The following is a 115,343-nucleotide window of genomic DNA, read 5'->3' on the forward strand; positions in this document are numbered from 1 at the left end:
ATTTGTATTTAGACACTACAAAATAACAAATCAAAAACCCCGAAAAAAGCTGCAAACAGCCTATTTCGGGGTTTTATTTCTTCACCCCCTTAATATTAGCCATTGATAATCAATAGATTATCATTTTCAAGGGTGCCCTACCTCACCCCTAGAAATCCGAAGGATTTCTTCCCCCTCTCCTGCCAGGAGAGGCGGAAAGTCACTCAGTGACTTGGGGTGAGGTCAATAAACCTCCACCTCAGCCAGCACCGGGCAAGCCTTGCTCTCCGCAATATTCACCCGAATAGCCTCAGTTTCTACAGGCGCATCCAGCTTTAATATCCTCTTGTAACCGATAGTGGTACCCATGGCAACTTGTTTCCAGGCACCATCCACTTTGGCTTCCACAGTAAATGCCTTTACTCTTTGCCCCAGCTTGATGAATTCCTTGAGGGTCACATAACTAACGGTCGTCGATGCAGGCAAGGTAATCTCCACGTTGCCCGTGATTACCTCATCATCCGTTGCCCAGTAGGTATCAGTTTTTCCATCGGTCAGGTTAGCCGCACCATACGCCTCAGCTTCTCCTCTCACCGTCGACGCTGTTGCTTTGGCATCTAATGCCAGATTGGTGCTAAAGGCAGCATCAACCAGCTTTTTCCAGCCTTGCAGGGCGGCCACATCATTTTCATGAATCAAACCCCGGCGATCCGGTGGGATATTGAGCAGCAGGTTGGAGCCACGCCCCACCGACGTCATATAAATCTCGAACAATCTTTCCTGAGTCTTCACGAGGCTGTCTTCTTTCGCATGGTAAAACCAACCCGGCCTGATGCTCACGTCTACTTCGGCCGGAATCCATTGCTGCCCTTCAACGTGGCCCGTGTTCAACAAGTCGGTGATGCCAGCCTGCCCGGCATACAAAGTATCGTTGCTAATGTTGTTCCAGTTGGTTTCCCCTGCGAGTCCTCTTTCGTTGCCCACCCACCGGATACTCGGACCCGCATCGCTAAAGAACAGCACCTTTGGCTCCATCTCCCGCACCATTTCAATCGTAGTTGGCCAGTCGTAATAAGTTTTTCCATCAATGCGGCGCTTTTCGTTGGCTCCACCGTAGTATCCATCGCCGCCGTTGGCTCCGTCAAACCACATCTCAAAGATGGGCCCGTAGTTGGTGAAGATTTCTTCCAGCTGATTCCTGTAGTAAGTCACATAGTCTGGTCGTCCATATTCCGGATGATTTCTGTCCCACGGAGAGAGGTAGATGCCAAATAGCAGCCCTTCTTTTCTGCATGCTTCTGAAAGTTCTTTCACTAAATCCCCATTACCATTTTTATAAGGACTATTTTTGATGGAATGTTCAGTATAGATACTGGGCCAAAGACAAAAGCCGTCGTGATGCTTGGCAGTTAAAATAACCGCCTTTAGCCCCGCATCTTTGATCACTTTTACCCATTGGCTAACATCCAGTCCGTTTGGGTTGAATATGCTTTCCGGCTCATCGCCGAATCCCCATTCCTTATCAGTAAAAGTATTCGTTGTAAAGTGAATAAAGGCATATTGCTCTAGTTCATGCCACTTAAGCTGCTCTTCGCTAGGCACAGGAAAAACAGGCATCGGCGGCACAACTGGTTTGGTTTCGCAGGCAGCCGAAATGATGACAAAGAAGACTGAGATTTTAAGAAAGGAGGATCGGGTCATAAGTCAAATTGTTGAATGTCGAAATATAAGGACTTATGCATTAACAGCAGGCGGGTTTTCGGCAATTCTGTGCAGCTAACCTTTGAACCAACGGGACGATAGTATTGGAATCAATACCCTTTTGGCGCAACAATTTGCCGCCAGACCCGTTAATAATTGTATTAATACGCTAAAAATTATAACTTTTTATAGTTAACACAGTTAACCACGATTGTATGACTTAAAAAGTTCAATCATCAATTAAACCAGCAAATCATGAATTCTACCAAATTAGTTTTTGGATTAATTATTGTCTTGTTCGCCAGCTGCAAAAGCAACAGCTACTATGGTGCCATTACTTACAACGAGGACAAGTTTACAGGTACCAAGGAAGAAATGGCCAACTACCTGGTTGAAGTGCAAAACAAAACCCAGTTTATCAAGAATGCCTCAGTATTCGCCGGAAAAGACTCCAAACTGAGAACAACCTATCTGGCAGCCAATGACGTGGCCTCCCTCATGGGCGATGTGCTGTTCGACTTAAGTGTTGTTTCAACCAAGTCGGGAATGAAACTACCCAGAGCGCTGGACAGTGATGCCGATCGTGACTATCAGTTTATCGAAAAGCAGGCGGGAACGGACAAATTTGATCTCTACTATATCAACGAATCACTCAGATACCTGACCGACCTCGAGAAAATGATGAAAGACTATGCTTCTGATGGCAAAGAGGAGCAGGGTAGGTCGTTCAGTAGTAAGCATTTGACTGAGGTAAATACCTCTATCACGAAGCTTGAAAAGGCCCGGGACGAAGTTAACGCCAGCACGCCAGCCACAAGCAAATAACCTTTAAGGTTTCCACGAAAAATATTATTTTCCCCGAAGGCCGGTATATCAAATCATGGCAAACATTTTGTGTGTGATGATTTCATTAAACCCCTTTAAGGGAAAATGAAAATCAATTGGTATGACTTATTGTTATACCGTAACTTTTGAGCAAAATTAAACAACTGACAAATTATGTTACAACACGTAAACAGGTGGATGAAAACAGGTACCCTAAATGGCCTACTTGTGTTATTGATTGTTTTAGGAGCTTCTTCCTGCAAAAGCAAGAAGAAAATGAGGGAAGTGTCCAACAAAGAGCCTATGGAAAAGGTGGAAAAGGATATTTCTTATGACAATGCGAACAAGGAGATGGAAAACGATGCCAACAAGGCAAAGACTGCCCCTCCGGCTACGCTATCAACTAAATTATCGGGATACTTCGCCGCTATTTCTTCTGCGCCAACTGTCGCTTCGGCCAATAGCAGTATCAATGAAGCGCTGATGTTATTTGCCTCACCGGGCGTTCCTGTTTTTATTATCATTTATGAGTCCTCTTCAGGAGAAGTAGATTACGATGAGCCAACCACAGCTGAGAAATACCTCAACTATTTGAAAGACCAAAAGAAAAACCTGAACAATATCAAGGACATGAAGACCAATGCCTCAGGAAAAATCACAGAACTTGAGCTCATTAAAAGGTAGAGGTACTTTAACCATTTGAAAAAGAAATAACCATGCATAAGATATTCAAATATACGTTCTCAATAATGCTTGTTGCGATGATGGGCACAGCGATAGCCCAAACCGCCGACATCAGCCCCCGCAGAAAGCAGGCGATCGACTCACTGGCACTTGAAAAAGTGAAAGACCTGAGCAAGTACATCAGCATTATTGGTGATAAAAAAACAGCCTATTCAGAGGCCGTAAGGGTAATGGACAGGGCGGAAGAACTATTTGCTCCTGACAGTGAGATGGGGGTGTCTTCCCTTAGCTCCACCGACATCAACTATTATAAAGTAAGAAAGTACTTCGAACGCTTGATGGCACTCAACTACGACAAGGTGTCCATTAAATGGTACGACATTCACTATATCAGTGACCTGGAGCGGCAGCCTGACGGTCGATATGTGGGTGTAATCACGATCTACCAGCGCTTTGAGGGTACTTCGGACGATGGGATGACCTACAAGGATACCACCAAAAAGGACATTACCATCTACGTAGAAAGAAAGAAAACCCAAATTTCTGGTCGCACCATTGAGTTTTGGGACGTGATGCTGGGTGATATCAGGGTAACCGAAACTTCTGCATGATAAGGATGAAGCGGCTGTTCTATGCGCTTCTTCTTTTGTCCTCCATTTTGTCTCCCTGGCAGGTCATCGCTCAGGTGGTAGACGAAATGGGGGACGAAAGCAAACTGTACGCCTCTACGAAACTGGTGAATCAGTTTTTCCGCCGCTTTAATGGCGAGGAAGATGAAAAAGGCGAGCGGTACTACGAAGGCAACAAAAACTTTCACGACCCTGCTATCCGAAGGAGGTACATTGGGATTCTTTTCGACAATCAAAATACGATGATTCCAGCCTCCTTGAAAAAGGAGTTTGCCCAGGAGATGACTGATAAGTCCGGGCAGAAGTTCCTTGACTTTCACTCCGGCAATTGGATGGCTGAAGTGAATGCGCTTTTCACCTATCAGGGGAAAGAGCAGCCTGTGACGTTGTTTATGAAGCTTCAACCACAACGCCTGGGCTACGAATGGGTGATTGAGGAAGTGTATTTTGAGCCTTTCAAAAAGTACTTTCACAAAGACACCACGGCCTCCAAGAAGTTTCTACACCCAATGAGCCATGAGCTGGATTTCATGAACCTGCGCAAGGCTTTCCAGGAAAGTGAAAATCCCGAGTCGTATACACCAGATGAATTTGCACCGAGCTATCTCACGCTTTTTCTTTACGAGATGAAAAGAGGAAATTTAAAGTTCAAAACCGTCAGGGAGGTGAAGTTTCATTTTTTTCAGCTTAACAATTGGTATTTTGAAGTGTCTCAATTCAATCGGTCAGGCTATAACTCAGGCTGGTTGATTTCTAATATTGTAAAAACGTCTGAGGAGAATAAAAAAGCGATCAAGAACTATTTATATGGGAAGAATTAGTCTTCGGTATGCCGTTGTCTTTTTATTAGTTGGGGCGTTCTCTACTACCGGAGTGTTTTCTCAAGCTGTCAATCTTAACCAGGACGACCTGAAAATCTATGAGCAAAAAAGCAAAGACCTTGTGTCTTTTCTTCAGTTTATGCTCAACACGGTCGGCGATCAGAAGACTTCCCCCAGAGACAAAGAGGTAATCATTTCTGAAAGTTACCTGAAGGTGTTCAGAGACGGAAAAGTACAAATAGAAGATGATCTGCTCACAGACAGGCAGGTAGTCATCAACAAAGATGTGCAGGCCTACTTCAAAGACGTTGACTTCTTTTTTAAGCATGTTTCCTTTGAGTTTGAAATACTGAAAGTAGAGCCGCTCAAAAGAGACAATGGACAGTGGTATTTCAAGGTAGAAACCAACCGATTAATAAAAGGAGCGGGAATAGAAGGCGATGCCGTCTCCAACACCCGAAAAAGGTTTATTGAGATCAATCTCGACGCTGAAAAAGACGATCTAAAAATTGCCAGCATTTATACAACTAAGATAAGTCGTGAAAAAGCACTGAGGGCTTGGTGGAACACTCTTTCATATGAATGGATGGCGTTACTACAGCAGACTGTAGCCATAATACCTGCCGATAGCGTGAGCAATGCCCAGTTGGAGACTATAGCTACAATTGACAGTCTTGATATTTCCGACAATCGTTACCTGGCAGACATCAACCCGCTGGAAATGCTGCCTGACCTGGTGTACCTGAAAATGAGCAACACCCGGATAACAGACCTTAGTCCGGTGAGGAGCTTATCGAACCTTCAGCACCTTGACATTTCAAACACTAAGGTGGAGGATATCACCTTTTTGAAGTATTCCGAAAAACTAAACATGTTGGATGCTTCTTTGACACCGGTGTATGACTTAAGCGAGCTGGCTGGTCTTTCTGACCTCCGTGTTTTGCTGCTTAAAGGGATTCCCGCAGCTGACTTTAGCGCCATTGGCTTGCTGACTGAACTTCGTTGGCTCGATGTTTCCCAAACAAGCCTCTCTACCACAGCGTCACTTATCAAACTCAGCAAGCTGGAGGAACTGAATATTTCGTCCACTGCCATTACCTCTTTGGAAGGATTGGAAAACCTCAGCAAGCTGAATGTGCTTCAAGCCAACAATACTTTTGTCTCAAACCTCTCGCCACTTTCCGGGTTGAGTGGACTAAAAGACCTCGTGATCAACGACTGCCCGGTTTCGTCATTGGACGCCCTGCTGGGAATAGCCTCTCTGGAAAAAGTCTATTGCGACAATACCTCTGTCTCAGACAAGCAGGCCGACGACTTTATGAGTAAAAAGAAAAAGACGCTGGTGGTGATGAACAGCCGTCAGCTGGATGCATGGTGGACCGGCTTGACCGGCGAATGGCGCCTGGCACTGATGTCGCTCATGCAGGTGCCAAAGGGGCAGAAACCTACAAAGGAGCAGCTGGTGAAGCTGGTCAATATGGATTCTCTTGTGCTTGTGAACAAGATGCTGTCTAATCTGTTGCCACTGGAACGATTCAAAAAGCTTAATTACTTAGACATCAGCAAGAACCCGATTGATGAGCTTATTTCACTCTCGAGGCTGGGGGATATCAAAGTGCTGAAGGCCAATGATACGCCGATAGAAAATATTGCTGGTTTAAAAGGCATAGTCACACTTGAAAGGATTGAGCTGATTAACACAAAGGTGTACGACCTAGAAGTACTACAGGGTTTGCCACGCCTTCAATACCTAAACCTCGACGACACCTTTGTTTCGAGGGGCTCTGTGGTCAACTTTATACGTACACACCCTGATGCGGTGGTGATTTTTCAAACAAAAGAAGTAATGGCCTGGTGGGAGGCCTTATCAGTAGATTGGCAAACGGTGTTCCGCCAAAATCAAAAGTTGAGCCCAGGCCCCACAAGCGTAGAGTTGCACCGATTGATTGCGCAAACCAGTATTGACGCCGCAGGTTCGTCTGTTAAATCGCTGGCGCCTTTGTATGCCTTTCTGGATATTAAGACACTCAACCTAAGCGGTATTGGCCTTTCATCGCTCACTGAGCTATCACGACTCGACAACCTGGAAGTCCTCAATATCTCCAAGAACCCAGTCTCAAATCTTCTGCCCATCCAGGGTCTTATTCATCTGACAAGACTGGACGTGAGCAACACCGCTGTTGCCGACCTGCGGGAAATAGAATATTTCAGGGAGCTGGAGTCGCTCAACTGCGCTGGCACCCAACTCAAGAACCTTAAGGGCATTGAAAGGTTTGGCAGACTGAAAGAAATTGATTTTTCTAATACGAAAGTGGGGAGGTTAGACCGTTTAGTAGACATAAAGGGTTTGCAATCGCTTACCTGCTTTAATACGAAGGTGTCGGCAAGGGAAATTGAGGACTTCAAGTCTCAGCAGCCTGATTGTAAGGTAACCTTTTATTGAATCAACTTCGGAACTGGCTTTCGTTGTTAACCTATTTTATTTAGCTATGGGATCTAATCGAACGAGGAAGCTGGTTTACGGCTTGCTCACTTTGTCATTTATACTGTTTGTATCTCCTTTCTTTGTCTGGTGGGGAGTGAAGGCGGGATTGTTCGGGGCTATTCCGGATGCTGTCGAAATTCAAAGCATAAGAAACAACCAGGCGTCTGAAATCTATTTCTCCAACGGCGACCTTCTAGGTAAATACTACCTTTACGACAGAACATCGGTTGACTACAACTACCTTCCAACTCACGTGGTCAATGCGCTGATTGCTACAGAGGATGCCCGCTTTTTCGAACACCATGGCATTGACTACAGAAGTCTTTTGCGGGTCTTTTTCAAAACGATCGTTTTGCAGGACAACAGCGCAGGTGGCGGCAGTACCATTACCCAGCAGCTAGCCAAAAATCTCTTCCCACGGCAGGATTTCGGGCTTCTGAGCATCCCGGTTAACAAATTCAGGGAGATGGCCATTGCCGAACAATTGGAGGAAATCTATAGCAAGAATGAAATCATTGCACTGTACCTCAACACTGTGCCCTTTGGTGATCATGTATTTGGTGTGGAAAGCGCTTCGAGGCGGTTCTACAATGCGTCGGTGAATGACTTAACGATAGACCAGGCTGCTGTGCTGATTGGTATGTTGAAAGGCAACTACGCTTACAATCCAAGGGTGTTTCCCGAGAGATCACTGAACAGAAGGAATGTAGTCTTATCGCAGATGAATAAATACGGTTACCTGACCGAACTGGAGCTTCATGCCTACCAGGATTTGCCAATCGAGCTGGACTATACCAAAATGACTCTGCATGAAGGGCCTGCGCCGTATTTCAGAGAGCAGATGCGGATGCAATTGCTGGAATGGTGCAAAAGTCATTTCAAAGCCGATGGGTCACCCTACAATTTGTATACCGATGGACTGAAAATATACACCACGCTGGATGCCGGCATGCAGCAAGCGGCAGAGCTTGCTATGCAAAAGCATATGGCAGCGCTGCAAACCGCCTTCGAAAAGGAGTGGGGAAACAACGCTCCATGGCTAGAGAACAAGTCGCTGATAGAGCATGCAGTTAAGCAAACGCCCATTTATCTTTCTCTCCTGAAAAAAGGACGGACAGAAAAGGAGATATCCGACTCGTTGCATAAGGAAAGAACGATGGAGCTTTTTGAATGGGCTGGAAATAAAGAGGTAAAGGCAAGTGTGTACGACAGTGTGCAGCATTACCTCAAATTTTTACAGGCCGGTTTCGTGGCGATGGATCCGAAAACCGGGGCTGTGAGGGCCTGGGTTGGTGGTATTAACCATCAATACTTTGAATATGACCACGTAAACGTCAACACGAAAAGACAAGTGGGGTCTACATTCAAGCCCTTTGTTTTTGCCAGCGCCCTCGAGAATGGAGTGAAGCCATGCGACTACTTTTCTTCGAAGCAAATTACTTACGAAAACATGGAGAACTGGGCGCCCGAAAATGCCGAAGCGGAGACCCATAACTTCTATACTATGAAAGGCGCTTTGACTCACTCTGTCAACACCGTGTCGGTGAAAGTGCTTGAAGAAACGGGAATAGCGTCAGCAGTAAAGTTGGCCAGGAACCTTAATATCTTGAGCACATTGCCGGAAGTGCCCTCACTGGCGCTAGGCACAGCAGACATTTCGACAATAGAGCTGGCAGGGGCTTACGCAGCTTTCCTCAATCATGGGATATCCGTCGCACCTCAAATGTTGTTAAGAGTGGAGGATGGCGAAGGGAAGGTATTGGAAGAGTTTGTTGCCGACGATCAGGAAGCCGCCATGAGCGAAAACACAAGCAAGATCATGCTGGACATGATGCAGGCAGTGGTAAAAGACGGAACTGGAAAACGACTTCACTCCAGGTACAACCTCTCCAATACGATAGCAGGCAAAACCGGTACTACTCAGTCGAACCGTGACGGGTGGTTTGTGGGAATGCTCCCAAATTTGGTGACAGTCACTTGGGTTGGTGCAAATAATCCTAAAATTTATTTTAAAAGTACTATATTAGGGCAGGGAGCTTCATCAGCTTTGCCTATATTTGCATTCTTCCTGGAAAAACTCAATAAAGACAGTTATTATAATGGCATTACCCGAGAGAGATTCGCTGCTCCTTCGGATGACTTATTGCATTTAGTTGATTGTGATCCGTTTAAAGAAAAGGAAGGATTCATTAAGGGACTGCTTACGAGAAAAGAACAGGAAGTAAGGGACTTTGGTGAGGAGAAAAAGAAGGGCTTTTTATCAAAAATAAAGAGCATTTTTAAAAAGAAGGAAAATTAGTAACCAGTGTTTATTTTAAATGATTAGCTATGAAAGGAATGATTTTACCGGAGATCAGAAGGGGTGGGGTGCTTATCCTTTTGATCGGGCTTAATGCCGGGATGGCATTTGGCAAACAAAGTGATGAAAATGGTACGCTGCAGGCCAAGTACAAAAAAATGGTGGAAGATGCGGAGACTTACGAAAAATACAAAGTGATCGCCACCCAACAGCTCAACAGCTTTTGGGGAGAAGTGGAAGATAGTTTGGTAAGCTATCGCAAGGAAATAGCGGATGTTAAAACTGCCATAGCTAATATCAACTCAACACTGGAAGCCGCTAACGATAGTCTGGCCGTAGTCAATGAGCAACTTCAGGCCAGCGAAGAAGTTAATAGCGAGATAAGTTTTCTTGGTATGTCACTCAATAAGTCCTTCTACAATGTGGTGGTTTGGGGAATTGTAGGGGGGCTGCTGGTTTTGCTGGGCATCATGTATGTTTCATTCAAGAACAGCCATTCCATTACTAACCGAGCCAAGAGAGACCTGGCCCAGGTATCTGATGAACTTGAGGAGCTTCGTCAACGATCCAATGAAAAGCAGGTAAAACTGAAACGTGAATTACAAACAGCTGTGAATCAATTGGACGAAGTTCGAAGAAAGACTCCGGCTGGCAGATAGCCCTTTACTTTGTTGTATGTGGGTGAGACTACCCTGGTTAATCCACCCACTTAGTTAGTTTCTAATACCCAAGAATCCTTTTGCGTTGTTCAAACGCACTGCGGGCATCTTTCGCACTATCTACCCGTAACAAGCTCTAATTTTACTTAGTAAAATACAATAATTTATAAAATTTATCGTATTTTAAGTGATGTACTCAAAACGGGTGCATCGATAAGTTTTTTACCATAAACCAATTAGCTATGAAAAATTACAAGTTGATTTTGTTTGTGGCCGTGCCGATGATTTTGGCTGGCTGCAACAAGGAAAAGGTGGAGAATTTGACGACTGAAAATGTAACGCTCAAGAGCGAGAATGACAGGCTGGAGGAGACGCTCAATAGCTACCTTGAGACTTTCAATGAGATTGAAAGTAACCTGGCGGAGATAAAGGAGCGTGAAGAGAAAATTGGGCTTGCTACCTCGGACGAGGTGGAAAACTCACCCTCAGCTGAGAAGGCAATTGTAGCCGATATAAAGGCAATCAATGCTCTTCTGGCCGATAACAAGGCCCGTATCGCTGAACTACAGGAAAATCTTCAGGGCTCGTCCGTTAAGATGAAGGAATTCAACAAGTTGGTAAATAGCCTTCAGGCACGGGTAGAAGAAAAAAATAAGGAAGTGAACGAGTTGAAAGTTACGCTGGCAGCTTTGAATACTTCTAATAAAGAGCTCTTAGACAACGTGGCAGTACTTTCGATGAAAGTGGACACTCTTAACGGAGTTAAGCTGGAAAATGAGAGCACAATAACTGAACAAAGTGACTTGCTGGCAACTCAGCGGGAGCAGCTCACCACTGGCTACGTAGCAACAGGCACCTATAAGAAACTGAAGGAGGAGCAAGTTGTTACCAAAGAGGGGGGTGTATTAGGATTGGGTAAAGTTGAAAAGCTGAACGCTGATTTTAACAATGCTTCATTTGAACGCATCGACATCACAGCAACAAGCGAAATATTACTTGCCGGTAAAAAAGTTGACATCGTGACAAACCACCCTGGTGACTCTTACAATGTGAGAGAAGACGAGAGCGGCGACTTCTCTACCCTGGTAATAACCAACCCTGAGGAGTTTTGGAAATCTTCAAAGTACCTGGTGGCGGTGGTTAATTGACCCGGTCATCAGTTTTGTTCATCTAAGAGGGATCTTTCGCCGGATCCCTCTGCTTTTTTACACCTTGATGTAGATGTTTCTTTTCTCAAGCCACTTGCCTGCTGCCCAGCAAATCATCATAAACACAAGGGCGAAGGCCAGGGAGTTAATATACGGGGGCAACCAACTGAAAAGGCTCTGGTAGATGACTCGAAAAAGGCTTCTGTCTCCAATTTTGACAACATACATAGTGATGGCCAGGTACTCGGAAAGCAGATAAATGAAAAGGGGATTCTTGCCGAAAGTCTGAAAAAAACTGAATTTGTACGATTTAGCAGAAAACTCGGTCAGGTAGATAATAAAGCCAATAATGATGAAGTCCAATCCGATTGTAAGAACCACAAAAGAGCTTGTCCAGAGCTTCTTGTTGAACGGGAAGACGAAGTTCCACAAATAGGCTACCAGCAATATGCAGGAACCATAAAGCATGACCTTAGCCAATTTTTCGTAGTTGACACCCTCCTTGAGATAAAGCCCCAGGAGGTAGCCACCAATTACGTTGACAATTGAAGGCAGTGTACTAAGTATTCCTTCTGGTTCAAAAGCGACACCCTCGCCGTGGTACATGTGCCCTTCGCCTAGAATCAGGAGATCCAGCGTTTGTCCTGCATTGCCCAGCATAGTGAGGTCGCCAAACCACGACATAATTGCCCAGTAGCCGAGCAACAGCCCTCCGGATACCCAGTACAGCGTTTTGGTGGAAAAGAAATGGATCATCAACGCACCGGCGAAGTAGCAAATGGCGATCCGTTGCAGTACCCCTAGCATTCTCGTGTCGGAAAATGGTATAAACGACCAGGCGCCAGATGCATCCTGTCTGAAAAAAGGAAACCAGTACATGATAAAGCCCAGAAGGAAGATGACAGCGGATCGTTTCAAAAGCTTTAGAAAAACATCCTTGAACTCCCAGCCCTTCCATTTGGGCATCACGAAAGCCAGGGCATTGCCTACAGCAAAAAGGAAGGAAGGAAAAACAAGGTCGGTGGGGGTGAAGCCGTGCCAGTCGGCGTGAAGCAGCAGAGAGAAGGTGCTGGCACCATCGCCAGGTGTGTTCACAATGATCATGAGACAGATCGTCATCCCACGAAAAATATCCAATGCTTCAAATCTTTTCATTTGAGGTAAGGTTAGGTATGTAGCGCTACGTGTTCAATCGCCCCAATTATTTGTTGTTGGCGGCAACATTGTAATATCCCATTTAATATGAGGAAGTCAAAACATAAAATCAACCTTTATGACAATCGGGGGTATTGAGAGAGGTGGGACAGTGCAAGGAAAATGTATTTATTTGTCTTGCCTGGTAGGAATTATGTCTTCTATTCAGGTCACAACAAACGACCGAAGTGATGGAGAGTAGCAAACCCTGGTCAATTATTGACAGCATGCGTTGCACCCATTAAACGACTTTCTGTCGGCTATTGCTGGATTTTCTGACCGCTTATAATTAATTTTTAACTTATTAATAATGAAACAGTTAATAAGTTAAACCAAATTCCTGCGCTATGAAAAAACTACTTACAATCTTCTTTTCAATGCTTTTCTTTATTGCTTCGGCGGAAGAGAAGTCCCTGAAAGCCAATTTTAAGGAGGGCAACCCGAATATCAAGTCGATCAATGCCATGACATTTGGCCCAGAAGGCATCCTTTTTATCGGCGATTCTAAATCAGCATCGATTGTTGCGCTCGACACAAAAGATGCAAAATCTACAGAAGCTCCTGCCAAAATAGAAATGAAAAATGTGGACGTGGCTATTGCGGCTGCGCTGGGAACAACAGCCGATAAAATTTCTATTCAGGACATGGTAGTGAATCCCCTATCTAATATTCCTTATTTCGCAGTTCACAACCAGGATGGGACGCCTGTGTTGCTAAAGCTTGTCGGTGATAAAATTGAGTGGGTTCCCCTCGACAAAGTTTCTTACTCTTCAAGAGGGATCGAAAACGCCTACGCTGAAGATTACAAGGACGACAGAGGTCGGGCGCAACGTGTCTGGACAGTATCCGACATAGAATACAAAAATGGCAAAGTGATGGTGACTGGGTTAAGCAATGCCGAGTTCAGCTCTACTTTCAGAAGCATGGCGTTTCCTTTCGGGAAAAGCCAGGACGATGCATCACTGGAAATATACCACGCTGCACACGGCCGCTTTGAGACTTACGCACCAGTTAAAACCTTTACGACAGGCACGATTAACGGCAAAGACTATCTGGTAGCTAGCTACACATGTACGCCGCTGGTGCTTTTTCCGATGGATGAACTGAAAGGTGGTAAACACATCAAAGGCCGCACTGTAGCCGAATTTGGTGCCGGCAATACGCCTCTCGATATGGTAGTGATTGATAAAGGCGGTGAAAGCTTTCTTTTGATGGCCAATAGTAATCGTTCGGTAATGAAAGTGAGATTTTCTGACATTGCCGGATTTGAGGGCGGCCTGACCGAGCCGATTGAGGAGCCTGGTAAAACGGGTGGTGTGAATTTCATAGCTCTTCCTATGGTAAATGTTGTGCAGCTGGATAAATTAGGAGACAAGAACTTTGTGATGCTGAAAAGAGAAGCCAATGGCGATCTCAACCTTATCACTGGCAATGATTTTTGGCTGTAAATAGACCATTACTTGAAGAAACTCTACTTAACACCCCTGCTGGTTTTAAGTTGCTTTGTGGCTACTGCTCAACTTTCTCCTGAGTTCATTTTGGAGGAGGGAAAGGCAGTAGCCATTCAGTTTACTTACACTGGCGACCTAAAAAGACTTTCAGTTGGATTCCAGAATAACCCCAAGCCCATTTTTGGACATTTTCTTACCGAAGAAGACAAAACTATTTTCAGAGCGGCTATTCCTTTTGCTGAAGGGCAGGAGTATGTGATCAGGGAAGGGGAGAAATTGCTTGCTCAATTCCGTTTGGAGGGCAACAACGAGCCGCCCCCCATGGTACTGGCCGTTTATCCAAGCTCAAATACTGTTCCCGCCAACCAACTTAAGATGTATGTCAAATTTGATCAGCCCATGAGGGCAGACGGCGTCTACGAGTACATCTATGTGGCAGACGAAAATGGGCGGAGGTTGCCTGGAGTCATCTTGCCATTGCAACCACCTCTTTGGAATGCGGAAAATACCACACTTACGCTTTGGTTTGATCCGGGGAAAATAAAACGGGACTTGCAGCCCAATCAAATGCATGGTACGCCGATACAATCCGGCAAGCGATACTCAGTAGTGATCGAAGGAGCCTTTAGTAGCCAAAAAGGAGATCAGCTGGGTCAGCAGTTTATCCGTCCATTTTCCACCGGCGATGAGGACAGGGTGAAGCCCAGCCTTGAGCGTTGGACACTGGTGGCCCCAGCTCCAGGAGGTAGGGATGCTCTCAGTGTTAAATTCGGTGAGCCGATGGATCTTGGCTCATTGGATGGAAAATTTATTGTTAAGACCGAAAGTGGCAACGGGCAAATAGTTGATGGCGTTTTTGAAATCATATCTGGAGAAACCGGCCTGACTTTTAAGCCAGCTAAGCCCTGGTTGGCAGGTTCCTATGTGCTGGTTGTTAACCCAGCCATTGAGGACCTGGCAGGCAACAACCTCCAACGACTTTTTGATGAAGATACAACCGCTGAGAACCCGGATCTGGCGAAGCAGGATTGGCAACTAAAATTCATCATAAGGTAAAGCACTTTTTCTGACCAGATCAATCAAAATTCTATAAATTGGAGGTTCAATTCAATCCATCTCATTATGCTCAAAAAAATACTAATTGGAGTCGGTGTGCTTGCGGTAGTGGCCGTAGCGACGATGTTTTATATGATGAATCGTGGCAGAACGCTAAGCCCTCCCGGTAGTGCCGAACTATCCAATGGCGGGGTAAAAGTCTCTTTGACTTACAGCCGACCCTCTGTTCGTGATCGGGTAATTTTTGGAACAGAGGAGGAGGGGGCGCTGCAACCTTATGGGGTTTACTGGAGGCTGGGAGCCAATGAGTCGACAGAGGTGACAGTTGATAGGGACGTAAGTATTAATGGAAAGCCTCTTAAAAAGGGGACGTATAAGGTTTACGCAGTTCCTGGACCGGATACCTTTGAGGTAATTTTTAATACCGAATTGGGAAACTGGGGCTATTCTGAGGCTGATCATAAACTAGATGTTCTTACCACAACGGTGCCGGTGGTGAAAGATGGAAGTGTCACGGAACAACATACAATCACACTATCTCCGGCTGATGGTGGGGTAGATATCAACGTAGCATTTGAAAAAGTAAAGTTCACCATTCCCATCAAGGCTAAATAATAGTAAGATGACTGCCTACATTTTGGTGAAGTACCTACACTACCTGGGTATTCTGGCTGTATTCAGCAGCTTGGTTGGGGAGCACCTGCTCCTGGAAGATAAGCTTTCCCGCAAGGCCATACAAAGGCTGTCAATGGTCGATGCCGTGTACGGTATTGGCGCTCTGCTGGTAATGGGAGCCGGATTCACCTTGTGGTTTGGTGTTGGCAAGCCTGCTGAGTTCTATAGCAATGGCTGGATCATTTATGCCAAGCTCATTCTGTTTGGTGTAGTTGGAGCCATTTCCCTGATTCCCACTTTTTACTTTTTGAAAGAAAGGAAGGGTGATCCAGAAGAAGTGATTGATATTCCAAAAAGGATGAAAATGATTCTGCGAATCGAGCTGAGTCTTGTGCTTATTATTCCGTTGCTCGGGGCCATGATGGCGATGGGAGTGGGGGCAAGTTGATTTTTTAATCTTAATAGAGTTCGATTAATGGGTTACTAAAATTTGAATTCAGCTATTAACTATATACTTGACTTTTTTTGGGTGTTTTTTGAGTGAATTTGTGTTTTTGAAAGGCTGATTTTTCTTTTATCTCACCTCGTCTTCATCAAAAATGAAAAGAATTTTACTATTTGTAGGGACTGTTTTTTCCCTCAGCGCAGCTTCATCCCAAACGCTCCCATTTAAAGATTTTTATTTTGCATCCCCGATGTTGATTAATCCAGCGATGGCGGGTGAACGGATCGATCCTACCTTCACGTTGATTTCAAATATCCCAACCAGTGGTATTGATGGGGCACCCTCAAGTGTTACATTTTCATATGACCAGCGTATTGAAAAAATTAACAGTGGATTTGGAGCAATGTTCAATAGGGAAACCATAGGTGTACATACTGAAATGAAGCAAGCTTTAATGTACAATTACCGCTGGAAAATGAGAAGCGGAAACGGATTGGCTTTGGGAGGTTCCCTATTCTACAAATCCTGGAGGAGTGACTGGGATAAATTGTTTTCTTCAGGCGGCAGTGTGTTGAGCGGCGTTGAAAGAGCCGAATCATTAGGTTATGACCTTGGGGTGGGCTATTCTTTTGTCAGAGGGGCCAGGGTGGGATTAAGTGTTATCAACGATCCGATTACATATTACACAATAGACAATTCAAACAGTTTATCTGCTATTGAGGGGAGAACCAAAGTAGTTGCGTTTTTACAGCAGAATTTCAGGATAAATAACTGGCTGAAGTTGACGCCATCGGCACTTTATGCTCTCCCGGGAGAGCTTCCGGCAATATTGAATTTGAATGCAACGGCCTACATTGGCAAATGGGTGTTTGTTGGTGCACAATATTCAAACAATAATAGTCATAATAACACATCAAATATTTTTGCTGGCGTCTGCTACAGCGATGTCATACAGATTGGTGTGAAGGTATTCGAAAAGCAATCTCCCCAAGCATATGGCTATCGTTCGGCTGCGTTCATGCTACAGGTAAGTCCGAAAAGGAAGAGTACCACCGCTATGTAACGCTGATTGTGCAACAATTGGCGACTTGATTGAGGGGCGGTTAGAATCGTGCTTTCAAACCGACCGGATGCCGTTGAAGATTAATGTATCCACAGGTAGATGGATGAAGCAACGGAATAGTGCAGAACATAGTATCGTACACAGTATTCCTTAACCCCAGGCAGCTGACCTGGATAATAATAATGGAGCCAATTCGCCAAACATGGGCTCCTTTATTGTTTTTAGTACAAAACCCTGAACCTGATCGTCCCCTCAATAGCCTTAAGGTCGGTCAGCACTTCTTTATCATACTTCTTGTTGATGTCGGCGATGACGTAGCCCGTCAACTCATTGGTTTTCAAATACTGCCCAACAACGTTGATTTCATGCTTGGCAAACACCTGGTTGATTTTGGCCATAATGCCAGGTATGTTCTCATGAATATGCAACAACCTGTGAGCCTCCTTGAGCAATGGTAATGTCACATTAGGGAAGTTGACACTGCCGCTGGTGGAGCCAGTGTTCACATACTCAATCATTTTGTTGGGCACGTAGGTAGCGATGTTTTCCTGAGCTTCCAGCGTGCTGCCGCCAATATGCGGAGTGAGGATGGTGTTAGGTAACCCTCTCAACTCACTGGTAAACTCTTCGTTGTTGCTGATGGGCTCATGCGGAAATACATCCACTGAACAACCACTCACTTTTTTTGATACAATGGCATCTTTCAACGCTTTGATGTCAACGATATGACCACGGCTCAGGTTCATGAAGATCACACCATCTTTCATTTTCTTGAACTCAGCAGCGCCAATGATGTTTTTGTTGGTTTTTCTTCCATCCACGTGAAGACTAAGAACGTCGGAAATAGCCAGCAGCTCGTCCAGCGTATTGCATTTGGTGGCATTACCCAGCGCCAGCTTTTCTTCCACGTCAAAGAAATGCACCTTCATGCCCATCGATTCAGCTAAGACAGAAAGCTGAGAGCCTATATTGCCGTAACCGATAATGCCCAGGTTTTTGCCTCTGATTTCGAAGCTGTTGTTGGCCGACTTGTTCCATACGCCGTCATGCATTTTTGCAATTTTATCGGGCAGGTTACGGATCAAAAGGATCATTTCACCAATGGCCAGCTCCACTACCGAACGTGTATTACTGAACGGTGCATTGAATACTGCTACGCCTTTCTTTTCTGCTGTTTCCAGGTCGATCTGGTTGGTGCCAATGCAAAAGGCGCCAATGGAAATAAGCCTTTGTGCACTTTCAAGTACCTTTTTGGTCACTTGAGTTTTAGACCTGATACCAAGAATAGAAACATCTTTGATGCGCTCGATGAGCTCATCCTCATCGAGGCCGGCTGCGTGAACCTCTACCTGATAGCCTTCTTCTTTGAGTATTTCTATGGCTCTCGGATGGATGTTCTCCAGCAAAAGTACTTTGATTCGATTCTTAGGGTAGGAAAGGGTGGTGTTCATCTTGTTCATGTACAAAAATTCGTCGAAGGATGGTGTTATATGGTCTGCTTTATCAGTTACTTTTTTTCTGGATACATTTTCGGTGAAGGCATAGAATTTCTTAGCAAAGCCTGCCGCCTTTATTTCATAGTCGGTATAACCATCGCCAATAACATACACCTCGCCATCAAGGTTCAGCGATTTAATAAGGGCTGGCTTTCCGTTGCTTTTCGATAAGATATTGTCTTCGTCAAAGCCTATGATATTTCCTTTGTCGTCAAAACGGAACTCGTTGGCAAAAACGTTTTCAGCCTTTACCCCATGAGGAGTTACAATAGGGACTATGAACTCTTTGAAGCCATTACTGATGATGAAAATATTGTCGCTGTAGGTTTCAAAAAAATCTTTGTTACGCTTTACCGACTTGGTAATGAGTTTGTTCAGCCTTTCGATAAGTGGCGGCAGGTGGTTTTTATGTGCTTGCAGAAGATCGAGCCTGCGTTTCAGCGATTCCCTGAAGTCGATGCTGCCTTCCATCCCTAAATCTGTGATGTCTTTTATTTTTTGCAGTACTTCTTCTTTTTCGGGTCGGCCTTCCAAAGATACCTCACATAACACGTCCAGGGCTTCAACTTTTGTAAAGGTGCTGTCAAAGTCAACGACGAAGAATTTCCTTTCTTCCATTTATGGCTTGTTTTAAGCGCACTAAGTTAAGTATATTCTCGACTGAAGAATGAACACGCTTCAATAAAAAGCACAGTAAACGCACCCATCCTTTTAAATAAATGACTTCATATTTAACCGCATACGATTGAAATCAAATCAACCTAAGGTTTGGGGGTTTTTGAACCCATGGAAAAAAATCTTAACAAGTAAGAAGCGAAAAGACCGTTTAAAGAAATCAGTGCTGTTTGGCCTAGCGATTTCAAACGTCGCCTTTGCTGCAACTGCGGCCTACTACTTCCGAAATTATGATCCCAGGGAGGTAAATCTCGTGCTTGGAATCGTCTATGGGATAGCCGTGCACTATGCTCTGGGGCTTTTGTATTTTCACCTGGATCGTTGGGTCAACAAGCGACAGGCTCCAGTGGGTGCATGGGTTGTATCTTCGATAACGGTTTGTTGGCTCATTGGGAGTAACTTTCTTCGTTTCCCATCTCAATACTACTGGTTGGGAGCGGTGGGCGTATGGCTAACGGCGTTGCCTTTGTCAGCATTTTTATTTGGTATTCTTTCCAAAAAAAAATCATCGAAGACCTTTCTCAATCTTGCGTTCATGCTGGGGTCAGTTGGTTCACTCATTCTCGTCATAGGCTTCTATTGGCTTGCTTACATTGGGAGCCCCGAGGAGGCGACGCTACCTTTGGCTCCGCCTATGAGAGGTAGCCAGTTGACCCTGGCCGACCCGACATTAACCGGCGCTTTTGCTGTGAAGTCTTTTAGCTATGGATCAGGAGATAGCAAGAGACGGAAAGTGTTTGCTAAGGAGGCGAAGTTTGTCACCCCTACTGTTGATGGTTCCCGAATCATTCCAGCCTGGAAAGGCAACAAACACAAGGGCAGAGAGAAGTATTGGGGTTTTGGGCCAAAAAAGCTTCCGGTAAATGGGCTGGTTTGGATGCCAGAGGGGGCAGGGCCGTTCCCTATCGTACTCACTGTACATGGTAATCACTCGATGCTGGAATATTCCGACCCCGGTTATGCTTACCTGGGTGAGTGGATGGCCTCCAACGGCATCATTATGGTGTCTGTTGACGAAAACTTTCTGAATGGCTCACCTGATGGAGACTTTGGTGGCAAGGAAATGCCCGCCAGGGGTTGGCTGCTGCTGAAGCATTTGCAGCAGTGGAAACAGTGGAGTGAGGACAAAACTCATGAGCTGTTTGGAAAAGTTGATCTGGACAGAATAGCACTGATTGGTCACAGCAGGGGAGGAGAGGCAGTAAGTATTGCAGCGGCCTTCAATGAGCTTCCCGCTTTTCCAGACAATGCGCTGGAAGCTTTTGACTTTCATTTCGGCATTAAAGGCGTGATTGCACTGGCTCAGACCGATTACCGTTATGAGAGGCGCATGGAACTGAAAGGTGTAAATTTTCTGGCACTTCAGGGATCCCTCGATAGCGATGAAGATAGCTTTTACGGGCTTCGTCAGTACAGAAGAACAGAGTTGACCCACAGCACTTTTAAGGCAGGAGTACTCGTTCATGGAGCCAACCATGGGCAGTTCAATACGATTTGGGGAGCCAATGATGCCGGGCCTCCGTACAGCTATCTGCTCAACAAAACTCCGCTTATCGATGCGGACGTACAGCGTGAAACCGCAAAAGTGATGATTGGTGCATTCCTTAAGTCAACACTTTTTGATCAGGTCGATTACAGGGCTGTGTTCAGAAACAGATGGTCTGCCGACAATTGGTTACCCAGAAACAATATCAGCATCGTGTATCAGGATAATGGGATAACCATGCTGGAAGACTTCGAATCTGATATTGATATTGAAAGTTTTGGCACCGGAGAAGCTAAAGCCGACAGCTTTAAGCTGTTCAGAGAAGAGCTGATGCAGTATAAAGGCAAGCTATTGCAGGAAAACAATGCATTGCTGCTGGGCTGGCAGCTTGACTCAGCGTCAGGGAGCACAGCGACCTATAAAGTACACTTCCCGAACGGCCTCGGAGAGGCGTTCAACCCCAGCCAGTTTGTGTTCGACTTGTCGCATGGAGATAAAGAATTGCTGGATTCGATCAAGGGGGAATTGTCTCCTGATTTCAGGATCATTTTCAAGGACAGTACGGGTAATGTTCTTGCAAAGCAACTTGGTGACTATCATGTGCTGGCACCCAGGGCAGAATCTCATTATTTCAAATCGGACAAGATGACAAAGGATCGCTTCAATGTTTTTTGGGAGCCGCAGTTTGAATACGTGGAAATAGACGTTAGCGACGCTGAACTGAATTGGTCCGGGGTAACTGAGATAAGCTTTGAATTTGGAAAGCCGTCGAAGGGAATTGTTTATCTTGATAACATTGGGTTTAGGCAGTGATGGTTTTGTGAAAAACAGTTAGGTATGAACGGAGAGTTTGTCAATATAAACATTGATAAACTCCTCCAGCCTTCTCAGCCTGTATTGCATCACCCACCTGGGATGTGGAAGTACTTCCAGCCTTTTGAAGAAGCCGTTTTCGTCATTCAGCTTTGAGAGAAACTTAAGGTTTTGTCCCTGACCCAGCACGTAGGCCACCTCACGATTGACGCCCATTTGCAGCTGGCTTTCGAAGCAGTTGGTCATGAAATCCACCCAGGGTTTGGTTTGCAGCTCCTTGTGGTCGTAGTAGTTGAGGTTTTTGCCATGCATGGTAAAGCCCACGGGCGACACAGCCGAAAAACAGAAGTGTTGGTAGAAGGCTTCGGTGCCACCAAAAGCAGTAATCATGTGATAGATAAACGTTGAGGAGAGCTCCTGCTTTCTGGCGAGGTTGTTTTCAATACCGCAAATGTCCTGTAACTTCAAAGGATCAGTGAACGGAATGCCTGTGACCCCACCGCCAAACCGGCCCGGGTTAATGCCAATAATGAGCGTTCTGACCTGATTGTCAGAATAGTATTTTCTGTAAAAAGTCTGCGTAAGTGCCCATGCCTTGGCTTCTGCATAAGGGTTCATCACTTCGACGTCCTTAGGCACTTCAGGCCACACAAGGTCTGCCAAAAACCCAAGGAGTTGATCTGCAAATGTAGCATCTCTATTTGAGGGTAGTTGTTCCATGGCATGAATATGATAAATGGAGCCCTTTTATCCAGAACAAATTTTATTATTGATCCGAAAACCAATCCTGCTCGATCATGATAGAAGGCCCGCTACTGCTTGTTGTCATCCTTTTGGCTGTTGTGATGATTGTCGTAGGGGCCTCTGTTTTTAAAGTACATCCCTTCATTATGCTACTGATTGCTTCACTGCTGGTGGGCATTGTGGTGGGCATTCCTGCCATCAAGGTGGTAGGCTTTATCAACGAGGGCTTCGGAAGCATCATCGGCGGCATAGGTATCGTAATTATTTTGGGTAGCATTCTTGGTGTAATCCTGGAGAGGTCTGGGGCAGCTGTAAAGATTGCCGAGTTTATTCTTCAGACGATTGGCCGAAAGAGTCCTGAGCTGGGGATTGGCTTTTTGGGGGCCCTCGTGAGTATTCCTGTTTTCTGCGATTCAGGTTTTATTATCCTTTCAAGACTTTGTCACGTGATGGCACAAAAGCGAAATATTGCGGCAGGCTCACTGTTCCTCTCATTGGCCGGTGGCATGTATACTACCCACACATTGGTGCCACCCACACCAGGGCCTATTGCGGCGGCAGGTAACCTGGGCGGCGAAAGTTACCTGGGGTTGGTGATCATTTCGGGCTTGCTCATTTCTATTCCGGTAGTTTTAATCGCTGTTGCCTATTCAAAATACATTTTCAAGAAGTATCCCTATGAATCCGAGCTGAGTGATACGCCAGTTGTTTCTGATCAGGAATTGCCGTCTCTCGGCCTTTCGATGAGCCCCATTTTTATTCCATTGATACTGATTGGGCTTGGGTCAGTGGCGCAGTTTGTTGGTTTTCAAAATAGTTTGATAGACTCCATGGTCTTTTTAGGAAACCCTGTCATAGCCTTGCTGGCGGGCTTGCTCATAGCTGTTCCATTGTTAAAGTATATAGGTAAGGCCGAACGCTCGTCTTCTTTTCAAGAAGGCCTTGTGCAAGCCGGCCCTGTGCTTATTCTCACTGGTGCTGGTGCCGCTTTCGGTGCGGTGCTAAAAGAGACTCCTATGGCGCAAATGGTAGAAGGTTGGCTGAGCGGGGGAGATGCTGGTGGTATTTACTTCATATTGGCTGGTTTTATCTTCACAGCTATTCTTAAAACCTCGCAAGGATCTACCACTTCGGCCATGGTGATTACTTCTTCCATACTTGGCCCTCTGTTGCCACTTGGTGGGCTTGATAACCCAACGGGCATTGTGCTCATGGTAGCTGCTATTGGTGGGGGAGGGATGACGGTGTCTCATGCCAACGACTCGTTCTTTTGGGTGGTTGCTCAGTTCTCTGGAATCAAGGACATAAAAGTCGCCTACCGAACCATTACTGTTATGTCGCTGCTGCAGGGCACCTCTATTCTATTTATTGCAATTCTGGCATTTTTGGTACTTCTGTAGGGTGAGAGAAGAAACCACATAAAATCGGCAATTGCTGTTTTTTGCCAATTTTCACGAAAATGCCAAAACTCGTCTATAGACGATTTAACTATCCATATCGAGTCATAGTCTTTGTTCGTCGAATGCTGCCCTCCGGCATTAGCAACGCTGCGTATTCACTAATAGATTTGAACTATTATTTGAAACAATCAGCGACATGAAATCAGGATTCTTAGCCATTTTAGTACTAGTTTTCTCAGCCTTACAAGTAGCAAAAGCACAAACTAATTATACATCAAAGGCCAACGGCAACTGGCACACAGGAACCACATGGAACGGTAACGCCGTACCAACTGAATGGGCTGGTCCTAAGAACAACGTCACGATCAATCACAACATCACAGGGACTACCAGTGGGTCTATCAATGGCTTGGGTAACGTTACTCTTGCTACTGGAAAAACTTTCACTTCTACAGGAAACCTTACATTGTCGAACATCACCAATTTCGTTTCCAACGGAAACATTACAATAAATGGTGACTTGACAATTCCCGCTACTTCTCTCACGATCAACTCTGGAACACTTGTAGTTACTGGTAAGTTGACTGTTACTTACGGAAGTACGTTGACTATAAAATCAGGCGCTTCTTTTACTGCCGGAAGCATGGAGGTTACAAGCAATAGTGACGCAGTGGTCAACCTTTATGGAAATGGCCGTGTGACAGGTGATATGGCTATGAACGGTGTATTCAATGTTTTTTCAGGTGGTTATCTGGATGTAGACAGAGACGTAACTTCCAGCGGTGGAGCTGGTAGATTTAATATTACTGGTGAGGTAAACATTGATAGAGACTTCACCATGTCGTCTGGCCCTGGTGTAGGAACGCCCATGATGACTATTACTCCAACAGGAAAACTGACAGTAGGAAGAGACTTTGCAGTAAGCGGAGGTACTTCTGCAACTATTGACGGATCAATAGCAGTGACGAGAGATGTAAAACTCGGCAACCCATCAGGTGGTTCGCAGATTAATGGAGTGGGTACTGCGAGCTGGGGCCGCAATTTTCAAATGACAAACAATGGATCGACTGTAAACGGTCATGATTATACCAACCCTCCCTCAAGCAGCCCTTTTGACCTTGGAAGCTACTCAGCGGTGGTTCTCCCTATCAAACTTGCGGCTTTCAGTGTGGCCAAGTCGGGGCAAGATATCCTTGTGAAATGGACCACTTCTATGGAAGAGAATTTCGAATACTTTTCCGTGCAGCGCTCAACGAACGGTGTTGACTTCGAAGAGATTGCTCAGATCAATGGTAAAGGTTGGTCAGAAGTGTTGAATGACTATGATTACACTGACACTTCAGCTCCTGCTGGTCGTTTGTACTACAGACTCCAGTCTTTTGACTTCGACGGATACACTGAGATATTCAAGGTACTGAGCATCGAAAAAAGCAGGTTCGCTACCTCATCTTTCAGCGCCTATCCTAACCCGTTATCAGGCGCTGAGCTGACCCTGTCAGATGGCAGCGTGTCAACAGAGGCAGTTGCGATTAACATCTTCGATCAGTCTGGTGTACTTGTTAAAACAGTAGAACTGGCACCTTTCCAAAACACAATTGACTTATACGACCTCCATGCTGGTGTCTATATCCTGAAAAGCAGTGCAAGTGGCGAGGTGTTCAGGTTGATTAAGAAGTAATAACTAAGCTATCTGGCATAGCCGGCGTGTTTTAGGTCTCCAATGCCCTGGATAAGATTAACGGAACCATTTTTCAACAGAAGCACGGTGTCGCTGCTGTCGATAACCTGCTGGTAGCGATGGTCAGTTAGCAAGATACCTTTCACTTGTGCCTGAGATCGGATAACGGGCAACAATTGCTCAACCTGCAAAGGTGATAAAAAGGAGAAGGGCTCATCCAGCAGAACGAAATGACTTCTGGAATGGAGGAAGAGCAGTGCTTCCAGTAGTTTTCTTTCACCTGTAGAAAGCTTAGAAAACCGTGTATTGAAATGCTTTTTGACCACTTCGTGGCATAAAACCCTCTCAACTTGATTACCGTCACAATCGAACAGCGTCAATAGCTCCTTAAATGTGAGGTGAGTAGGAATACTGGCAAACTGCGGCATATAACTGACTAGCCCTCGTTTTTGGAAAGCGTTCGTGATATATTTCGAATTCCATCTTACCGAACCGCCTCCGGGGCTGGCAGTGCCAAACAGGATATTGAATAGTGTTGACTTTCCTGCACCATTTCTGCCCAGCAAGCCCGTTACCTTACCAGTTTCACACTTAATGTAGGCACCAACCAACACGCTGTGGCTTCCATAATGGAAGTCTATCGAATCACCCTCCAATACATGGTGTGGCATCATGTGATCGAATCGGTAATTGCTACAGCACCTAAGAACAGAATAATATCGGAGAGACCAGCTATTGCTAGAAGTGCAGGCACCGACAGACCAAGATTATGAAAAAATGTAAGCTGGTGGTCTTTGGAGAAGTAATAAAGAGCGCAAATAGCGAGGAAACCGACAACCTTGATCCAGAAAATGTAGATAAGCCCCAACCAACCTATATTGACATAGATCACCAGCGCCAAGCTACTAAATATCAGCGTATACACTACGAACGCTCTGAAAATCAATAAGTAAATCTGCCAGTACCGATTCAAGTCAGTGTTAGTTGGTAAAAGACGGCCATTCCAACCACCTGACTTAAAATACGACTGACCAACCGAAATATTTTACCAGCTCCTATTATTTATGCTATCTTCAAGCCTTTACTTTAAAAACGACAACACTGCTTGTAAGTATGCGGCCTTTTCTGGATCATAATTTCCTACTTTCTAACAACACTGCGGAGTACCTCTATTTTGAACATGCCAGGGATCAACCAATCATAGATTACCATTGTCATCTGTCGCCAAAGGACATCGCTGAGGACAGGCGTTTTAAAACACTGACCGAAATTTGGCTGGAGGGCGACCACTACAAATGGCGGGCCATGCGGGCCAATGGCGTCAATGAAAAGTATTGCACTGGCCAAGCCTCCGACTATGAGAAGTTTGAAAAATGGGCTGAAACAGTTCCCTACACCATGCGGAATCCGCTCTACCACTGGACGCATATGGAACTGCAAAGACCATTTAGTATTCATAAAATTCTTAACCCTTCTTCCGCTAGGGAAATATATGATGAGGCCAATGAACAGTTAGGTGCCAAGTGGACCGTGAGAAGCATTTTGGAGGAGATGAAAGTGGAGACGATTTGTACGACCGACGACCCCGTCGATGATCTCACTTATCATCAAGCGCTTCAAAAGGAGGGATATAAAATAAAAGTCTTCCCTGCTTTCAGGGCCGATAAAGTGGTTCTTGCCAGCGATGCAGTCAGCTTCAACGCATATTTGGATAGACTTGAAAAGGCAGCCTCGCAGAGCATTTCAACCCTTACTGATCTCCTGTCTGCATTGCAAGGTCGGCACGACTTCTTTGCATCGCTTGGCTGCAAACTGAGCGACCATGGGCTGGAGACCTTCTATGCTGCCGACTTTACTGAGGCGGAGGCTGCAAAAGTATTTGCGGAGCTGCGATCCGGGAAAATGCCTGCCAGGGCCGACATGCTGCTTTATCAATCGTTCATGTTGCACCAGCTGGCCCTTATGGACCATGAAAAAGGCTGGACGCAGCAGTTTCACATCGGCGCCCTTCGCAACAATAGCAAGCGCATGCTGGATACCCTGGGGCCAGATACCGGCTTCGACAGCATGGGCGATTTTGAGCATGGCAGAGCGATGAGTCGCTTCTTCGATAGACTCGATACAACGGATCAACTGGCAAAGACCATTCTCTACAACCTCAACTCAAGAGACAACGAGCTTTTCGCTACTATGGCGGGCAACTTTAATGACGGATCTACACCCGGCAAGATGCAATACGGCTCGGCCTGGTGGTTTCTCGACCAGAAAGACGGGATGGAAAAGCAAATCAACGCCCTGTCGAATATGGGGCTCCTCAGCCGGTTTGTTGGTATGCTTACAGACAGCCGCAGCTTTCTTTCTTACCCCCGACATGATTATTTCCGAAGGATTCTGTGTAATTTGATCGGCTCCGATGTTGAAAACGGTGAATTGCCAAACGACCGGGAGTGGCTGGGTAAAATGGTCGACGATATCTGCTATTTCAATGCGAAATCATATTTTGGATTTAATAAATAAATAAGGTGACGACAACTACCCTAAGATACCTGCTCTGTTTTTTTTTAACGCTATCGATTGCAGGCTGCGCTGTAAAAAGCGATGTGAAGGTAATCAAGCTTGGCCATGCCCTGGATGTAAACCACTCGGTGCACAAAGCAATGGTGTTTTTGGCTGAAAAGGTGGAAGAAAAGTCGAATGGTAAAATGCGGATCGACGTTTATCCGAACGGGCAGCTGGGGTCAGAAAGAGAGCTGCTTGAACTGTTACAAATCGGCTCTATCGGAATGACAAAAGCTTCCGCAGCGGTGCTGGAAAGCTTTATGCCTTCCATGGCCGTGGTTAACCTGCCTTATGTTTTTCATAGCAAAGATCATTACCGCAAGGTGCTGGGGGGCGAAATTGGGCGGGAGCTTTTGACAAGTGGCGAGGAGTTCTGGATGAGGGGCATGTGCTTTTACGACGCTGGTAGTCGCAGCTTTTATTCCAAAGATAAGCCCATCATGAAGCCGGAAGACCTTCAGGGGCTCAAAGTAAGGGTACAGTCCAGTGCGTCGGCCATTCAAATGGTCAGGTTGTTGGGTGGTTCTGCAACTCCCATCCCATTTGGAGAGCTTTATACTGCTCTTCAGCAAGGTGTTGTTGACGCTGCAGAAAACAATCCCCCAAGCCTTTACCTGACCAGGCACTATGAAGTTTGTCGCTATTATAGCCTCAATGAGCACACCTTCGTGCCCGACGTAATGCTGGTGAGTACCCATACATGGAACGACTTGAACGACGAACAAAAGAAGTGGCTTAGCGAAGCCTCCTATGAGTCGGCGGTGCATCAGAGAACGCTTTGGGAGGAGTCGGAAAAAGAGGCGCTGGATGCTATGATTGCCGATGGGGTGCACGTTGAGTATCCAGAAAAGGGGCCATTTATTGAGAAAGTAAAGCCGATGCTGGATGCATTTGCGAATACCGAATACCGAAAAAAACTACTTGAAAGAATTGAAGCCGTAGATGAAAGCTCTCAGACAGAAAATTGACAAAATAACGGAAGCGGGCCTGGTTATCCTCATGGCCCTTTTGGTGTTGGATGTCCTTTGGCAGGTTGCTTCCCGATATATATTGAGAAGTCCCAGCTCTTTTACGGATGAGTTGGCCAGGTACCTGCTCATTTGGGTAGCACTGATTGGCGCAGCGTATGCCACAGGCAAAAATATGCACCTTGCCATCGACATTCTTCCTGGTAAACTGGAAGGAGCTAAGGCAGTTTTGCTTCATCGATTCATCTATTTTTTGATACTGATTTTCGCTGCATTAGTGATGGTCGTTGGAGGCATCAGGCTTGTGTATATATCCTTCGCTTTGGGGCAGCTGGCAGCCACACTTCAGGTATCGCTAGCCTACGTATACATCTCACTGCCTGTCAGCGGGCTACTCATATGTTTTTATTGTATTCATGAAATGATCAAAGGGAGGGCCGAAGTATGAACTGGACGGAGATAGCCATTTTAGTATTGACTTTCGTTGTACTGTTGGGCATTGGTGTGCCTGTAGCCTATAGCATCGGACTTTCGTCTCTTGTCACCATCCTCATTACGATGGATCCGGTGATTGCCTTCACCACACTTGCCCAGCGAATGGCCACGGGAATTGATAGCTTTTCACTGCTTGCCATACCGTTTTTTGTCCTTGCGGGGCAGTTGATGAACAAGGGTGGCATTGCCAGTCGCCTGATTGATCTGGCGAGGGCCATGGTTGGGCCGCTTCCCGGCGGGCTGGCCTTCATTAACATACTGGCATGTATGCTGTTTGGAGCCATTTCTGGCTCTTCTGTCGCTGCCGCATCGGCAATTGGTGGTTTTATGGTACCCAGAATGGAAAAGGAAGGGTACGATAAAGCGTTCGGCGCTGCTGTGAACCTCACCTCAGCATCTACTGGCCTGGTCATTCCGCCGAGCAATATTCTCATTGTGTTTAGCCTGGCGAGTGGCGGAGTTTCTATCGCAGCGCTGTTCCTGGCTGGCTATATTCCCGGTCTTCTGATTGGCCTTGCACTGATGATCGTTGCTGGCGTTGTGGCCCTGAAAAAAGGATACAAATCGAGCGAGACAACGAGTGTAAAGATATTCTTTAAAAGCTTTTTCGGGGCATTGCCGAGCCTTTTGCTTTTGGTAATCGTCATTGGAGGCATTATCGCTGGCATCTTCACAGCCACCGAGGCGTCGGCCATTGCAGTGCTCTACACCCTGATCCTGTCGATGGTCGTGTACAAAGAGGTGAAGTACAAAGACCTTCCAAAGATTTTGCTCGATACCACCATGACGACGACCATCGTATTGATGTTGGTGGCGACCTCCATGGGCATGTCGTGGGTACTTTCCTACGAAAATATTCCGCAGGGCGTTAGCGACTTTTTGCTTAATGTGAGCGATAATCCGATTGTGATTCTGCTAATTATTAATCTGCTATTGCTGGCTGTGGGAACCTTTATGGACATGACGCCTGCGGTACTGATCTTCACACCTATTTTTCTGCCGGTAGTGGTGCAAATGGGCATGAACCCCATTCATTTCGGTATTGTGATGGTGATGAACCTTTGTATTGGACTTTGTACACCGCCAGTAGGCTCTCTGCTCTTTGTGGGTTGCAGTGTGGCCGACTTAAGCATTCAAAAGGTGCTCAAACCGTTACTTCCGCTGTTTTTGGCTATGATAGCTGTGCTGTTGCTGGTTACCTATGTACCAGCGCTCAGCTTGTGGTTGCCGGAACTGTTTGGGTATTAGTTCTTCCGATACTTTTTAAGAGCGGGGTCTTTGATTTTAATTTCAATGACTCCGTTCTTACCATCTTCTCCGAACCTGTCAGTGGCGGCTGTTCCCTTGTAGACAGATAAGGCTTGGATATCTTCTGGGTTGACGTCATCGATACTCGATATTTTCTTATCGATTGTCGGCTTTTCATCTCCCCCATATAGGATGAAGAGAGGCTCTTTTTTGACATCAATACCAGTGTCACTTTGCTTTTTGATGATGATTTTTGAATCCTCATCGAAGCCTAAAGTCAGTTCGAAGGCTTTGCTGTACTCGGGATTTTGTTTTTTGATATCATCAAGTTTTGATTGCTGATCTGCTGTCAGTAAGTTCTTGATTTCTATCAAAGATTTTAGTTTTATCTTCTTTATTTCACTTTCGAGGGCAAGGACTTCACTGAAACTTTTGTCTAGCGCATCATAGTTGACTTCTGAAGTCGCCATAGCGTCCTGAAATGCCAGCAAGGCTTTTGACCACTCGGTCTTTTTGGCGTTGAATCGTGCGTTATTCTTTTCGAATATGGTACGTAACTGGTCTGACTGCTCTTGTGTTAGCTTAATAGCATTTTTGTTTTTTATGATCAAATCCGGTTCGTAAAGTGCCGACGCAAATGGATCAGAAATCTGTGCATAGGAGGTCATTGAACCTGTAAGAAGCAGCATTAAACATATTGTGATTATATTTTTCATCGTGATAGGATTAAAAGTTTGTTAACAGCTTGTCCGTGGGCGTTTCCCACGTCATCATATCGCTGTTTTGATCAATTGAAGGTGGTGTGTCAACATGGGGCAAAGCATCCACGACTTCGGCTGGTTGAAGACTTCGGTACCAAAAGCCTCCAACAAAAAGGATGATATTGATGGTTGCGGCGACTACAGCCCAAACAGGGAGCTTTTGCTGCTTTTGCTGAAGCAGTAGCTTAGCCAAAGGTGGAACCTCACGGGATGCATCACCCTTTTTCATTTCAAGAAAAAAATCTTTCAGCTCGTCTTCTTCGCTTTTCATATCGCTTGCTTTAATTGTGAAGCCAATATCAATTCTCTAAGTCTCTTCTTACCTCTGTCGTAGTGAGTTCTGGCAGTGCCAATGCTCGTTTCCATTACTTCGGCTGCCTTTTCCAGCGTCATGTCGTGGTAAAAAACAAGCAACAGCAGTTCAGCCTGGCGCCCAGGTAGCTGACTTATCATGCCTTCGTAGTTAACTAAATCATTTTCGCTCTGACCTTCACCTACCTGAACTCCATCAATGTCAAGGTGTCTGGTGGCGTGCAACCGCTGAGCACTCAGGAGGTCCATGGCAGTGAACCTGATGACGCTGAAAAGCCAGGTTTTAAAGCTTGATTTGCCGTGGAAGAGTGCTCTTTTCTCCAGCACCTTCAGGTAAGCTGTCTGCAAAACATCTTCAGCTAAATCAGGCTGAAAGCGACAGCATTGTCTGGCCCAGAACCAGGCCTCTTTGTGATGTACTTCCAGTTGCTCCCTTGTTGTCATCTGCTAGCTTAGTCTGGAAAGGAAGGGTATTATATGACAAGCTTTCTGAAAAAGTTGAAAAAGCTCGGTTACTTGGTAAAGTTTTCCAGAAAAACTTCATTGGTGTAGCCCAGCGCATTGAATCTTATGGTGAGAAGGAGGGGAGGCTCTATGCTGTTCTCGCAGGCTGGCCCTGGTTCCATGTAATACACGAAAAACTTCTGACTTCTGACATAAAGCTCCTGCTTGTCCGGTTTACCCAACAACCTGAGTATTTGAGGTTCATCCAGGCCTTTTATTTTGTCTTTTTGGCTGACAAACACTTCAGTCATCGAAAGTCTGTCTCCATTACATCCGTTGGTGTCACTTTTCCATGCCACATCATTATACCCATCCAAATCGGCAGGTAGCCCACAGCCGTAAAACAACAATGCAATGATGGGCAGTAAACTGTACTTTTTCAATTGGCTTAGGTCAGGCATTGATGATTTGATCCGGTTTGGAAGTCAGAGTTCTAATTTTGTACATCCAAATTAAGGAGGCAATGCCAACAACTCCCAGTATATAGACGGGAATTAACGAATAGGTCAAAAAATAAGCTAAAACCGGTTGAATAAGTTGCCTGATGCGCTCGGCGGAGAAGGCCCACTCTCTCATTTCTATGATACCCCCAAGAATGATGATAGAAGCCACAATAGTTACAGCTATTATCGATTTCTCTGTGATAGAGAAATTACCTTGATTGAACATAAAGAACGAAGTGCCTCCGAGGACAATCAGGTATTGGAAGATCAGGTACGCCGAAAATGCCGACGGTGGATGCAGGTTGAATTTGTGATAGGCACCTTTATCAACTTCAGGCACGCCCTGATAGCCACCAAGGTAATCGGGCAGCCAGCCGGGCTTATTAAACATGATCTTGATGCCATCACTCAACGACCTGACTCTTTTGAGTTGCCCCGCCATGTCAATATAATGCTGCAGGTTGGCTTTGATGGGGTTCCAGGTATTCACAGGCTTAGTAATGCCATATGTTGGCCGCTCTTCCTCTTCCTGAAAAGTGCCGAAGAGTCGATCCCAAATAATAAATGTGCCACCATGGTTTTTGTCGATATACTTTGGGTCACGACCATGATGCACCCTATGGTGGGAGGGAGTATTGAAAATGTATTCGAACCAGCCTAGTTTGCCAATCGTTTCAGTGTGGATCCAAAACTGGTAGACCGTGTTCAGGGCGGCAATCAAGACAAAAGTAAGAGTGTCCACACCAATAATTGCCAGTGGAAGATAGAAAAAGAAGGTCCAGAACACCTGAAACGAGCCCTGCCTGAGTGCTACAGAGAAATTGTAGTCCTCGCTTTGATGATGAACCACATGGCCTCCCCAAAATAGGTTGATTTCATGGCTCATCCGGTGAGCCCAGTAGTAGCACAAGTCCACACCCAGCCAGATAAGGATAAAAGTGTACCAGGTCACAGGTATATTGAAAAGAGCAAAGTTCTCGTAGATCAACTGATAGGTAGTGACAGTAAGTACTTTAAGGAAGGCGCCTGTGACTTGCTGAGTGATACCGCAGCTCATGTTGGTAAGCGCATCATTCAGCCGGTAAATTTTCCTGTGCTGAAAGTGTTGAATGATGAGTTCTACGCCAATCAGAAGAAAATAGATAGGGATAGAAAGAATGACAGGGTTAATGTTCATGGGTGTTACTAATACAGATAACAATGTAATTAAAAAAGCTGTTTATTTAAGAATACTGACTAGTTTTGCATCCAAATTGATGGCTGTCGCATGAAGAGGGTATTTTCATTTATCAGAATTATTTCGCTGCTTTTTTTTCTGGGCGGACTCCTGTTTGTGTATGCTTACTTGCCGGAAAATGTTTCGTTGTACAGCGATGAACTGGGAACGCCGGTCTATTTCATTTCTAAAAGCCAGTTCTTCTATTACTCATTTGCTTTTTCCCTCATTGTTAACCTTTTGTTGTTCATGTTTGGCAAGGTGCTCGATGGTGTGCCTGTCACTGAAGGAAGAGGTTTCTTTTCATCTGAGGTATTCAAGAACAAAACACTTATTTGGCTGGAGGTGCTCATCAGTCTCATCAACGTATTTTTTGTAACAGGCGCTGTCTTTATAGGCGTTTACAACAATCGGGTCAACCTCGACTTTAATAATTTTGCGTATCTGGTCTATTTGGGCACTTTTCTGATTTTTGCCTGGATTCTTTCTTACGGTTTTGTTCTCCGTTACCGGAGCTATCAACCCTCTTAATATCAGTATTTTAGTGCTGGAGTATTCAATCAATAGTTGAATATAAATCCTTCATTTACAGCAAGTTAAGAGAAATTATATTCCAGAAAATTTCCATAATTATCCTAAATTCACTGCAATTTTTGACCCCAGACAGGGCCAAAATGACGGAAACTTTCTGCGATTGAAGGACTTATGGCAAACGAACAAGCTGCAGTATCAAATTACACCGAAGACAATATTCGTTCACTTGACTGGAAAGAGCATATCAGGCTCAGGCCCGGTATGTATATCGGCAAGCTCGGCGATGGTGCTGCGATGGATGACGGTATTTATGTGATGGTTAAGGAGATCATCGACAATAGTATCGATGAACACATGATGGGTAATGGAAAGGTGATCAACGTGAAGGTGACCGACCATAGGGTGGAGGTGCGTGACTTTGGGCGTGGCATACCTCTTGGTAAAGTCATCGACTGTGTGTCAAAGATCAACACAGGTGGAAAATACGATTCTAACGCCTTTCAAAAATCGGTAGGCTTGAACGGAGTAGGTACCAAGGCAGTGAACGCCCTTTCGGACTATTTCAAGGTGCAGTCATTCAGAGAAGGTCGCACTAAATTGGCCGAGTTTCACCAGGGAGAGCTGACCACCGATGCACCGGAAACAACTACTTCTGAAAGAAATGGTACGCTGACCGTCTTTGAGCCCGATGGCTCCATCTTCAAAAATTTTCATTTCATTCCTCAGTATCTCGACAATCTGCTTTGGAACTATGCTTTTCTTAATGCCGGATTGACGATCAATTTCAACGGAGTTAAGTATTATTCAGAAAACGGTCTTCTTGACCTCCTGAACCGTAAGACCAACGAAGAGGAGTTGCGTTACCCAATTATTCACCTAAAAGGAGAGGACATTGAGATAGCCATTACACATAATAACCAGTACGGCGAAGAATATTACAGCTTTGTTAATGGTCAGTATACTACCCAGGGAGGTACGCACCTGGCGGCTTTCCGGGAAGCACTGGTGAAAACCGTGAGAGAGTTCTACAAAAAGGACTTTGATGCATCAGACGTGCGTACAAGTATTGTGGGTGCTATCGCCGTGCGTGTGCAGGAGCCTGTTTTCGAATCGCAGACCAAAACGAAGCTAGGCTCTCAAAGCGTTGGGCCGGAAGGTCCAACCATGCGTACTTTCATCAACGATTTCGTTAAAAAGTACCTCGACGACTTTCTGCATAGCCACCCCACGGTGGCCGATGCCCTGCAAAAGCGAATTATTCAGTCGGAAAGAGAGCGCAAAGAAATAGCCGGTATTAAGAAGCTGGCCAATGATAGGGCCAAAAAGGCCAATCTTCACAACAAAAAGCTGAGAGATTGCCGCATACACTTCGACGACCTGAAGAATGAGCGCCGGGACGATTCCATGATCTTCATTACTGAAGGTGACTCTGCCTCTGGTTCTATCACCAAGTCTCGTGATGTTCAAACCCAGGCTGTGTTCAGTTTGCGTGGCAAGCCATTAAACTGCTACAGCCTGACGAAAAAGATCGTGTATGAGAACGAAGAGTTTAATCTTTTGCAACACGCACTCAATATTGAGGATGGGCTAGAGGGACTTCGTTACCGCAAAATCATCATTTCTACTGATGCCGACGTGGATGGAATGCACATCAGACTACTGATGCTGACTTTCTTTCTGCAGTTTTTTCCTGACCTGGTTCGAAATGGCCATGTATACATTTTGGAAACACCACTTTTCAGGGTTAGGAATAAGAAGGAAACTATCTATTGCTATAGCGACGAAGAAAGGCAGCAGGCCATCAACAAGCTTGGGTCTAAGCCGGAAATAACCCGATTCAAAGGACTGGGGGAGATATCACCAGAGGAGTTTGGCAAGTTTATCGGGGAGGATATGCGGCTGGAGCCCATTATTTTGAAGAAGGAAACTAAAATCCCTCAATTACTGGAGTTCTTTATGGGTAAGAATACGCCGGACAGGCAAATTTTCATTATCGATAACCTGAAAATAGAGAAGGATTTAGTGGAAGAAGTGGTGATAGAAGATTGAGACTAAACATATTGGAGAAGCGGTACATTTTGATGGGAGATATAGTAGGGAGCACTTCACAAAATGGAGCGCAGTTGATGATGGATTTCAAAAAGGTTATTGAAGCAACCAACAAGAAGTTATCCGATTACATATTATCTCCCCTGACAGTTACTCTTGGGGATGAATTTCAAGGAGTTATGATGGATTTGTTGAGTTGTTTAGAAGCGATGTTTTACCTGGACGAGTTAGTGGTGTCATTGAAACAAGAATTCAAAATTAGGTATAGTGTTCAATATGGGGTGATCGATACACCGATAAACGAAAAAAGTGCTCATGAAATGTTGGGAAAAGGGCTGGTGGACGCAAGAAGAGGACTTGAAATGTTAAAGAACAAGAAAACTCGCCATCATTTAGCAACCGATGATTTTTACTTGGACTCGATGCTGAACGGCATTTTTCAACTGTATGATTCAATATACCGTGATTGGTCGCTTAGGGACAAGGAATATCTAACAGTGTTTTTTGAAAATGATGACTACAAGGAGGTTAGCAAAAAGTTAGGTAAAGATCCATCTACTGTATGGAGAAAAAGAATTTCATTAAAACTTGATCAATTTTTTGTTTCAAAAAGTCTTTTAAGATTGGTAGCGTCCAATAAATGCAGTCTGCAATAGAACAGAAGTAGAGTTGAGAGAGGAACTAAAATATATTTTTAGCAATGTAAATGATTGGCTCAAGTTTGCCGAGGCAAAGCATGGTGGTTTGATTCTCCTAAATTCGGCAATTATCATAGGGGTTATTAGTGTACTTCCCGATTCAAAGCTATTTGATAGCTACTCGGCAGCTGCTTCATTGGCAATTTGTGGGTGTTCAATTTTGATAAGCCTAGCCTCTCAATTTCCGACAACGTCGAATTTGCTTATTGGCGCTTCAAATAAAGCAAACCCGAACATTTACTTCTTTGAAGACTTGTCAAAGACGAGTTTAGATGGGTTTTTGCTTGAATACAGGAGATCCTACCCTGATTTCAAGCCCACTGCGTCCGACGAGAATCTGGTAAATCAGATTCTCGTTAATTCTAGAATAGCAACTTCCAAATTTCGAACATTTAAAATTTGTTGCTATGTGTCAATATTTGGAATAGGCCTTTTGGGGCTATCATTGTTGATGAGGGTTTTGTTGGTCACAACATCGTTGTAAATAGAAGTTTTGAAGTAAAGTATGGAAGAAGAGAACCTTAACAGTCACGAAGGAGAAGATCAGATTCACGATGTGGTAGCAGTTTCGGGTATGTACGAAAGCTGGTTCCTCGATTATGCATCTTATGTAATTTTGGAAAGGGCCGTGCCTGCGATTGAAGACGGATTCAAGCCAGTACAACGGCGTATCCTGCACGCCATGAAGGAAATGGACGATGGTCGCTTCAATAAAGTGGCGAACATCATAGGTAGTACCATGCAGTACCATCCGCACGGCGACGCTTCCATTGGCGATGCCATTGTCAATATAGGCCAGAAGGACCTGCTGATTGAAACCCAGGGCAACTGGGGAGATATCCGCACAGGAGACAGGGCCGCAGCACCCCGTTACATCGAAGCCCGACTATCGAAGTTTGCTCTCGAAGTGGTTTTCAATCCGCAAACCACCAACTGGCAGCTTTCTTACGATGGCCGTAAACGTGAGCCCGTCACTCTTCCGGTTAAATTTCCGCTACTTCTGGCGCAGGGAGTGGAAGGTATTGCTGTTGGCCTCTCCACCAAGCTGTTGCCGCACAACTTCCGGGAGCTGATCGAAGCTTCCATTGCCGTGCTTAAAGGCAAAAAGACCAATATTATGCCCGACTTTCCTACAGGTGGTCTGGCAGATTTTTCTGACTACAACGAAGGCAAGAGGGGCGGCAAAGTCCGTGTGAGAGCCAAAATAGAGGAACTCGACAAAAAGACGCTCATCATCAAAGACATTCCATTTGGCACCACCACCACTAACCTGATGGACTCTATCGTGAAAGCCAACGATAAGGGAAAGATCAAGGTCAAAAAGGTGGTGGACAACACGGCCAAGGATGTTGAAATTGAGGTGCACCTGGCACCGGGCGTGTCGCCTGACATCACCATCGACGCTTTGTACGCCTTCACCGATTGTGAAGTATCCATTTCTCCCAATGCCTGTGTGATTGTTGAAGACAAGCCTGTATTCATGTCGGTCAATGACATTCTGAAGGTTTGTACCAATCAAACGGTCAACCTGCTCAAGCGGGAGCTGGAAATAAGAAGAGCAGAATTGATGGAAAAAATGCTCTTTTCTTCATTGGAAAAGATATTTATCGAAAACCGAATCTATCGGGACATTGAAGAATGTGAAACCTGGGAAGCTGTTTTGGATACTATTGATAAAGGGCTTGATCCTTTCAAAAACCAGTTTTACCGTGAGATTGTACAGGACGACATTCTGAAACTGACTGAAATCAAGATCAAGAGAATCTCTAAATTTGACTCCTTCAAGGCCGACGAGCTGATGAAGAAACTTCAGGAAGAGCTGGAAGAAGTCAACTATAACCTGGAGAACTTGGTGGAATATGCTGTCAAGTACTACCAAAGCCTTCTTGATAAATACGGTAAAGGAAGAGAGAGGCTTACCGAAATAGCTCAGTTCGATACTATTGCGGCTACCGTGGTGGCGGCCAACAACCAGAAGCTGTATGTCAACCGGGCAGATGGCTTCATAGGCTACGGACTGAAGAAGGACGAATACATATGCGAGTGCTCTGATCTGGACGATATCATCGCCTTCAGGAGGGATGGGAAGTTTTCGGTCGTCAAAATACAGGACAAAGTGTTTGTCGGTAAGGACATCCTTTACGCAGGCGTGTTCAAGAAAAACGATGAACGCATGGTGTACAATGCCGTGTATGTAGATGGCAAATCAGGCCGTTCCATGATCAAGCGCTTCCAGGTGCTGGGCGTTACCCGTGACAAAGAATATGATGTCAGCAAAGGCGAAAAAGGCTCCAGGATATTGTATTTTTCGGCCAATCCTAATGGAGAGGCGGAAATCATTAATATCAGCCTTACATCCGGCTCGAAGGCCAAGAAGAAAGTTTTTGATTTTGATTTTTCGGAAATAGAGATCAAAGGCCGTGCTTCGCAGGGCAATATTCTGACGAAATATCCAGTAAGAAAGATCGTATTGAAGGAAGCAGGCAGGTCAACGCTGGGTGGACTCGATATATGGTACGACGCTACCATCGGACGACTCAATACTGATGATAGGGGAGAGCATCTTGGTAATTTCCTGGCGGATGATAAAATCATTGCCTTCTATCAGGATGGCAGCTATGAGCTTACTTCGTTTGAGCTGACTAATAGATTTGACTACCATCAAATTCTTGCTCTTCAGAAATTCAACCCGAAGGCTGTTATCAGCGCAGTGTACATAGATGGGAAGACGAAGGTACACTTTGGTAAGCGATTCCAGATTGAGACTAGTACGGTAGAAAAGAAATTTGTGTTCATTTCTGAGGAAAAGGGATCTAAGCTGCTACTGGTGAGCTCGCATGCGTCGCCATCTTTTGAAGTCAGCTATAAAAAGAAGGGCAGCAAGGAAACAGAAAAAGAGATCATTGTATTTGAGGAATTCATTGACATCAAGGGATGGAAGGCAGTTGGTAACAAATTAAATTTCCCAGACATCAAAAAGCTGGAGTGGTTGGCCAATGAAGACCCAGGGACAGAGGAGAAGGATGACAATGATGACGACTCTGGGCCAGCCACTACTGAAACAGGTGGTGACACCTCACCGGCAGCAACCGACGATAAGCAGGAAATAGCTGAAACAGTAAAGAAGTTGAAAGAAGAGTTCAGCAAAGAAACTGATGAGAATTTTGACGTGGGAAGCAGCATAGACCTGGATATTAAAAAACCAAAAAGCAATGGAGAAGACCAACTTGGTCTTTTCTGATTTGCAGATAATAGATGGATGATGCCACCAGAGAGAAGCTAATTAATTACCTGGGAAGTTTCGTAACCCCTGAAAGGGCGGCGAAGGTGCAACAGGTGCTTGAGAAGAGAACTCGTCACATTACGGTGGTAATGGAAGATTTTGAAAACTCTCTGAACGTAAGCGCCGTTCTAAGGTCATGCGAGGCGATGGGAGTGCAGGATGTTCACATCATCGAAAACCAGTTTAGGAATAAATTAAGTGCTTATGTGGCCAAAGGCGGCAGTAAATGGCTGACTATTACTAAGCACAATGAGGATCAGCCAACGAATAGTGCTCGTTGCTTGCAGTTGTTGAAAGAGGCCGGTTATCAGATATGGGTAACCAGTCCGGATCAATCTGCATCCAACTTGAACGACGTTGATATAGATTCAAAAGTAGCCCTGGTGTTTGGTACAGAATTCGACGGTGCGTCGAAAGAGGCACTTGAGATGGCCGACAAAAGAGTGTGCCTGGCCATGCAAGGTTTCACCGAGAGTTATAATGTTTCAGTAAGTGTAGCCTTGTGTTTGCATGTTTTGTTAAGGAAGTTAAGAGACTCGGAAATTGATTGGTGTATGAGTAAAGAAGAAAAGAAGCAGTTGACCCTGGAGTGGTATCGTAAGATTGTTAGGAGATCTGATATTCACGAAGTGAGATTTCTTTCAGGCATTTAGTATTAGCGCTGACGGATGCGGTTTTTACTAAAAATGCTTTTTATGCTTGGCGCATTGGTGTTTGCCCTTGTCATCGCCAGTAATGTATGGATCATGTGGAAGACTACAGATGATATCCATTTCAATGTGGAAGAAATCCACGCTGTAGACGTCGGGGTAGTGCTCGGAACATCGAAAAGAAGCGTGGATGGGGGGGCAAACTCATTCTTCACTACTCGAATAGAGGCCGCTGCTAAACTATATAAGGCCGGCAAAGTAAAGCACCTGATACTCAGCGGCGATAACAACACAAAGTACTACAATGAGCCCCAGGACATGTTCAATGCCCTTGTACAGTTGGGTGTGCCCGCACAAGACATGACAATGGACTATGCCGGCTTTCGAACCCTTGACTCCATAGTGCGTTCAAAGGAAGTATTTGGGCAAAACGAGATTGTTATTATCACCCAGCAATTTCATGCCTACCGGGCGCTCTTTATCAGTAAGTTTTATGGGATAAAAGCAGTTACCTTTGCGTCTGATGATGCGGCAAAATCAGGGATGAAGTCAGTGGTGAGCAGAGAATGGCTTGCCAGACCGAAAGCAATTTTAGACCTTTACGTTCTCAAACAACCCCCCAAATTCCTTGGTGAGAAGGAAATTATAGAGATTAGAAAATAATTCTCACATTTTTTGAACGATTTAGCGAGAAAAGTGTCCTTAAGGATGTTATTGGTTTACCAAACCTATGAAAAGAGTACAAATTCTCTTTCTGTTAGTTAGTCTGTCTATTTTCAATTGGGTTCAGGCCCAGGGCACAACCGTGGTATGGGGTAAAGTCACAGAGGCCTCCACTGGTAGTCCGATTCCTTTTGCTAATGTGATCTTCAAGGGCACTTCCATTGGGGCTACCACTGATTTTGAGGGTTATTACAAACTTAGCACTACACAGCGTTTTGATTCCATTCACTTTAGCTACATAGGGTTCGTCCCTAAAACGAAATTTATTGTGGCCGGAAAGGAACAAAACATCAATATTCAGTTGGAAGAAGATGTGGTCAGCCTTCAGGAGCTTGTTTTTGAAGCAGGCGAAAATCCAGCGTTTCGAGTATTGAGGAATATAGTCGACCATAAAAAGGTGAACGATAAGAGGAGGCTTTCTGCCTATGAATACGAGGCGTACACCAAAATTGAAATGGATATTGATAACATTTCAGACAAGTTTAAGCAGCGCAAGATCATCCAAAAAGTAACTTCGGTGCTCGACAGTATCGAGCAAATTGCAGGCGACGACGGGAAACCGGTACTGCCGGTGTTTATTTCAGAAGCCATCAGCAAGTACTATTACAAAGACAGTCCACGGATGGCGCACGAGACTGTTTTGAACACGAAAGTAACGGGAGTGGGGGTAACCGACGGTACTCTTACTTCGCAGGTGATAGGCGCCTCTTTTCAGCAGTATAACTTTTATCAAAACTGGCTCAATATTGTTGGCAAAGATTTCGTGTCGCCGATTTCGGATGGTTGGAAGATCAACTACGAATACGACCTGGTAGATAGTCTTTGGCTCGGCGACTATTACTGCTACCGGTTAGATTTCTTTCCCAAGAGGGAGCAGGATCTGGCCTTTCGTGGCTCGATGTGGATTCACAAAGACACCTGGGCCATCAGACAAATTGACGTAACGGTCGGTAAAGAGGCGAATGTCAACTTCATTGAGAAAATTAAAATTCAACAGGAGCTGGTGCCCACTACTGAAGGTGCCTGGTTGCCTGCCAAAACCCGGGTGATGATTGACGTAAGTGAGCTCACCGCCCGATCAGCTGGGTTTCTTGCCAAGTTCTATGTGTCCAACAAAGACATTGTGGTGAATCAGCCAAAACCCGACAAGTTCTATGAAAACCCCATTGAGATGGTGGAGGACGTTAACGATCGGGCAGGCGACAATGAGTTTTGGGCAGATATCAGGCACGACACCCTTAGTGCGACGGAAGTTCACGTGTACGAAATGATTGACACACTGACGAAGATTCCGGTTATCAAAACCTATACGGACATAATTCAGACAGGGTACACAGGCTATTACAAAATAGGAAAGTTCGACATAGGCCCCTATTCTTATTTCTTTGGCAATAACAACATAGAGGGCACCAGGCTTGGGCTTGGTGGTAGAACCAACATTGACTTCAGTAGGAAATGGGAGCTAAGTGCTAACGTAGCCTATGGTTTCAAAGACGAGGAATGGAAGTACAAGTTTCACGTACGACGGATTTTGGGCCGTAGCCCCTGGACCGAGGTGAAATACATGCACCAGAAGGAAATCGATCAGATTTGGCTCTTGAATGATGACATTGACAATGCCAATGTCTTTTACACGTTTTCCCGCTTCGGCACTCTGATAGATCCCTTTCTCCGGCAAAAGAACTACTTTACTTTTTTTACTGTACTGGGCCGTGGCCTTTCTCAGAGAGTGTCGTATCGTCAGGAATACTTCAAGCCATTATTTGACTTTACATACTATAAAGACCCCTATGCTGAAACGCCCACGGTTCGAAACAACCTGAGTGTTGCAGAGGTAATTCTTGACACCCATTACGCCCCTGACGAAATTTTTGTCATCAACGACAACCAGCGGGTAAGCATGGGCACCATTCGCTGGCCTGCTGTTAACTTTCGCTACACGCTTGGCCTTAGTGCCCTCGGGGGCGATTTTACCTATCACAAACTCGGTTTTTCGATTGAAAAACGGCAAAAAATGGGCATTTTCGGAGTGGGTTATCTGACATTGAGCGGCGGCTATAACTTCAATAATTTGCCTTATCCGTTGCTGAAGGCACACATAGGAAACCAAACGCCTTTCTATTTTAACTTTGCCTACAACATGATGGACTACTTCGAGTTCGTTACCGATAAGCATGTGGCATTCAGATGGAACCACTCATTCAACGGGTTTCTGCTCAACAGCATTCCGGCAATTAAAAAGTTGAAGTGGAGACTTGTAGGCACTGTCAATGTGCTTTATGGCGGCGTAGGGAAGAAGAACTACAACCTGATACCGCCCAGTTACGATGCCAATGGCGACGAAATAGCGCCGTTCTTCGCTCTTGGCCAGTGGCCTTACATAGAGGCCGGTTATGGTGTGGAGAATATTTTCCGGTTTTTCAGAGTTGATTTCATACACAGACTTACTTACACCAACCGCCCCGGAGTAAATAATTTTGGGATTAAATTCAGCTATAAGTTTTCTTTGTAGTATGGTGTTCACTTCACAAAGAACTTTTCTCGGCTTAATACTTTTCTCGGTCGTGAGCATGGTGGGGTGCTCCTCTCCTCCGGCATCATTGCCAATTGCAGATAATCCAAATCCAGACAAAGCCTACTACAGTGAGTTATTGGCGCTTGTGGAAGACAAAGTGCTGGAAGATCCTGACAACCTCGGGCTCAGGGTCAAATTAGCTTCATATCATCAAACGCTTGAATGGCCGGAGGTGGCCAATGCCAATATCGAGGCGATTTTAAGAATGGCGCCCAAAGACCCGGAGGTGATGGTGCTGGTGGCGGACTACTACATACATAGAAACGATTTTGAGAGAAGCTGGATATATGCCCAGCAGGCCGATAGGCTGGGTTCGGTTCACCCTAGTTTATCGCTGATTAAATCAAAATATCACTATTCCAGAAGGAACTACGGCGAGGCTGCCAGGTACCTGAATCATTATTTTGACACAGGAGGCAAGCTCCCCGAAGCATTTCTTGTGGCGGCAGAACTTGACCTCCAGAAGAAAGACACCACCAAAGCGTTGTCCGTTTTGGAGAAGGGGGTCGCTGCTAACCCAGGTCATAAGAGCATGACCCGCCTGTTGGTGACCCTGCACGAGCAACGAAGCCAGCTAACCGAGCTGGTTGCCGTATTGGAGGGGTATGCTGAAGTCACAGATGACCATAGAACTTACAGGGCGGAGTTGCTTGACGCTTACTTCAAGGCTGCTGACTATGGAAAAGCATCGGGGTTTGCTGCTAGCTGGCCTGAGCCCTCCGAAAACGGACTCTTTCAATACGGGAGCCTGATGCTCGAATCGTCGATGATCGACTCCGCCTTTTGGTATGCTGAACGGATGATTCAGCAAGATTCCCTAAGTGTGTCCGGACGTTTGCTCAAAGCACGCTACTTTAACCGTAAGGGTAGAATGGGGGATGCTTATAATTTTTACACGTCGGCGCTGGCGTTGGATTCCACCAACCAAATAGCCCTTGAAGAACGGGGTATTGTTGCTGGAAAAATTGCATATTTGCGAAAACTTAGGGAGCAGCAGGCGGCAATGCCGGTGTTTGATCTGGCTCCGAAGAAATCTGATAATTAGTAGAATTGAATGAGTAACGAGAAAATTAAGCTTACCCTCCCTGATGGAAGCGTTCGGGAATATGATAAGGGGGTAACTGGGTTGGATGTGGCAATGAGCATCAGCGAGGGGTTGGCCAGGAATGTTTTGGCTGCCAAATTCAATGGAAACGTAATTGATGCATTCCGTGCCATCACGGAAGACGGCACTTTTCAGTTGCTCACCTGGAATGACAAAGAGGGTAAATCAACTTTTTGGCACTCTTCAGCACACTTGATGGCTGAGGCGCTTGAAGCACTGTATCCGGGTGTTAAGCTGGGTATCGGGCCGCCGATTGAAAACGGTTTTTATTACGACGTTGATTTTGGGAACAGGGAATTTACAGCCGCCGAGCTTCCTAAAATAGAGGAAAAAATGCTGGAGCTGGCGAGGCAAAAAAATGCCTTTTCCCGCCGGGACATCAGCAAGAAAGATGCCGTGGCCTACTTTGAAGAGAAGGGCGATCCTTACAAGCTGGAGCTTATTGCCGATTTGGCAGATGGCACCATTTCTTTTTACGAGCAGGGCAACTTCACGGATCTCTGCCGGGGACCGCATATTCCAAATACAGGTTTTATCAAAGCGACCAAGATACTGAACATCGCCGGTGCCTACTGGCGTGGTAATGAGAAGAACAAGCAGCTTACAAGGCTTTATGGGATTACTTTCCCTAAACAGGGGGAGCTCAAAGAATACTTGGAGCTACTTGAAGAGGCTAAGAAGCGTGATCATAGAAAAATAGGTAAGGAACTGGAGCTTTTCACTTTCTCAGAAAAGGTGGGCAAAGGGCTTCCGTTGTGGTTGCCTAAGGGTGCCATTCTTCGTGAGCGCCTCGAAAACTTCATGCGCAAAGCGCAGGTGAAGGCCGGATATGACCAGGTGGTGTCACCTCATATTGGCAGTAAGGAGTTATATGTGACTTCGGGGCACTACGAAAAATACGGCAAGGATTCTTTTCAGCCCATCAACACACCGGAGGAGGGTGAAGAGTTTCTTTTGAAGCCGATGAACTGCCCTCACCATTGTGAGATGTACAAGAGCAAGCCGAGGTCGTACAAGGACTTGCCTGTGAGGTACGCTGAGTTTGGTACTGTCTACCGTTACGAGCAAAGTGGCGAGCTGCACGGCCTGACCCGTGTGCGAGGCTTTACTCAGGACGATGCGCATATTTTCTGCCGCCCGGATCAAGTAAAGGAGGAATTTGCTAAGGTAATTGACCTGGTATTGTATGTATTTAAGTCATTGGGCTTCAGTGACTACAATGCTCAGGTATCGCTGAGAGATCCTGAGACACCCGAAAAATACATCGGTACTGAGGAGAACTGGGTAATTGCAGAAAATGCGATTATAGAGGTGGCCGCTGCAAAGGGACTAAAAACAACTGTAGAGCTTGGAGAAGCAGCTTTTTACGGCCCTAAACTCGATTTTATGGTCAAAGATGCTCTTGGTAGAAACTGGCAGCTGGGAACGATACAAGTGGACTACACATTGCCAGATCGATTCGAACTTGAGTATGTGGGTGCCGATAACCAGAAGCACAGGCCGGTTATGATCCACAGAGCACCGTTCGGCTCTATGGAGCGCTTTGTGGCTATTCTGATTGAAAGCACTGCCGGCGAGTTTCCGTTGTGGTTATCACCAGAGCAGATTGCCATCCTGCCCATTTCGGAGAAATTCCATGACTACGCCAATCAGGTTAGACTGATGCTCCAGGAGAATGATATCCGGGGCAATGTCGATGAAAGAGATGAGAAAATAGGCCGGAAGATCAGGGATGCGGAAATCAAAAAGATTCCGTTCATGTTGATCGTAGGGGAGAAGGAGGCGGAAAGTAAAACCATTGCTCTTAGGGAGCATGGCAAGGGAGATATCGGCACCTTTTCAGGCAACGAATTCGTTGACTATTTTGGAAAGCGAATAAAAATGAGTCTGGCAGGCGAAAAAGAAGCCTGAGGATTATAGAAGGCTATTTATAAAAGCGGCTTGCTGCTTTTGATTAGTAGAATTTTTGTGGATATTTGCATCCTTGTTTTGAAACCTAAATACGGAGGTATAAAATTTTAAGACCGAGACCACGAGGTTTTAGGGGTAAACCTGAAGAACCTTACAAGATTAATGAGAGAATTGAAGCCCGTGAGGTAAGGGTAATAGCCGAAGATGGAAATCTTGGCGTTATTCCAACCCGGGATGCAATCAAAATTGCCAAAGAGCAAAACCTGGATTTGGTGGAGATTTCTCCTACTGCCGTTCCTCCTGTTTGCCGTATAGTTGACTATTCGAAGTTCAAATACGAGCAAAAGAAGAAACAGAAGGAAATCAAGGCCAAAGCCCAGAAGACTGTCATTAAAGAAATTCGTTTTGGTCCTAACACGGATGATCATGACTTCAACTTCAAATTGAAGCACGCCATCAACTTTCTTAAGGAAGGTTCCAAAGTAAAAGCATACGTACAGTTTGTGGGCAGAACAATCGTATTTAAGGAAAGAGGAGAAATCCTTCTGCTTAAGTTCGCTCAGGAGCTGGAAGAGTATGGAAAGGTAGAGCAACTACCCAGGCTCGAAGGAAAGCGGATGTCGTTGTTCGTAGCCCCAAAGGTTGCCAAGAAATAATTTTTGTTAAACTATATATACAATGCCGAAAGTTAAAACCAAATCGGGAGCAAAGAAACGCTTTAAGCTAACGGGGACTGGTAAAATCAAACGTAAGCATGCTTTCAAAAGCCACATTCTTACTAAGAAGGAAACCAAGCAAAAGCGCTCTCTTACTGACATGACTTTAGTACACAAGTCAGACGAGAACAGAGTAAGAGATATGCTCAACATCTAAGAAAAACTTAGGTTCTATGTTTCACCAGGTTTTTGGTCAACAAGTGTTCTGAGTAGAACCACCAAACACCAAAAAATGTAATTACTATGCCAAGATCAGTAAATCACGTAGCGTCAAGAGCGAGGAGAAAGAAAATCCTCAAAGCAGCCAAAGGTTTTTATGGCCGCAGAAAAAATGTTTGGACGGTAGCTAAGAATGCCGTTGAAAAAGCATGGAAATATGCTTATGAAGGCCGCAAGCAGAAGAAGAGAAACTTCAGAGCTTTGTGGATTCAGCGTATCAATGCAGGTGCCAGAGAGCACGGAATATCTTATTCTGTATTGATGGGCAAAATGAAAACTTCTAAGATCGATTTGAACCGTAAGGTACTTGCCGACTTAGCCATGAACCACCCAGAAGCTTTCAAAGCTGTGGTGGACAAGGTAAAGTAGTTCGACAAGCCTTTATCAATAATATTAAAAGCTCCAGAGATGGGGCTTTTTTAGTTTAAGGGTGAATGACTTACCGCAAGCAAAAGGGGTCAAGCGGAAAATCTGGGGAGTAAGATTCTGAAACAACGTTGTACCATTTGGTGAACGATAGACAATAAAGAAGCAAAATGGTTCAATGCGTCCCGCTTGGACCTTTTGCTTCTTTAAGTAATGACAAAATACTCTTGCAAAAAAATCAATCCGCCAGAAATATTGCTTGATCCATCCGCAAAAGGCTGTTAAATACTGTTGCCTCCAAAGAGATACTTCCTTGCTGAATTGTAATCGATGAAGTAAGTAAGCCTGACAGACAAGCTGTTGACTTGCGGCAGGCTCAGGGTTTTGTCAAAGTTTTCAGCAAAATTAATGTCGGTGTTATTGTCGCTTGAGCTGATGGAGTCTTTCCAAACCACATTCAAAAAGCTGCCTGGCGCAATTTGGTAGAAGTAAACAAAGTCAACATTGAGCGCATTGAAGTTGGTATCGTGCTGCTTCTGTCCGGATTCGTCGATGCCTTCATACTCAGAGTCGGCCAATTGTCCGTTGCCCTGTAGGTCATAAAATCCGTTATACTTAACATTGCTCCAATAGTGCCTAACCCGGAGAGTCAGCCCCATTTTGTTATTGAAAGTGTATTTAGTGCCAAGGATATTATTTGTGGTAAGGACGTCTCTTTCTCCAAAGATGATCTCATCAAGCGATTCGTTATCAGCGTACAATTTGGTAACGTAGCCCTTAGAGTCCTCAGAGCTCTCTCTGCTAACCCGGAAGTCGATGGATAGTCTGTTGTTGACTCTGTAGCGGATGGAGGCTCCCAATGAATTGTACGCTTGCTCCCAGTCGGGTCTTCTCCAGGTATTTTGGCTTACATATATTTTTACGGCTTTGCGGGAATCGCTTTCTACCCATGAGTTCACGCTGTAGGAACCCGGCTGAACAAAATAGTAGCCCTCTTCTCTGGGCTCAAAGTAGTCGTAACTGTCGATAGGCTTCAGGCTTGACGACATGCCCACTCCCCAGAAATTCTTGAATTGGGCATAAGTAGATGCGTAAACGTCGGTGCTTGTGAATGTTCTTGGCTCAAAAAGCTGCCGGTATGATCCGCTGACATTGGCCCGGTAGTAGTTAAATACCCCCATGGGCTTAAATATCCTGTACATGAGGGACACGTTGTGGGAGACACTATTGGCAGCCCTGTTGAATCCGAAATCGTTGGGGTTGTAGTCTTTGCTTTCAACACTCCTGCCGATGCCATACTGAAAGCTTCCGCTGACCTTTGAAAGACCCACACTGTACTTATATCCATCCTCCAATTCCCTTGACACATCGGCGTCTTCGGCATTGTAGATGTTGGAGACTGCACCGAACGCTGAGAACCGGTAGGTATTGGTGCTGTCGAGCAGGCTAACACTTGCCCCTGTGACGTTGGCATCGTTGGCGCCATCAAGTCTCGTTACATTGGTATTAATAAGGTTAATGCTCGAATTGTTTTTCAGGATTTTGTCTACCACCAGCACATTGAAGTTGGTCAGCGGGTCAACTTGTTCCTGTCTGCTTTCGCCAGTCTCGATGTTGCGTATATTCGCATAAGTCTTGTTGGTCACCGCATTCAGAAAGCCTAGTCCCCAGCCTTTTCCGTTTCTACCGGAGATTTTGGTGGCATTGATCAGGGGTGCTGCCGACGGAGAACTACTCACTTCTTCTGTTTCGTTATTGTAGTCAATCCCGCCAAAAGTAGCGCCGATACGTCTGGAATACACCAGGTCGCCTTTGTCGAACAGTTCCGTTCCTTCTGTGAAGAATTGCCTGTTTTCACTGTATTGCACCTCATAAGCTGACAGATTAAGCACCACGTTATCGGACTGTACCTGGCTAAAGTCGGGGATGAGGGCCATGTCGAGGGTATAAGACTCGTTGATGCCATACTTTAGGTCCATGCCGCCAGTGAATGAGAATTTTTCTTTGCCATTGACCCCATCGTTGGTATAAATGGTGGTAGCGTAGGGGAGTAGCGATAAGCGAACCGGTGGTTTGATGTCTTCAAGCCCTCTGAGCACTCCCGATTGGTTCACAGTACCCCTGATCGAATTGTCTACCGGATTCCAATATGATTCCTCCTGATTTCGTTTTACCTGGCGATAAAAGTTGATACCCCAGTTCTGTTGCGAGGTGGCTGGAAACCGGAGTGCGAAATAGGGTATTTTTATCTCAACAGTCCATCCGTTTTCATTGTAAGCGATAGCACTTTCCCAAACCGCATCCCAATTTTCGTCCCAATTATCACCATTGATGAAGTAGTCGCCTTGCACGCCTGCGGCTGAAACGAAAAAGCTGAAAGCATTTTGACCGCTGTTGTAAGGGTCGACCAAAATACCAAACCAGTCTGTGTTCCTGTTGAAGTCGTCTCTTTTGCCAAATTCTCTTCTTATTTCGGAGGGATTTGGATCGTATAGTCTTGCTGAAAGGTAGAGGGCATTGTCATCATACACCAACTCAACGGCAGTAAGGAAATCCGACTTTTCGCCGTTGTTCGGCTTGAATTGAGTGAACTGGGTGGGTGTCGGGCTTTGACTCCATATGTCTTCGTCAAGGATGCCATCCACTTTTGGACTACTTGTGATGCGTTTGGTGGCAAACTCATTTTTACCGGAGCCGGAGGCTGACGCCAGGTGCGGAGAGAAAAGAAAAATTAAAAGGAAACAACCAAGGGATAACAGGTCTTTATGATCCAATTTGAACATTAAGGGCTATTTGTTAAACTATCTGTGCTAATATGCTTTGCAAATTTAGCTATGATCGCCGTTAGCTCAGTTGTAATTCTGATAAATGGTAAGGATCATGACATCTTTTTACACTTTAGCTCACTCTGTGTTTTCGCACACACTGGTTTCGTTCAATGATCAGCTTGACTGGTACTCATCAATGCTTTGATCTCGGTCAGCAGCTCGTCTCGTTTAGTCTTTCCTACATTATTGAGCATAATGATCACCTGTCCACTCTCAAGGTTTCGTTCGATGTAAGTACGGAAGCTCGTTAGTGTACCGTTGTGCCGTACGCTCTTCGGGTTATCCTCGTCGATGTTCCAGCCAAAGCCATACCATGATTTGCTTCCGTCATTCAATATCATAGGTCTATAGGCTTCTTCCATCGTAGCTTGCGATACCAACTGATAGCTTTGCAACGCCTGGTGCCACTTGTACATATCCTCTATGTTGGAGTAGAGCCCGCCGCCACCTGTAGTGAAATACTGATAGTCGTCTTCTTTTCCATCAGCATCAAAGCCTTTGCACGGATTGGTTCTTTCAGGCATTTTTTCGTCATAAGCTACCGTGCTGGTCATGCCTGTGGGTTCGAATACATTTTCCTGCATAAACTGATTGAAGCCTTTGCCGCTGATTTGCTGAACGATGGATGACAGCAACACATAGGCGGTATTTGAGTATTCATATTGGCCGCCAGGAGCAAAATTGAGTGAGTCAATGCGCTCAACCACTTTCACCACATCAGAATTGGTAAAACCGGGAACTGCCACACCCAAGCCGTAGTAGTCGGGGATGCCGGAAGTGTGGGTGAGCAAGTTTCGTATCGTAACCGAGTTGGCCCAGGAAGGGAAGCTTGGGAAGTACGTGCTCAGTGTGTCGTCGAAGGTCAGCCCGCCGTCTTCTTTTAGCAGCATGATCGCCATCGCAGTAAACTGTTTGGATACCGAGGCCATATAGAAAGTTGAAGTGACATCGAGCGGCTTGTTGGCATCAAAATCGGCCATACCGTATGCTTCCTTAAGAAGCGTGCCGGTGCTGTCAGCGATAAGCATAGTGCCGTTGTAGAAGCCCGTATTGTGGTATTTTTCCACAACATTGTGAAGCTGGTCAGTAAGATTTTCTTGTTGTGAACAGGCTCCGAGAAATAGAGTGCCAATAATAAAAGCTGCTATGGATCGCATAGTTTGTTAAGTTTGGTCTGTGTAAGATAGCGCTGGAAAAAAGAACATGAAAGCTTTTTCAGGGAAGCGGCAAAATGGACGTTAAATAAGGCTTTATCTTGATGGGAGGATTGCTATATCAGCCAAACTTTTGTTAGTTTTCCGCTTAATTAGCGCTCATGGACAGAAGAAAATTTATTACAGGGAGTTTGCTGGTTACGGGGGGTGGGCTGCTAGCCCCAACAATGGCGAAAGCCGAAAGCAAAGCTTTTGCATCAGGAACCTGGCCAGACCGAATTATCAAACCCAAAAAACTTAGCAAAGGTGACACAATAGGTCTTATTACACCTTCAAGTGCCATTTCCCGGGGATCCTTTGAGAGCACACTTGAGAACATGGAAGCCCTTGGTTTTAAGGTGAAATACTCTGACAATATGCGGGTTCGAAAAGGCTTTCTGGCTGGCACTGATCAGCAGCGACTCGACGACCTCCATACCATGTTTGCCGATCCATCGGTCGATGGAATTTTCTGCGCCAGAGGTGGCTACGGGGCAGGCAGGCTTTTGCCAGGAATTGATTACAGCTTGATTGCCTCCAACCCAAAAGCATTTATTGGGTACAGCGACATCACAGCGCTTCATTTTGCGATATTCAACAAGACCGGGTTGGTGACTTTTCATGGCCCCGTCGGTGCCTCCAACTTTACCGACTACACCGCTGACAGCTTTGAAGATACCCTCATCAAGGGCAAAGGGAAGATCAAGATAGAGCAGGCAAAAGAAGACCGGGAAAGGCAGGAAGACTATATTCAGATCTATTCCATTACAGATGGCGTAGCCAAAGGTGAACTCGTAGGAGGCAACCTTAGTCTTGTAAGCTCGCTTACAGGCACACCATTCGATCTCGACTTTACCAACAAACTGGTTTTCCTGGAAGAAGTAGGCGAGTCGCCATATAGGATTGACAGGATGTTGACACAACTTCTGCTGGCTGGGAAGTTGCAGGCAGCCAAAGGCATAGTTTTAGGCGTGTTCAACGACTGCGATGAAAAAGACACTGACCCCGATTTTGGAGACAAAACCTCGCTCAGGGAGACACTTGCGGAGCGTCTCGGAAGTTTAAGTATTCCGGTTTTATATGGAATGTCTTTTGGGCACGTGTCCAATATTGCTACGCTTCCCATGGGCATCTCTGCTGAGCTTGACACTTACAAACAATCGTTGACCCTTCTCGAAGAATCCGTTCTTTAAGCTTTATGAAAGTTACATACCACCCTGTCAAAATGCCCCTGAGGCATACTTTTACCATTGCCCATGGCTCCACAAGTGTGCAGGAGTCTTTTATTGTTGAGCTGAGCCGAAACGGGAAAAGCGGCTTTGGAGAAGCCACCGCTAATCCATACTACGGTGTAACCGTTCCCAAAATGACCGAACAGGTGGAGAGTGTGCGAGCCATCATTGAGTCGGGAAACTGGGACACCCCGGAGGCATTTCACAAGGCCATGCTGGCGACAGGCAAGCTGAAAGCCTTCACCCTTTGCGCCCTCGACCTCGCTTTCAACGATCTTTATGGAAAGCTACAGGGAAAGCCGCTTTACAAGATCTGGGGACTGGATGGGAGCAAGGGGCCTATTTCCAATTACACCATTGGCATTGATACGGTGGAAAACATGGTAGCCAAAATGAAGGAGGTTCCCTGGCCACTGTACAAAATCAAATTAGGCACTAAAGAAGATATCCGGATCATTGAGGAGCTCCGGAAGCAAACGGATGCGGTTTTTAGGGTGGATGCCAATTGTGCCTGGGGAGTGGACGAAACTATTGCTAACAGCAAAGCGCTTAAAAACCTCAATGTGCAGTTCATAGAACAACCTTTGAAGGCAGATGATTTGGGTGGTATGAAAAAGGTGTTTGCCGAAAGTGCGTTGCCCGTTATTGCCGATGAAAGCTGTCAGGTGGAGTCAGAGGTTGACAAGTGCTTTAATCATTTTCATGGTATCAACATCAAGCTGACGAAATGCGGTGGGCTAACACCAGCCAGAAGAATGATTGCCAGGGCACGTGCACTGAACATGAGCGTGATGATGGGCTGCATGACAGAGTCTTCTGTCGGTATTTCTGCCATAGCCCAGGTTGTTCCCTTGCTCGACTATGTAGATATGGACGGTGCATTGCTGCTGGCAGAAGACCCGGCCAATGGCGTGCAGGTGACCACAAGCGGGCTGATTTTCCCCAATGAAAATGGCACCGGTGCCAGCCTTAAGTAGAAACGAATGATGCGGTCAGAGGAATTTCCAGGAAGAACACTGCATGTCAATGGTAAAGAAATGCTTTACTTCAGCGGCACGTCTTACCTCGGTTTATCGGTGGATAAGGAATACCAGGAGTTGATTAAAGAGGGAGTAGATAAATACGGTGTGCATTTTTCCGGCTCCAGAAATGGCAACGTGCAGTACAGTCTCTTCGAAGCAGCAGAGCGGCACATAGCCGACTGGTTGTCGACAGGTGATGCTGTAGTTACCTCGTCGGGTTTTGCCTCCGGGCAGCTCCTTATCAAGGTGCTGCAAGACATGGAATGGAGCATGGAGTATGCCCCTGGTTGCCACCCAGCTTTGTGGCGAAATTCAGACGACGCTACCAATGGTGACTTCATCAGTTGGTCAACAATGATCAGGGTGCAGCTGGAAGGAATGCTTCCTCGTCGGATGGTTTTGCTCTGCAATTCTACTGACCCGCTTTTCTGTAACCCTGTAAGTTTTGACTGGCTTACCGACATCTCCACGCTGCACGAAATACTGTTGGTGGTAGATGATTCGCACGGTATTGGACTGACCGGGGAAAATGGAGAAGGGGTGGTGTCGCAGCTTCGGAAGCTGCCGTCACATGTGCAGTGGGTGGTCACCTCATCGCTGGGCAAAGCGCCTGGTTTGGCGGCCGGTTTCATCGCTGGCTCTCACAATCTCATCAAGAAAATCCGACAGTCTCCATGGTTCGTTGGAGCTGCTCCGTCGGCACCGGCATTTCTTCATGCGCTCTTGAAAGGGGGGGAGATAAGAGCCCGCCAACTCCAAAAGCTTCGCAAGTTTCAGATGCCATTCGGCAGCCATTCACTGGTGAAGAGGCATTTCAATTTTCAACCAGTGTTGCCTGTTTTCTTCTCAAAGAGCCAGCCACTTTACACTTACCTGCTGAGCAGAAATATTATCATTTCACATTTTCCATATCCTAAGCCAACCTCAAGCCCAATCAGCAGAATAATTCTGCATGCAGCCCTTGAACCGGTGGATATTGGAAATTTACTGGAGGAGATCAAAACATTTTATGAGGACTTTCAATAGGCTGCTATCTTTGGAGCTTCCTGGGTGTTTTATGCACGAAAAGACCCATAGATGAAATCTATAAATATTTTATAAACATCTTTTAATCAATTGGTTAATTTCTATTAATTAAAGTAAAATATAGCATCAATGGCTGATATCACTTCTTTGCCCGGCAGCACCCAAAATATACCCACCCCCTTCTATTTCTATGACCTGGAACTTCTGAGAAAGTCACTGGATGAGGTAAAAAAACATGGGTTAAGCAAAGGCTATAAGGTCCACTATGCCATGAAGGCCAATGCGAATCCACGGATTCTTGAAGTCATAAAACAGTACCATTTGGGTGCCGACGCCGTGAGTGCGAATGAAGTGAAGGCTGCGTTAGCCGCTGGCTTTCCGAAAGAAGAAATTGTGTTTGCCGGTGTGGGAAAATCGGACGAGGAGATCATGGTGGGATTGCAGAATGATATCTTTTGCTTCAACTGCGAGTCGGCGCAGGAAGTAGAAGTCATCAATGAGCTGGCCGGTAGGATGGGTAAGAAGGCGAAGATAGCTTTGCGGATTAATCCTAATGTGGACGCCAAAACTCACCATTACATTACCACTGGAATGAAGGAGAATAAGTTTGGCTTGCCCCCGAAAGAGATCGATCAAGTGATCGACAAACTGCCGCAGCTAGCCAACATACAGTTAACCGGAATCCATTTTCATATTGGTTCTCAAGTGACGAGTTTGGAGAGCTATACACAACTTGCCCAGCGGGCCAACGACTTTAATGCTTACTTCAGAAGCAAGGGCATCGAGCTTCAGCATGTGAATGTCGGTGGTGGTTTGGGCATCGACTATGTCGACCCAAAAGGCAACCCTGTTCCTGACTTCAAAAGCTATTTCGAAGTATTCGAAAAGCACATGAAACTAGCGCCAGAACAGGAGCTGCACTTTGAATTGGGAAGGGCCATTGTGGGGCAGTGCGGCAGCCTCATCAGCAAGGTGCTGTACAACAAGGAAGGGGAGACGATAAAGTTCTTGATTATCGACGCAGGCATGACAGAGCTCATCCGCCCGGCGCTGTATCAGGCGGAACACTTCATTGAGAACATTAGCTCCACAAGTGCCAGCAAAGAGACCTACGATGTTGTTGGCCCTATCTGCGAATCTTCAGATGCATTCCGCAGAGGTATTGAGCTGAAGCAAAGCAAAAGGGGGGACTTGCTGGCCATCCGTTCTGCTGGTGCTTATGGCGAAGTAATGATGAGCCGCTACAATTTGCGGGACAATGCAAAGACGTATTTTGATGTAGATTTCAAGTAAATCACTCGGGAGTCGCCACCCTACCAGGCTCCCGGTTCTCCGATCCCTCAACGCCTGTGAGACTATCTCCAAGTTTCGCTCTCATGCCATCCGCTAATTTGAGCAGCCTTTCTACGACTTCAGGGTTGGTGGTTGCCACATCGGTGGTTTCCTCCATATCTGTGTCGAGATTGTAGAGCTCTGGCTGAGTGACTTCTGTTTGCTCATAGTCGATAGGCAAACCGTCGTTGGTGCCTTCCCGACCAGCCAGTGTTCGGTAGGTATGGGGCAGATAAAGCTTCCACTCGCCACTTCTTACAGCCTGTAATTCATTCACTCTGTAATAGATGAAATATGCTTCGTGAGGTGACTGCTTCGAACTGCCTGTTATGACTGGCCACACATCCTTGCCATCGATTTTCTTTTCAGGCATTTTGCCTCCAGCCAGCTTAGCGATAGTAGGGAGCATATCGATGGTCATCATTGGCGTATTGATCAGGCTGCCTGCTGGTATTTGGCCGGGGTACCTCATGATGGCTGGCTCACGAATGCCACCTTCCCAACTGGTGCCTTTGCCTTCTCTAAGTGGATAGGCAGATCCAGCATGGCCGCCGTAGGAAAGCCAGGGGCCGTTGTCCGATGTGAAGATTACTAGTGTGTTGTCGTCAAGTCCGTTTTCTTTCAAAGCAGCCAGTATTTGCCCTGCCGACCAGTCAATTTCCATGATCACATCGCCATAGAGCCCACGTTCCGACTTTCCCTTGAATTTATCGGACACAAACAAAGGCACGTGAGGCTGTGGATGAGGGACGTACAGAAAGAACGGCTTGTCTTTGTTCCGCTTGATAAAGTCGACGCTTCGTTCAGTGATTTGCGTAGTGAGCATCGTCTGATCCTCCAGCGTATCGATCACTGTTTCGTTTTCATACAACGGGAGAGGTGGAAAGTCGAAAACTGTTCCCTGCCATGGGTGGTTGGGCCACATGTCGCCCGAGTAGGGAATACCAAAGTATTCGTCGAAGCCCTGGCGGGTAGGCATAAATTCAGGCTCATCACCCAGGTGCCATTTGCCATAGATGGCTGTGGCGTAGCCTTCAGCTTTTAACACCTCCGCAAGCGTGGTTTCATCTGGGTTCAGGCCGATTTTAGATTCAGGCACTAATGCATTGTGGATATTGACACGGTTGGAGTAACACCCTGTAAGCAAAGCAGCTCTCGACGCAGAGCACACCGCCTGGGCCACATAGAAGTTAGTGAGCTGGGCAGCTTCTTTGGCCATTTGATCCAGGTTGGGCGTGGTAAAGCCTTTGGCACCAAATACGCCCACATCGTTGTATCCCTGGTCGTCGGTGAAGATGATAACAATATTTGGCTTGGCGGGAGCCTCTTGTTCCTCGGCCTGGGGTTTGGTCTGGCAAGCGCTGAGAAGCAATAAGCCAGCTGCGAATAGGTAGGTGTTTTTCAATGCCACAACGAGAGTGTTTTTGGTTCGAAGTTTTTTCAACGAAGTCAAAGTAAAGAAAAATGGAAGAAGTTTACCCTGCTTTGTGACGGGCGATAATAGAAAAGGTCTGTCGGGGTACAAATCTCGGTTGGGATGTGGTGCCACCAGTTAGCACTGTGGGCACCACATCCCCGTTGAATAGTCATTAAAAAAGGCCTGCCGGGGGACAGGCCTTGGTTGAGATCGCAAAACGAGAAAGGTTTTTCAATTACTGAGCAGGGTACCACTGTCGCAATCTCACATCCACTTTGCTGGCCCCTTTGTTTACCAGCTCTTTGAATTTATCTACATCATTGAGACCGCCCTGACCACGGTAATGGTAAGGATACACAATGCCCGGCTTGAAGTCGATCACAGCACTGGCTGCTGCATCCACATCCATGGTGTAGGGGAGGTTCATGCAGACAAACGCCACGTCGATGCCTTTCAGGTTGCGCATTTCAGGGATGTCGGAGGTGTCGCCCGATAGGTAGATATTCTTACCTCCGAAGTTGACAATATAGCCATTGCCTCTGCCTTTGGTATGACGAGAGTCGGCACTTTCCGGCAGGTTGTACATAGGGATAGCTTTGATATTGATGCCACTTTGATCTGTACTTTGGCCATTGCCAATGATCAACAACTGGCTTTTGTTCTTCTCAGCGATCTGGTCTGCCACAGCTTGGGGAACGACAATCTTAGCTTTGGATAGATCCAGCCCATCCAATGTCTCCTGGTTCAGGTGGTCGCCGTGTATATCCGTAATCAAAACAAGGTCAGGTGCAGGCATGCCTTTGAACAGGTCAGCCCCTCCGTATGGGTCAACGAACACGGTCAAGTTGTTCCATTGGAAGGCCACCGTGCCATGGGTAATAGGGGTGATGGTAAGGTCTCCTTTGCTTGTCTTGATTTTGTCGGACTGGCTAAATGCCAGAAACGGTACAAGCATCAGAGAGAAAGCGTAGGTGAATATCTTTTTCATAGTTTTTAATTTTAGTAGTCCTTAAAACTGGTTGAAAGGGCTTTTGTTTTAACAAAAGTCCATAGTTAGTGGTAAAGTAATTTTAGTGAGATAATGGGAGTTATCAAAGGAGAGTTTGATGGGAAACCAGTGTGTCATGGTTTTTGGTTGACAGTCGGAAATGTTTTTAAATGGTATTGAATTTCATTTCTATCCTCAGCTTTTTGGGTATTGCCCTTATCCGTCTCATGTATTGCGCTTGTTCGTCTCATGTCTTGCTGTTATTCGTCTCGTGTTAAGCGCTTAACTGGGGGGCAGACAAGCGCTTAACAGGTACCGAGACAAAGGCTTAGCACAGAGGGAGACAAACGCTTAACACCTACTCACGTAAGCGCTTGTCTTTAATGGAGAGCTGATGTACCTGGCAAAACCCCTCTTCTAGCCCGTGGGAGTGGTTTTAACCCATCATGCCTTTCTCCAAATAGCCCCTATTTCTTATAAGTCAAACCTTCATCATAGTTAAACAAGGCGTAGCCATCTCCTTCCAGGTAGCCCGGCACGTCCTCCAGGTTGTCCTCGACCGCTTCATCGGAAACGGGAGTGGAGAAGGGCATTTTACCTGCCGGGTTAAACTTGCCTGTGATCACATCCAGTAGAGCTTCTGGTGTGGTGCCAAAGGTTGCAAAAACACCGACTACGTTCCCCTTGTTGGTATCATTGTAGATTTCATCTACCACCCACGGATTCGTATAGTCAATTACCAAAATAGTAGGAACAGTGCTAACCACCTCCTTGATGTGGGCCACATCAATTCCTTTTTTTGAGAGTGAAATTGAAATGGGTGCCCCGTCTGAATTAAATACTGAGTTAGAAGGAATGATCCACTGGATAGCCAGGTCAGCTTCCGCAAGGGTTTTCACAAATTCCACTTCATGATTGCCGTTTGCTTCCATCATAAAGTTGGTCGAACCCTCTTCTTCTCCACGGCCTGGCGACTGTAGGGTTTCTACATATATCTTTGTGCCTGCTTTGATAGGAAGCATGTTTTTTTCGTTGCGAAGCATCACGATCGATTTTCTTAACGCCACCGCAGCCTTTTCTCTAAAGCGATCATTGCCTACTGTTGCCTCTGCTGCGGCTACATCTACATACGGGTTCTCAAATATCCCTAGCGTAAATTTCTCTTTTAGCAGCAGAAGTACTGAGTTGTCGATCAAACTCATGTCTACCATGCCCTTATTGATGACTTCCAGCAGGTCGGCAGGATCAGAAACTCCAGAAATGATATTTGAACCGGCTTCCAAAGCCTTTTTATATCTCTCGTGTAATGTAAGATCTTCCACTCCCCACACCATGCGTGTGATTGGGCCGGTGTCGGTATTGATGATGCCGGAAAATCCCATTTTCTCTCTTAACACACCTGTTATCACCGCTTTGTTGTACGAATAGCCTACTTCTTCAAATTCGGTACCCTTAGGCAGCGAATAATAAGGCATAATAGCTGAAGTGCCAGCATCTATGGCTGCCTGGAAGGGCAGGAGGTTGTCATAAAATCTGCCACCAGGGTATACTTGTTCTTTTCCCCAGTCAAAGTGAGAATCCTGGCCGCCTTTTCCTGATCCACCGCCCGGAAAATGCTTCATGGTCAGTGCGATGGAATTGGTATCCAACTTTGTTCCTTGAAATCCGATCACTATCTCTTTGATCACCTGTGCGACCCATTCAGGGTTTTCGCCGAAAGTACCATCGACCCTCGACCAGCGAGGCTCGGTGGACAAATCAGCCATATACATGTATCCCTTTCTAATCCCGGCTGCCAGCCATTCCTGGCGTGAGTCATTGGCAAATTCACGGATCAGGGCCAGGTCACGTGTTGCAGATAAGCCAAGCTCACCAGGCCAGGCAGTAAAAACGGAGGCGTTGAGTGCCGTGCCGACAGATGCATTGCTGGAAATATGATTACGGGGATTGGAAGTAATGATCGCCGGAATGCCCAGAGGCTCACTTTCGCAAAGCTCCTGAAGCTTATTGTTCCATTCAGCAATTACGCTTGCGCTTTCGTTGAGTCGCAGGATGAAATGCCGGTTGTGAAATTCTTTTACCCTCTGCGTAGTACTGGTGGCTTCATTCATGGCGCCAATAAAATTGCCCCCACCAGCAGGACGATCATCTTTCACTTGTCCCTCGTCCAGGTCGCTCGCCTGGTATTGTCCCTCGGAAGTCTTGGCTTTTCGGCTTCCAAGCATGCTCAATGAGTTGATCGCCATAAAGCCCGCTTTTTCTTCCACAGACATTTTCGCAAGCAAATCCAGACTTCTTTCTTCAGGTGTCAATCGCCAGTCTTCGTATTTATCGAGTGTTCCGTTTTTGTTCAGGTCTTTGAACTGAAAGCCATCCACGTCTATCAATTGAGCTGATCGGGTGCCCAATGTTGGTTGGACAAAGCTGCTTTTCTCAGTACAGGAGGCTAATAGAAATGTGCCTAGTCCAAGCAGGGCCGAAGCTTTGATAGCTGCTGCTCCTACCTCGAACCTCTTTGAAGGCTTTTGGAATAAAGTGATAAATGACTTCATAAATGCGAGTGGTGTTCGATGATAAGTTGAATATGATCTCGCCGCACTTGCGGAAGGAGACCAATCAAACCTATTCAACAAAAAGGCAGCAAGCGTACCAATGGATAAGTTGGTACTTGTAGTTGGTGAAGTACCTCACTTGATAGGAAAGCTTTATTAATTCACTGGTGGCGTTAATTAGTTGACCGTTCCAGTGTTTGCTTAAATTCGGTCGGAGTGAGTCCCGTCTCTTCTTTGAAGATCCGGTTGAACGAAGTTTTGGCATTGAACCCACATTCCGTGGCAATTCCGAGTACCGAGTAGTGGTTGAACGAAGGGTCGGCCAGCATCGCTTTTGCCTCTTCCACCCGAAACTGGTTAATGAACTTGTAGAAATTCTTCTTTTGTCCCGAATTAATCACGTGTGACAATTTGTGCCTGGAGATAGCCAAATCATCGGCCATCATCTGCAGGTTGTAGTCTGGATTCCGATAAGGCTTTTTGTCAGTGAGATAGTTTTTAACTAGTGCCGACAGCGCTGCGATCTGTTCATCGGACAGTAGAGCTCCACCGGATTTTGGGAGCGATTCCTCAGGAGACAGTTGTTGGTGGCGCAGTTTAGAGTGCACTTTTTCTCTTGAATAAATGGCAGATTGGTTGATGCCGAAGTAGACCATGATGAAGGTAAACACCGTCAGATTGAGTGGAAGCGTAGTGTATGACACTGGAGCCAACCCCAAGATATTATTAACGAAAAAGCTAAAGAAGCTGGCCAAAAAGACAATCAGAAAAAGCGATAGAACGAAAATCAGCCAGTTCAAAGAGTTCTTACCAGTGTAATTGGAGAAGTAAAGGGGCATCTTCTTTCGATGCTTAATGATGAGCTGCAATCCCAGAAACCAGTAACTGAACGCCGAAATAATCAATAGTGTATAATATACTTTATTGAAGAGGTATTGAGGGTTCTCTACTAAATCCGGGCTGCTGGAAATTGGCACTACCTGAATGGTAGAGCGATGGATAGCCACCAGCATGAAGGGGATCAAATGCAAAAGGTGTATTGGTTTAAGTTGGAAATCTTCTATCGTGAGCGAACCGACGTAGAGATAAAGTAGGGGCCCGGTGAGGAACATAAGAGGAAAAATTCCTGGCTTGAAGTAATCCACCACCTGGAACGGAAGGAGTGAAGCCCCCATAAATATGGCGATTATCCCCATCCAAATTGTGAGAAGGGTAAAACTTAAGTGTCCCGGGCGTTTTGTTAAAAAAACCAGAACCCCGAAAACTGATTGTACAAATCCAATGATATTGACTGTGTCAGACACCAGGCATTTTTGACTAGGGTGGTAAACTTGCCTTAATCTAATGCTTTCCTGAAAAGGGGAAAAGTAACCCACCAAGAACTTAAACAAGCCATAACTGCGAGTGTTGAAATAGATAGTTTATGATCTTTTTCTGTGCGAAGGATCTAACAAGTAATTGATCAGAATCTAAATCGTCAGCAATAATGTTGCTTTTTGACGTTATCTCCCCCAAACTGGTTGTCCGGGTTCTTCGTTTTTGGGATGAATACTGAATTTGTGGTGAAAAAAAAACTTAATCACCCATTAAAAAAGGCAAACTGTTTTAAATTGTTGCCAACTTTTTTTGTCGCATAATTTTTTGATCAGCTAATGTCATTTTCCGATTCAGTTTCAAGCACACAGCCATCTCCCCAATCAGTTACCAGTGATAAGATCCTCCAATGGACAAAGACCCTGCTCGTCACCACGGTGTGGGTCAGTGCCGGGCTGTTTGGTCTTTATATCCTGGCCTTCTACGCTGCTCCGCTGGCCGGAGGTAATCTGGAAAAATGGAACGACCTGCTCCCCAATCTTTATCGGGAAGGTGACACCGCAGCCACTTCCGGTATTGGCCTGCACTTTGCCGCCGGGGGAATCATTCTCATTCTCGGAAGCATTCAACTGATTGATGCTGTCAGAAATAGTTACCCGGCGTTTCATCGTTGGGTTGGTCGTGTGTATGTTGTTGCCTGCCTGCTTGCTGCCGTTGGCGGGCTGACCTTCATCTTTGTGGAGGGTACCATCGGCGGTACGGTGATGGACATAGGCTTCGGGCTTTACGGTGTATTGATGTTCATTGCAGGCATTCAAGCCTACCGGCACGCCGCTGCACGCCGCATCGACCTTCACCGTGTATGGGCTTTGCGCCTCTACGCACTGGCCATTGGCTCCTGGCTCTACCGGATGGACTACGGTTTTTGGTTCTCTTTTACCGATCGCCTTGGGCACACCGAACATTTCACTGGATTGTTCGACCGGGTGATGGCTTTCTTCTTCTACTTACCTAACCTGCTGGTGGTGGAGCTTTTTGTTCGTTCTCAAAAAGCCAACAGAACGGCCTTGTACAACTATGGCGTTGCCTTCGTTTTGTTGCTCACAACCGGATTTTTAGGGTTGGGTACTTACTATTTTACCAAGATGTATTGGGGCCCGGCCATTGTGGGGTGGTTGATGGCCTGAGCATAATACTCATAGAGCTGTGTAGCGAAATGCCGGAAAATCATGCCGTTTCTCTAACCGCCACCGCATCCAGAATATACCCGATGACTTTCTCATCAGCAATAATATGGTTATGGCTGGTGCCGGTTACGTGCACAAACGACGACATTGGCAGCATTTCGTTCAACTCCAGCCCCTTTGTGAAAGGCACTGTTTTGTCATGCTCGTCGTAAATCATGTGTAAGTCGAGATGCTTCAGGTTGTCGGTCTTACTCCGGAGATCGAAGTAGTCGATTGACTCGTGATAGTGCTTTTCAACCAATTCACACATTTCGGTGAACACCCGCTCTTTGCAACCTACCTGGTCAATGATTTCCTGGAAGAAATACCGGGTATATGGTGGCGTAGCAATAATAATTAAATGATTGGGGTGGAAGGCGGTGCTCATTTCATTCACCGTCAGCCCGGCGGCCAGTCCGCCGATGGAATAGCCCACCAGGGCGTGATAGGGGCCATTTCGTGTATAGTGGGCTTTTAGCACGTCCCGTATTTCAGGGAGTGCAGTATGAGTACCGGCGGACAAGCCATGCCCCTTCATATCTACACCTTCAACCGTATAGCCCTCTGCTACGAGTTTTTCAATCATCCGCCGGAAATCAGCAATTTTAGAACCCCAGCCATGGGACAAAAGGATCGTTTTACCGTTGCTGGCGTCTGTGGGCAACCACCGGTAGGCCTTAAGGTCATTTCCCCTATATTTAATGACACTGATTTCAGCCTTTTCGATCAGGGCATGCTGTTTGTCGTTGAACCTGACCCTTGGCGTTTTGGTGAACTGGTTCCAGATAATGGAAGAGGTTAATTTGGGAGAAACGTGCTGCAACGTATGAAGCCCCTTGATCAGCCATTCCATTTGCACATTAGCCATTTTGGCTGGCTTCTTTACTTTCTTTTCTTCGCTTGATGTTTGGATAAGTACTTTCTTCATAGCTATATACCGATTGGTATTTAATAAGGTAAAAAAATTAGACTGTTATTGAATCAATGAGTGAATGAAGGTATTTCTTAATGACACCATATGACTGTCCATCACCTTCGACCTTCGAAAGCACAATCGCTCCCTGGATAGAAGTATATATCATCATCCCAATAGCCTCAGCATTGACACTGGCATCAATTTGTCCCTCCCTAATACCACGGGTCAATATTTTGGTAATGGAGGTTTTCATAATCCCCACGGATCGAATTGCTTTCGACCTCAGCTGTGGGTAGTTGTCGTCTGCTTCCACGCTGGTGTTAATGATAGGGCAACCTCCCGAAAACGGCGGTGACTTTATGTACTCTTCGTGATAATTTACTATAGCTTTCAGCTTTAGTGGAGCTGTTGCCGCAGCGCTGATCCTTTCTTTCAATTCCTGCATCACCACTTCAATGGCATATTCGAAAGAGGCTTCTGCTACCTCATCCTTGTTTTTGAAGTTTCCGTAAATGGCCCCTTTGGTAATGCCGGCGGCTTTGGTAATGTCAGACAATGATGTAGCCCGGTAGCCCTGCGTATTGAACAGGGAGATAGCTTTCTCTACAATCAACTGTTTGGTTACCTCAGGGTTTCTCATACGATACAAATATACCGATCGGTATTTTAAAATCAAAATACGGACTATCACACGAAAGGTTTCATAGAAGGAATAGAACATCTAATTTTGGCAGCTTATGCCAGACTTGAAGTTGTTGAACGTAGACAGGTTGCCTACTCGGGGGGTGAAGGAACTGCTGGACAATAATGTCATTGGCACGCCGGGAAAGAGCATGGTGTATCAGCACTTACAGGCTGCAGAGAAGTATACGTTCATTCCCCAGCCCTTTTTTGTCAGCCTGGTGCGCAGAACCAAAGTGATCGCTACCTGTTGCTTTTGTAAACGGGAAACGAGCAATAGGGGCGTGGTGGGCGAATCGTATTATGTGAGGTACTTCACCTTTCATCCTTCGTTGAGAAAACTGGGCGACAAGTACATAGAACGACCTCAGGAAGACGGGGTGTTGCGTCGGGAGATTCGCTCGTTGCTTATTGGTACACATTTAGAGGCAAAGGCTCCCCATTTTTTTTATGCGTACATCGATGGCGGAAATGTTAGATCAGAGGCATTTGTGAAGAGCTTCGGTTTTGAAAAGGTCGGTTCCTTTGTGTCGCTGGTGTTTAGCCGGTTCAATCCACGGTTGAGTAAAACCATTAAAAAGCTGTCGCCGGATGAATGGGACGATTTTAAGCCCAGGCTGCTAAAGTTTTACAGCGACCATGCACTTGTAACGGACGAGAACCTTTTCTACGAAGGGAACTACTTTGTGGTCAGAGAGCAGGGAGAAATAGTGGCAGGCATTCAGGCAAATCCGGAGAATTGGAAGGTTCATGATATGCCGGGAAAGGCTGGTAAAGTGATGATGAATGTTTTCCCAAAAGTGCGACTGCTGAGCAAGATCTTTCACCCCAACTATCGTTTTATTACTATCGAAGGGGTGTACTATAGGCCGGGCCACGAAAAGAAGCTGGCTACACTACTGACACATGCGCTTGCAGTAAATGGCGTCTACTCGGCTGTCATTTGTGTCGACCCGACTTCCAGACTTTACCCTGTCATGCAATCACTGGGCCTTGGGTTAGTGAGCAAGCTTCGCAAGCCCAAACTGGTGGATGTGATGGTGAAATCGAATGGTGTTGATGTGGCCGACTTGAAAGGGCCGGTGTATGTGTCGGCGGTGGACGTGAGTTGAGAACGAATTAAAGAGGTTACGCTGTACCGAAGCGCACAGAGTAACCTCTTTAATCCCATTCTATATCGTTTTTCCTCCGATTTTTTTGTAATTAGGGTGTCGTATTTTATGAAACACCTGCTTAACTACCGGTTCCTTATTTTGCCTGCCATTGCCCTTGTTATAGGACTAGCCGTCTGGCAAATGTACCCCCGCAAAAAAGTTGACTTCAGCACAGAAGTCAAGCCCATTCTTAACCAGCATTGTATTACCTGCCATGGTGGCGTAAAAAAGAACGGTGGCTTTAGTGTGCTTTTCAGAGAAGAGGCCCTTGGTAACACCAAATCCGGGAAGCCGGCTATTATCCCGGGTCACGCTGATGAAAGTGAGTTAATGAGAAGGCTTCTGGCCAATGACCCGGAGGTGAAAATGCCTTATAAGAAGAAGCCGCTGTCTGACGAAGAGATTGATATTTTAAGAAGGTGGATTGATGAAGGAGCAGAGTGGGGGGAGCATTGGGCGTATCAGGCGGTAGAGAAACCAGAACTGCCTGCCGCCAAATCCTTTGCTTCTTTGAAGGAAAGTGAAGTGCCAGCGTCAGAGCAACCCATCGACTTGTTCATAAGAAAAAAGCTTTCCGAGGTGGGTCTGCAACCCTCGCCCGAAGCGCCCAAAGATATTTTACTGCGAAGGGTAAGCCTGGATTTGACCGGGTTGCCACCTTCTGATGAGTTGGTAGAAGCTTTTCTTACGGATGGGAATCCAATGACCTACGAAGAAGTGGTGGACGCATTACTGGCTGACCCTGCCTATGGGGAGCGCTGGACGGCGATGTGGCTTGATTTGGCGAGGTACGCCGATACAAAGGGCTATGAACGTGATCCTGGCCGGGAGATCTGGCATTACCGTGACTGGCTGATCAAAGCATTCAACGAAGACAAGCCTTACGATGATTTTCTCATTGAACAGCTGGCTGGGGACCTTTTACCCAATCCCACCGATGACCAGCTGATTGCTACAGCTTTCCATCGCAACACAATGACCAATGATGAGGGAGGTACCGATAATGAGGAGTTCAGAGTTGCGGCGGTGCTTGACCGTGTCAATACCACCTGGGAGGTGCTGATGGGCACTACTTTCGCCTGCGTGCAGTGCCACAGTCATCCTTATGACCCGATCAGGCATGAAGACTATTATAGATTTGCCGCATTTTTCAATAATACGAGGGACGAAGACACTTATGACGAGTACCCGCTTCTACGGCACTTCGAAACGGAAGACAGCACCAAGCTGGCCTCTCTGAAGAACTGGCTTGAAGAAAATGCGACTACTGCTAAAACGAAAGAAGTTGTCCAGTTTGTGAAGACCTGGCAGCCCGCCATCAATTCTATCACGGCCGACGAATTCGTCGATGCAGAGCTTGCTGATACCAAGTGGCTGGTATTCCGAAATCATGGAGTGGCACGGCTGCCCGGCGTGGAACTGACGGCCAGGAATTTACTCACTTACCGCTACCGAACCAATATAAAGGACGGCACGTGGACGATCAGACTGGATGACCAAGAAAGCGGTAGTGTGCTCAAAGAACTAAAAATGAAAGATACTGGAGGGAAGTGGGTGATTGACACACTTTCGCTTACTGAAGCAAAAGGGCGGCACCATGTTTATCTTTCCTACGAAAGCCCCAGCCTTACCAGCCCGGCGGCAAACGGTATTTTCTTTGACTGGTTTCATTTCTCCAGCCAGTTTCCTGAAGGTGAGGCTGCCGATGAAGCCCAAAGTACTTACTGGGAGCTGGTGAATGCCAAAGTAGAGACGACGCCCATCATGGTGGAAAATCCTCCAGGGATGGCAAGGGAAAGCCAAGTGTTCGAAAGAGGCAACTGGCTGGTAAAAGGGGGGAAGGTAGAGCCCGGCGTTCCGGAAGTCTTCCCGGATTTGCCAGACGGAGCACCGGCGAACAGATTGGGCATGGCCATGTGGCTGACGGATCCTGCCAACCCACTCACAGCAAGAACGATCATTAACCGACTTTGGGAGCAACTATACGGTCAGGGGTTGGCGGAAACGCTTGAGGACCTCGGCAGCCAGGGCATAGAGCCAACACATCCGGAGCTGCTGGATTATCTTGCCTGGCAGTTGGTGAACGATCACGACTGGAGCCTGAAGCAAACGCTGAAGACGATGGTGATGTCGGCTACCTATAGGCAAAGTTCAGTAGCGACCGACGACGTGCTTGAGGCAGATCAATTCAATCAATACTATGCAAGAGCGCCACGTACAAGGCTATCGGCGGAGCAGTTGCGTGACCAGGCATTGGCGGTCAGCGGATTGCTGAGCAGTAAAATGTATGGCCCGAGTGTGATGCCTTACCAACCTAAAGGAATTTGGAATTCAGCCTACTCCAACGCCGACTGGAAGCAGAGCGAAGGAGAGGATCAATACCGGCGTGGTGTGTATACTTACTGGAAGCGCACCAGTGCTTACCCGGCCATGCTCACTTTTGACGCCACTGCCAGAGAAGTGTGTGTGGCCCGCAGGATAAGAACTAATACGCCGTTGCAGGCGCTGGTGCTGCTCAACGACTCTGTGTATGTGGAAGCGGCAAACCATTTGGCGTTGAACATGATAAAGGCTGAAACTGGTACCGCTGGCCAAATTGCCTGGGGGTACAAGGCCGCCATGAAAAAGCCCATTACACCGATGAAGAGTGAGGCGTTGGAAAAGCTTTATGACGAGGCACTGAAAGGCTATGAAGGAAAAGATAGCGCTGAAGCGCAGGCAATGCAACTGGTGGCAGCAGCCATTCTAAATTTAGATGAATTTGTAACGAGGAATTAGCCATGACCAACTACGAGAAACTGATTCACGAAGCGAACATAGAGCAGGCCAGGCTCAAAACCAGGAGGCACTTTCTCAAAGACTGTGGAATGGGCATGGGGGCCATGGCTTTATCGTCCGTTTTGTGGGGCTGCGACGCTGGTGCCAATTTAAACTCATTTTCCTCAGGCAACCCAATGGCACCGAAAGCTCCTCATTTTCCCGGACGGGTCAAGTCAGTGATTTATTTGCACATGGCTGGTGCTCCGTCACAGCTGGAGCTTTTTGATTACAAACCCGAGCTACAAAAGCTCAATGGGCAAGACTGCCCAGCGTCATTTCTCGATGGGAAACGTTTTGCATTTATTCGTGGAGTGCCCAAAATGTTGGGGCCTCAGGCCAGTTTCAAGCAAAGAGGCCAAAGTGGAGCATGGATTTCCGACTTTTTGCCACACCTGCACAGCATTGCCGACGACATCACCTTTGTCAAAGCACTTGAAACGGATCAGTTCAACCATGCACCGGCTCAGCTGCTGATGCACACGGGCGGAGCCAGACTTGGACGACCTAGCATGGGTTCGTGGGTCACGTATGGCCTCGGAACAGAGAACCAGAATCTGCCTGGCTTTGTGGTGCTCACCTCTGGCGGTAGCACACCCGATGCCGGGAAAAGCGTGTGGGGAAGTGGCTTTTTGCCAAGTGTTTATCAGGGGATTCAGTGCCGCTCAGTCGGCGACCCGGTATTGTTTATTAACAATCCCGATAACGTAACCCGTGACTTGCGCAAAGCATCGATTGACGCCATCAACAAGGTGAATCAGAAAACACATGAGGAGTTCAACGACCCGGAAACACTGACTCGCATTTCTCAGTATGAGCTGGCTTTCCGGATGCAGATGTCGGCACCCGAGGTAATGAATATTGACTCGGAACCGCAATATATCAAAGACATGTATGGGGTGACGCCGGGCAAGGCAAGCTTTGCCAATAACGTGCTCCTGGCTCGCAAGCTGGTAGAAAATGGCGTTCGGTTCGTGCAGTTGTACGACTGGGGTTGGGACACCCACGGAACAGGGCCGGATGCATCTGTTGGCGCAGGCCTGCAGGGTAAATGCCGCCAGGTGGACAGGGCCACAACAGCACTGATCCTTGATCTGAAACAAAGGGGTCTGCTGGACGAAACACTGGTGGTGTGGGGAGGTGAATTTGGCAGAACGCCCATGCTGGAAAACAGGGAGGGCAAGGCTAATCCTTACCTGGGCCGTGACCATCATGTGGAAGCATTCACAATCTGGATGGCCGGAGGTGGCATCAAGAAGGGCTTCAGCTTTGGGGAAACCGATGAGATAGGCTATGCGGCGGTGAAAGACAAGGCGCTTACGTACGATATTCAGGCCACCATTCTTCACCAGCTTGGCTTTGACCATGAGAAGCTAACCTACCAGTTTCAGGGGCGCCCGTTCAGGTTAACCGATGTGCATGGAAGAGTACTCACCGAGATATTGAGCTGATCACTGTAGATGAGAAGAAGAGATTTTATTGGAACTACATTGGGAGCAGGCATAGGAGTAGGCCTCGCCACTTCGCCATTGCTGGCTTCCGAAGCGCAACAAAACAATACACCTGACATGAAAATTAAGATACTGGCCACCAACTGGGGAGATGGAGACACTATCGAAGTCTTTTGCAAAAAGATTAAAAGCTATGGTTATGATGGCCTTGAGGTGTGGTACCCAACCGACGCATCGGAAAGGGAAAAGCTGGTAAATGCAACGAAAGCCAACGGGCTGGAGTTTGGCTTTCTCGTTGGCGCCTATCAACCTGAGTTTCAGCCGCATTTTGAGCTCTTTGAAACCAACTTGCGAGCGGCAGTGAAGATGAAGCCACTGTACATCAACTGTCATTCCGGAAAAGACTTTTTCTCTTACGATCAAAATAAGCAGTTTCTGGACTTAACCAGCAAAGTAAGTAAAGAATCGGGTGTGGGTATCCATCACGAAACGCATCGCTCCCGCATCATGTACTCTGCGCCGGTCACCAGGAATTTTATGGAGAAAAACCCGGAACTGACATTGACGCTCGATATTTCACATTGGTGCAACGTACATGAAACCCTTCTTCAGGACCAAAAGGAAACGGTGGAAATGGCTTTGCAACGTACCAGGCACATTCACCTGCGTGTCGGGCATCCGGAAAGTCCTCAGGTGAACGATCCAAGGGCGCCCGAATGGAAAGAGGCCCTTGACCAGCACCTGGCCTGGTGGGACAAGGTGATCGAGCTTCGGAAAAAGGCCGGTGCCGATACCATGACCTTCCTGACTGAATTTGGCCCAGCTGACTATATGCCTACTATTCCCTACACCAGACAACCCGTTGCCAACCAGTGGGACATCAATCGCTATATGCTTGAGTTGATCAGAAAACGATACACTTCATAACCCAGCTACTCAGGCTTCTATGGACTACGGTATCGTTTCATTTATTGGCAAATTTCACCCCCTGCTTGTGCACCTGCCTATCGGTATGCTGATAATTGCCATCCTTTTTGGCTTTATGAGCTTAAAGGAAAACTACAGTTACCTCAAGGGAGCTAACCACATTGTGCTTTTTCTTGCAGCGATTTCGGCCACGCTGTCAGCTTTTACAGGCTGGATACTTTCACAATCGGGTGGTTACGCAGACGAACTGATCGACTGGCATCAGTGGATGGGCATAGGCCTGGTTGTTATTAGCTGGGTGGCATTTTTTGTGCATGCGAGGAACGAAAAAGCTTTTAAAATGGTGCTGATTGTCTCGGGATTGCTTTTGGTAATTACCGGACACCTGGGAGGCAGCATTACACATGGAGACGGTTTTCTGACGCCGCCGCCACTCTCGGAATGGTTTGCAAAAGAGGGTGCGGCTGTTCCGCCTATTGTTCTGACAAAAGAGACGCTGGGCTACGAGGCCATTGCCAATATTGTGGACAGAAAATGCAAGAGCTGTCACGGCCCCGGCAGCCAGAAGGGAAAGTTGAGACTCGATTCACCTGAAGAAATGCTGAAGGGAGGGAAGCACGGAGAAGTGATAGTGGCTTCTTTGCCAGAGGAAAGTCATTTGATAGAAAACATCCTCTTACCGATTGACAATGATGATCATATGCCACCTAAAGAGAAGAGTCAGTTGAGTAAGGCCGAGGTGGCTATATTGGTGCAGTGGGTGGCCACAGGTGCTTCTTTTGACAAGACAGTGGAAGAACTGGCGTGGAGCGACAGCCTGATTGTGGCCTACAATACTGCTACTTCTAACAAACCAGCTACTTATACCTATATTCCTCAGGGTAGCGTTCAGCCTATTGAGTCAAGTTTAGTCACTAGACTAGACACGCTGGGTGTGAGTATCGTACCTGTGAGCGACGGCAGTAATTATGTGAACGTCAACTTCTTGCATGTGCCACAGAATTATATGGCAGAAGCTTTGCAACTGCTTCCATCTCTAAACAAACAGTGTGTGTGGTTGGATCTTACCGGGAAGCCGCTTAGTTCTGAGCGCCTGGAATTTGTCGGGAAGATGCAAAACTTAACGAAGCTGAGCCTCAAGGACTGTGGATTGAGCGATAGCTTGCTATCAAAACTGCAATCCTTGTCGAGGTTGGAGTATGTGAACCTTGTGAATAATCCAGTGACAGCAAGTGGTATCAAGGGCTTGCAAGGCAATGTCGGTCTTCAACAGCTGTTTCTTTTTCAGACACAGGTGCAGCCTACGGATACGGCAGCCCTACGAGGAATGTTCGCAAAGGCAGCCATCAATCTTGGTGGCTACGAAATGCCCCTGATAGATGCAGATACCAGTAAAATTATCTATTGAGATTTTACCCCTTGTTTCTTTTTGATGAAGGTACCAATGCCAAAACCAACAAGTAGCAGCCAGGGAAATCCGTGAAAAATTGTATCGAACCAGTCCATAGGCTGCATGCCGACTGCCCCGCCTGCTACCCACTTGAGTTTACCCCAAATGTGCGGCTCAGGAAAAAAGGGGGCCAGGCCCAAAGTAAGGCAGAGTAGTAGAATGGTTTTTATTGAGAGTATCCGCATATCTTCATTTTTCTACAAAGGTAAGTTAGCCGAACGTAGAGATGAGTGACATAAGTTACACCCAAAGCAAAAAACAAGGCCCTTGACTCAGAGGAATCAAAGGCCTTGGTGACACCGCTTCTTACGATTTACTCGCAGGCTACGTCATTCAATGTTGTATCCCAGCAGTGGTACAAGTTATCCTCAAAAAAGACCTGGCTTTTAATTTTTCCGTTGCTGTTCTCGGCACTCCAGAGCACCTGTATTGTATTTTCGGTATTGGTGTCAATGATAGTGACGTTTCTGTTCAGCTCGGCACCGGCATCAACCATATAGCTAATAGAACTTCCGAAACTGTCGCCCGGCTTTTCAACTGTGAAGGTCACATCTGCAACTCCGTCAACCTCCGATTTGGACCATTCTGATGACAGCCACGCATTTGGTTTTTCGGGGCTTTCGTAGAGTGTCCATGTGCCGGCATTGGCCATGAAATTGGACTCCCCCGTAAACCACACGAAGTCAGAAAAGCCACCTGCTTTCGAAATATAGCCTGTCCAGGTAACATCACTGCCATCCACGTCAGCAGTAAGTTTTACGGAGTAAGAACCACTGTTAGGAACAGATATATCATAAGCCCAAACCCATAATTTGGTTTCTGTATCAAATGTAGCCTCCTGATTCACCGCTAGTTTAAACGCAGTGACAGGAACAACCAGCGCTCCGGAAAGGATGCCAGAATACACGCCAACACTTGTAGCAGCATAAACCCAATTCCTGACAACCATTTGCCTGCCACCTCCATCACCCTCACTGCCGCTAAAATCATCAAAATTGGGAGCCATACTCGTGCCAGGAGGCATCGCAGGAGCAGTGCCCGGGTCTACTTCCTCGTCTTTGTTGCATGACACCAAAAGGATTGAAAATGATAATAGGAATGCTAGTTTTCTCATTTTGGATTTTATTGGTACAACTATAGAATTAACGATCACAAAAGTCATTAGTTGTATAAAACGAATATTAAATATAATATTTTAAATAAATCCAAATTCGACCGCCTTGAACGTGCCTATACTATCGGAATGACAAAATAGGGCGGCTACTCTTGCTATTTTTGCATAAATACTCTGATGTCTTTCACTAACAAATCAAAATCAGGCTGGTGGTTGTACATCATGTGGCCGCCTTCGTAGTAGGTCAACTGAACCATCTCTTTAGGAATTCCATTGCGGGCAAAGGTGTATTCTGCATCAAAAAACGGTGTGATCAGGTCATAATAGCCGCAAGCCACCAACACCTTAAGATCCTTGTTACGTCGCATGCTCTCAGCAAGCTTTCTGGCTACATTCACATAAATCGGTTCCCAGTATTCACCTTCCGGCGCATCTCGCCATCTCCAGTTGGCACCAACTTCTTCGCTGGAGGTGATATAGGGCCTGTCCATTTCAATATTTAGCTCTGAGGCAAAATAGTGATTGAGGGCTGCCGTATAAGCTGCATCCATTTGGTAGTCGGAAGCATCTCCTAGCGTTGGATATTCCGCCACGTCATCTGCCTCATCGCCTTTGAATCTTCCATCGAGTCTGCCGATGGCAAGTCCTTCCTGCTCCATCAATTTCTTCTGAAACCGTGGAATAAGTACTCGCAGGTCTGATTTTAAGACGTAATCTTTTGATAGCCCGGTAAAATAGGAAAGTTTTTCAGCGATTTGATTTTGAGCATCTGCAGTAAGCATGCTCCCTTTGAGCAATGCCGGCGCATACTCATCCGTAGTGAATACCCGACACTCCTGCACAAAAGCCTCCAAAGTTTTTCCTTGCCCTGCTTTCTTATGGTACCACGCAGTGGCAGCCATACTTGGCAGGTAGGTAAGGTAGGAGATCACGTTGTCGTGGATGGAGGTGGAGCCCTGATAATCGACTGCCTGAGAAATCAGGACAAGGCCATTCATTGAAACACTTTGTCCGCTTCCTTCCAGCGCATTTGTTACCGCCGCAGCCCGTGTGGTGCCGAAGCTTTCACCAAATATGTACTTGGGAGAATTCCACCGCTTGTTTTCTGTGATCCAAAGTCTGATAAATTGCGCCACTGAGTTGGCGTCTTCGTTTAGTCCCCAGAAATCTTTGCCGGTTCCTTTGCCAACGGGAACGCTGAAGCCAGTGCCAATAGGGTCTACAAAAACCAGGTCCGTAACATCGAGCAGACATTGTTGATTGTTCACGATAGGATAGGGGGCGCCGCCGTCGTCGGTATCTGCATTGCTGGCGATTTTTACAATTCGAGGCCCGAGAAAGCCCATGTGTAACCAAACAGAAGCTGAGCCAGGGCCGCCGTTGAAAATGAAAGTGACAGGCCGCTTGCTATAGTCAGTGAGGCCTTCCTGCAAATAGGAGACCGCCCACAACGCTCCAATAGGCTCGTTTTTGTCGTTTTTCAGATGTGTTTCCTTTCCGACGGCTTTATAACGCACGGCCTTTGCGTTGAAAGTGCCCTGATGCTGAGTGATAAATGATTTCGGCGCAGGTATATCCTTTACTATTGAGTCAGCCTTCTGTGCATGGGATAAATGCACGAGTGCAAGTAAAGTGAAAGCGCATAGAATGGATTTCATTGAGTTCACCATTTTGAGTTGAATGTTTTGTGCCCACAAGTTGATCAATCTTTTTTATTATCAACAGAACAATACATAACGAAAAATATGTTGTGATGTGAGTAATGTCACGCAATGTGTCGGACGGTATTTTTATACTTGCCAAAACCTTTGATATTTGTCGGGCTAAGCGAATTTTAACACAACAAACCCTATTATAAATGTTCTCATACGATGCCAGGGCGCTGAGTGGAGAGTTGTCAGCCATTATTGAATCCTTTGTTTCTAACGATGCCTGGCAATGGCTTCAGGAAAAAACGGGTGATATATCTTCCTCTGAAACCGGATCAGCATTAAATGTGGCTTTCGCTGCTATTCCCAGAAAGCTTGGCAAGAATCATTTGAGCCTTAGCGAAAGTACCATTGCTAACATTCAACAAATAAGACCAGGTTTTCGAATGGCCCATTGGCCAATAGATCGTTTGTGCCGGGTTTGGGTGTTGATTCAGGTACCAGCTTCGAACAAAAGCAGTTACATAGCCAGGATTCAAAACTTGTTTCTTGCGGCAGAAATGAATGAGCTGGTGGCGTTGTATTCTGCGCTGCCTGTGTTAGCTTATCCCGAAGCGTGGAAGGCTCAGTGTGCCGAAGGGATAAGAAGTAATATCGGTGATGTGCTGGAGGCAATTATGTGCAATAACCCTTATCCCTCTGAGCAACTCGATGAAGCTGCCTGGAACCAACTGGTGCTGAAGGCAATATTTACAGAAAAACCGTTGCATTCGATTATTGGCCTGGACGACAGAGCTAATTTGGAGTTGGCCAACACGCTTTCTGATTTTGCCCACGAGAGATGGGCGGCGCATAGAACGGTACCTCCCATGTTGTGGCGATGCGTCGGGCCATTTATCAATGAAAAAACCATAGGCGACATGGAGCGCCTGATGCTTTCCGTCGATAGCACCGAAAGAGAAGCTGCGGCACTTGCCTGTAGTGCAAGCCAATTTCCTGCTGCCGCTGAACTCCTGAATAGGAACAAACAGTTGAATGCATTGGTTAAATCGGGCGACATTACCTGGGAAAGCATAGCAAAGAAAACAGAGCTGGTTTAGCTCAGAATAAAAACAGAACGATTATGTGTTGTAGTGATAATTTTACTGAGGCGGATTTACAAAAAAGGGACGCCAACCCTGTTTATCTCGATAGTGTAAAGGGCATGCAGTTTTTCGACCCGCATGTGCACATGACATCCCGCACGACGGACGACTACCAGTCCATGGCGGACGCCGGTGTGGTAGCCCTTATCGAGCCTGCCTTCTGGCTCGGGCAGCCCCGGACAGGCATTGCCACTTTCCGTGACTACTATGCCAGCCTGATCGGGTGGGAGCGGTTCAGGTCTTCGCAGTTTGGCATCAAGCACTACTGCACGATAGGGCTGAACAGCCGGGAAGCCAACAATGAGGCTTTGGCTGAGCAAGTGATGGAAATCCTGCCACTGTTTATTTACAAAGAAGGCGTAGTGGGTGTTGGTGAAATAGGTTTCGACGACCAGACACCGGCAGAAGAGAAATACTACCGGGCACAGCTTGACCTGGCCAAAGAAGCAGGGCTGCCTGTGCAAATTCATACACCTCACCGGGACAAAAAACGAGGCACCCAACGCAGTATGGACATCGCTCTGGAGCAGGGCCTTGACCCGAAGATGGTGATTGTTGACCACAATAATGAAGAGACGGTAAAGGAAGTATTGGATCGTGGCTTTTGGGCAGCTTTCACCATTTATCCATTTACCAAGATGGGCAACGAGCGCATGGTGGAGGTGGTGAAACAGTATGGGCCTGAACGTATCATGATCAATTCAGCTGCCGACTGGGGCATCAGCGATCCGCTGGCAGTGCCTAAAACTGCCGCTTTGATGAAGCAGCATGGTATTAGCGACGACATCATCCGGCAAGTCACTTATCAGAATGCTATCACAGCTTTTGGTCAAAGCGGTCAAATCGATGAGGCGGACTTCACTACTGTGAAGGACATCGATCAAAGTCAAAAATTCGAAGGCAATACCGTTTTGCGTGGTGGACAGCAGCCACGAATGGACAAGAATTCCCTGATCATTAAATAATTTGAAGCAAATCATCGGACTTCTGCGCCTTACCAGGCCAGCTAATATTGTCACCGCCATTGCCGATATCCTGGCTGGTGTGGCTATTTCGGGCTACCTGACCGGCTTCATCTACGGGGCAACGCCCATTATCTGGCTGAGCCTGGCCACTATGGGCTTATATGGTGGCGGCGTTGTACTCAACGACGTGTTTGATGCAGAGCTTGACGCCGTGGAGAGGCCGGAACGACCGATTCCCAGTGGTGTGGTTTCTAGGTTTATGGCAGCAATGTTTGGGATGGTGCTTTTGGGTATCGGTATTTTAGCCGCTGGCAAAGTTAACTGGATGCCTTCCGGGTTGATCGCTGTGGCCATCGCCCTCTTCTCAGTTGTCTACGATAAGTGGGGTAAACATCAGTTGATTTTGGGGCCCATCAACATGGGACTCTGTAGGGGCTTGAATCTGGCGCTTGGTATGAGCATTGTTCCCAACATCCTCGACACCTATTGGTGGCTGGGTATTGTGCCGGTGATTTACATCGCTGCCATTACCATGATCAGCCGGGGTGAGGTGCACGGAGGTAGTAAACTGACGCTGTACAGTGCACTGGTGCTTTACGCAGGGGTAATTGGCGCCATTTTGTGGTTCTCTATAGAAAACAGCACTTTTTATCTCACATTGGGTTTTGTGCTGGCATTTGGCGGAATGATTGCTCCGCCGCTGTTCAAAGCAATAGCCGACCCGGTAGGTAAGAATATTGGAAAGGCAGTGAAAGCGGGAGTCATCGCATTGATATTAATGAATGCTGCCTGGGCATCTGCTTTTGGCGTTACGTATTTTGCCCTGGGTATTGTACTTTTGTTGCCCTTGTCGTTATTGCTGGCGAAAGCCTTTACTGTAACGTGAATTTATTTGTTTTAAATTTTGAGCCTGACATCAGGCAATTAGCATAGTTATGGAGTTTTTACAACAGTCCTTCAGTGTGAAGTTTGACTACAAAGTGTATTTCACTACAGGCCTTTTCGACAAGTCAAATGATACACTTTCAAGTTTTCTGAAAGAAAGAATGGAAGAAGGTACCATCCAGAAGGTACTGTTTGTTTTGGATCAGGGAGTAACCGAAGCGCATCCTGGGCTACAGGAAAGCATTCAAGACTATTTTGAGACTTTTGATAATATCCATCTCATTCCTGAGACACTAGTTGTGCCGGGTGGTGAAGACGCTAAAAACGACGAGAGCCTGCTGTATCAGGTAATTGACGCTGTAAACGAGCACGGGATCGACCGTCATTCTTATCTGGTGGCTATTGGCGGTGGGGCTGTGCTTGATATGGTAGGTTATGCAGCCGCTATTTCCCACAGAGGTGTACGGCACATTCGCATACCAACAACGGTGCTTTCTCAAAACGACTCTGGCGTGGGCGTTAAGAATGGTGTCAATTTCTATCGAAAAAAGAACTTTCTCGGCACATTTGCTCCACCAGTTGCAGTGTTCAATGACTATCATTTTCTGACGACGTTGTCTGATCTCGACTGGCGGTCAGGGATGTCTGAAGCTGTAAAAGTGGCGCTGATCAAAGACGCTGCCTTCTTTGACTGGATTGAGCACAACGCCACTATGCTTGCAGCCCGTGATATGGGGGCCATGAAATATTTGGTGAAACGGTGTGCTGCACTGCACCTCGACCATATTGCGGGAAAAGATCCCTTTGAGACGGGTTCTTCCAGGCCGCTCGACTTCGGTCACTGGAGTGCACACAAACTGGAGGCGCTGGCGGACTTTTCTATCAGGCATGGGGAGGCTGTAGCGATTGGGATCGCCCTCGACACTGTCTATTCAATGCTTACCAACCGACTATCGGAGGCCGATGCCAGGAGAATCCTCGTTGTGCTTCAAAACCTTGGTTTCCCGCTACAGCACCCACTGTTGCAGTTTGAAGAAGGCAATAGTCCACTGCTTGACGGACTGAATGAGTTCAGAGAACACCTGGGCGGCAAACTCACCATTATGCTGTTAATAGCCATTGGCACAGGAGAGGAAGTGCATGAAATGAATGGGGAACTTATTCGTGAGTCCAGTGAATGGCTGGAAAATTATGCTCATCAACAAACGATCAGGCTCTGATTATGAAAACAGACTTTGGCTACTTAACCTACTGCTCCAACATACATGCCGGCGAAAGCTGGCCAGATCATTTTGCCGCACTCAGAAAGTTCATTCCTTCAGTGAAAGAGAAATGTAGCCCAGACCAGCCTTTTGGGATTGGGCTACGATTATCTAACGAGGCATCGATAGACCTTGCTAAAGAGGCGTCCATGGCTGAATTTAAAGACTGGCTGACAACAACCGACAGTTATGTCTTCACCATGAATGGGTTTCCTTACGGTGGTTTTCATAACACCCGTGTGAAAGAGCAGGTACACGCTCCCGACTGGACTACCACGGACAGGCTGAGCTACACGATCAGGATGTTCGACATTCTTTCACAACTGCTTCCTGAAGGGATGGAAGGAGGGATTTCTACCTCACCTTTGACGTATCGCTACTGGCACAAGCCTAAAGACCTCGAGAATATTTTCGAAGCCACAACGCTGAAAATGATTGAGGTAGCCAAACACCTGAAAAGGCTACATGACACGACAGGTCAGCTACTCCATCTTGACATTGAGCCTGAGCCAGACGGGCTTTTGGAGTCTGGACCAGAGTTCATCGACTGGTATGAGGCATACCTGCTTCCGCTTGGCACATCTGAGCTACAAAAGGCATTTAGTATTTCAGCAGCAGAGGCCGAAGCGACCATCAAGCGCCATGTACAGCTTTGCTACGACGTGTGTCACTTTGCAGTCGGTTATGAAAATCATCAGGAAGTGGTCAACAAACTGAAATCCTCGGGCATCAAAACAGGCAAAATTCAGATTAGCGCTGCGCTAAAAGCACCTATGGCGTCAGGAAAGGCGAGGAATCCAGTGATCGCTGCCTTCAAAGGATTCAACGAGTCAACCTACCTGCATCAGGTAGTGGCCCGTACCCAAAGCGATGGTTTTAATCGCTATCCGGATTTGCCAGAAGCCCTTGCTGATGCTGACAATCAGGACATAAAGGAATGGCGTTCTCATTTCCATGTCCCCTTATTTGTCGAAGACTACGGCGTATTGAAGTCGACACAAGAAGACATTGTGAAGGTGCTTGACCTTCAAAAGGCAAAACCATTCACCAATCATCTTGAAATTGAAACCTACACATGGGAGGTGCTCCCGGAAGGTTTGAAATTAGCTATTGATGAATCCATCGTGAGAGAGATGAACTGGGTTACTGATCAGCTAAATACCGAGTTCGACTAAGTAGCAAATGAAAAAAACCGTCGTTATTGATATTGTAGGGCTATCGGCACACCTGATAGGAGACCAAACACCATTTCTTCAAGAGTATTTAAAGGGAAGGCACGTTCAATCCATTGTGCCTATGCTGCCTGCGGTTACCACTTCTGTACAGTCGACCTATGTCACCGGCAAATGGCCGTCTGAAACGGGCATCGTTGGCAATGGCTGGTACGATCATCAGGATTCGGAAATAAAGTTCTGGAAGCAGTCGAATAAACTGGTAGCCGGAGAGAAAATATGGGAGAGGGCGAAGAAAGTTGATCCTTCGTTTACCTGCTCCAAAATGTTCTGGTGGTACAACATGTACTCATCGGCCGACTATTCTGTGACACCAAGGCCGCAGTACTTAGCCGATGGGAGGAAAATGCCTGATTGCTACACCCAACCAGCTGGGCTTAGGGATGAACTGCAAAAGGAGCTTGGCCAATTTCCCTTGTTTCAGTTTTGGGGGCCTGGTGCCAATATCAAGTCCACCCAGTGGATTGCTGATGCTTCCATTTTCACAGACCGGCGATATGACCCCACGCTGACACTCATCTATCTGCCCCATCTCGACTACTGCTTACAAAAATTCGGCCCCGACTTCGAGTTGGTAGGAAAGGAGCTCACCGAAATTGACCAGGTGGTAAAAGGGCTGGTGGACTACTACACAAAAAAGAAGGCCAGCATTATTCTGTTGTCAGAATACGGCATAAGCCCGGTGAGCAGGCCTGTTCATTTCAACAGACTGCTTCGCAAAAAAAGTCTTCTGAGTGTCCGGGAGGAAAGGGGGCTGGAGTTACTGGATGCCGGTGCCTCGAAAGCATTTGCCGTAGCCGACCACCAGGTAGCCCACATTTACGTGAACGATCCGTCAGCAATGGAAGAGGTGAAACGGTTGGCAGAAGCCACACAAGGAGTGAGTTTGGTACTGGATAAAGCCCAGCAAAAGAAACATCATATCAGTCACGAACGGTCTGGCGACCTGGTGTTGATCGCCGACGAGCATAGCTGGTTTACTTACTATTTCTGGCAGGATGATGCCAAGGCGCCCGACTACGCCAGGGCTGTTGACATCCACAAAAAGCCAGGCTACGACCCAGTAGAGATGTTTATGAGCTCGAAGCTCAGGGCAGGGTATAAGCTGCTCCGCAAAAAGATGGGCTTTCGCTATGTGATGGACGTTATTCCGCTGGATGCCAATTTGATCAGGGGCTCCCATGGAAGCCCCTTCGTTGACAAGAAATACCATCCAATACTTATAACTGACAAAAAAGTAAGCGATTCTTCAATACCAGCCACATCTGTGCACGACATTATCTGGCAATCGCTCAATACCTGAGCTTAGCTGTTTCTCACGGCAATGGGTGCTGACAGCAAAGTGTCAGGGATTCCAAAAGCGTCGGTGAGTGCTACGGCGTTTTGCCTCACTTCCAGGCAAAGTGTATTCACTAGCTGACGAATCGCCTTGGTTTTGGCACCAGCCATATAGTCCGCTTCCAGGTACCAGCCTTTGTGTTTCTCTATTTGGGACAAGGCAAATAACTGACAAAGCTTGGTAAGGATATGCTTGCTGCCTTCATCAGTTACTTCGCTAATCTTCTCCTGAAACTGTTCCAGAATAATTCTTTCGATGTAAGCATGCCCGACCATTACCAGGTGGTACTGGCATTGATTGAAAGCGTCGAAAGAGTCCATTCCCTGATCGATGTAGTGCTTCAGTCGCTTGGCAGAAGATGCCAGAATGCTTTTTTCCCGGTACCTGAATGCTGCCAGGTGAAACTCTGAATCCAGCAGGTGTTCTTTGTCAGTGTTTCTGATGGTAATGGGGTTCATTTCCTGAATACTCACCTTGGCCTGGTCGGTCACGTAGTTCAGCATGCCGAACAGGTTCATGTGGCCAAACTCCTGCCTGAATTCAGAAAGTCTGCTCTTCGCCACTAGCTGCATCAGTACTGTGTTGTCTCCTTCGAAAGTGGTGTAAATCTCTGTGTCATTTTTCAAAGCGGCGATGCGGTTTTCAGCTAAATAGCCTTTGCCCCCAAGTGCTTCTCTGCATTCTTGCAGGCTGGCAGTAGCATTCCATGTCGCCCACGACTTTAGCCCGGCGGCCAGTGCTTCTATCTCCTGCATATCTTCTTCCGTTCTTTTAAGGAACCGTTTTGTAAGATACTGAAGGGAGAAATGCAACGCATAAGCATTGGAAAGGAGTGGCATGAGGCGACGCTGGTGTGTGCGGTAGTTGAGGATGGGAACCTCTGTACCACCTTCAGGTCCGAATTGTCTTCTGCCATCGGCATATCGAATAGCAATAGTAAGCCCGGATTTCGTGGCACTTAGCCCAGAGCGGGGAATGCCGATTCTGCCGCCGACGAGAGTCCCAAGCATGGTAAAGAACCGGCGATTGTCGCTGCTGATTGGGCTCGCAAATTGTCCTTGTTCATCTATGCTGGCAAAGCGATCCAGCATGCTTTCCTTTGGAATTACCACATTGTCGAAACGTATCACTCCGTTATCGACGCCGTTCAAGCCCATCTTTCTGCCGCAATCTTTGATTGTCACCCCCTGGTGCATGACGCCCTTTTTGTCTCGTAGGGGAACAACGAAGGCGCTGACGCCATAGTCGGTTCCCTCGATGATAAGCTTGGCGAATACCGTGGCCATTTGGCCATGCAGCGCTGCGTTGCCAATGTACTCCTTCTGGGCTTTGGGGTTGGGCGTGTGAATGGTGATTTTGCCCGACTTGTGATCATAGGTGGCAGTGGTCTCAATACCCTTTACATTTGAACCATGGCCTGTTTCTGTCATTGCAAAGCAGCCAGGGAGGTTGAGCGTACCCGCATCAGCCAGGTACTTTTTATGGTGCTTTTCTGTGCCCAGAAAATAGATGCTCATTCCAAAAAGCCCAAATTGTACTCCAAACTTGATCACCATGCTCAGGTCGTGGTAGCTAAGTGTTTCCATGATGGTGAAATAGCCTTCCATGTCGTCAGCGCCACCAAACTCTTTAGGGTAGGCACGGTTTCCATAGCCTTGCGAGGCAAGGATTTTGCACCAATGGAGTACTTTTTCACGGTATTCTGTGAGGTCTCCCGTGTCCGGGTATTTGAACTCGGGGTCGGATAGGAGTGTCTTTACTTTGGTGATGAGGGCAGCTTGATCACCATCCAAAATTGCCCTGAGGTTATCAACCGAAAAGGTTTTCTCAGATGCTAGTGTTTCAGCTTCGGTAGCGGCCCTGTCGTTCGATGCAAGGTGGAAAGCTGATTCCCGGCTAATAATGCCCAATGCATCCTCGATATCTTTCAAAGGCTGCTGAGCGTTCTGAAAGGCCACCTCATCCCGGCCAATACTGTTAAGCTCTGCAAGCTTATTGCCAATGTCCACAAGGCTGGTTTTCATTTCGGGCGACAGCTCCTGGGAAATACGTTTTATTTCTGTTAGCCAGCTTTTTATCTCGTTAGGAGACGGCGGCTTAGCAGGGTTCAGGTAAGACAGCAGCAATTCCCTTTCCTCGATTTTCAGCCACGATTGCTTGTTAATCAAACTTTGGATATTTTTTATCTCACTTGGCGTAAGTACATCATCTGCCCATACCATGTAAAACATGGGAAGGAAAGAATACAGAGATGGATTGGCTTTTAGTAGGGGGGAATTGATCATGGGTGTTTTATTTGTGGTTTAAATTAGTAAAAAGTTAGCATTGTGATAGAGCAGGTGAAAAGTTTCATGTGAGTTTTTAAAGCCGGGGCAAATAAATTTTACCCTAATGATTTTAAATTTGTACTCGTTTTAAACTCTACAATTTTTAGTACTTATTTTGCGTTCAATTACTGTTAAATAATCGAATCAGCTATCTGAATGAAGTTTTTGTATTTAACTTCCATTTTTCTTTTTTGTGTTTTTAGTGTTACTTTTTCTCAGGTAAGAATTAATGAGCTCTGCGCTTCAAACGGCGACGTTCTTTACGATAAGGAATACTATAACTTCTCAGGTTGGATAGAAGTTTTCAACTCTTCGCCGGAAGCAGTGAATCTTGGTGGATATTTTTTATCCGAGAACTCCTCAGCGCTCAATAAATGGCGTTTTCCTGACGGCACCATCATTGCTCCCAATGAATATCTTATTGTTTGGTGCGACGAAATGGGTAGCGGCCTTCATACTAACTTCACTCTCAGGTCAAAAGGCGGAAATGTTTTCTTGAGTTCAGGATCCGGAGTAATTATCGATAGTACTTCTTTTCCCGCCCAGCCCACTAACGTTTCTTTTGGGCGAAGTGATCTAAGAGAAGGAAAGTGGACTTTTCAGTCCGTACCATCGCCAGGAAGGCCGAACATCGCCGACGCTGATGGAGCACAGTTGTCTGCGCCAGCTGCGTCTATTACCTCAGGCAGGTACGGATCTCCTATCTCCGTAAGTTTGGTAGCTGAGTCAAAAGCAAGTACAATACACTACACCATCAACGGCTCTGAGCCATCCTCCAACTCCCCTGAATATAAAAGGCCAATTCAGGTGACGAAAACCACGACAATTAAAGCACGTTCGTATGCGGCAGGTGGTCTGCCTAGCGAAACATCGGTTTTCACCTATTTTATCAACGAACATCTTTTCACCATTCCAGTCATTTCGCTTAGCACATCACCAGACTACCTGTGGGACGATGAAATTGGCATTTATACTGATGGTAAAAACGGTGTGGTTGGCCCTTGTTTTCTAACGCCTGTCAATTTTTATCAGGACTGGGATAGGCATGTCGACTTTGAATACTTCGCAATCGATGGTAAAAGGCTGTTCACGCAGTCGGGCGATCTGAGGATTAGTGGGGGCTGTAGCAGAACTTTTCGCCAGAAGTCCTTCGCCCTGAAAGCGAGAAATAAGTATGGAGACAACGAGTTCAGGTATCCTTTCTTTCCTAATAAGTTTCAAGCCAAATACGGAGGGTTTTTTATAAGAAACTCAGGGAATGACCAAAGTTTAACGATGTTCAGAGATGCTCTGCTGCAAAGCTTGATTGTTGAGCAAATGGATATTGACTACCAGGCTTACCAGCCGACTGCGTTGTACCTTAATGGGGCCTACTGGGGTATTCAAAACCTTAGAGAGAAGGTGGATGCTGATTACATCAAGACCAATTATGATATAGAAGAGGATGACATCGATTTGCTGGAGTTTAATGGGGTGGCCATAGAAGGCACCGCCAATGCTTACCTAAGCTATCTGGAAGGATTAAAACGTATCAACGTTGAGGATTCAGCTTCGTTCGATTATATCGCTGCAAACATCGATGTGGATGAGTACATCAACTATATGGTCACCGAGATCTACTACGCCAACACCGACTGGCCTGGCAACAATATGAAATTTTGGAGGCAGCGCTCCAACGGCGGTAAGTTTAGGTGGATACTACTGGATTTAGACTTTGGCTTTGATTTGAATAAAAGTAAACCATCAGGCGCTCTACACCCAACGCTGGAATTTGCAACCGATCCCGATCAGACAGAGTGGCCAAACCCCGCCTGGTCCACTCTGCACTTCAGGCAGCTGCTGAAAAACCCAGTATTCAGGTCAAAGTTCATAGAAAGGATGAATGCCGCTATCAATGTCACCTTTCAGCCACAGCGGGTCAATAAGTTTATCGACAGCCTGCAAAACACAATCCAGCATGAAATCCGCTACCACAAAGCGAGGTGGGGGCACAGCATGGAAGAATGGGACAAGGACGTTCAACTGCTACGAGACTTTGCTGTTGCACGGAATGCATTCATGAAAAAACATGTAGCCGAATTTTTCAACCTTCCGGGTCAGGAGGTAGAGTTTAGCGTGCGATTAAAGCCTTTAAAACATGGTTCCTTTGTGTGGAATGGAGTCAGGTCATCCGAAGCTATAAACGAGCAAAAGTACCCGAGGGGGTTGGATTATACGATTGAAGCTGTGCCTGACTATCAAGAGCAGTTTAAGTATTGGAAAGTGACCGAGTGGGATAGTAAATCGGAAGAGCTGATCAGAAAAAAACAAGCATGGCAGTACTTTGATCAGGGCAGGCAGCCTGAACAGGGTTGGACTTCACTGGACTTCACTGCTCAGGATTGGCAGGTAGGTCTGGCCGAATTAGGTTACGGCGATGGCGACGAGAATACTGTTATAGACTATGGTTCAGATGAAAACAAAAAGCATACGACGACCTATTTTCGACATGTTTTTTATGCAGCGAATGTCGGTGACTTTGACTACCTGAAGGCTTCCATTTTATATGACGATGGGGTGATAGTTTACCTTAACGGACAAGAAATCTTCAGAGAGAACCTGCCGGTAGGTAAGACAGACTTCAATACTTATGCATCGAGAATTAAATATGCTGAAGAGGCTTTTTACAATTTCCGAATAGACCCGGGCTATCTGGTCGCAGGAGAAAATGTACTCGCTGTCGAGGTTCACCAAATTAGCGATGTTAGCAGTGACTTAAGCTTCGATATGGAGCTGTCGGGTGTTCAGCTATTCGGACAGACCCTGGAGTACATAGACGAGCCCCTTATCCGAAGGACAATGGACAAGAATATACTTCTGGAAGCAGTTTTTGAAATTTCTACTGTTAAATCACGAGTTGTCATTAATGAATTTTCAGCGACCAAAAATAAAACAGTGGTGGATGAGTATGGCGAAAGAGAGGATTGGATAGAGTTGTACAATCCTTCAACCACTGCATTCGACCTGGACGGTTTTTTCATTACTGACAAACTACTAACAAAACAAAAACATCAGTTGCGTGATGCCGATGGAGCCCTTGTAATCGAACCTGGGGGATACCTTGTGTTGTGGGCAGATGAAGATCAAAAACAGGGCCCCTCACACCTGAATTTTAAGCTCTCCTCAGAAGGCGAAGCGATTGGTTTATATCAATTGGTAAATGGGGAGTTGATTACGCACGACGAGGTTATTTTTGAATACCTGAATGATAACTATTCTCTGGCCCGTATTCCGAATGGTTCAGGGGAATTTGTCAACACTAAAAAAATGACCCCCAATGCACCGAACGTGTTTATTAATGGGGACGTCGAAGTTCTGATTTATCCCAATCCTATAGAGAGTTATCTGCATATAGAATCTAAACACGAAATTCAGATGGTGGCAATTTATGATTTTTCGGGGAATGTCGTTAAGCAGTTTGTTCAGGTAGACTCTGAGCCGATTAATGTATATTATCTCAAACCAGGCCTTTACGTGATCAATATTCTAATAGACGGCGAAGTATTGAAGTACAAATTGATCAAGGAGTAGCTGTTAGGTTTTCTTCAGAATATTTCCAGTCCGATAAGGGATTTGCCATTTGAAAAAAGAATCAGCCAACTCCGCTTCATAATTGCTAGCTTAAAACAAGTAAGTAACTGTAGCAATTATGAAAAGGATTCTTCTCTGCACCACTTTGTTGGTGACAACATTATTTTCAGCACGGTGCAGTCATGCTCAGCCGTTTTCTTTCGAATCTGTCAAATCCTATCCGTTTCCGGCCGATATGACCTCGTCTGCTACGGGTAGCAAGATAGCATGGACTTTTAACGAACAAGGGCAAAGAAATATCTATGTGGCTGAAGGCCCTGATTTTAAAGCAAGAAAGCTTACGCAGTACAACAACGACAGTGGACAGGAAATATCGAGCCTGGCAGTGACTGCTGATGGCCAATGGGTAGTTTACGTGAGAGGGGGAGACCATGGTTCCAATTGGGACGATGATGCGCCGGTGAATACCTCTTTCCTTCCGGAGCCCCCACAAGTTCAGATTTGGAGCATCCCATTTGCAGGCGGAGAGCCAAAAATGTTAGCAGATGGGGATTTACCTTCTGTCTCACCAAACTCGAAAACGGTAGCTTATGTTAAGGGTGGGCAGATATTGTCTGTACCCATCGAAGGCACTGCCAAAGGCGAGGCGCTGTTTACTGCAAGAGGAAGGAATGGCAGTATTACATGGTCACCTGATGGAACGAAAATGGCTTTTGTCTCCCATAGGGGCGATCATTCATTTGTGGGAGTTTTTACCAACAAGGAAACGCCGATTACCTGGCTGGCCCCTTCTTTCAATTTTGACAGATCTCCAGATTGGTCGCCGGATGGCACAAGAATCGTTTTAGTTCGTACCCCAGGTACGGGTGGTGCGCCCGACTCGATACTGGCAAGAAAGCATCGCCCGTGGGCCATTTGGTCAGCCGATGTGTCAACTGCTCAGGCCAAAAAGCTCTGGGAGGCACCGAAAACGCTGGCTGGCTCAACACCCAACACTCACGGCGGCACCAACTTACATTGGGCAGCAAAAGGAAAAATCTTATTCATGTCGTACAAGGATGGCTGGCCTCACATGTATTCCATGCCTGAAGCAGGCGGCGAGCCTATCTTGCTGACGCCCGGCAACTTCATGGCTGAGCACGTGAGTCTCAGTAGTGATCGTACAACATTGTTGTTTAGTGGAAACACAGGTTCCGACCCGCTTGATCTCGACAGGCGGCATGCAGTGCAGGTGTCGGTAGACAAAGCCGACATGAAGGTACTTACCCCAGGCAGCGGCCTTGAGTGGACACCCGTAATGACTGGCGACGGCAAAAGCATAGCAATGATCAGTGCCACACCGCAGCGGCCACCTCTTCCGGCTATTTTACCGGCCAATGGAGGGAAAATAAAACTGCTGGCTGAAGACCGGATTCCTTCCGGGTTTCCTACGAAAAGTCTTGTGACACCAACGCAAGCGGTGTTTACATCTGAGGATGGCTTCACTATCCATGGTCAGCTATTTACACCGACCAATAGGCCAGCCAAAGGCCCTGCAATCATCTATGTTCATGGTGGGCCGCCAAGGCAAATGTTGCTCGGATGGCATTATTCTGACTACTATACCAACGGCTATGCCACCAACCAATACCTGGCCAGCCTTGGCTTCACTGTGTTGGTGGTTAACTATCGACTAGGTATCGGTTATGGCTACGAATTTCACAACCCGGCTGATGCAGGTACCTGGGGAGCCAGTGAGTACAAAGACATCAAGGCAGCTGGGCTTTGGCTGGGCAAACAGCCTGGCGTGGATGCATCTAAGATTGGCGTCTACGGTGGTTCGTATGGAGGCTATTTAACAGCCATGGCGCTGGGTCGAAACTCCGATATTTTTGCAGCAGGGGTCGACGTGCATGGCGTCCATGAGAGAACGACTGGTAGGATAGGAGACATTCTGTACCCCGACCAATATGAGAAGGCACCAGATGCCGAGAAGGCGGCCCAGGTAGCCTGGGAATCTTCTCCGACATCGACAGTTGGTGGCTGGACTTCGCCAGTGCTTATAATCCACGGTGACGACGACCGAAATGTCCGCTTTAGTCAAAGCACTGACCTGGTGCAACGTCTGCTTGAAAAAGGAGTGGAGATGGAAACCATCGTCATAGTCGACGATACCCACCATTGGATGAAGCATGGAAACTCCTTAAAAGCAGGAAAAGCGACGGCCGATTTCTTCGTTAGGAAGTTAATGAAGTAAGATAGTCTACTATAATAGTTAATATTTTTATTGCTAAGGGTATGTATTTAGTTTCCGGTTTATGAAGTAAATATTTTTAAAACATTTACTTTTAACCAGTGAAACTCTTGAGCCGGCAACTTCTTTTTGTATCTTTTATATGCCTTATGTACATTCATAAGGCATCAGCGCAACAGGTATTGTCTGTTAGAGACAAATTAGGATATTCAAAGTCCTACCGTAGTGGGAGCCACGTTGCAAACGCCTTTTCCAACAAAGATTCCCTGGGAGTAACTCTCTATGCGAAAGGGGCATCGAGCAACTCGACAGAACCAGAGGCAAAGCGAGGTGAATTTATCGTTAAATTCAAACAAGGGGTACCTTCTGCTTCGCAAAGCAAGCAATTTGGATTTAATGCCAAGCCTTTCAAGGATCCAGTTCTGTTCGATAAGTTGCGTTCAGACCTGAATTTGCTGCACTCGGCCCGAACAAAAGGGAGTAAAAGTACATTGGCTGTTTCTTCGCTTGAAAAGGAGTATTCAAAAGCTTTCTTTGGGGCGCATATAAGAGTTAGTGAAGAGTTGGTTGACGAAATACAAAAACTGGACTATGTCGAATCCGTCCACCCAAATGGTGTTGTAAAGGCTTTTCTGGACACCAGCGTGCCTTTAATTCGTGCCCCGGAGGTGTGGGATAGCTATGATACACGGGGTGAGGGAATTGTTGTTGGTATAATAGATACGGGCATTGATTACAATCATCCCGCTCTAGGTGGTGGCTTTGGTCCTGATTTTAAAGTAGTTGGTGGGTATGACTTTGTGAATGATGATAATGACCCCTTCGATGACAATGAACATGGGACGCACGTAGCTGGTATTGTGGCAGCCAATGGTGGTGGGCTTATAGGAGTAGCACCAGAAGCTAAATTGGTGGCTCTGAAGGTGCTTGACCAATATGGATACGGATACGATGATGACATTCTTGATGCCATAGAATGGGCGGTTGACCCCAATGGTGATGGTGATTACAGCGACCGGTTGGATGTTGTGAATATGAGCCTTGGCGGGCCAGGTGACTACCAGTCGCCAACAGCAATTGCAGTCAATGCTGCTGTGGAAATGGGAGTTGTTTTTTGTGTGGCTGCTGGTAATTCTGGTGGCTTTAAGACGATCGGCAGCCCAGGCACAGCAGAAAGAGCCATTACAGTTGGTGCCAGTGACGACTACGACATGCTTGCCTACTTTAGCAGTAAGGGGCCAAATGCAGGAAATTATGCGATCAAGCCCGATTTGTTGGCTCCAGGCGTAAATATAGCGTCGAGTGTTCCTGGAGGAGGTACTGCGAATTTTAACGGCACATCCATGGCTACTCCTCATGTTGCTGGAGTAGCTGCCCTTTTAAGAGATATTCATCCTGACTGGACTGTAGATCAGGTAAAGGCAGCACTAACCACTACAGCCAAAGACCTTGGGCTGCAAGAAATGCAGCAGGGTTCTGGCAGATTAGATGCCGTGAAAGCTGCAGGTGTCAGCAGTACTGCATATCCAACCCAATTGAGCTATGGACTAAATGCAACCGATCAACCCAATTGGGGTGGTTCTAAGACAGTGACTGTTACGAATAATAGTGTTTCTGAACAATCCTATTCCATAACAGTAACGGGAACGCAAGCAGGGATAACATTGACTCCAACTGAGACAGCTTTTACGCTAAATTCTGGCCAATCCACTACCATAAGCTTTTCTCTTGCCGTTGACAATAATGTATTTGAACAGGAGCCCAAAGCCTCACAATCCACCGGAGGTAGGGTGACAATTGCAAGTGAAGAAGATGCGCTTGTAATACCCTGGGCCTTCGTTAGTGGAACTATTGTCAGAATAGTTTTTGAGGATAATCAATTGAACAGGGACTATAATAAACTGATCCAATTATTCAACGACGAATTTTCTTATGGAGCCAATGATGCTTCATTTTCGGGAGATGGATTAACTGCAACCTTTCTTGTTCCGAACGCTACTTATAACGGATTTTTCTTGTTTGAAGACTGGAGTAAGATTGCGCTGAAAGAAAATATTGTTGTTGATGGCAGTACCACTATTTCGGTAACCTCGGCCGACGTAGAAAACAAAATAACTTTTGCTGCCGCAGATGAGAATGGTGAAAGTTTAGCAGACAGTTATCAGGGAACCTTAACCTTACTGATCCAGTCAAAGAGCAGCCGCTTTGGAAATATTGTTTCATACGGCACTGCGCTTCGTGAATTAAATTTCTCGGATTTTTCCTCAGAGTACTTCGCTACAACAAACTACACATTTGATGTTCGGAATGAGTCTGGTAACAAGTTGTATAACATAGAGTTAGGTGCTTTCGATGGTCTCTCTGAAAGTGCAGACATTCAGCGAAACTCCGAGGATCTTTACCATTTTGGTCTTGATTTTGATTTACCGGGATCGTCTGCCGTTCATGATATTACCTTCTTTGTTAATGCGCACTGGTTTGACGACTATGGTGGGGGCGGAAATACGGTTGGTTTTGGTCGGAATTGGGGCAGTAGTGTAAACTTGCCGATGGATATCTGGCATGCAGACGCATACATTACAGAGTCCTCAGTCATTAATAATTGGGGCTTAGGGATTGATGCGCATGTTTCTAAAAATGTCAACGATTCATATCAATCGTTGCGAACTAAACTGCTTAGGGTCTTTGATAATAAGATTGCCAGTTTCGATGGCAAATGGCCACTGAGCGACACGCCGGGAATGAATATGGGGCAAACACTCAATTTTGGCAGTGGTGTTCTGCACCCAGGAACCTACCTGAATAATTACGATATCCGTTCAAGCGCTTTTTTGGGATCCTTCGGGGAAGAAACCTATTTCCTGTATGATCAGATGAATGTGAAAGTTTCAGCGAGCGACTTGGTTCTTTTCAATGGAACAGGGAGAGATTTTTTCTCAGACTGGGGGTTTTATCAGGCTGGACAGTATCAATTTGACTTCACTGTTCCACATGAACAAATGCCTGGCCAGGAAGGCGTCATCAAATACACAACCAATTCCATTGTTCAAAATGAAGGCGGCAGTGTTACGTCCCCTTTCATGCCAGGGTTTTATTTTCAAGATAAATCGGGCGAGCTTACTAACCAATTTGAAAAGGTATTGGATGGTAAGGTAAGATTTTCAGTAAGGCCTGGCCTGTCTTCGCTCGTTGGTAGCCAGCTTTACATTAAGAGAAGTGGTTCGGATAACTACGAGATCGTTCCAGTGGAATTTGTTACTACCGAAAACCTCGATGGAAGGAAAGTGTTCGAAGGAAGTATTTTTAACAAACCATCTGACGATACATATTATGACATCAAACTGGTGGCCAAGGGATCTTCCGGTGACTCTATGCAATATATAATGACCTCTGCGCTGTTCGTAAAAGCGAACAAAATTCCGGAAGTTGTTGACCAGCAACCAGTCACAATATTCAGAGGCGCCTCTCACGAAATATCTTTGGATGATTTGATCATTTTGGATGACGACTCCAATGCTTCTGAGATGAGCATAATTGTGGAAAATGGGGATAATTATTCTGTTGATGGAAAAAAGATTATAGCACCGATCGATTTCGTTGGCACAATTAAGGTTCCCGTTTCGGTTAATGATGGTTATGATAGTGGTGAGCCATTTCTATTGAACATTAAAGTTGTTAATCAGCCTCCGGTTGTTACAGGGCAAGTAGCTGTTGAAATAGATAAAAACAACGCTTATACGTTGTCCCTAACAGACATTACTGCGACAGACGCCGATGACATTTACCCAACAAAACATACGCTACTTGTTCTACCTGGCGAGCACTATGTAGTTGAAGGCATGACAGTCTTTCCTGACGAAACTTATGGAGGTGAACTTCAGGTAAACATTGTTGTTAGTGATGGATTTTCAAACAGTGCAGTATATAAGTTTGAAATTCAGGTAACAAATGAGCCTCCGGTGATCACAGGACAGCAAGTTATAAGTATTTGGAAGTCAGCATCATGGGAGATCGGCGTCGATGCTCTTATCGTCGTAGATTCAGATAACCACTATCCTGACGGGTTTACTGTGAAAGTGTTGGCCGTTTCAAGTGGGCAGTTGGAAGATAACCTCGTTACACCACCAAACGATTTTAATGGTGTCTTAACCGCTTCGGTTGTTGTGAACGATGGAACTGACGATAGTAATATATTTGAGCTGGAAATTGAAGTGATGAATGTTGCGCCATCGATTGTTGGGCAGCAGTCAAAGCAAGTGACTAAGAATAATAATTTTTCTGTATCAGTTGATGACTTACAGATCATTGATGAGAACGATGGGCCTGATTTTGCTTACCAGCTTTCTATCGGGCAAGGTGAGGACTTTTCTGTTACCGAGGATGGCATGGTTCGGCCTACTGCAGGGTTCGTCGGCACCATTATCATTCCTTTGACAGTGAATGATGGGGTGGATAGTAGCCCGGTTTTTGAGTTCTTAGTAGACATTCTTAACCAGAAGCCAGTAATAACCGGGCAGGTAGCGACAACGCTTGGCAAAAACAAACCGATTGAGATCGATTTGGCGCAGCTAACTGTGACTGATGCAGATGATCCGCTTGAAAGTCTGACTCTGAAACTAGTTGAGGGGAATGGTTATCAGATTGTTGAGGGTAAGATTATGCCATCAGTCAATTTTGTGGGAGTTCTAAAGATCAATATAACGGTAACCGACGGCATTGACGACAGCGACCTGTTTAAGTTTTCAGTAAACCTGAGTAACGACATTCCGCAAATTACCGGTCAACAGGAACTGAGTATTGACAAAAATGCTTCACTAAAAATCCTGCCTCAATATGTATTTGTTGATGACGATGATGATGAATTTCCAGTCAACCATTCTTTGAAGATAGGGGCTGGTGTCAATTATAGTGTATCAGGGCAGACGGTAACTCCTGCTTTGGACTATATTGGGGAGCTGGAAGTACCAGTTGTAGTGAGTGACCCAAACAGCACCAGTCTGCCTTATAATCTAATCATCATGGTGAATGCAATAAGTGGCATTCAAAGCAGTATGTCTCAGCTTGTTGATGTTTACCCTATTCCAGTTAATGATTACCTAAGCATTCGATTTAAAAACCAAATAAGTGGGCAAATCATGCTAAGCATCGTTGACCTGGTGGGGCAAACACTCACGGAAGATAATCTGGAGAATGTCCAATCTAATAGTGAATATGCGTTGGTTACAAGCCATCTCCGTCCTGGAGTTTATCTCTTGCTGGTTTCGACTTCTTCAGGGGATAGTTTCAGTACTCGTATCGTCAAAGACTAGGCACTAGCCGCCTCGTCCAGAAACCAATAAAGCACGCCATTTGTGGGCTTTATATGCGAAGCAGGGTATGTCCTGAACTTGCCCCTATGTTTAAGTATTTCCTTCACTTTAGCTTGCTTGCTTTCGCCAGTCACCAGGAAGGCGATGCTTTTCGCATTGTTAATCACTGGGCCGGAAAGGCTGATTCTCTTTTGCCCTGATTCAGGGTGTGTAGCAACAACACAGGTTTCGGTAGCTTTTAACAACTCCATTTGATCAGGAAAGATCGATGCAGTGTGTCCGTCAGTGCCCAGACCAAGTATCACCAGATCGAACCTGGGGAGCCCGTCGGATGATGTCACGTTCTTTTTGATCTCGTGGCTATGTCGTTGAGCCTCCTGTTTGGGTTCGTTTTCGCCAAGGATGCGGTGAATATTGCCTTCAGGAACACCAACCTTATCAAACAGATGTGTCTTTGTCATGCCATAGTTGCTGTCCTTATCGGTAGGAGGGACACAACGTTCATCACCCCAATAGAAATGCATCTTCGACCAATCAATCGCCTTTTTGTAATCGGCAGCAAGAATGTCAAACAGTAGCTGTGGGGTAGAACCTCCGGAGAGTGCGATGTTCAGTTTGTCACTGTTTTGATTGAGATCGACCAAAAAGGTGGCAAAATCCTCTGCTACTGCCCTGGGGTTTTTTGAAATATGTAATTCCATCAGCTATTATAGTTCGCAATAAAGTCCGTCATCAACCAAATTGGCGCAAGGATTTCGCCAGCCGTGGCCATTTTCAATTAGTGTATTTGCCTGTTCCGGTCCCCAGGTGCCTGAGGGATATCCGTAAACGGGAAGGTCGGGATCATCTTTCCATGCTTTTAGTATCGGATCAACAAACTCCCAGGCAGCAATAACACTGTCGCCTCTGGCGTAGAGTGTCGCATCGCCCTGCATGCAATCGAGCAGCAGCCTTTCGTAGGCTTCTGGCACGTATGCGTCCGTTAGCCCGTCATACTGAAAGTCCATATTCACCGTTTCTACCTTAAAGCCGTTGCCCGGCACCTTCAGACCGAACTTCAATAAAATACCCTCGTTGGGCTGAATTCTGAAGACAAGTACGTTTTGCGAGTTGGCAATTCGCCGCTGGCTGAACAGGTGATGGTGGTTGGGTTTGAAGTGAATCACCACCTCAGAAACCCTGGTTGGCAGCCGCTTGCCGGTGCGGACGAAGAAAGGCACATCGGCCCATCTCCAGTTGTCGATGTAGAATTTTAAAGCCGCAAAGGTTTCGGTTCTTGATTCGGCATCCACGCCTTGCTCATCTCTGTAACCGAGATATTCCTTGTCTCCGAATGTCGAATTGAGGTATTGACCTCTAATGACGTTGTTTCTTATGTCATCGGCACTTAAAGGGCGTAGGGACCTAAAGAGCTTCAGTTTCTCGTTATGGATCGATTCTGCATCCATTCTTGCCGGGGGCTCCATTGTCACCAGCGACACTAGCTGTAGCAGGTGGTTTTGGATCATGTCTCTCAAAGCTCCGGAGCCATCGTAGTAACCGCCACGCTTCTCTACACCCACACTTTCTGCCGCTGTAATCTCCACTTTTTCAATGTATATGCGGTTCCAAAGTGGCTCGAAAATCGTATTACCAAACCTGGCAACAAGGGTATTTTGCACGGTTTCTTTACCCAGGTAATGGTCAATTCTATAGATCTGATCTTCTTTGAATGATTCAAGCAGGCTGTTATTCAATTCTTTTGCACTTTCCAACGTGTAGCCAAAAGGCTTTTCAACAATCAATCTCTTCCAACCCTTTTCTTCCGTGTTGAGTTGAGCTTCGCCCAAATTTTTAGAAATCACTGAGTAAAGTGAAGGGGGAGTAGAAAGATAGAAGATATAGTTTTGATCCGTGTGACAATCATTGCACAACGTTTTTAGCCTGTTGGCCAGCAACTGATAGTCTACAACCGCTTTCGTGTCAATTGACTGATAGAATACCAACTTGGCGAAGCTCTCTAACTCATCTGGCTTTTCTTTAGAAGCTTTCAGGTGTGGGTTGTCAAACACAACTTTCTTCCTGTATTCCTCGTCGCTAAAATCTGTTCGGCTAACACCAAGAATGGCATAATTCTCCGGCAAGAAACCTCTTTTGAATAAATTGAAAACGGCGGGAATTAGTTTACGCTCAGTAAGATCGCCAGAGGCTCCAAAAATAGTAAGTATCTGATTATCAGTTTTTTTCATTTAGGTACTACACAGGGGTGATAGCAAAATTCAATTTAATTGGCGAAGATCAGTATTTTTGGTCTGAATCTCTTGATATTCGCTAAAAAACAAGCAATTAACATCATATGAAGGCAGTTGGTTGCATGCTGGCCGTCATATGGAAGGAAAAATAGGATAGGAATGGAAAAAACGTATGACTTTGGCCTTGTAGGCCTCGGAGTGATGGGAAGAAACTTCATTTTGAATGTGGCAGACAATAATTTCTCCGCCTTTGGGCTGGATACGGATCTCGAAAAGGTAAAGTCTTTGAGGGAAGAAGGGGCAGGAAAGGTTGTTGATGGCACTACCGACAAAAAGGAGTTTATTTCTAAGCTTTCCAGGCCAAGAAAGATCATGTTGTTGGTTCCCGCCGGAGGGCCTGTCGACGCTGTTATCAACGATTTGTCCCCATTGCTTGACAAAGGCGACCTGATCATTGATGGTGGAAATTCATTTTTTACTGATACAGACAGAAGAGCTGAAAACCTGGAGTCAAAAGGCATTTATTTTTTTGGTACTGGCGTTTCCGGTGGTGCCAAAGGAGCCAGATTTGGGCCCAGCATTATGCCTGGAGGAGACAAAGATGCCTATGAAATTGTAAGGCCAATTTTTGAGGCTGTTTCAGCGAAAGTCAATGGCGAACCATGTGTCGACTACATGGGGGCACGGTCAGCCGGTAACTACGTGAAAATGGTGCACAACGGTATCGAATACGGGCTGATGCAGCTTATTTCCGAGGCATATGATGTAATGAAGCGGGGGCTTGGCCTGAGTAATCAGCAGCTTCGCAATACTTTCGATCAGTGGAACAAGACCAAGCTACAGTCGTTTTTGGTGGAGATAACAGCGGAGATTTTCAAGAAGAAGGACGAGCTGACAAACAAAGACCTGGTCGATGTGATCCTTGATAAGGCAAAGCAAAAAGGCACAGGCAAGTGGACGTCTCAAAACGCTATGGATTTGGGTATCCCGGTACCAACTATCGACGTGGCCGTGAGTATGCGGGAAATATCCTCAATGAAGGCTGATCGGGAAAAAGCGGAATCACTCTACGGAGCCAAGACCATCAAAGGAGATAGCAGCCTTACGGTGAAAGACGTTGAAGACGCACTTTTCTTTGCCTATATCGTTACATACGCTCAGGGAATGACCCAGCTTTGGGCTGCTTCGAAAGAGTACAACTACGGCTGCGACATGGAAACCATCGCTAAAATATGGAGAGGTGGCTGCATCATCCGCTCAGGCCTTTTAGAGGACATGAGGAAGGCGTATGCCAGGGATAAAGCACTTAGTAGCCTGTTGCTGGATAAGGACATTGCAGCCAAAGCTAAAAGTTGCGAAGCGTCGGCCAGAAAAGTAGCTGCTTATGCAATCGGTCAGGGCATTCCGGTATCGGGTATGGTGGCTGGTTTGAGCTATTTCGACGCTTTCACCACCGGTCGTTTGCCACTGAACCTGATTCAGGCACAACGTGATCACTTTGGTTCACATACCTATGAGAGAACCGATAGGGAAGGGATTTTCCACACAGAGTGGTAAAGGAAAAAGGCTGAGTTAGTAGCTCAGCCTTTTCATTACCTATATTTCCAAAATACATTCTTGGGGTTGTTATATAGCGTCAGAACCTCGTTCACCGGTTCTGATTCTTATGCATTCTTCCAGTGGCGTAATAAAAATCTTGCCGCTGCCTATCATATCGCCATCGTGCGCCTGCGCAGCATCCATAATGGCGTTGCAGGTGGTTTGAACAAAACTATCATTGACAGCAATTTCCAACCGGATGTTCGATACCAGGTTGGGGATCACCTTCTGGCCTCTGTAGACCTCTTCGGACACCCGTCGTCCATGACCGGAAACGTTGCCCACAGTTATTCTTGATATGCCAGCCTGAATCAACGATTCTCTCACTTGATCCAGCTGATTTTCTCTTATAATGGCTATAATCAGTTTCATTCTCTGTTAGTTAGGGGTGATCATTCCGTATCCTTTCTCACCATGGTACACATTGTCGAGCCCTTTCATTTCATCTTCCTCGGTGGCCCGGATTTTGACAAATTTATTGAGCACAAAAAGAATGACGAAAGTGCCTACACCGGCGTAAACTATGGCTATCACAATAGCAGTTAGTTGCACTCCAAGTTGTTGCATTACTGTCCACGTGCCACCTACAGCCGTTGCTGCATCAGCCATCCAGCTTTCTCTGATAAAGAAAACAAGGAAAATGGCACCTATGATACCGCCAACACCGTGGATACCAAAAGCATCTAGTGTATCATCATAGCCGAGTTTGTTTTTTAGTATAATAGCGAGGTAGCACACAATAGTAGAAAGTGCTCCCAGTACAAGAGCTCCTCCTGGCTGAACAACGCCAGCCGCAGGCGTGATGGCTACCAAACCTGCCAGGATGCCCGATGCAAAACCAAGTGCTGTTGCTTTCCCCTGATGGAAGCCTTCCACGATCAGCCAGGTAAGTGCACCGGCCGCAGCTGCTATTTGTGTAACGGTCAGGGCCTGGGCAGTGCTCAACCCACTTGAGATACTGCTGCCGGCATTGAACCCAAACCAACCGACCCAAAGAAGCCCGGCACCTATCATCGTCATCACAAGGTTGTTGGGCTGCATGGGCAAATGGGGGTGCGATTTTCTGGCTCCAATAAAGAGCACGGCAACCAATCCGCTAACACCGGCGGAGATATGTACAACCGTGCCTCCGGCAAAATCAATGGCACCGTTGGCTCCCAGGTTGAAAAGGAAGCCGTCGGACGCCCAAACCCAGTGGCAAAGCGGATTGTAAACGACAAGGCCCCAAAGCGCTATGAAAAAGCAATAACCTTTAAACGTGATTCGTTCGGCCACGGCACCGGCAATAAGAGCAGGGGTGATGATGGCAAATTTCGCCTGGAACATGGAGAAGACATACTCGGGGATGCCGTCAATAATACTGTCATCGATACCTGAAAGCATCACATAGTCGGAATTCCAGCCAAACCAGCCACCAAGTACATTTTCACCAAAAGCCATGCTATAGCCGCAAACTACCCAAAGAACAGTCATGATACCCATGGCTGTAAAACTGTGCATCATAGTGCCGAGCACGTTTTTAGTCCTGACAAGGCCACCATAAAACATGGCAAGGCCAGGAATCATAAGGAGCACAAGTGTGGTAGAAGTCAGCATCCAGGCAGTGGCACCTGAGTCGATCTCAGACGTTTCCTGGGCAAAGGCAACAGTGGAAGAGGCAATAATAGCCAATCCACTCAATAGAATTGGTCGAACAAAAAGCTTCATGTAGGGTGTGTTTAAAATTCAATCACCAGCTTTTTGGGACATGTTGTTTAGGGTGACGCAATATAGGAATTCAGATTTAAACTTCCTGAACGAGGCGCATTAAACCTGAAAGTAGCCGCTTCGAAAGCGTCAGAAACCTAATTATTGCAATTATTTAAGCTTATGTGCTCGCTCCAATTTCCGTGGCTAACTTCAACGGTCATGCTCCCACCCTTAGCGTCGAACCTTCCGTCTTCCAGCACTACGCCATCGCCACTAACGACCTGAAAGGAGGCGCTTGTGGAGAGCGAATACCTGATGCCGTTCGTAAAAGTAACTATGGGATTAAGCCTTTGGAAAACCAGCCCGGCGGTCGATTGGCTGGGAATGCACTCTTTGATGACCTCATAGCCTTCAACTTCCTCTGGCGCTCCATTTAGGAATAGTCCAAGAGGAATATGTAACCTACTGGCCCAATCGCTTTCAGCATGGATACCACCTGGCACCTCGTAGTAGAAAATGTCTTTCCCATACCCAAACCCCAGATTCTCCAGGCTTTCAATCATCGGCACGTAATAGTTCCACTCTTTTGTGCCTATGTCAAAATAGAACCGGGTGTTTGACAATTCCCTTGGCTCATCGAAAATAGCATAGTCGGCCACCCAGAATGAGGGTGACATGGAGGCGGAAAAGGAAAAGACTTCCGGGTAATTAATTCCGGCCCAGGCCGCATAAAGCCCGCTGAGCGAGAATCCAAATATGGCCCTCCTTTTTGTGTCAACAGGATAGTCTTCCTCAACCTTCGGAATCACCTCATTGATCAGCCTTTGAGTATAGTTAATAGACCCCGGAGAGTAATCAGACCAGTTTTCTTTGATCCACTGATCATTGTAGGGTATATATCTGCCGTACCTATGGCCCGCTGCTGAGATACCCACCATTATAAAAGGTTCAATCCCCGAGGATGCTTCAAATTTGTAAGAAGTAAGGCTGGCGATGGCTCCTTTGAAAACGTCCCCATCATTGAAGTAAATAATAGGATATTTCCCCGAAGCATTTTCTACCCTCGGCACGTAAATGTCGATAGTTAGGTCATTGGATAACTCCTGTGTGATGATGTCAAAGCTTGAAGTTCCCGACGGAGGTGGTACGTTGTCATCATCTGACGGTGATGGGTTGGAATCACTACAGCCGCAACTGAACAGGATGCAGGCCAGGAAGGCAATCTGGTAAAGTGCTCTCATATAACGATATGACAACTCAGGATATAAAAGTACTTATTTGTAGAGAAAATCATTTTGATCTGATCTGGACCTACACCCAAAGCGGCTCCATATTGGTTATTTACCTAAACGGTTTTATTATTTTACTGACCAACCTGTATATTGTTGAACGACCAAACTGTAACCCATTGTGAGAAGACCAATTAAACTGATCCTTGTTTTAGTTTCCATATTCATCTTTCAAAGTTGCGAAACTCCTCAACAAGCAACTGCTGAGTTTACAGCTGACGAAATACAACGATGGGAGGCCACGGCCTCTCGTGTCACCATTATTCGTGACAACTGGGGCATTCCCCACATTTATGGTAAAACTGATGCTGACGCTATTTTTGGAATGCTGTATGCACAGTGTGAAGACGACTTTAAGCGGATAGAAACCAACTATCTCACCTCAATTGGCCGAATGGCTGAAGTGGAAGGGGAGAAAGCGTTATATACTGACCTTCGCCAAAGGCTTTTCATCAACGAAGAAGAGATAAAAGCCCTTTATAATGAGGCACCGGAGGGAATGAAAGAACAAATGAAGGGCTTTGCCGATGGCATCAACTATTACCTTTACAAACATCCCGAAGTGAAGCCTATGCTACTCACCAGATTTGAACCGTGGATGCCCCTTACTTTTAGTGAGGGTAGTATCGGTGGAGACATCGAGTCTATTTCAACTGAAAACTTAGAGGCGTTTTACGGGGGGAAGCCAGTTTCTCCGGTTTCTTCAGTGTATACCTACGAACCAGAACCTGAGCCTACTGGATCCAATGGGTTTGCTATCGCACCTTCCAACAGCGCATCGGGGAACTCTTTGCTACTAATCAATCCCCACACATCTTTCTTTTTTCGCTCCGAGCAGCATGTGGTAAGTGAAGAGGGCCTTAATGCCTATGGAGCTGTCACCTGGGGGCAATATTTTATCTATCAGGGCTTCAATGAACACTGCGGCTGGATGCATACTTCCAGTGCAGCAGACGTGATAGACGAATTTGCGGAGACTGTTGTAGAAAAGGATGGGAATTATTTCTACAAGTATGGCGAAGAGGAGAGGGCTCTGGAGGCCTCAGAGGTCACTTTGAAATACAAAGACGGCGAGAAAATCGCCAGCAAAACATTCACGACCTACAAATCTCACCACGGCCCGATCGTAAGGGAAGAAGATGGTAAATGGATTGCCGTAGGGCTGATGCAGGATCCATTGAATGCCCTCAGTCAATCGTACATGCGAACAAAGGCTGCCACTTACAACGACTTCAATAACAACATGCGTCTTCGGACCAACTCGTCGAACAATACGGTGTATGCCGACGACCAGGGCAATATAGGTTACTACCATGGCAACTTTATGCCCGTTCGTGACCCCCGTTTTGACTACTCAGGGGTGATTGATGGCAGCAACCCAGCCACCGACTGGCAGGGGCTCCACAAAATCGAGGAACTCGTTAGTTTGCTGAACCCTGAAAGTGGCTGGTTGCAGAACTGCAATTCTACGCCATTTACCGCAGCAGCAGGATTTAGCCCCAAGCCTGAACACTACCCTGTATACATGGCGCCAGATCAGGAAAACGCCCGGGGTATTCACGCTGTTCGGGTATTGGAAGGGAAAACGAATTTTACACTTGATAACCTGATTGAAGCGGCTTATGACCCGTATTTGGTGGGATTTGAAAACCTCGTTCCCTCTGTGGTACAAGCGTATGAAGGCTCCTCAGAGAAAGACGCTGATCTAGCGGCTCCGATAAAAGTGCTTAAAGAATGGGATTTACGTTTTGGAGAAGAATCTATCGGTACGGCGCTGGCCATCTTCTGGGCCCAGGAGTTAATGAAAGACTTGTACGAAACAAAAGATGTTCGGCTTAGGCAGTTGGCTATGATTGACTATATGACCACCGAAGCAGAGCCACAGATGAAGCTTGAAGCATTGAGAAAAGCCGTTGAAAAGCTGACAGCAGACTTTGGCACATGGGAAACAGCCTGGGGACAAATCAATCGCTTTCAGCGGGTGGAAGGTGCCATCAGAGAGCCTTTCAACGATGAATTAGCAAGCAACCCCATTGCTTACACAAGCAGCATGTGGGGAGCTTTGTCTGCGTTCGGTAGCAGGCCATATACAGGCACGAAACGTTGGTACGGAACAAGCGGCAACAGCTTTGTGGCCGTTGTGGAGTTTGGAGACACTGTCAAAGCCAAGGCGATAGTTACGGGCGGACAAAAGAGCGATCCGGCTTCATCACATTTCAATGACCAGGCGGAGATGTACCGGAAAGGAGAGTTCAGAGACGTATTATTCTACCGGGCGGATATTGAGGCAGTGGCGGAGAAAACATATAAGCCGGGAGAATAGCTCCCCCGGCATTTTTCTTTATTCAGTAACCAGCAAAGATTGCCAGGCAGCAAGCTTCCAAACTCCCTTCTCCTTGCGGTAAACGTCGGTGTACTTAAGGATAATGGTACGATCACCGTTTGGGTCGCCAATCAGAAACCGGGCTTTTCCTGAGATTACGCCTGTGTTTCCCCACGAAATTAGATTTTGCTCAAGAATCTCCACATTTTTGTAGGTGCCAGCGGCCACCGATTCAATAATTTTGGCTTTGCCGTCAACGCCTCCGTGAGAATGAGTATACATCAAGTCGTCGGCAAGAATGGTTTCAAGTGTCTTGGTGTCCTTCTTCGCCATGACCTCGAATCGGTACTTTTCGGCATCCAGTAGTTCTTTCTGGCCAAACGCTGTCAAAGCAAACATAGCCAGACAGACAGTCAATAATTGCGTACGCATATTTTTATAGTTTAAGTGTTCAGTTATTTTGGAGGTAATTGAGGGTAGGGAATGATGGACTCTATCAAAAGCCCCACACCACTTTTGGTAAGCAAGGTAAGGGTTATGATGATACTACCAATGATGATGGCAATGCCCACATTGTTTTTTCCTATTTCTTCAAATTCATCAATCGGAGTGAGCCGGGCATAAAGGGAGGTGCTCAGCAGCGCTATCACAATAGAAGCGCAGTAGGCGATAGCAATGTAAACAGCGCCCTGCCCAATATACCTGAAGGCCAACACATAGCTGGCAGCGTCCTGATTTAGAAGCCTGAAAGAAGAAATAAGTGGTTGAATTACCTCATTGATCATGAAACCAACCGAAAACATGATGCTGGCAGTGAAAATACTGTAGGCCAGATTGCTTTCGGCGATTTTATAATACCTTCTACCTACCCATTGCAATATTTTGTAGGTAATAGCAAGGATGAAGATACCAATAGTGACGGCCGACACTATCTCGATGAGCCCAAGTATGGCGATGTTATAGTTCATTCACTAAAGCAATTTCCCAGTAATCAATATTTTGCATGTCAGGTGGTAGCATGCCAACAGGCCAGCCTTTGGCGGTAGTCTCCCAAAAATAGTAGTTTTTTCTACCTAAAGTAATGTGGTCGCCAGAAGACGGGATATTGAGTGCCAGCATGGCGTGCCGGTATTCGTAGCTCACCACAATCATTGGGTCAAAATTCAACTTGCGAAGCAAAGAAAAGAGCAACACCGCCCTTGTATCGCAGTCGCCAGACAAAGTGTGCAAAAACTCATAAGGCGACAGAATGCCAAACTTGGCCAGAGCTACGCAGGGATGCTTCTTTTTGTCAGCTTCAGAGCAGTCTCCGGAACTAATGAAATGGTAGGGAATGTCCTGAACGAAAGACACGGTCAACTCTGCCAGCGAGACAGCGTGGAGGCTGTCGAGCAACGCAGTTTGCAGAAGACTGTCCGCCATAAAGCCCACCCATTCATCGTTTTCTTCCACTAGCTGCTTGTACACACTCCCCCAATAGGCTCCATATTCATTGTTTGACGGACTGATAAGATTCCTTTTCTCCCTGCTCTGTTTGGCAAGGTCTTCATAGCTGCGATAATGCGTACAGTAGGAGGCCCTGTAGTCAATCAAATCCCAGTTTCTGTAATGAGTTCTGTCTGCGGTCAATGAATCAAACTCGGTGTAGTCTTCGCACAATTCTGCCTCATAGGCAATCTCAGCATGCTTGAGCCCATTTATGAGTAAGCTGATGATCCAGAAGAACAGCAGAAACAGCCCGAAAAACCTGACAGCAGCTTTCATATTTGCATGGGCTTTATGCTACCATATCTCCTTATTGATATTTTCATGGATGATTGACCTCAACCTGGTGTTTTTGCAGTCTGATTGGTAGCAGCACGAGCTGATTTTTCACCTAAAATCGATACATTCATCAAAAATTCAAATAACCTCATCTTTTTATATCATGAAGAAATTTAGCTACCTGCTGCTAGCAACATTTTTCGCCTACAGTTGTGAGCAGCCAGAGACTACTCTACTGATAAAGGAGGGCTCTGATTTGTCTGTCTCATCTCCCATTGAGTCTGAATTGGCAAAAGGTGTAGCTGATACTTTCAGGATTCATCTCGAAAAGGGAGCGCTTGCCAGCGGGTTTGCTGACCAGCGCACGGTAGATGTGGTGGTGAAAGTATTTGGTCCGGAGAATCAGCTGCTGGGCGAGTTTGATAACCCGGCACGAGGGCCTGAGCCATTTCAGCTGGCAAGTGAGGGAGGCTTGTACAAGATCGTAGTATCGCCTTTTGAGGACGGTGAAGGTGAATACGTGATGGTGCTGGAAAGAGTAGAAGCCATTGCCAACACCAAAGAAGGCAAGATTGACCAGCTGATGAAGTTTGCCCTCGGCCCCGATGAAGCTGTGCCGGGAGCGACGGTTGCTGTGGTTGAAGATGGCAAGGTGACCTTTAGCAAGGGCTATGGCTATGCAAACCTTGAATATGATATAAAAAACACACCAACGACTATTTTCCACGTGGCTTCAGTCTCCAAGCAGTTCACAGGGTTTGCCATCGCCATGCTCGCCGACCAGGGCAAGATTTCCATGGACGACGACATCAGGAAGTACCTGCCAGAAATGCACGACTTTGGCGAGAAGATCACGCTCAATCACCTGGTACACCACACCAGCGGGCTGAGGGATCAATGGAGTTTACTGGCGCTTGCGGGCTGGCGCTTGGATGATGTAATCACCAGAGAGCAGGTGCTGAGACTGATTTTTAAACAGACGGAACTCAACTTTAAGCCGGGCGAGGAAATGCTTTATTGCAATACAGGATTCACGCTGCTGGCGGAAATCGTGTCGAGGGTTACAGGGCAGTCTTTTGCCGAGTGGACAAAGGCCAACATGTTCGACCCCCTTGGAATGAAGAACACGCTTTTTTACGACGACCATGAGAAGATTGTGAAGGGACGAGCGTACTCATATTACAAAAATGACCACGGAGAGCTAAAGAAATCGGTGCTCAGCTACGCCAACGTGGGCGCCACCAGTCTGTTTACTACGGTAGAAGACCTGGCACTTTGGGCTGTCAATTTTGAAAATGTTAGTGTAGGTAACGACAACGTTATGAAAATGATGGATCAGCGTTATATTCTCAACAAAGGCGACACCATGGGTTATGGGTTCGGACAGGGAATAGGAAACCACAAGGGACTGGTTAACAAAACCCATGGCGGAGCCGACGCTGGTTATCGCACGTTCATCAATCGTTTTCCTGAGCAGCGTTTTTCAGTCATTGTTTTCAGCAACCTGGCGTCATTCAATCCTGGGAATATTGCCTATCAAATTGCCGACATCTACCTCAAAGATCAGCTAACAGAGATTCCAGCTCAACCATTGGAAGCTCCTCCGGCTGACGATCAGCCTAAAGAGGACTTTGATGCATCTTCGGTAACTCTGTCGGAATATACAGGCCGATTCTACAGTCCCGAGCTTGAAACGACCTACATGCTTGAGGTAGTCAACGATACGCTCGTAGCTCACCATCAGAGGCACGATGATATTAAACTGACCATTAAGCAAAAAGATGAATTTTCATCATCGGCCTGGTGGACTGGAAACATCAATTTTACCAGAAACAGCAGCAATACAATTAATGGCTTCAAAGTGAATGCCGGCAGGGTAAGAAACGTGGCTTTTGAAAAGCAATAATGGGAGCGCAATGGGATTTGTACATGATGGCTGTGCTGTATGTGTTGGCGGGAGTTAATCATTTCGTTAACCCGACGTTTTATCTCCGCATTATTCCACCTGTTTTGAAATACAAGCAGCTGATCAATAGCGTAAGCGGCGGCACTGAGATAGTTTTGGGGGTCTTGCTCTTGACTCCTTACAGGTCGACCGCTGCCGTCGGCGTTATAGGCCTTTTGATCGCTGTGTTTCCCGCCAATGTATATCACCTGATGCAAAAGGGAGCCGGGATGAAGGTGCCCATTTGGGGGCTGTGGCTGAGGCTTCCGCTACAGGGGTTACTGATTTGGTGGGCATGGCAGTACGTTTAAAGTAAGGCTAAAAAATAATATCACTTTCATGCTAAAAAACTGCTTTACTTTCCATTAATTTTGCAGCAGTTTTATTAACAATATGGAAACAGAGCCCAGCCTGCTGGTTGAAGTAAAAACACCTGATTTACAGGAGTTTAAGGAAGTAACAAACGCCCCTCAAGTTCTTTTTGACATACTTCCTGACGATTGGCAGGAATGTATAGTGCCGTTCTGGGGTCGATACGCTGCTACAGCCCGTGTTTTTTGCTTGCTAAGTGATGAAAAAGTGCTGGGAGGAGGCATAGTATTCAGCACAATTCCGCCAGATACGCTCGATGAAAAAATGGCTCAAGAGCTTTTTGACAAAGGCCTGCTTTATATCGGCTTTTTGTGGATTTCGGAAGAGATGAGAGGATGCAACCTTGGCTCTAAATGGATTGAGCAGGCAAGAAAGGTTTTTGACGACAAACAGTTCTGGCTCACAATAGACGATTACAGGTTAACCTCCTTCTACAAGAGAAACGGATTTCAGCTGATCGGGGAGGTTTCGAAAGATGAATCTGTTGAATGGGTAATGGCTGATACTGACGTTTAGGGTATCAGCGATTATTTTCAGGAGGTCTAATTTAGACTGTTGTAGTAGGCAGCCAGCTTCTTCAAATCTTCCTTCTTACGGGAGATTTTTTCCTTTTTAACAAATTGCCTCATCTCGTCCTGGTGATCGGGTAACCTTTCAACCAGCGCTTTCACCTTTGATATCTTGAATACCTCTCCTTTATCGAGCTGGTAGTAGTACTCGAAGCCCAGCTTGAGGTAGGTGGGGAGCGTTGGAGCACTTTCCATGGCTTTCGGAGCCTGTCCTGGTCGCAGCCTCACCACCTGTTTCATCATCACATTCAACCTACCGGTATCAATTACCTCAAAGAAGCCGAGGTTGTACTTGTTTGCCTCAATATACTCTCCCAATATGAACAAATGTTCACCCACCGACACCATGTCGATACTTAAAACAGGCTCCATCAGATAGGTAAAGTCTCCCCGCTTAAACTCCATTTGGTCGGCGTACATGTTGTACCGCATGGGCACCGGATTTGTCTTTCGATCCTTTTCTATAAATACGATGCCGTCTTTAAACTCGTCGTCCATATACGGAGAGCCCTCGTACTCTTCACCCTTGTTGGCTCCTGTAATTGCCTTTGAGTAGTTGATATAGTCCTGATAGTCTACCACATTCCTATCCTTATAGGAAACTATCTGGGCGTTTATCACGTCAGTGCAAAGCAGCAGTAAAAAGCTCACTATAATAAGCTTCCTGAGGCGGTTAATGTATCCGGGGACAGAGTTCATAGCAGTTGGTATTCGGCGCAAAAAAGGATAAAGATAAAAAAACGGCTATCGCCATAAAATCATTTTCCGAAAACTGTCAATAGAATCGCAGTCGCCGCAAGAAAATCCTGATATGGCGCCCCGAAGAAGGGCAGTCAGTATATGAATTCGCAACAATAAAAAGGGCTCAAAAAGAGCCCCTTTTACCATATCAGCACAACATTTAAACTAAAAACTCAAATCAGGGTAATGTATTGTGTCGTTTTCCACTCGCCACTTAGCATCATCACTTTCTCCACCAACAGTTTGTAATTCTTCTGTCCGTATAAAAACTCGATTACCAGCGAGTTTGTGCCATCTGCCCGGGGAGCTTCTGTTTCGTAAGCGCCGACAAATATTACTTCCGACCACTCAATACCAAGCTCACAGCCAGCATAGAAAGTTCTTAAATAAGCCGACTCAATCTCGGGCTTTATCCTTTTTTGGTAAACCTTGGCAAAGTCTTTTTTGGCCACGTCCAGAAACACGCTGTACGCTTCGGAATTGGCCATCATTAGACCGTGGAGTTCTTCCAATGATGGGAACAGATGATAATACTCTTTGATGGATTTGTTCTGAAACGAACTCAGAATTTGCCTGCCGAGGTTTTCAGCGGCCGTACCCTTCTCTTCCTCAGGCGAATGAGCCGTTGCGAAGTGTATTCCGAGCAACAAAGTTGAAAAAATAGCTAGTGCTTTCATTAATTGTATGTTTGAAAAATAGACGCTAATTCTTGACGTTAACAGCTACAATGTCTTGTGGTGGGATCGGCGCCGGAACTGCATTTGGCACGGGCTTTATAGATTGCAGGTAAGCAAAAATGGCCTTCAGATCCTGATCTGTCATTTGCTGGTACATCTGCCAGGGCATTGGCGGTAGCAGGTCACGTGCTCTTTCCAACCCCTTCGACTTGCCTTTTCTGATGGCGGTTTCGAATTGCTCATAGGTCCAACGACCGGTTCCGGTGGCATCGTCGGGTGTTAGGTTAGCGGAGAACGAAATACCCCATGGGCCAACAGCAGCCGTGAGACCTTGAGAAAACAGTATCCAGTCTTGCTGCATTGGTATGCTAGCAATCGCTTCGCTTGCCGGATGCCCTGACAAAAGACGAGTGGTATCCAGGGCAGGCCCCTGTGGAGTCATTACCTTAGGCGTATGGCAATCGTGGCAGGCGCTGGTATTTACAAGGTATTGGCCACGGAGAATTTGCTCTTTTTTTGCCACCTCTGGCGATATTTGTTGCTCGTTCACAGCTGTTGATGGAGAGCAGGAGTACACAGCGGCGGCGAAAGCCACAAAGCATGCCATCTGAAGGATGCTTGAGTGTAGCGCCTTAATGAACCTGTTTTTCGTGTTTACATTGTTTGATCGAAGATTGTCTAACATTTTCATGGTTAAATTATTATGATTTGACCGGTTTTACGAAACAACTAACCGGCCAGCCTACGTAAAAAAGAGAGAATAGTACGTGAAAACACTTTCCTTCTATTTGCAGCTCTTTGTATGTTTTTTTTGCTGAAGCGAAACTTATAGACGGCTTTTTTCGTGGAAGAGCTTTATCATCGGCCTGATGGTCGGTATTTTTTAATATGAGTGACTACATTACGCTTGACTCCCCCAATGTTCCGATATTGAGGCATGGGGAGAACGACACCACTCCCTATGGTGTTTTTATTAAGTCTCCTGCTGAGGCGGATACGCTGCCGGACTCGGAACTTGCATCTTTCAAATCGAGAGACATGTACCTCCCAAATTTCTCCATTCGGGAGGTTGAGGGGATATTCTCAAGGGATGTGGTGCTTAAAAACCTCCGCAGTGAGGGAGCGGATCTTCCTGGAAGCTGCCTTTTAATGAAAGCTGATGTAAAGACTTATCTGAGTGGATCGAACCAGGTTATAGCCACTAAGCAAGCTTCTCAAAACTTCAAATTTAACCCCAACAACGAATACCGTCATCATATAACAGCTAACAGCGAGCTTCATTATGTTCACGTGTCGTATGCACCGGAATATCTCGATAGCTTCCTGCCGCAAAACGAGCCATGGGCTGACTGGGTGAGGGAAAAGATAGCCAAAAAAGAAAGGGTTTTTGGAAAAGAGTATCAGCCGCTCAGCCTTGCTCAGCTCAGGGCCATTCAAACCCTAACCGATTGTCCGTTGGTTGGGAGTTTGGGTGTAATGATGGTTGAGACTTCTGTAACCCAGATTGTTTTATTGCAGCTACACTCGCTTTTTGCGGAGGAGTACAGGTTGACTGATAAGACTCAATCCCCTAGAAGGGATCAGGACCTGGTGCACACAGTCAAGCAATACCTCCGAAACAACTATTTGGAGGATCATTCCATTGCTGGTCTTGCCAGGCAGTTTGCAACTAATAGCAATAAGCTGATGTTGGTGTTCAAATCCGTAGAAGGAAAAAGCATCTTTGAATACATAAGCGACCTAAGAATGCAACATGCGGTGCATCTTCTTCACGACAAAGACGTGAAAGTTTCAGATGTGGCTCGAACGCTCGGCTACAAAAACCCGAACCATTTTTCTACAGCTTTCAAAAGGATTTACGGTGTTGTGCCAACTGAATTCAGGTATAAACCAACATACTAGCGGCTATTTTCCGGCAATTTTCGCCTCGGAAGATGTTTTTTTACGCTATCGTGCCAAATGAAGAACTTTTTAACACCAAATATCATTTTACTATCGCATAAACCTTTAGTGACGTCGATCTGAAAAGGCATAAAGAACATCTTTATTTCATCTAAATGCCTCAGAAAGAGAAACGTTCTCAAAATTAAAGGTTACCTTTGTCTTCACATTTAAAAAGCTTGGATGAGACAACTCAAAATAAGTAAACAGATTACCAACAGGGAGAGTCAGTCTCTCGACAAGTATTTACAAGAAATTGGAAAAGTAGACCTCATCACCGCAGATGAGGAAGTGATCTTAGCCCAAAAGATCAGAGAAGGAGATCAAATAGCACTTGAAAAACTAACAAAAGCCAATTTGCGCTTTGTTGTTTCAGTAGCTAAACAATATCAAACAGGTAGCCTCAGCCTTGGAGACCTAATCAGCGAGGGCAACGTTGGCCTGATCAAAGCGGCTCAGCGTTTTGATGAAACCCGTGGTTTCAAATTCATCTCGTATGCTGTGTGGTGGATTCGCCAGTCTATTATGCAGGCATTGGCCGAGCAGTCTAGAATTGTGCGTTTGCCTTTGAACAGGGTAGGCTCTTTGAATAAAATATCGAAGGCATTTTCTGACCTGGAACAGAAATTTCAGCGTGAGCCTACTGCTGAGGAGTTAGCAGAAGTGCTTGATGTGAGCCTTAGTGAAGTGCTTGCTACACAGAAAGTATCAGGCCGTCAGGTAAGTATTGATGCACCATTTGTGAGTGGTGAAGAAAACGGCTTGCTTGATGTGATGGTTGACGAAAATGAAGAAAGACCTGACGCCGGCCTGATGGTGGCTTCTTTGCAAAAAGAAATTCAGCGTTGTTTGTCAACACTTACCGCCAGAGAAGCTGAAGTAGTATCATTCTACTATGGCATTAACGGTGAGCAGCGCATGACACTGGAAGAAATTGGCGACAAGTTCAATCTGACAAGGGAAAGA

Annotated in this window: 93 protein-coding genes (1 of these 93 running past the window's edge); 59 read left to right on the forward strand and 34 right to left on the reverse strand. The window is 46.2% G+C overall.

All coding sequences use genetic code 11. The annotated features are described in order from the left end of the window. Positions 1-222: 222 nt before the first annotated feature. Complete coding sequence (locus RIG68_RS07745; RefSeq protein ID WP_350120733.1) at positions 223-1,680, reverse strand: alpha-L-fucosidase; 1,458 nt, start codon at positions 1,678-1,680, stop codon at positions 223-225. A gap of 255 nt (positions 1,681-1,935) precedes the next feature. On the opposite strand from RIG68_RS07745, the gene RIG68_RS07750 reads away from it, so the two are divergent. The 8 genes from RIG68_RS07750 (at position 1,936) to RIG68_RS07785 (ending at position 11,230) form a co-directional block, all read left to right on the forward strand. After that, the gene (locus tag RIG68_RS07750; protein ID WP_350120735.1) at positions 1,936-2,505 is read left to right on the forward strand and encodes a hypothetical protein; all 570 of its coding nucleotides are present in this window, start codon (positions 1,936-1,938) and stop codon (positions 2,503-2,505) included. Positions 2,506-2,679: 174 nt separating this feature from the next. After that, entirely contained in the window at positions 2,680-3,189 is a 510-nt protein-coding gene (locus tag RIG68_RS07755) for a nucleoid-structuring protein H-NS (RefSeq protein WP_350120738.1), read from the forward strand. A gap of 65 nt (positions 3,190-3,254) precedes the next feature. Continuing rightward, positions 3,255-3,800: a hypothetical protein gene (locus RIG68_RS07760; RefSeq protein WP_350121818.1), complete on the forward strand. Its 546-nt coding sequence runs from the start codon at positions 3,255-3,257 to the stop codon at positions 3,798-3,800. After that, positions 3,797-4,639 (forward strand): hypothetical protein, encoded by an 843-nt coding sequence (locus RIG68_RS07765; RefSeq protein WP_350120741.1) that lies wholly within the window; start codon positions 3,797-3,799, stop codon positions 4,637-4,639. The genes RIG68_RS07760 and RIG68_RS07765 overlap by 4 nt, the downstream gene beginning before the upstream one ends. Next, positions 4,626-7,082 (forward strand): leucine-rich repeat domain-containing protein, encoded by a 2,457-nt coding sequence (locus tag RIG68_RS07770; protein WP_350120743.1) that lies wholly within the window; start codon positions 4,626-4,628, stop codon positions 7,080-7,082. Before RIG68_RS07765 ends, RIG68_RS07770 begins: the two co-directional genes overlap by 14 nt. Positions 7,083-7,128: 46 nt before the next feature. Continuing rightward, on the forward strand, positions 7,129-9,423 hold the full coding sequence (locus tag RIG68_RS07775) for a transglycosylase domain-containing protein (protein ID WP_350120745.1): 2,295 nt from the start codon (positions 7,129-7,131) through the stop codon (positions 9,421-9,423). Positions 9,424-9,452: 29 nt separating this feature from the next. Next, a complete protein-coding gene (locus tag RIG68_RS07780; protein ID WP_151998629.1) occupies positions 9,453-10,082 on the forward strand; it encodes a hypothetical protein in 630 nt (209 codons plus the stop codon). Between the two features lie 242 nt (positions 10,083-10,324). After that, positions 10,325-11,230: a Cbp1 family collagen-binding glycoprotein adhesin gene (locus tag RIG68_RS07785; RefSeq protein WP_350120748.1), complete on the forward strand. Its 906-nt coding sequence runs from the start codon at positions 10,325-10,327 to the stop codon at positions 11,228-11,230. Between the two features lie 57 nt (positions 11,231-11,287). Here the strand turns inward: RIG68_RS07785 and RIG68_RS07790 are convergent, their stop codons facing one another. Beyond that, positions 11,288-12,385: an acyltransferase family protein gene (locus RIG68_RS07790; RefSeq protein ID WP_350120751.1), complete on the reverse strand. Its 1,098-nt coding sequence runs from the start codon at positions 12,383-12,385 to the stop codon at positions 11,288-11,290. Between the two features lie 386 nt (positions 12,386-12,771). Here RIG68_RS07790 and RIG68_RS07795 point away from each other — a divergent pair, with 386 nt between their 5' ends. From RIG68_RS07795 to RIG68_RS07815, 5 genes are all read left to right on the forward strand, one after another. Continuing rightward, the gene (locus RIG68_RS07795) at positions 12,772-13,872 is read left to right on the forward strand and encodes a hypothetical protein (RefSeq protein ID WP_350120754.1); all 1,101 of its coding nucleotides are present in this window, start codon (positions 12,772-12,774) and stop codon (positions 13,870-13,872) included. A gap of 12 nt (positions 13,873-13,884) precedes the next feature. Further along, a complete protein-coding gene (locus tag RIG68_RS07800) occupies positions 13,885-14,931 on the forward strand; it encodes an Ig-like domain-containing domain (protein ID WP_350120756.1) in 1,047 nt (348 codons plus the stop codon). A 66-nt stretch (positions 14,932-14,997) separates the two neighbouring features. Beyond that, on the forward strand, positions 14,998-15,546 hold the full coding sequence (locus RIG68_RS07805; protein ID WP_350120758.1) for a DUF2911 domain-containing protein: 549 nt from the start codon (positions 14,998-15,000) through the stop codon (positions 15,544-15,546). Between the two features lie 7 nt (positions 15,547-15,553). Further along, positions 15,554-15,994: a DUF2214 family protein gene (locus RIG68_RS07810; protein WP_350120761.1), complete on the forward strand. Its 441-nt coding sequence runs from the start codon at positions 15,554-15,556 to the stop codon at positions 15,992-15,994. Positions 15,995-16,145: 151 nt separating this feature from the next. Next, the gene (locus RIG68_RS07815) at positions 16,146-17,054 is read left to right on the forward strand and encodes a PorP/SprF family type IX secretion system membrane protein (RefSeq protein ID WP_350120763.1); all 909 of its coding nucleotides are present in this window, start codon (positions 16,146-16,148) and stop codon (positions 17,052-17,054) included. A 221-nt stretch (positions 17,055-17,275) separates the two neighbouring features. On the opposite strand, the gene serA is transcribed toward RIG68_RS07815, so the two are convergent. Then, entirely contained in the window at positions 17,276-19,168 is a 1,893-nt protein-coding gene (serA, locus tag RIG68_RS07820; RefSeq protein WP_350120766.1) for a phosphoglycerate dehydrogenase, read from the reverse strand. Between the two features lie 127 nt (positions 19,169-19,295). Between serA and RIG68_RS07825 the strand changes: the two genes are divergently transcribed. Continuing rightward, a complete protein-coding gene (locus RIG68_RS07825; protein ID WP_350120768.1) occupies positions 19,296-21,524 on the forward strand; it encodes an alpha/beta hydrolase in 2,229 nt (742 codons plus the stop codon). A gap of 18 nt (positions 21,525-21,542) precedes the next feature. On the opposite strand, the gene RIG68_RS07830 is transcribed toward RIG68_RS07825, so the two are convergent. Then, positions 21,543-22,244 (reverse strand): uracil-DNA glycosylase family protein, encoded by a 702-nt coding sequence (locus RIG68_RS07830; RefSeq protein WP_350120771.1) that lies wholly within the window; start codon positions 22,242-22,244, stop codon positions 21,543-21,545. Positions 22,245-22,321: 77 nt separating this feature from the next. On the opposite strand from RIG68_RS07830, the gene RIG68_RS07835 reads away from it, so the two are divergent. Next, positions 22,322-23,668: a GntP family permease gene (locus tag RIG68_RS07835; protein ID WP_350120774.1), complete on the forward strand. Its 1,347-nt coding sequence runs from the start codon at positions 22,322-22,324 to the stop codon at positions 23,666-23,668. Between the two features lie 196 nt (positions 23,669-23,864). After that, on the forward strand, positions 23,865-25,346 hold the full coding sequence (locus RIG68_RS07840) for a T9SS type A sorting domain-containing protein (RefSeq protein WP_350120776.1): 1,482 nt from the start codon (positions 23,865-23,867) through the stop codon (positions 25,344-25,346). An 8-nt stretch (positions 25,347-25,354) separates the two neighbouring features. Here the strand turns inward: RIG68_RS07840 and RIG68_RS07845 are convergent, their stop codons facing one another. Together RIG68_RS07845 and RIG68_RS07850 are read right to left on the reverse strand one after the other, a co-directional pair. After that, complete coding sequence (locus RIG68_RS07845; protein ID WP_350120778.1) at positions 25,355-26,020, reverse strand: ATP-binding cassette domain-containing protein; 666 nt, start codon at positions 26,018-26,020, stop codon at positions 25,355-25,357. Further along, the gene (locus tag RIG68_RS07850; RefSeq protein ID WP_151998615.1) at positions 26,017-26,319 is read right to left on the reverse strand and encodes a hypothetical protein; all 303 of its coding nucleotides are present in this window, start codon (positions 26,317-26,319) and stop codon (positions 26,017-26,019) included. The genes RIG68_RS07845 and RIG68_RS07850 overlap by 4 nt, the downstream gene beginning before the upstream one ends. 140 nt (positions 26,320-26,459) lie before the next feature. On the opposite strand from RIG68_RS07850, the gene uxaC reads away from it, so the two are divergent. The 4 genes from uxaC to RIG68_RS07870 are packed head-to-tail and all read left to right on the forward strand — an operon-like array spanning position 26,460 to position 30,616. Beyond that, positions 26,460-27,863, forward strand: a complete 1,404-nt coding sequence (gene uxaC / locus RIG68_RS07855) for a glucuronate isomerase (protein WP_350120780.1) — start codon at positions 26,460-26,462, stop codon at positions 27,861-27,863. Positions 27,864-27,868: 5 nt separating this feature from the next. Continuing rightward, on the forward strand, positions 27,869-28,873 hold the full coding sequence (locus tag RIG68_RS07860; RefSeq protein WP_350120782.1) for a TRAP transporter substrate-binding protein: 1,005 nt from the start codon (positions 27,869-27,871) through the stop codon (positions 28,871-28,873). After that, positions 28,848-29,321 carry a TRAP transporter small permease gene (locus RIG68_RS07865; protein WP_350071296.1) on the forward strand — a complete coding sequence of 158 codons (474 nt, stop codon included), beginning with the start codon at positions 28,848-28,850 and terminating at the stop codon, positions 29,319-29,321. The genes RIG68_RS07860 and RIG68_RS07865 overlap by 26 nt, the downstream gene beginning before the upstream one ends. Further along, a complete protein-coding gene (locus tag RIG68_RS07870; RefSeq protein ID WP_350120784.1) occupies positions 29,318-30,616 on the forward strand; it encodes a TRAP transporter large permease in 1,299 nt (432 codons plus the stop codon). Before RIG68_RS07865 ends, RIG68_RS07870 begins: the two co-directional genes overlap by 4 nt. On the opposite strand, the gene RIG68_RS07875 is transcribed toward RIG68_RS07870, so the two are convergent. The 5 genes from RIG68_RS07875 to RIG68_RS07895 form a co-directional block, all read right to left on the reverse strand. Next, positions 30,613-31,332 carry a Spy/CpxP family protein refolding chaperone gene (locus tag RIG68_RS07875; RefSeq protein ID WP_350119119.1) on the reverse strand — a complete coding sequence of 240 codons (720 nt, stop codon included), beginning with the start codon at positions 31,330-31,332 and terminating at the stop codon, positions 30,613-30,615. The genes RIG68_RS07870 and RIG68_RS07875 overlap by 4 nt on opposite strands. 10 nt (positions 31,333-31,342) lie before the next feature. Next, positions 31,343-31,648 (reverse strand): hypothetical protein, encoded by a 306-nt coding sequence (locus tag RIG68_RS07880; RefSeq protein ID WP_350120786.1) that lies wholly within the window; start codon positions 31,646-31,648, stop codon positions 31,343-31,345. After that, positions 31,645-32,133 carry an RNA polymerase sigma factor gene (locus RIG68_RS07885; RefSeq protein WP_350120789.1) on the reverse strand — a complete coding sequence of 163 codons (489 nt, stop codon included), beginning with the start codon at positions 32,131-32,133 and terminating at the stop codon, positions 31,645-31,647. Before RIG68_RS07885 ends, RIG68_RS07880 begins: the two co-directional genes overlap by 4 nt. Before the next feature lie 68 nt (positions 32,134-32,201). Then, positions 32,202-32,594: a hypothetical protein gene (locus tag RIG68_RS07890; RefSeq protein WP_350120792.1), complete on the reverse strand. Its 393-nt coding sequence runs from the start codon at positions 32,592-32,594 to the stop codon at positions 32,202-32,204. Then, a complete protein-coding gene (locus RIG68_RS07895; RefSeq protein ID WP_350120796.1) occupies positions 32,587-33,813 on the reverse strand; it encodes a sterol desaturase family protein in 1,227 nt (408 codons plus the stop codon). The genes RIG68_RS07890 and RIG68_RS07895 overlap by 8 nt, the downstream gene beginning before the upstream one ends. A 90-nt stretch (positions 33,814-33,903) precedes the next feature. Here RIG68_RS07895 and RIG68_RS07900 point away from each other — a divergent pair, with 90 nt between their 5' ends. From RIG68_RS07900 to rplT, 13 genes are all read left to right on the forward strand, one after another. Next, positions 33,904-34,383: a hypothetical protein gene (locus tag RIG68_RS07900; protein ID WP_151998605.1), complete on the forward strand. Its 480-nt coding sequence runs from the start codon at positions 33,904-33,906 to the stop codon at positions 34,381-34,383. Positions 34,384-34,557: 174 nt separating this feature from the next. After that, positions 34,558-36,435: a DNA topoisomerase IV subunit B gene (locus RIG68_RS07905; RefSeq protein ID WP_350120799.1), complete on the forward strand. Its 1,878-nt coding sequence runs from the start codon at positions 34,558-34,560 to the stop codon at positions 36,433-36,435. A 32-nt stretch (positions 36,436-36,467) separates the two neighbouring features. Beyond that, positions 36,468-37,091: a SatD family protein gene (locus RIG68_RS07910; protein ID WP_350120802.1), complete on the forward strand. Its 624-nt coding sequence runs from the start codon at positions 36,468-36,470 to the stop codon at positions 37,089-37,091. 13 nt (positions 37,092-37,104) lie between these two features. Further along, on the forward strand, positions 37,105-37,617 hold the full coding sequence (locus RIG68_RS07915; protein WP_502880620.1) for a Pycsar system effector family protein: 513 nt from the start codon (positions 37,105-37,107) through the stop codon (positions 37,615-37,617). A gap of 21 nt (positions 37,618-37,638) precedes the next feature. Continuing rightward, positions 37,639-40,374, forward strand: a complete 2,736-nt coding sequence (locus tag RIG68_RS07920; protein ID WP_350120805.1) for a DNA gyrase/topoisomerase IV subunit A — start codon at positions 37,639-37,641, stop codon at positions 40,372-40,374. A 14-nt stretch (positions 40,375-40,388) separates the two neighbouring features. Next, positions 40,389-41,069, forward strand: coding sequence for a TrmH family RNA methyltransferase (locus tag RIG68_RS07925; protein WP_350120808.1), 681 nt, complete (start codon positions 40,389-40,391; stop codon positions 41,067-41,069). A gap of 42 nt (positions 41,070-41,111) precedes the next feature. Beyond that, positions 41,112-41,729, forward strand: a complete 618-nt coding sequence (locus RIG68_RS07930; RefSeq protein WP_350120811.1) for a SanA/YdcF family protein — start codon at positions 41,112-41,114, stop codon at positions 41,727-41,729. Between the two features lie 67 nt (positions 41,730-41,796). Continuing rightward, a complete protein-coding gene (locus RIG68_RS07935; RefSeq protein ID WP_350120814.1) occupies positions 41,797-44,301 on the forward strand; it encodes a DUF5686 and carboxypeptidase-like regulatory domain-containing protein in 2,505 nt (834 codons plus the stop codon). 1 nt (position 44,302) lies between these two features. Beyond that, positions 44,303-45,409: a tetratricopeptide repeat protein gene (locus RIG68_RS07940; RefSeq protein WP_350120817.1), complete on the forward strand. Its 1,107-nt coding sequence runs from the start codon at positions 44,303-44,305 to the stop codon at positions 45,407-45,409. Between the two features lie 9 nt (positions 45,410-45,418). Further along, entirely contained in the window at positions 45,419-47,380 is a 1,962-nt protein-coding gene (gene thrS, locus RIG68_RS07945; RefSeq protein ID WP_350120820.1) for a threonine--tRNA ligase, read from the forward strand. A 104-nt stretch (positions 47,381-47,484) separates the two neighbouring features. Continuing rightward, positions 47,485-48,036, forward strand: coding sequence for a translation initiation factor IF-3 (infC, locus tag RIG68_RS07950; RefSeq protein WP_151998596.1), 552 nt, complete (start codon positions 47,485-47,487; stop codon positions 48,034-48,036). A gap of 22 nt (positions 48,037-48,058) precedes the next feature. After that, positions 48,059-48,253, forward strand: coding sequence for a 50S ribosomal protein L35 (gene rpmI / locus RIG68_RS07955; protein WP_151998595.1), 195 nt, complete (start codon positions 48,059-48,061; stop codon positions 48,251-48,253). An 86-nt stretch (positions 48,254-48,339) separates the two neighbouring features. Continuing rightward, on the forward strand, positions 48,340-48,684 hold the full coding sequence (gene rplT / locus RIG68_RS07960; RefSeq protein ID WP_151998594.1) for a 50S ribosomal protein L20: 345 nt from the start codon (positions 48,340-48,342) through the stop codon (positions 48,682-48,684). Between the two features lie 278 nt (positions 48,685-48,962). Here the strand turns inward: rplT and RIG68_RS07965 are convergent, their stop codons facing one another. Next, entirely contained in the window at positions 48,963-51,464 is a 2,502-nt protein-coding gene (locus RIG68_RS07965; protein ID WP_350120823.1) for a DUF5916 domain-containing protein, read from the reverse strand. A gap of 152 nt (positions 51,465-51,616) precedes the next feature. After that, entirely contained in the window at positions 51,617-52,666 is a 1,050-nt protein-coding gene (locus RIG68_RS07970; RefSeq protein WP_350120826.1) for a serine hydrolase domain-containing protein, read from the reverse strand. A gap of 158 nt (positions 52,667-52,824) precedes the next feature. Between RIG68_RS07970 and RIG68_RS07975 the strand changes: the two genes are divergently transcribed. The 4 genes from RIG68_RS07975 (at position 52,825) to lysA (ending at position 57,275) form a co-directional block, all read left to right on the forward strand. Further along, on the forward strand, positions 52,825-53,895 hold the full coding sequence (locus RIG68_RS07975; RefSeq protein ID WP_350120829.1) for a S66 peptidase family protein: 1,071 nt from the start codon (positions 52,825-52,827) through the stop codon (positions 53,893-53,895). 5 nt (positions 53,896-53,900) lie between these two features. Next, positions 53,901-54,911: a dipeptide epimerase gene (locus RIG68_RS07980; RefSeq protein WP_350120831.1), complete on the forward strand. Its 1,011-nt coding sequence runs from the start codon at positions 53,901-53,903 to the stop codon at positions 54,909-54,911. A 6-nt stretch (positions 54,912-54,917) separates the two neighbouring features. Then, positions 54,918-55,982, forward strand: a complete 1,065-nt coding sequence (locus RIG68_RS07985) for an aminotransferase class I/II-fold pyridoxal phosphate-dependent enzyme (RefSeq protein ID WP_350120834.1) — start codon at positions 54,918-54,920, stop codon at positions 55,980-55,982. A 129-nt stretch (positions 55,983-56,111) separates the two neighbouring features. Beyond that, positions 56,112-57,275, forward strand: a complete 1,164-nt coding sequence (gene lysA / locus RIG68_RS07990) for a diaminopimelate decarboxylase (RefSeq protein WP_350120837.1) — start codon at positions 56,112-56,114, stop codon at positions 57,273-57,275. A 1-nt stretch (position 57,276) separates the two neighbouring features. On the opposite strand, the gene RIG68_RS07995 is transcribed toward lysA, so the two are convergent. The 4 genes from RIG68_RS07995 to RIG68_RS08010 form a co-directional block, all read right to left on the reverse strand. After that, positions 57,277-58,725 (reverse strand): sulfatase family protein, encoded by a 1,449-nt coding sequence (locus RIG68_RS07995; protein WP_350120840.1) that lies wholly within the window; start codon positions 58,723-58,725, stop codon positions 57,277-57,279. Between the two features lie 241 nt (positions 58,726-58,966). Continuing rightward, positions 58,967-59,719 (reverse strand): MBL fold metallo-hydrolase, encoded by a 753-nt coding sequence (locus RIG68_RS08000; RefSeq protein ID WP_350120843.1) that lies wholly within the window; start codon positions 59,717-59,719, stop codon positions 58,967-58,969. Between the two features lie 467 nt (positions 59,720-60,186). Next, a complete protein-coding gene (locus RIG68_RS08005) occupies positions 60,187-62,271 on the reverse strand; it encodes a glycoside hydrolase family 3 protein (protein ID WP_350120846.1) in 2,085 nt (694 codons plus the stop codon). Positions 62,272-62,444: 173 nt separating this feature from the next. Then, positions 62,445-63,446: a helix-turn-helix domain-containing protein gene (locus RIG68_RS08010; protein ID WP_350120849.1), complete on the reverse strand. Its 1,002-nt coding sequence runs from the start codon at positions 63,444-63,446 to the stop codon at positions 62,445-62,447. A gap of 477 nt (positions 63,447-63,923) precedes the next feature. On the opposite strand from RIG68_RS08010, the gene RIG68_RS08015 reads away from it, so the two are divergent. Then, positions 63,924-64,772 carry a DUF2306 domain-containing protein gene (locus RIG68_RS08015; protein ID WP_350120852.1) on the forward strand — a complete coding sequence of 283 codons (849 nt, stop codon included), beginning with the start codon at positions 63,924-63,926 and terminating at the stop codon, positions 64,770-64,772. A 40-nt stretch (positions 64,773-64,812) separates the two neighbouring features. On the opposite strand, the gene RIG68_RS08020 is transcribed toward RIG68_RS08015, so the two are convergent. Together RIG68_RS08020 and RIG68_RS08025 are read right to left on the reverse strand one after the other, a co-directional pair. Beyond that, the gene (locus RIG68_RS08020) at positions 64,813-65,739 is read right to left on the reverse strand and encodes an alpha/beta fold hydrolase (RefSeq protein WP_350120855.1); all 927 of its coding nucleotides are present in this window, start codon (positions 65,737-65,739) and stop codon (positions 64,813-64,815) included. A gap of 37 nt (positions 65,740-65,776) precedes the next feature. Beyond that, positions 65,777-66,367: a TetR/AcrR family transcriptional regulator gene (locus RIG68_RS08025; protein WP_350120858.1), complete on the reverse strand. Its 591-nt coding sequence runs from the start codon at positions 66,365-66,367 to the stop codon at positions 65,777-65,779. 97 nt (positions 66,368-66,464) lie between these two features. Between RIG68_RS08025 and RIG68_RS08030 the strand changes: the two genes are divergently transcribed. From RIG68_RS08030 to RIG68_RS08050, 5 genes are all read left to right on the forward strand, one after another. Then, complete coding sequence (locus RIG68_RS08030) at positions 66,465-67,520, forward strand: hypothetical protein (protein ID WP_350120860.1); 1,056 nt, start codon at positions 66,465-66,467, stop codon at positions 67,518-67,520. A 108-nt stretch (positions 67,521-67,628) separates the two neighbouring features. Further along, positions 67,629-70,340, forward strand: a complete 2,712-nt coding sequence (locus tag RIG68_RS08035) for a DUF1553 domain-containing protein (protein WP_350120863.1) — start codon at positions 67,629-67,631, stop codon at positions 70,338-70,340. Positions 70,341-70,342: 2 nt separating this feature from the next. Beyond that, a complete protein-coding gene (locus RIG68_RS08040; RefSeq protein WP_350120865.1) occupies positions 70,343-71,830 on the forward strand; it encodes a DUF1501 domain-containing protein in 1,488 nt (495 codons plus the stop codon). 9 nt (positions 71,831-71,839) lie between these two features. Next, on the forward strand, positions 71,840-72,757 hold the full coding sequence (locus tag RIG68_RS08045; protein ID WP_350120868.1) for a sugar phosphate isomerase/epimerase family protein: 918 nt from the start codon (positions 71,840-71,842) through the stop codon (positions 72,755-72,757). A 19-nt stretch (positions 72,758-72,776) separates the two neighbouring features. Beyond that, positions 72,777-74,165: a c-type cytochrome domain-containing protein gene (locus RIG68_RS08050; protein WP_350120871.1), complete on the forward strand. Its 1,389-nt coding sequence runs from the start codon at positions 72,777-72,779 to the stop codon at positions 74,163-74,165. On the opposite strand, the gene RIG68_RS08055 is transcribed toward RIG68_RS08050, so the two are convergent. The 3 genes from RIG68_RS08055 to RIG68_RS08065 form a co-directional block, all read right to left on the reverse strand. Continuing rightward, a complete protein-coding gene (locus RIG68_RS08055; RefSeq protein ID WP_350120874.1) occupies positions 74,159-74,392 on the reverse strand; it encodes a hypothetical protein in 234 nt (77 codons plus the stop codon). The two genes, RIG68_RS08050 and RIG68_RS08055, sit on opposite strands and share 7 nt — an antisense overlap. Before the next feature lie 128 nt (positions 74,393-74,520). Then, positions 74,521-75,321, reverse strand: coding sequence for a hypothetical protein (locus RIG68_RS08060; protein WP_350120877.1), 801 nt, complete (start codon positions 75,319-75,321; stop codon positions 74,521-74,523). Between the two features lie 155 nt (positions 75,322-75,476). Beyond that, positions 75,477-76,979, reverse strand: coding sequence for a S10 family peptidase (locus RIG68_RS08065; protein ID WP_350120880.1), 1,503 nt, complete (start codon positions 76,977-76,979; stop codon positions 75,477-75,479). A gap of 200 nt (positions 76,980-77,179) precedes the next feature. On the opposite strand from RIG68_RS08065, the gene RIG68_RS08070 reads away from it, so the two are divergent. From RIG68_RS08070 to RIG68_RS08095, 6 genes are all read left to right on the forward strand, one after another. Next, the gene (locus RIG68_RS08070; protein ID WP_350120882.1) at positions 77,180-78,070 is read left to right on the forward strand and encodes an EboA domain-containing protein; all 891 of its coding nucleotides are present in this window, start codon (positions 77,180-77,182) and stop codon (positions 78,068-78,070) included. A 104-nt stretch (positions 78,071-78,174) separates the two neighbouring features. Continuing rightward, entirely contained in the window at positions 78,175-79,080 is a 906-nt protein-coding gene (locus RIG68_RS08075) for a TatD family hydrolase (RefSeq protein WP_350121822.1), read from the forward strand. Between the two features lies 1 nt (position 79,081). Beyond that, on the forward strand, positions 79,082-79,966 hold the full coding sequence (eboC, locus tag RIG68_RS08080) for a UbiA-like protein EboC (RefSeq protein ID WP_350120885.1): 885 nt from the start codon (positions 79,082-79,084) through the stop codon (positions 79,964-79,966). Between the two features lie 49 nt (positions 79,967-80,015). Next, positions 80,016-81,185, forward strand: coding sequence for a 3-dehydroquinate synthase (locus RIG68_RS08085; protein ID WP_350120888.1), 1,170 nt, complete (start codon positions 80,016-80,018; stop codon positions 81,183-81,185). 2 nt (positions 81,186-81,187) lie between these two features. Further along, positions 81,188-82,402: a metabolite traffic protein EboE gene (gene eboE / locus RIG68_RS08090; protein ID WP_350120891.1), complete on the forward strand. Its 1,215-nt coding sequence runs from the start codon at positions 81,188-81,190 to the stop codon at positions 82,400-82,402. 7 nt (positions 82,403-82,409) lie between these two features. Next, positions 82,410-83,762 carry an alkaline phosphatase family protein gene (locus RIG68_RS08095; protein WP_350120894.1) on the forward strand — a complete coding sequence of 451 codons (1,353 nt, stop codon included), beginning with the start codon at positions 82,410-82,412 and terminating at the stop codon, positions 83,760-83,762. Positions 83,763-83,764: 2 nt separating this feature from the next. On the opposite strand, the gene RIG68_RS08100 is transcribed toward RIG68_RS08095, so the two are convergent. Further along, entirely contained in the window at positions 83,765-86,083 is a 2,319-nt protein-coding gene (locus RIG68_RS08100; RefSeq protein WP_350120897.1) for an acyl-CoA dehydrogenase family protein, read from the reverse strand. A gap of 198 nt (positions 86,084-86,281) precedes the next feature. On the opposite strand from RIG68_RS08100, the gene RIG68_RS08105 reads away from it, so the two are divergent. The 3 genes from RIG68_RS08105 (at position 86,282) to RIG68_RS08115 (ending at position 97,237) form a co-directional block, all read left to right on the forward strand. Beyond that, complete coding sequence (locus RIG68_RS08105) at positions 86,282-89,695, forward strand: CotH kinase family protein (protein WP_350120899.1); 3,414 nt, start codon at positions 86,282-86,284, stop codon at positions 89,693-89,695. Positions 89,696-89,813: 118 nt separating this feature from the next. Then, positions 89,814-91,931, forward strand: coding sequence for a S9 family peptidase (locus RIG68_RS08110; protein WP_350120902.1), 2,118 nt, complete (start codon positions 89,814-89,816; stop codon positions 91,929-91,931). Positions 91,932-92,077: 146 nt separating this feature from the next. Next, positions 92,078-97,237, forward strand: coding sequence for a S8 family serine peptidase (locus RIG68_RS08115; protein ID WP_350120905.1), 5,160 nt, complete (start codon positions 92,078-92,080; stop codon positions 97,235-97,237). On the opposite strand, the gene pgl is transcribed toward RIG68_RS08115, so the two are convergent. Together pgl and zwf are read right to left on the reverse strand one after the other, a co-directional pair. Beyond that, positions 97,234-97,938, reverse strand: a complete 705-nt coding sequence (pgl, locus tag RIG68_RS08120; RefSeq protein WP_350120907.1) for a 6-phosphogluconolactonase — start codon at positions 97,936-97,938, stop codon at positions 97,234-97,236. The genes RIG68_RS08115 and pgl overlap by 4 nt on opposite strands. 6 nt (positions 97,939-97,944) lie before the next feature. After that, on the reverse strand, positions 97,945-99,465 hold the full coding sequence (zwf, locus tag RIG68_RS08125) for a glucose-6-phosphate dehydrogenase (RefSeq protein ID WP_350120909.1): 1,521 nt from the start codon (positions 99,463-99,465) through the stop codon (positions 97,945-97,947). Positions 99,466-99,627: 162 nt separating this feature from the next. Here zwf and gnd point away from each other — a divergent pair, with 162 nt between their 5' ends. Further along, positions 99,628-101,025 (forward strand): NADP-dependent phosphogluconate dehydrogenase, encoded by a 1,398-nt coding sequence (gene gnd, locus RIG68_RS08130; RefSeq protein ID WP_350120911.1) that lies wholly within the window; start codon positions 99,628-99,630, stop codon positions 101,023-101,025. Positions 101,026-101,094: 69 nt separating this feature from the next. On the opposite strand, the gene RIG68_RS08135 is transcribed toward gnd, so the two are convergent. The 3 genes from RIG68_RS08135 to RIG68_RS08145 all read right to left on the reverse strand — a co-directional run bounded on the left by RIG68_RS08135 (position 101,095) and on the right by RIG68_RS08145 (position 103,997). Then, positions 101,095-101,439 (reverse strand): P-II family nitrogen regulator, encoded by a 345-nt coding sequence (locus RIG68_RS08135; RefSeq protein ID WP_350071447.1) that lies wholly within the window; start codon positions 101,437-101,439, stop codon positions 101,095-101,097. Positions 101,440-101,445: 6 nt separating this feature from the next. Continuing rightward, on the reverse strand, positions 101,446-102,774 hold the full coding sequence (locus RIG68_RS08140; protein WP_350119247.1) for an ammonium transporter: 1,329 nt from the start codon (positions 102,772-102,774) through the stop codon (positions 101,446-101,448). A 137-nt stretch (positions 102,775-102,911) separates the two neighbouring features. Further along, positions 102,912-103,997, reverse strand: a complete 1,086-nt coding sequence (locus RIG68_RS08145) for an alpha/beta hydrolase (protein WP_350093336.1) — start codon at positions 103,995-103,997, stop codon at positions 102,912-102,914. 169 nt (positions 103,998-104,166) lie between these two features. On the opposite strand from RIG68_RS08145, the gene RIG68_RS08150 reads away from it, so the two are divergent. Further along, entirely contained in the window at positions 104,167-106,368 is a 2,202-nt protein-coding gene (locus tag RIG68_RS08150; RefSeq protein ID WP_350120915.1) for an acylase, read from the forward strand. An 18-nt stretch (positions 106,369-106,386) separates the two neighbouring features. Here RIG68_RS08150 and RIG68_RS08155 read toward each other — a convergent pair whose 3' ends face one another. The 3 genes from RIG68_RS08155 to RIG68_RS08165 are packed head-to-tail and all read right to left on the reverse strand — an operon-like array spanning position 106,387 to position 108,132. Beyond that, entirely contained in the window at positions 106,387-106,800 is a 414-nt protein-coding gene (locus RIG68_RS08155) for a nuclear transport factor 2 family protein (RefSeq protein WP_350120918.1), read from the reverse strand. A 23-nt stretch (positions 106,801-106,823) separates the two neighbouring features. Continuing rightward, complete coding sequence (locus RIG68_RS08160) at positions 106,824-107,336, reverse strand: DUF350 domain-containing protein (RefSeq protein ID WP_350120921.1); 513 nt, start codon at positions 107,334-107,336, stop codon at positions 106,824-106,826. Beyond that, the gene (locus RIG68_RS08165; protein ID WP_350120924.1) at positions 107,326-108,132 is read right to left on the reverse strand and encodes a hypothetical protein; all 807 of its coding nucleotides are present in this window, start codon (positions 108,130-108,132) and stop codon (positions 107,326-107,328) included. Before RIG68_RS08165 ends, RIG68_RS08160 begins: the two co-directional genes overlap by 11 nt. A gap of 163 nt (positions 108,133-108,295) precedes the next feature. Between RIG68_RS08165 and RIG68_RS08170 the strand changes: the two genes are divergently transcribed. The 3 genes from RIG68_RS08170 to RIG68_RS08180 all read left to right on the forward strand — a co-directional run bounded on the left by RIG68_RS08170 (position 108,296) and on the right by RIG68_RS08180 (position 110,965). Further along, the gene (locus RIG68_RS08170) at positions 108,296-110,038 is read left to right on the forward strand and encodes a serine hydrolase domain-containing protein (RefSeq protein WP_350120927.1); all 1,743 of its coding nucleotides are present in this window, start codon (positions 108,296-108,298) and stop codon (positions 110,036-110,038) included. After that, on the forward strand, positions 110,038-110,388 hold the full coding sequence (locus tag RIG68_RS08175; RefSeq protein ID WP_350120930.1) for a DoxX family protein: 351 nt from the start codon (positions 110,038-110,040) through the stop codon (positions 110,386-110,388). The genes RIG68_RS08170 and RIG68_RS08175 overlap by 1 nt, the downstream gene beginning before the upstream one ends. 82 nt (positions 110,389-110,470) lie before the next feature. Further along, complete coding sequence (locus RIG68_RS08180; RefSeq protein WP_350120933.1) at positions 110,471-110,965, forward strand: GNAT family N-acetyltransferase; 495 nt, start codon at positions 110,471-110,473, stop codon at positions 110,963-110,965. 26 nt (positions 110,966-110,991) lie between these two features. Here the strand turns inward: RIG68_RS08180 and RIG68_RS08185 are convergent, their stop codons facing one another. The 3 genes from RIG68_RS08185 to RIG68_RS08195 form a co-directional block, all read right to left on the reverse strand. Then, positions 110,992-111,717, reverse strand: coding sequence for a hypothetical protein (locus RIG68_RS08185; RefSeq protein WP_350120936.1), 726 nt, complete (start codon positions 111,715-111,717; stop codon positions 110,992-110,994). Positions 111,718-111,932: 215 nt separating this feature from the next. Continuing rightward, entirely contained in the window at positions 111,933-112,436 is a 504-nt protein-coding gene (locus RIG68_RS08190; RefSeq protein ID WP_350093366.1) for a hypothetical protein, read from the reverse strand. A 25-nt stretch (positions 112,437-112,461) separates the two neighbouring features. Beyond that, positions 112,462-113,127: a c-type cytochrome gene (locus tag RIG68_RS08195; RefSeq protein WP_152000027.1), complete on the reverse strand. Its 666-nt coding sequence runs from the start codon at positions 113,125-113,127 to the stop codon at positions 112,462-112,464. Between the two features lie 197 nt (positions 113,128-113,324). Here RIG68_RS08195 and RIG68_RS08200 point away from each other — a divergent pair, with 197 nt between their 5' ends. Beyond that, positions 113,325-114,338, forward strand: a complete 1,014-nt coding sequence (locus RIG68_RS08200; protein ID WP_350120939.1) for a helix-turn-helix domain-containing protein — start codon at positions 113,325-113,327, stop codon at positions 114,336-114,338. A 222-nt stretch (positions 114,339-114,560) separates the two neighbouring features. Further along, on the forward strand, positions 114,561-115,343 hold the 5' portion of the coding sequence (locus RIG68_RS08205; RefSeq protein ID WP_152000029.1) for a sigma-70 family RNA polymerase sigma factor. The gene runs 81 nt beyond the window's last position; 783 of the gene's 864 nt are visible here — the first part of the coding sequence; the start codon lies at positions 114,561-114,563; the stop codon falls past the right edge of the window.

The sequence above is a fragment of the Imperialibacter sp. genome (assembly GCF_040222385.1).
Taxonomy (GTDB): domain Bacteria; phylum Bacteroidota; class Bacteroidia; order Cytophagales; family Cyclobacteriaceae; genus Imperialibacter.

Bases quoted from the DNA above. Each gene is read 5' to 3' on its own strand.
- RIG68_RS08170 (WP_350120927.1), top strand. From the start codon at position 108,296: ATGAAGAAATTTAGCTACCTGCTGCTAGCAACATTTTTCGCCTACAGT.
- RIG68_RS08055 (WP_350120874.1), bottom strand. From the start codon at position 74,392: ATGCGGATACTCTCAATAAAAACCATTCTACTACTCTGCCTTACTTTG.
- RIG68_RS08195 (WP_152000027.1), bottom strand. From the start codon at position 113,127: ATGAAAATGTTAGACAATCTTCGATCAAACAATGTAAACACGAAAAAC.
- thrS (WP_350120820.1), top strand. From the start codon at position 45,419: ATGAGTAACGAGAAAATTAAGCTTACCCTCCCTGATGGAAGCGTTCGG.
- RIG68_RS07985 (WP_350120834.1), top strand. From the start codon at position 54,918: ATGATGCGGTCAGAGGAATTTCCAGGAAGAACACTGCATGTCAATGGT.
- RIG68_RS08155 (WP_350120918.1), bottom strand. From the start codon at position 106,800: ATGCGTACGCAATTATTGACTGTCTGTCTGGCTATGTTTGCTTTGACA.
- RIG68_RS08175 (WP_350120930.1), top strand. From the start codon at position 110,038: ATGGGAGCGCAATGGGATTTGTACATGATGGCTGTGCTGTATGTGTTG.
- RIG68_RS07805 (WP_350120758.1), top strand. From the start codon at position 14,998: ATGCTCAAAAAAATACTAATTGGAGTCGGTGTGCTTGCGGTAGTGGCC.
- RIG68_RS07865 (WP_350071296.1), top strand. From the start codon at position 28,848: ATGAAAGCTCTCAGACAGAAAATTGACAAAATAACGGAAGCGGGCCTG.
- RIG68_RS08105 (WP_350120899.1), top strand. From the start codon at position 86,282: ATGAAGTTTTTGTATTTAACTTCCATTTTTCTTTTTTGTGTTTTTAGT.
- RIG68_RS07935 (WP_350120814.1), top strand. From the start codon at position 41,797: ATGAAAAGAGTACAAATTCTCTTTCTGTTAGTTAGTCTGTCTATTTTC.
- RIG68_RS07900 (WP_151998605.1), top strand. From the start codon at position 33,904: ATGAAGAGGGTATTTTCATTTATCAGAATTATTTCGCTGCTTTTTTTT.
- eboE (WP_350120891.1), top strand. From the start codon at position 81,188: ATGAAAACAGACTTTGGCTACTTAACCTACTGCTCCAACATACATGCC.
- rpmI (WP_151998595.1), top strand. From the start codon at position 48,059: ATGCCGAAAGTTAAAACCAAATCGGGAGCAAAGAAACGCTTTAAGCTA.
- RIG68_RS07830 (WP_350120771.1), bottom strand. From the start codon at position 22,244: ATGGAACAACTACCCTCAAATAGAGATGCTACATTTGCAGATCAACTC.
- RIG68_RS08035 (WP_350120863.1), top strand. From the start codon at position 67,629: ATGAAACACCTGCTTAACTACCGGTTCCTTATTTTGCCTGCCATTGCC.
- RIG68_RS07760 (WP_350121818.1), top strand. From the start codon at position 3,255: ATGCTTGTTGCGATGATGGGCACAGCGATAGCCCAAACCGCCGACATC.
- RIG68_RS07835 (WP_350120774.1), top strand. From the start codon at position 22,322: ATGATAGAAGGCCCGCTACTGCTTGTTGTCATCCTTTTGGCTGTTGTG.
- RIG68_RS07910 (WP_350120802.1), top strand. From the start codon at position 36,468: ATGGGAGATATAGTAGGGAGCACTTCACAAAATGGAGCGCAGTTGATG.
- RIG68_RS08020 (WP_350120855.1), bottom strand. From the start codon at position 65,739: ATGAAGAAAGTACTTATCCAAACATCAAGCGAAGAAAAGAAAGTAAAG.
- RIG68_RS07785 (WP_350120748.1), top strand. From the start codon at position 10,325: ATGAAAAATTACAAGTTGATTTTGTTTGTGGCCGTGCCGATGATTTTG.
- pgl (WP_350120907.1), bottom strand. From the start codon at position 97,938: ATGGAATTACATATTTCAAAAAACCCCAGGGCAGTAGCAGAGGATTTT.
- RIG68_RS08165 (WP_350120924.1), bottom strand. From the start codon at position 108,132: ATGAAAGCTGCTGTCAGGTTTTTCGGGCTGTTTCTGCTGTTCTTCTGG.
- RIG68_RS08140 (WP_350119247.1), bottom strand. From the start codon at position 102,774: ATGAAGCTTTTTGTTCGACCAATTCTATTGAGTGGATTGGCTATTATT.
- RIG68_RS08135 (WP_350071447.1), bottom strand. From the start codon at position 101,439: ATGAAACTGATTATAGCCATTATAAGAGAAAATCAGCTGGATCAAGTG.
- RIG68_RS07840 (WP_350120776.1), top strand. From the start codon at position 23,865: ATGAAATCAGGATTCTTAGCCATTTTAGTACTAGTTTTCTCAGCCTTA.
- RIG68_RS08160 (WP_350120921.1), bottom strand. From the start codon at position 107,336: ATGAACTATAACATCGCCATACTTGGGCTCATCGAGATAGTGTCGGCC.
- RIG68_RS07815 (WP_350120763.1), top strand. From the start codon at position 16,146: ATGAAAAGAATTTTACTATTTGTAGGGACTGTTTTTTCCCTCAGCGCA.
- RIG68_RS07775 (WP_350120745.1), top strand. From the start codon at position 7,129: ATGGGATCTAATCGAACGAGGAAGCTGGTTTACGGCTTGCTCACTTTG.
- RIG68_RS07765 (WP_350120741.1), top strand. From the start codon at position 3,797: ATGATAAGGATGAAGCGGCTGTTCTATGCGCTTCTTCTTTTGTCCTCC.
- RIG68_RS08045 (WP_350120868.1), top strand. From the start codon at position 71,840: ATGAGAAGAAGAGATTTTATTGGAACTACATTGGGAGCAGGCATAGGA.
- RIG68_RS08180 (WP_350120933.1), top strand. From the start codon at position 110,471: ATGGAAACAGAGCCCAGCCTGCTGGTTGAAGTAAAAACACCTGATTTA.
- RIG68_RS08040 (WP_350120865.1), top strand. From the start codon at position 70,343: ATGACCAACTACGAGAAACTGATTCACGAAGCGAACATAGAGCAGGCC.
- RIG68_RS08030 (WP_350120860.1), top strand. From the start codon at position 66,465: ATGCCAGACTTGAAGTTGTTGAACGTAGACAGGTTGCCTACTCGGGGG.
- RIG68_RS07810 (WP_350120761.1), top strand. From the start codon at position 15,554: ATGACTGCCTACATTTTGGTGAAGTACCTACACTACCTGGGTATTCTG.
- RIG68_RS08070 (WP_350120882.1), top strand. From the start codon at position 77,180: ATGTTCTCATACGATGCCAGGGCGCTGAGTGGAGAGTTGTCAGCCATT.
- RIG68_RS08065 (WP_350120880.1), bottom strand. From the start codon at position 76,979: ATGAAATCCATTCTATGCGCTTTCACTTTACTTGCACTCGTGCATTTA.
- RIG68_RS07880 (WP_350120786.1), bottom strand. From the start codon at position 31,648: ATGAAAAGCGAAGAAGACGAGCTGAAAGATTTTTTTCTTGAAATGAAA.
- RIG68_RS08110 (WP_350120902.1), top strand. From the start codon at position 89,814: ATGAAAAGGATTCTTCTCTGCACCACTTTGTTGGTGACAACATTATTT.
- RIG68_RS07895 (WP_350120796.1), bottom strand. From the start codon at position 33,813: ATGAACATTAACCCTGTCATTCTTTCTATCCCTATCTATTTTCTTCTG.
- uxaC (WP_350120780.1), top strand. From the start codon at position 26,460: ATGCGGCCTTTTCTGGATCATAATTTCCTACTTTCTAACAACACTGCG.
- RIG68_RS07975 (WP_350120829.1), top strand. From the start codon at position 52,825: ATGGACAGAAGAAAATTTATTACAGGGAGTTTGCTGGTTACGGGGGGT.
- RIG68_RS08185 (WP_350120936.1), bottom strand. From the start codon at position 111,717: ATGAACTCTGTCCCCGGATACATTAACCGCCTCAGGAAGCTTATTATA.
- RIG68_RS08100 (WP_350120897.1), bottom strand. From the start codon at position 86,083: ATGATCAATTCCCCCCTACTAAAAGCCAATCCATCTCTGTATTCTTTC.
- RIG68_RS07965 (WP_350120823.1), bottom strand. From the start codon at position 51,464: ATGTTCAAATTGGATCATAAAGACCTGTTATCCCTTGGTTGTTTCCTT.
- RIG68_RS07750 (WP_350120735.1), top strand. From the start codon at position 1,936: ATGAATTCTACCAAATTAGTTTTTGGATTAATTATTGTCTTGTTCGCC.
- RIG68_RS07875 (WP_350119119.1), bottom strand. From the start codon at position 31,332: ATGAAAAATATAATCACAATATGTTTAATGCTGCTTCTTACAGGTTCA.
- RIG68_RS08050 (WP_350120871.1), top strand. From the start codon at position 72,777: ATGGACTACGGTATCGTTTCATTTATTGGCAAATTTCACCCCCTGCTT.
- RIG68_RS08015 (WP_350120852.1), top strand. From the start codon at position 63,924: ATGTCATTTTCCGATTCAGTTTCAAGCACACAGCCATCTCCCCAATCA.
- RIG68_RS07790 (WP_350120751.1), bottom strand. From the start codon at position 12,385: ATGAAAAGATTTGAAGCATTGGATATTTTTCGTGGGATGACGATCTGT.
- RIG68_RS07930 (WP_350120811.1), top strand. From the start codon at position 41,112: ATGCTTGGCGCATTGGTGTTTGCCCTTGTCATCGCCAGTAATGTATGG.
- RIG68_RS08085 (WP_350120888.1), top strand. From the start codon at position 80,016: ATGGAGTTTTTACAACAGTCCTTCAGTGTGAAGTTTGACTACAAAGTG.
- RIG68_RS07755 (WP_350120738.1), top strand. From the start codon at position 2,680: ATGTTACAACACGTAAACAGGTGGATGAAAACAGGTACCCTAAATGGC.
- RIG68_RS07795 (WP_350120754.1), top strand. From the start codon at position 12,772: ATGAAAAAACTACTTACAATCTTCTTTTCAATGCTTTTCTTTATTGCT.
- RIG68_RS07905 (WP_350120799.1), top strand. From the start codon at position 34,558: ATGGCAAACGAACAAGCTGCAGTATCAAATTACACCGAAGACAATATT.
- RIG68_RS08115 (WP_350120905.1), top strand. From the start codon at position 92,078: ATGTACATTCATAAGGCATCAGCGCAACAGGTATTGTCTGTTAGAGAC.
- RIG68_RS07980 (WP_350120831.1), top strand. From the start codon at position 53,901: ATGAAAGTTACATACCACCCTGTCAAAATGCCCCTGAGGCATACTTTT.
- RIG68_RS08025 (WP_350120858.1), bottom strand. From the start codon at position 66,367: ATGAGAAACCCTGAGGTAACCAAACAGTTGATTGTAGAGAAAGCTATC.
- RIG68_RS08095 (WP_350120894.1), top strand. From the start codon at position 82,410: ATGAAAAAAACCGTCGTTATTGATATTGTAGGGCTATCGGCACACCTG.
- RIG68_RS07920 (WP_350120805.1), top strand. From the start codon at position 37,639: ATGGAAGAAGAGAACCTTAACAGTCACGAAGGAGAAGATCAGATTCAC.
- RIG68_RS08005 (WP_350120846.1), bottom strand. From the start codon at position 62,271: ATGAAGTCATTTATCACTTTATTCCAAAAGCCTTCAAAGAGGTTCGAG.
- RIG68_RS08145 (WP_350093336.1), bottom strand. From the start codon at position 103,997: ATGAGAGCACTTTACCAGATTGCCTTCCTGGCCTGCATCCTGTTCAGT.
- RIG68_RS08060 (WP_350120877.1), bottom strand. From the start codon at position 75,321: ATGAGAAAACTAGCATTCCTATTATCATTTTCAATCCTTTTGGTGTCA.
- serA (WP_350120766.1), bottom strand. From the start codon at position 19,168: ATGGAAGAAAGGAAATTCTTCGTCGTTGACTTTGACAGCACCTTTACA.
- RIG68_RS07745 (WP_350120733.1), bottom strand. From the start codon at position 1,680: ATGACCCGATCCTCCTTTCTTAAAATCTCAGTCTTCTTTGTCATCATT.
- RIG68_RS07940 (WP_350120817.1), top strand. From the start codon at position 44,303: ATGGTGTTCACTTCACAAAGAACTTTTCTCGGCTTAATACTTTTCTCG.
- RIG68_RS07890 (WP_350120792.1), bottom strand. From the start codon at position 32,594: ATGCCTGACCTAAGCCAATTGAAAAAGTACAGTTTACTGCCCATCATT.
- RIG68_RS08010 (WP_350120849.1), bottom strand. From the start codon at position 63,446: ATGGGGGCTTCACTCCTTCCGTTCCAGGTGGTGGATTACTTCAAGCCA.
- RIG68_RS07970 (WP_350120826.1), bottom strand. From the start codon at position 52,666: ATGCGATCCATAGCAGCTTTTATTATTGGCACTCTATTTCTCGGAGCC.
- RIG68_RS08000 (WP_350120843.1), bottom strand. From the start codon at position 59,719: ATGAAAAAGATATTCACCTACGCTTTCTCTCTGATGCTTGTACCGTTT.
- RIG68_RS07870 (WP_350120784.1), top strand. From the start codon at position 29,318: ATGAACTGGACGGAGATAGCCATTTTAGTATTGACTTTCGTTGTACTG.
- rplT (WP_151998594.1), top strand. From the start codon at position 48,340: ATGCCAAGATCAGTAAATCACGTAGCGTCAAGAGCGAGGAGAAAGAAA.
- RIG68_RS08190 (WP_350093366.1), bottom strand. From the start codon at position 112,436: ATGAAAGCACTAGCTATTTTTTCAACTTTGTTGCTCGGAATACACTTC.
- RIG68_RS07925 (WP_350120808.1), top strand. From the start codon at position 40,389: ATGGATGATGCCACCAGAGAGAAGCTAATTAATTACCTGGGAAGTTTC.
- RIG68_RS08200 (WP_350120939.1), top strand. From the start codon at position 113,325: ATGAGTGACTACATTACGCTTGACTCCCCCAATGTTCCGATATTGAGG.
- RIG68_RS07885 (WP_350120789.1), bottom strand. From the start codon at position 32,133: ATGACAACAAGGGAGCAACTGGAAGTACATCACAAAGAGGCCTGGTTC.
- RIG68_RS07780 (WP_151998629.1), top strand. From the start codon at position 9,453: ATGAAAGGAATGATTTTACCGGAGATCAGAAGGGGTGGGGTGCTTATC.
- RIG68_RS07845 (WP_350120778.1), bottom strand. From the start codon at position 26,020: ATGATGCCACACCATGTATTGGAGGGTGATTCGATAGACTTCCATTAT.
- gnd (WP_350120911.1), top strand. From the start codon at position 99,628: ATGGAAAAAACGTATGACTTTGGCCTTGTAGGCCTCGGAGTGATGGGA.
- RIG68_RS07770 (WP_350120743.1), top strand. From the start codon at position 4,626: ATGGGAAGAATTAGTCTTCGGTATGCCGTTGTCTTTTTATTAGTTGGG.
- zwf (WP_350120909.1), bottom strand. From the start codon at position 99,465: ATGAAAAAAACTGATAATCAGATACTTACTATTTTTGGAGCCTCTGGC.
- RIG68_RS08075 (WP_350121822.1), top strand. From the start codon at position 78,175: ATGCAGTTTTTCGACCCGCATGTGCACATGACATCCCGCACGACGGAC.
- lysA (WP_350120837.1), top strand. From the start codon at position 56,112: ATGGCTGATATCACTTCTTTGCCCGGCAGCACCCAAAATATACCCACC.